A 114,159-nucleotide genomic window follows, 5' to 3' on the forward strand; every position below is an offset into this window, starting at 1 on the left:
AACGTGAAGGTGATGATATTACAGTTATCACGTACGGATTATGTGTTCATTTTGCTCTTCAAGCGGCTGAAAAGTTAGCACAAGATGGCATCTCTGCACACATTCTTGATTTACGTACTGTATATCCATTAGATAAAGAAGCAATCATTGAAGCAGCTTCTAAAACAGGTAAAGTTCTTCTTGTAACAGAAGACAATAAAGAAGGAAGCATTATGAGTGAAGTGGCAGCAATTATTGCTGAAAACTGTCTATTTGATTTAGATGCGCCAATCGCACGTCTTGCAGGTCCAGACGTTCCAGCAATGCCATATGCACCAACAATGGAAAAATTCTTTATGGTAAATCCAGATAAAGTTGAAAAAGCAATGCGTGAACTTGCGGAATTTTAATCGGGGGGACTATACATGGCTGTAGAAAATATTACAATGCCTCAGCTCGGGGAGAGCGTTACAGAGGGCACAATTAGTAAATGGCTCGTTAATGTTGGCGATCACGTAAACAAGTATGATCCGCTTGCAGAAGTAATGACTGATAAAGTAAATGCTGAAGTACCATCTTCTTTCACGGGGATTGTAAAAGAGTTAATCGCTGGTGAAGGTGATACGTTAGCTGTAGGTGAAGTAGTTTGTGTGATTCAAGTAGAAGGCGCAGATGAAGTAGCAGCAACAGCTGTTGAAGAAAAAACGAAAGAAGAACCAAAGGCAGAAGTAGCTACGTCTGAAAAAGCACCGAAAGTAAAACAACCAACTGATGGAAAACCACGTTTTTCACCAGCTGTGTTAAAACTTGCGGGTGAGCATAACGTTGATTTAGATCTAGTAGAAGGTACGGGAGCAAACGGCCGTATCACTCGTAAAGATATTTTAAAGCTAGTGGAATCTGGAAATATTCCGCAAGCAGGTGCAGCGAAGAAAGAGGAAGCTGTAGCGGCAGTAGTAGAAGCTCGCCCAGAAGCACCAAAAGCAGCACCAGTAGCGCAAAAAGTAGAAGCTGCGAAACCAGTTTCTGTACCTACAATGCCTGGAGATATCGAAATTCCAGTAACAGGTGTGCGTAAAGCGATCGCAGCAAACATGTTACGTAGTAAACATGAAGCACCACATGCTTGGATGATGATTGAAGTAGATGTGACAAACCTTGTGTCATACCGTAACTCAATTAAAGGTGACTTTAAGAAGCGTGAAGGCTTTAACTTAACGTTCTTTGCTTTCTTCGTAAAAGCAGTAGCACAAGCGTTAAAAGAGTATCCTCAAATTAATTCAATGTGGGCTGGCGATAAAATTGTTCAGAAGAAAGATATTAACCTTTCTATCGCTGTTGCAACAGAGGAAGAACTATTTGTACCAGTAATTAAGCAAGCGGACGAGAAAACAATTAAAGGTATCGCTCGTGAAATTACAGAACTTGCAGGAAAAGTACGTACGAAATCGTTAAAAGCAGACGAAATGCAAGGTGGAACATTTACAATTAATAACACAGGATCATTCGGTTCTGTTCAATCTATGGGTATTATTAATTACCCGCAAGCGGCTATTTTACAAGTTGAATCAATTGTAAAGCGCCCAGTAATTATGGATAATGGTATGTTCGGTGCTCGTGACATGGTTAACTTATGTTTATCACTTGATCACCGAGTACTTGATGGTTTAATTTGTGGTAAGTTCTTAGGGCGTGTTAAAGAAATTTTAGAAAACATGTCAGAAAATAATACATCTGTATATTAATAAAAAGCTCGCTTATGCGAGCTTTTTATTATCTTATTTCTTCATCTACATCCTACTATATGTATAAATATCTTTCCCAGTAATCTTACAATAAACGATTATGTATTAGGAATTTACGAAAATACATTGCTGATATATGGTATATGGATATAAAATAAGAAAAGAATAATTTTTTGGCAAATCTTACTGATGAAACTGTAGTATAATATATTGTATTGTATGAAAAAGAGAGTTATTCTATATAAGTGTTTTATAGATAATGTGTAATCAGTCGTCAAAACATGAAGAATGTTGACTCCTGGTTTTTTATTTTTGCCGTAACAATGTTTCAGGAGGATGTCATGAAAAGAAGTACCGAGTTTCTAAAAAGTTTAGATGTAAAATTAATTTTAATTTTGTGTGCACTATGTGTGACGAGTATAGCTGCTATATATAGCAGTCAGCAAACGGGACAGTATGGAGCTGCAAACTTTGCTATGAAACAAGGTGTTAACTACATAATTGGGGTTGTATTGTTACTTCTTGTTGCAAGCATTGATTTAGATCAGTTACAAAAATTATCTTGGCCGCTTTATATTGCTGGGTTTGCTTCACTTATTCTTTTGAAAGTATTACCACCATCAGGTTTTACACCTGAAAAATTAGGTGCAAAAAGATGGTTTGTTTTCCCAGTATTTGGACAAATTCAGCCGTCTGAGTTTTTCAAAATTGCATTGCTACTTGTAGTAGCGAGTATAGCAGTAAAACATAATGCACAGTATATGGCAAGGACATTCCAAACAGATTTAAAGCTAGTAGGTAAAATTATGCTAGTGTCACTTCCACCTATGGCGGTTGTATATAGTCAACCTGATACAGGTATGGTGTTCTTATATGCTGCTGCTATTGCATGTATTCTATTTATGTCAGGTATTCAAAAGAAATTGATAGCATTATGTACAGTTATTCCGTTGACCATATTATCTGCTTTAATATTTATTTTCTTTAAGTATCAAGATTTTTTCTATAATAATTTAGTTACTTTACTAAAACCTCACCAACAGTCGCGTATTGTAGGTTGGTTAAATCCATTTGAAAATGCAGATCAAGGTTATCAAACGCAACAATCGATTTTAGCTGTAGGTAGTGGAGGAATGGAAGGTAAAGGGTTTGGGGGAGGAAGCGTCTATATCCCAGAGAAGCATACTGACTTTATTTTCGCTACAATTGCCGAAGAAGGTGGATTTATCGTAGCAGCCTTAGTTGTCTTCTTGTTCCTATTACTACTATATCGAACAATTATTATTGGTTATTCCGCTGATAATTTATTTGGTACATTATTATGCGCTGGATCGATCGGTATATTAACAGTTCAAATATTCCAAAACATCGGTATGATTGTTGGATTAATGCCTGTAAAAGGTATTGCATTACCTTTCTTATCGTATGGGGGAAGTTCCTTATTCTCGAATATGATTATGATGGGGCTCATACTATCGGTACGGAAAACGTATAAAAAATATATGTTTTCAGTTAAGTAAAAAAAGCTGGTTCGTTTTTAAACGAACCAGCTTTTTTTACATATATGCTCATAAACGTTGCAAACTAAAACAGGTTAGCAGTTTGAGACGGGTAAGGAGTGCAAAGTGATGCATATGCATATTTTTGAAGGAGCACGGCATCTTTCTAGTAGTGAATGGGTTATTCGGGCTATTATAGCATACATATTTTTAATATTAGTTGCGAAAGCGATGGGACAAAGGTCTATCGCACAACTTCGTTTTTTAGATGTTGTATTAGTGTTATTGCTTGGTGGGAATATTTCTAACGCATTGTCTGATGAAAAAGTAGGGTTACTGGGCTCGATGATTACAACGTTCATACTCGTTGTACTTCATATTATAAGCTCAGTTTTAATGCTGAAATGGGATAGATGGAGACGTTTTTTAGAGCCAGCACCTATCATTCTTATACATAATGGTTCCATTGATTTTAGCAATTTGAAAAAGGCGAGAATTACCGTGGAATATTTGTTTTCGGAACTTCGTATGCGAAATGTGAGCGATATTCAAACGATTAAATTAGCATTATGGGAAGCAAACGGTGTCGTTTCTATATTTCGGTATCCAGAATATGAAGCAGTTTCGCGGCTTGATCTTAAAGTGGCGGGAAAAAAATCTCCAGTTTCTTTTGTATTAGTAAAGGATGGGAGGATACAGAAAGATGTTCTTGCATTATTAGGAAAAACAGAAGCTTGGGCGAGAGAATTTCTAGAGGAGAGTACAGAAGTGGAATCTATTATGTTAGCTACAGTAGATGAATCACATAAAATAAATATTTTGTTAAAAAAATGAAAAATATACGCATTTTGTCGTTTCGAACATATGATACAATAGTGTGGACAACGAAAAAGGAGGCGATACGGTGGGATATGTAGAAGAATTACGAAAAATAGTTGGTCATCGCCCTTTAATTTTAGTTGGTGCTGTTGTACTCATTATAAATGAAAATGGATATGTTTTATTGCAGCAGCGGACAGAGCCGTACGGAAAATGGGGGCTACCTGGCGGGCTAATGGAGCTTAGTGAATCACCAGAAGAAACAGCTTATCGTGAAGTATATGAAGAGACAGGAATAAAAGTGAAGAACTTGCGACTAATCAATGTATTTTCTGGAGCGAACTACTTTACAAAATTAGCAAACGGTGATGAATTTCAATCTGTAACAACCGCCTATTATACAGATGAATACGAAGGGGATTTTGTTATGAATAAAGAAGAAGCAGTTCAGCTTAAATTCTTTTCAGTAACAGAACTACCTGACTATATTGTAGGATCGCATAAAAAAATGATTGCTGAATATATGAAGATTATGGAAAAAAAGATATAATCATAGTGAAAGAAATACAAAAACACAGTTCTGGTTGGTAGTCCAGACGCATGATTTCATGTCAGTAACCTTCCCCTCCGGGATGTCCTGTATTTCTAATCTTTTAAAGGAGGGGCTGTCAATGGATTTGACAGTATATCACGATGGCCAATTTTTTGTTGGAATCATTACATGTAAAGAACAAAGGAAATTGTATGGGGCGAGGTATATTTTTGGGGCGGAACCGTCAGATGAAGAAGTGCTTATGTTTGTGAATGGTTCACTTTTAGAGCATTTTCAGCACTTTGCAAAATGTGGTGTAGAAGTTAAAGAAAAACAGCGTCCTAAAAACATAAAGCGTATCATACGACAAGCAGCAAAAGAAATAAATATTAAACGTTTTACTAAGGCGCAAGAGGCGATTAGTTTATCTTATGAATTGCATAAACAAGAAAAGAAAGTGCAGTCTAAAGAGAAGCGAGAAGCTGAAAAAGAAAGAAGACGTTTAATGAAAGTACAAAAAGCAAAGCAAAAACATCGTGGTCATTAAAGAAAAGGTGTTAGAGCAAGAGCTCTAACACCTTTTCTATACTTAAATACAAGTAAACTTACTTGTATTTCATAAACATTAACTGGTAAGATACAAATAGGTAGTTTTAGAGGAGGGAAAAGAGTGATTAATTTTAACTTTTTTATGAATGATGTTGTCCGCCAAGCGCGTGAAGAGATTGTCTCTGCTGGATATACAGAATTGACGACGCCAGAAGCGGTAGAAGAAGCGTTTAAAAGAAATGGAACAACACTTGTAATGGTAAACTCTGTATGTGGTTGTGCAGGTGGTATTGCTCGTCCTGCTGCTGCGCATTCCGTACATTATGATAAACGTCCTAACCACCTTGTAACGGTGTTTGCAGGTCAAGATAAAGAAGCGACAGCAAGAGCGCGTGAATATTTCGAAGGGTACCCACCTTCTTCTCCATCATTTGCTTTATTAAAAGATGGAAAAATTGTAACGATGGTAGAGCGTCATGAAATTGAAGGTCATGAACCGATGCAAGTTATTGCGAAACTACAATCATATTTTGAAGAGAATTGTGAAGAACTATAAAAAATAAGAGAAAAGGCGGCACGTCCACAATCAAGTGGATGTGCCGCCTTTTTTATTTATTATTAAAATTTATGGAATATGCATAGTTGTGTTATTTTATGCATCATTTTATACATAAAAAATAGCATTTATATTGTTTTGTTATTTATTTTTATTTTATATATTGCATAAAAATAAAAGTGCTGATACAATACAAACATCGAATAAATATTCTATTAAACTTTTAAATATACATCATTAGGGGGAAGAAAGATGAAGAAGTTAGTATCAATATCGTTTGCACTTATTTTAATTGTAAGTATATTCAGCGCTTGTAGTAATGGGGAATCGAAAGAAACAAAAGGAAATAAAAAAGTACTCGTAATGGGAACTTCAGCAGATTATAAACCTTATGAATATGTAGATGCGTCAAAGAGCGATGAAATTATCGGCTTTGATGTTGATGTTGCTAAATATATCGGAAAAGAACTTGGGTATGAAGTGAAAGTGAAAGATATGGATTTTGGTGGTTTATTAGCATCTCTTAGTTCAGGAAAAGTTGATTTCGTAATGGCAGGCATGACGCCAACTGCAGAGCGTAAAAATAATGTTGATTTTACAGATATTTATTTTGTTGCGAAAAATATGGTCGTTTCTAAAAAGGATTCTAACATTAAATCTGTAGAGGATTTAAAAGGGAAAAAAGTAGGAGTACAAACAGGGTCTATTCAAGAAGAGAAAGCAGCAGAATTTAAAAAACAAGTAGATTTCCAGGTTGAGGGACGTGACCGTATACCAGAAATCGTACAAGAAATTAAAGCTGGTCGTTTTGACGCTGCAATTATAGAAGACACAGTTGCTAAAAATTATTTAGAGAAAATGAAAGATTTACAAGGAGTTGAAATTAAAGAAGCGCCAGAAGAAGTTGGAGCAGCAATTGCCCTTCCGAAAAACAGTGATAAAACAGCTGAATTTAATAAAGTAATTAAAAAAATGCAAGAAAATGGAGAAATGGATAAATTAGTGAAGAAATGGTTTGGCAGCGGAAAATAAGCTGCCTTTCACTTTTCTGTGAGGGGAATGAAAAGAATGAACTTAGATTTTTCGGCGATTACGCCTTCGATACCATATATACTAAAAGGTTTAGAAGTTACTTTGAAAATTGTAGCAGTATCAGCTTTAGCAGGATTTATTTTAGGAACGCTATTAGCACTTTGTAAAATTGCTAGAATACGAGCATTAAATATAGCAGCAGATTTTTATACATCAATTTTTCGTGGTACACCCCTTGTATTGCAATTAATGATTATTTATTTCGGTGTCCCGCAAATAATTGGTTATGAAATACCAGCATTCTTAGCTGCTGTACTTGCATTTAGCTTGAATTCAGGTGCATACATGTCAGAAGTAATTCGTGCTGGTATTCAAGCGGTGGATAAAGGACAAACAGAAGCAGCAATGGCTTTAGGGGTACCATACGGAAAAATGATGAGAAATATTATTTTCCCTCAAGCATTAAAAAATATATTACCAGCGCTTGTGAACGAATTTGCGACACTTACGAAAGAATCGGCTGTAGTAACAGTAATAGGCGCGACTGATTTAATGCGTCGTGCTTACATCGTAGGCGGTGAGACATTTAAATATCTTGAACCATTACTTTTTGTTGGACTGATTTATTATATGTTAGTCATTATTCTTACATTAGTCGGGAAGGCAATTGAAGGGAGAATGAAGAAAAGTGATTAAAATTGAAAACCTTCATAAATCATTTGGTAAAAACGAAGTATTAAAAGGAATTACAACAACGATTGAAAAAGGGGAAGTAGTTGCAATTATAGGACCTTCTGGATCAGGAAAATCAACATTTTTACGTTGTATGAATATGTTAGAAGCACCAACGGATGGTCACATTTGGATTGGAACGGAAGAAGTAACGAATCCGAAAACGAATGTTATGCATGTTCGTGAAAATGTCGGTATGGTATTTCAACATTTTCACTTATTTCCTCATATGACTGTATTAGAAAATATTACGTATGCTCCTACCAATGTAAAAGGGGTAACGAAGCAAGAAGCTGAAAAGAAAGCTGAGAAACTTTTAGAAAAGGTTGGACTAGTAGATAAAAAAGATACGTATCCAAATCGTCTTTCGGGAGGACAAAAGCAACGTGTAGCAATTGCAAGAGCGTTAGCAATGGAACCCGAAGTTATGTTATTTGATGAACCGACATCGGCGCTAGATCCAGAGATGGTGAAAGAAGTGTTAGAAGTCATGAAATCGTTAGTTACGACAGGAATGACGATGGCTATCGTTACACATGAAATGGGCTTTGCAAAAGAAGTGGCAGATCGTGTTCTTTTCTTGGACGGAGGAAAGCTTGTAGAAGATAGTGCGCCAGAAGAATTTTTTGCAGCGCCGAAAAGTGAACGTGCGCAACAATTTTTACAAAAAATATTGTAATATGAAAAGGTTATGTGAATAATAAGTAGAAAAGGATGACATTGTGTCATCCTTTTTTTATACTAGCTGTAAATACGTTTATACATATAGGAGTAATGATATGTTTAAAATTGGATACCGTACAGTAAAAACAGCAATAGGGACAGGCGCGGCAGTTTTTATTGCTCAGTTATTAGGGTTGGAATTTTATAGTTCAGCAGGTATTTTAGTTATTTTATGTGTACAAAATACGAAGCGCAAATCGCTTCAAGTGTCGTTACATCGTTTTCTAGCTTGTGTATTATCAATGGTATTCGCGTTTTGTATTTTTGAAACGATCGGCTATACACCACTTGCAATTAGCATATTGTTACTTACATTTATTCCGACTGCAGTAATGCTTAAAATTCAAGAAGGCATTGTCACGAGTTCAGTTATTGTTATGCATCTATATTCATTGAAGCAAATTACATGGCTTATAGTTGGAAATGAAATTGCTATATTAACGATAGGGATTAGCGTGGCGTTATTAGTAAATATGTATATGCCGAGTAGTGAAAATAAGCTAAAAGAGTATCAGGATAAAATAGAGAGCAATTTTAAAACGATTTTGTTTGAAATGGTTGTGTATTTACGAAATCGAGAAAGTAGTTGGAGTGGGGCAGAACTCATTGAAACCGAGAATATGTTAAATGAAGCAAGAGATTTATCGTTTAAAAAACTTGAGAATGCATTTATGCGAGAAGATGATTATTACTATCGTTATTTTAATATGCGTATGCAACAATTCGAAATTTTAGAGCGAATGATACCACTAGCAGCTTCTTTATCATGGACATATGAACAAGCTGATATGATTGCAGATGTTGTTGAAAACATTGGTAATGCTATTAGCCCTGAGAGTACTGGCGTTATTTCCTTAAGGCAGCTTCAAGAAATGAGGGAATTATTTAGAGACATGCCATTACCAGCTACACGCGAAGAATTTGAGATACGTGCGAAACTTGTTCAACTTGTGTATGAAATGGAACAATATTTACTCATTAAAAGTCGCTTTAAGGGAAAGGATAATATAAAAGAACTTATATAGAAGGTAGGAATTATCTATGCCGTATCTTCTCTCTATCATATTATGTCTTTCTTTATCGCCGATTTGGCCTCTTGGGGATAATCCACGTGCCGGAGATCCTTTTATTATTGTAAATAAAGCAACGAATAAATTAGCTTACATTGACGATGGAAAGATTCAAAAGGTTTTTCCAGTAGCGACAGGGAAAACGAATGAATTAACTCCAGAAGGAACTTTTGATGTTGTAATGAAAGCGAAGGATCCGTATTATATTGCGAAGGATATTCCAGGTGGGTCGCCAAAAAATCCACTTGGGTCAAGGTGGATTGGATTTAATGCAAGAGGAACTGATGGAAGTAAATATGGAATACATGGAACAAACCAACCGAGTTCAATTGGAAAGTATATTTCACAAGGGTGTATAAGAATGAAGAAAAACGATGTGGAATATTTGTTTGATCGCATTCCAATTGGAACGAAAGTATGGATTGTGAAATCGAAAAAATCATTTCAGCAATTGGCAAAAGAAAAAGGAGCCGTTGCATATGAAAAAGCCAACGAAAAGGTTGGCTTTTTCTATTATAATAAGTTGTCTTGACATGTGTACATAACCGTGCGTTAATGAGAATATAGAAAGATAAAATTAGATAAAGGGGTTGCTCATATGTACTTGAATCCAAAACTTTCGTATATGCAGTTTTTTATGGGATTTCTATTTGTTATTACATTCATATTGGCAACTTTTAATATATGTTCTTATCTTGTAGCAATTGTATGTATGGCATTACTTAATCTAACTTTTGTTATTGGAGCATTTCAGCAGAAACAATATACAAGTTTTGTAATAGCACTTGTAATGTCATTTTCCTTTAGTATTGTAGCGATTGTGTTTTATATAAAATAAACCATCTCGATATCGAGATGGTTTATTTTGTCATGTGTAAAAAGTAAAAAAAGGACGAACACATCGCCCTTTTTACCAAAACATACTCGCGCCAGCAAGTAATGTTGTTACAAGCATAGAAATCAGCATCACATAAACCATAACTTTTTGAGCTTTTTTATGCATCGTTATACCTCCTTGCAAATCAGTACAATTTCATTGTAACGAGAAATGAAATTATGGACAAGGGGAGAGTGAGGACAAAATTCGGGAGGGGATTGCAAAATATAACAGGAAATTTGAGTGTGTATAGAGAATATAGTAAAAGGGTATATTGTTAATTTTTAGTTGGGCAAGCTGAAGAATGGAGATACGATGATGAAAATATACGAAACAGATCGTTTATACTTAAGGGAAATTGATGAGTCGTATGCTGAAACAGTTCTTCAATATTACGACAGAAATCGTGAATTTTTAAAAGCTTGGGAAGAGTATAGACCGGATGATTTTTTTACGCTAGATTATCAAAAGAAAAAGTTGCAAAAGGATAGAAAAGAGTTCGAAGAAGGGAAAATCATCAGACTATGGATTTTTAAAAAGGGTGATGATACGAAAATAATTGGGTGTATTTCATTTAATTTAATCGTTCGTGGCATTTATCAATCTTGTGTACTCAGTTATAAATTAGATAAAGCAGAGTTAAACAAAGGGTATACGACAGAAGCGCTTAGAAAAGCAATTCAAGTTGCTTTTGGGGAATTTCAGTTACATCGTATAGAAGCTCCGATTATGCCTCGTAATTTAGCATCTATACAAGTAGTAACAAAGATAGGTTTTCAATATGAAGGCGTGTCTAGGAAGATGTTAATGGTAAATGGCGTGTGGGAAGATCATATGCGCTGGGTATTGTTAAATGAGTAATAGAAAGCAGATGGTTATCTAGACATGTAAACCATCTGTTTTTTGTCTTGTATTTCGAAACTTTTGCGAAATTCTGTTATAATTAATAGTGTTACATACATAATGGTAGTGCAGGAGGCGCAGTCTTATGATTAATCAAGAACGTTTAGTAAATGAATTTATGGAATTAGTACAAGTAGATTCTGAAACGAAATTTGAAGCAGAAATCTGCAAAGTATTAACGAAGAAATTTACAGATTTAGGTGTAGAAGTATTTGAAGATGACACAATGGCTGTAACTGGTCATGGTGCAGGTAACTTAATTTGTACTTTACCAGCAACAAAAGATGGTGTTGATACAATTTACTTTACTTCTCATATGGATACAGTAGTTCCTGGTAATGGAATTAAGCCTTCTATTAAAGATGGATATATCGTATCAGATGGTACAACAATTTTAGGTGCGGATGATAAAGCTGGATTAGCATCAATGTTCGAAGCGATCCGTGTTTTAAAAGAGAAAAATATCCCTCATGGTAAAATAGAATTTATTATTACAGTCGGAGAAGAATCAGGTCTTGTTGGTGCAAAAGCATTAGACCGTGAGCGTATTACAGCGAAATATGGCTACGCATTAGATAGCGATGGAAAAGTTGGTGAAATCGTTGTTGCAGCTCCAACACAAGCGAAAGTGAACGCAATTATTCGCGGGAAAACAGCTCACGCTGGTGTAGCGCCGGAGAAAGGTGTATCTGCAATTACTATCGCAGCGAAAGCAATTGCGAAGATGCCACTTGGTCGCATTGACTCTGAAACGACTGCAAATATTGGACGTTTTGAAGGTGGTACACAAACGAATATCGTTTGCGATCATGTACAAATCTTTGCAGAAGCTCGTTCTTTAATTAATGAGAAAATGGAAGCACAAGTTGCGAAAATGAAAGAAGCATTTGAAACAACTGCAAAAGAAATGGGCGGTCATGCAGACGTTGAAGTAAACGTTATGTACCCAGGATTTAAATTTGCTGATGGCGATCACGTTGTAGAAGTTGCAAAACGTGCAGCTGAAAAAATTGGTCGTACACCTTCTCTTCATCAAAGTGGTGGCGGAAGTGATGCAAACGTAATTGCAGGACATGGTATCCCAACAGTTAACTTAGCGGTTGGTTATGAAGAAATTCATACAACAAACGAGAAGATTCCTGTTGAAGAATTAGCAAAAACAGCAGAATTAGTTGTTGCAATTATTGAAGAAGTAGCGAAGTAATGGAATAGAAAAAGCGTGTAAATCAATTATGATTTACACGCTTTTTATTTTGATTCGATTGCTTTGACAAGACGTATAAGCGAATATAAGAAAAACTATGGAAGTATATACGTTGTTGCTACATGTACTAGACGAGGGAATAACCTTAACGTATTCATATTGAAAATCGGAAGTAGTAAATAATTAATTGCAATGATTAATATAACTACAAGGAATGTATAGTTGAGTTTATCCCGCTATTTGCCGGACAGTAAGACCCCTACCTCAAAATTCAGCGAAAGTAAAGAAGTTAGGTGGGGGCCCTGCTGCCCGTAAAAGTCCGATTAGTGAGAGTTGATTAAAGTTTCGATTTATATCGATTATAAAAAAGAACAAGTAATTATTATAACTATTGTGCAAAATTTGATATAATAAAAGAACGAACGTTCTGATTAGGGAGTGAGTACTATGCGAGAAATGTATCCGAAAAATGGTCGTGTTATTTTACATGTAGATATGAATTGCTTTTTCGCATCTGTTGAAATTGCTCATGATCCATCATTACAAGGAAAGCCATTAGCGGTTGCTGGAAATGAAAAAGAGAGAAAAGGAATTATTATAACATGTAGTTATGAGGCGAGGGAATACGGAATACGTACGACGATGCCCCTTTGGGAAGCGAAAAGGTTATGCCCGCAATTAGTTGTAAGGCGTCCTAATTTCACATTATATCGCGAAGCTTCATTTCAAATGTTTCAAGTCCTTTCTCGTTTTACAGAAAAGATACAACCAGTCTCAATAGATGAAGGATATTTAGATATTACAGATTGCTACGCACTTGGTTCGCCTCTTGAAATAGCAAAGATGATTCAACAAGCACTATTAACAGAGTTGCAGCTTCCGTGTAGTATCGGAATCGCTCCAAATCTTTTCCTAGCAAAAACAGCTTCTGATATGAAAAAACCTCTCGGTATTACCGTACTTCGAAAACGTGATATTCCAGAAATGATTTGGCCACTTTCAGTTGAAGCAATGCATGGGATTGGAGAAAAAACAGCTGAAAAATTAAATGAAATTCATATACATACAATTGAACAGTTAGCGAAGGGAGACGAGCATATCATTCGCGCTAAAATTGGCAAGCACGGTATTGATTTACAAAAGCGTGCAAAAGGTACGGATGATAGGGAAGTGGATCCGAGTCAAATGGGCCAACATAAAAGTGTCGGTAACTCGATGACTTTTTCAAAGGATATGGATGAAGAGAAAGAATTACTTGATATGTTAGAACGGTTATCAAAATCAGTGAGTAAAAGATTACAAAAGCGAACCCTTGTTAGCTATAATATTCAAATTATGATTAAATACCATGATAGGCGAACAGTAACACGGAGTAAGCAATTGAAAAATGCAATTTGGGAAGAACGCGATATTTTTCAAGCAGCATCCCGTTTATGGAAGCAACATTGGGATGGTGATTCCGTTCGTTTACTAGGTGTTACAGCTACTGAAATAGAGTGGAAGACAGAATCGGTGAAACAATTAGATTTATTTTCATTTGAAGAGGATGCGAAAAAAGAACCACTACTTGCTGTCATTGATCAAATTAACGATAAGTATGGAACACCGATTTTACAACGAGGTAGTCAACTACTACGTAAGCAAGAGAAGTCGTTTCAACAAAAGTTAGAAAATAAGTTTATGTAGAAGGTGTCATGAAGTAGTAAAATCATGACACCTTTCCTAGTTAACTCGCTTCTAAATTTAAAGAAGTCTTCCATCCAGCTCCAGTAACGCCAGATTCTAATAGCATTCTACTTACTATTTTTTCAATTAAGATAGCCGCATTTGTCTTGCAATGTAATGTAGCCTGTATACACACCTTTTGATTAGAATCTACGTCTTCACTATACAACTCTTTTAAACCGATTCCTTCTGTACTTACCATATGCATAAGTAAAAAACGAATATGTGCTTCATTTTCTTCTGAACAAGTAAGGGAAAGTAAGTAGTTCGTTTGTTCTGGTGATTCTTCTTTTGATTTTTTATTCATAAAAAGAGCAATTGGGCGAAGAAGTATATTTGCTAGTAACACGCCTGCTGCACCTAATATAGCTGCAACGAGGAAACCGGCGCCTGTAAGAGTACCGACAGCAGCTGCACACCATAAAGTAGCTGCTGTATTTAGCCCTCTAATACTAAAACCATCGCGGATAATAACGCCACCCCCTAAAAATCCAATACCACTAACGACTTGAGCAGCAATGCGGGATGGGCTAGCATCATGATCAAGCATGACGGATAATAAAACAAGTATACAGGCACCAAGTGATACGAGAGCATTTGTCCGTAACCCAGCCATTCGGTGTCTCCATTGTCTTTCCATTCCAATGCAAGCTCCTACAATAATTGCTATAACTAACCTGAATACAATGTCGTACCATACCATCATGGTCACCTCCATATATAATATGTGTTATGTTTTTTAGAATGAGCGGGGGATACCCACTCATTCTTATTTTTACAACCAGCTATGAAACTTTTTAATATAAAGCTTTTTCAGGAATTGTGTTAAAAAAGCGTAGCCTAATAGTATTCCTACTAACCAAGGGAAATAGTTAAGTGGCAATGCTTGTAAACCAACGGCTGCACCAAGTGGTGAGAATGGAATATAAATCCCGATTGCCATAATAAGAGCGGTTAATAAAACGACTGGTGTTGATGCAGTGCTTTGAATAAATGGAATCTTTTGTGTTCTTATCATGTGAACAATTAAAGTTTGTGTTAACAACCCAACGACAAACCAACCGGACTGGAATAATGATTGCTCGCTCGGTGTATTTGCACCAAATACATTCCACATGACTACGTATGTGATAATATCAAATATAGAACTAATTGGGCCGATACAAATAATGAAGTTTCGTAAGTTTGCAGTATCCCATTTTCGTGGTTTTTCTAGAAACTCTTTATCCATTTTGTCCCATGGAATAGAAAGTTGTGAAATATCATAAAGTAAGTTTTGAATTAAAAGATGAATGGCAAGCATCGGTAAAAAAGGAATGAAAGCACTTGCTACTAACACGCTAAACACATTACCGAAGTTAGAGCTAGCTGTCATCTTAATATATTTTAAAATATTTCCGAATGTAGTACGTCCTTCTAAAATCCCTGCTTCTAATATAGTTAAACTTTTTTCGAGTAGAATAATATCGGAAGCTTCTTTCGCAATATCAGTAGCAGTATCAACAGATATTCCGACATCAGCTTCACGTAATGCTACAGCATCGTTAATGCCGTCTCCCATGTAACCTACAGTGTGTCCATTTCCTTGTAATGCGTGTATAATACGAGATTTTTGCATGGGATTAAGCTTCGCAAATACAGTCGTTTCTTCGGCAAGTCTTGCTAATGCTTTATCTGGTAAAGAATCAATCTCGTAACCGAGGATTGGTTCGCAGATATCTAATCCAACTTCTTTACAAACCTTTCTTGTAACAATTTCGTTATCGCCAGTTAAAATTTTCACTTGTACACCATGTTTTTGTAATGCTTGAATTGCAGCTGCTGCAGATGGTTTCGGTGGATCTAAAAAGCCGATATATCCAGCGAGAATCATATCAGTTTCGTCTTTTACTGCGTACTCTGTATCATTTATTCTTCTATCTTTTTTATAAGCCACAGCAATAACCCGCATACCTTCACTATTTAGTGTCTCACTTATTTTTTTGACATTTGAACGTATTTCCTGGGTGAGTGGAACGATTTTTTCATCCACTTCAGTGTAGTTACAAATTGATAAAATTTCTTCTACGGCACCTTTACAAACCATTGTATGTTCACCTGAAATATCCTTTACGATGACTGACATACGCCGGCGGGCGAAATCGAATGGAATTTCATCTAGCTTTTGAAAAGCTGATGGATTAAATGTATTGTTTTCCTCTGTATGCTTAATAACAGCTTTATCTATTAAATTTTTCAATCCAGTTTGATAGAAACTATTTAAATAGGCAAATTGCAAGACGCGATTGCATTCATTTCCCTTGGGATCTAAGTGACGAACAAGGACAACGTTATCTTCTGTTAAAGTTCCGGTTTTATCTGTACAAAGAATGTTCATAGCACCTAAGTTTTGAATAGAATTTAGCTGTTTTACAATTACTTTTTGTTTAGACATTTTAACGGCACCTTTAGCTAAATTAGCAGTTACAATCATTGGTAACATTTCAGGTGTAAGGCCAACAGCGACGGCAATAGCGAAGAAGAAAGCTTCTTGCCAATCACCTTTTGTGAATCCATTAATGAGAAGGACAATAGGTGCCATAATAAGCATGAATGTAATTAAGAGCCAGCTTACTTTGTTTACACCTTTATCAAAGTTTGTTTCTACACGCTTTCCAATTACCTTATTGGCTAAAGAGCCGAAATACGTATCGGTACTTGTTGAGATGACAACAGCTTTTGCGCTACCACTTACAATATTTGTTCCCATGAAACAAAGGTTTTCCATATCGAGTGGATTGTAATTTTTTTTCATGTTTGTCGGTAAGATATGCTTATTTTCTGTATGGTAGCAGTGTTCGTATTTTTCTACAGGAAATGCTTCCCCTGTTAAAGAAGATTGATTAACAAATAAATCTTTAGCGGATACAATACGCACATCAGCTGGAATGATATCACCGGCTGAAAGGGAAATGATATCGCCAGGTACAAGTTCCTCAATTGGAATTTCTGTTGTGTAATTTCGATTTAAATTCGTTACATTTTTTGTTTCATGTACAAATCCATTTATTCTAAATACGCTTGCAGTTGTTCGAACCATAGCTTTTAAATTATCGGCAGCTTTTTGAGAACGAAATTCTTGGGAAAACCGAATTGTTGCACTAAGTAGTACCATTGCAGATACGACAATTGTTCCTTGCATATCATCCGTGAAAAAGGAGAGTGCTCCAAGAGCTAATAAAACGAAAATAAATGGATTTTTAAATGCCGACAGAAATTGAATGTACCACGGTGCCATTTTATTATGAGCTATTTCGTTCGGACCATATAAAGAAAGTCTACGAGACGCTTCTTGTTTAGATAATCCATCTTGTGTTGTTTCTAAAAGTTTTAACGCAGAGCTTACATCTTGTGTTGCAACCTCCACTAATAATTCGTTATTTGTTTTCATGCTATCTTGCTCATAAGCATGCTTTGTTTCTTGTCTTTGTAAATTAAACATCGGTAGTTCCTCCTCTGTCATGAAGGAGGAAACAATCTGTTACCTAACTATTTGAAATGGTGAGGAACAGTTTCTTTCCTACCTACATGATGAAATATGAATGTAAAACGTATGGGTATCTGGGCCGAATCATCAATTGCCAACTGTTCCTCACCTCCGTACAATTTAGTAGTTTCTGAATATGCTATGTTTGTTTCATAGTAAGGTGCATATAGACGTAAAAAGACCTTTACTCAAAACGAGTAAAGGTCTGAATTCGCAGTTAAAAGAGTCCACAACAAAGACTGTTAGTAGACATAAATAAAAACAGTTTTTGTGTATGACAAAATACATGCACCTCTCCCTCGTTGAGTTTTAGCACTGTATAGCATAGGTACTGAAACCAGCTACATTAAAAAAGGCCTTCATTCCGACCTTTCCTGTTGACCCATTGGCGTCTCTCGACATTTTTGGGCAGCAGCGTTTCTCTATACAGGAGCCTCACCTAACAGAGACCATATTCAATTACATGTTGAATGTTAGCACTGTAAAATTGTAGTGTCAATATCTTTTTTATCTGTGTTTTTAAAATATTAAACGGATTTATAATAGATATGTGGGATGAAATGTATGATATTGATTATAAATAATATGAAAAATAAATATTTTTATAAAAGGGGAATTTGTAATGGGATCACAAAATTTTATTATAAATATTGAGAATCAAAAGTGGTTGTTTAATGAGCAGGAAGATTTATGTTCTCACGGGGAAATTTATTTAAATGTGGATGGAACGATTATTACACAAACAGGTATGGATGAGGAATGGGGAATAAGTGAATCAGCTTTAGCTCTGTTACGAACTTTAGATAAAGAATATATTTGTGATATTGAAAATGAAGAGGGGCTTATTTTGCACGGATGTGGCACTATGCTCATGTTAGGATGCCCAATTTCAATTCATTGGACTATAAACCATATAGGTGAAAATGTGGTTTTAAAGGATTTTGTCAAAGTTATTTCTACTGATCAAAAGGCTATATACTATGAAGGGCTTCATATAGAAGTAAATGAAAATGAATATAGAAAACAAATTGTTTCTTTTGCACTACAAGCAAAAGAATTATTTAATAAATCAAGTGAAAAGATAATTTCAAATGAGTTTGAGCGAAGTATGTATACCGACTTTTGGACGGAATATAATCATTTGCTAAATAAGTATAAATAAAAAAGCACTGTAACCAGTGCTTTTTTATTATAGATTACGAGATTGTAGGGTTTTCAAAAATAACAATCTCTGAACTGTTTGTAGTTGAAACGCGTTGGGCGTAATATGTTAAAGCTGAAGAAATATATGCTGGTAACGTATCATTTGTATGTGATGTTGTATATTCATGGATTAATTCCTTTAAAGTTGTCCATTCTAATTGTGCTGGGTGATCAGACACGAAAGAACTTACCCAGCGATCAAATGAAGATGAAAAATCAGTTTGTAAACGAAATACTTCTTTCATAATAAAACGCTCCCTTAAAATGTAGTATAATCATTTTAACACAAAACACGAACGATTGCTAAATTTTTTAAGTATAATGTTCGTGTTATATAGTTGTCTAGATGATTGGTTATGTAAATTCAATTTGCCATTTGAAATAACATTCCGTAAGATGAGAGATAGAGTATATTTAGAGCTGGAGGAAAGAAAGTGGAATTTGTATTTTTAGGAACTGGTGCAGGTGTTCCTTCAAAAGGAAGGAACGTTTCAGCAATTGCTTTACAATTGTTAGAAGAACGAGGACAAACTTGGTTATTTGATTGTGGCGAGGCCACGCAACATCAAATATTACATACATCTGTACGTCCGCGCCGCATTGAAAAAATATTTATTACGCATTTACATGGCGATCATATTTTTGGATTGCCTGGTTTATTAGGTAGCCGTTCATTTCAAGGAGGAACTACGCCTTTAACGGTGTATGGACCGAAAGGAATTAAACAATTTATTGAAGTGGCATTATCGGTAAGTACGACACATGTGAAATATCCACTTGAAGTTGTGGAGATAACAGAAGAAGGTACCGTATTTGAAGATAATGAATTTTATGTAGAAACGAAAAGATTGTCACACGGTATAGAATGCTTTGGATATCGTATTGTAGAGAAAGATATACAAGGTGCTCTTTTAGTTGATAAGTTGCTTGAGATGGGTGTGAAACCAGGTCCAATCTTTAAACGTTTAAAAGATGGTGAAGTAGTTGAATTAGAGGATGGCACGATATTAAATGGAAATGAGTTTATCGGCCCACCTCAAAAAGGAAGAATTATTACTATCTTAGGTGATACGCGATATTGCGAAGCGAGTAGGGAGCTTGCGCAAGATGCAGATGTACTTGTCCATGAAGCGACTTTCGCAGCAGAAGATGAGCAACAAGCGTATGATTATTTTCATTCTACATCTAAGCAAGCTGCGAGCATTGCACTTCAGGCAAATGCGAAGCGACTAATATTAACTCACATTAGTTCTCGCTATCAAGGAGATACATATAAGGAATTATTGAAAGAGGCTAGAGAGTTGTTTTCTAATACAGAAATAGCGACAGATTTGAAATCATTCCCAGTAGAAAAATAATAATTTTGTAAAAAATGGTAACGGTGGGTTACCATTTTTTTATGTCTAAAAAAATTTAAAAATAAAACTGTTATTATTTTATACTTATACTTGGATGGTACAGAAAATTAGAATGGTTTGAATATATACGATAAAAATACGAAATAATGATTATTTAGAAAAACTGTTATATAAGTCAGATGACATACAAGTGATACAAATAGCAGAAATGGACTGTTATTCAGAACTTTTAAAATTCAACAAAAGTAAGCGTTTTATAAAAAACAAGCTATAATGAGGGCAGATTATAATTTATGATAAGTCGCATGTATTTTAGTCATTATCGTAACAAGTGAAGTTGACTAAATCATGAGAGAGTAACACGAGAATTATAATAGGAAAGATATTACTATTATTTGTCATAAGTCTTTTTCACTTTTTAGCTAAACGATATGATTAGCAAGTGTAGCTATTGCGAGTTCCTTAGTAGAAGCTTTTTATTAATAAGGTGGTGGAGATTTAATTGGTACACCACTCTTTAAAAGAGTTCAGAACATCAGCAGGTAGTCTAGGCGGAATAGCGGGTGCAAATTTAGTTGCATTAGCAATGGTTATATCACTTGTTTATGCTATGCTTGCAATGGCTTCTGTGTTAAACTTTGGATTGCTACCAGACTTTATTCTGGATCATCTTGTATCATTTTTAAATGAAAATAATGCTAAGATTCTTATGTAGTATGATAACTGGTATTATTTCAGGTTATATTGGATTACTTTTATTCAAAAACTATCCAATTCGTACAGCAGAACAAATTCGTGGTACAACTGGAAAAGCGACAGATGTAGCAACTTAATAGAATAGTAGAATAAATTTTTTCATAGAGGTTTAGGGGGAGTTATGATGAAGTATCGCTCAGTATTTGATATTATCGGTCCAGTTATGATTGGACCATCAAGTTCACATACAGCAGGCGCAGCAAGAATGGGGCAAGTTGCTCGCCAGCTGTTTCGTCATGAACCAGAAAGAGTAAGCATTTCGTTATATGGATCATTTGCAAAGACGTATCGAGGGCATGGTACGGATGTAGCACTAATCGGTGGAATATTAGGATTTGAAACAGATGACTTACGTATTCCAGAGGCGCTAGAAATAGCAAAAGAGCGCGAAATTGAAGTGGAATTCATTGAAGAAGATGCCAATGCACCTCACCCAAATACAGCGAGAATTCGTTTGTATAAAGGTGAAGATGAAATTGAAGTTGTTGCTTGCTCAATTGGTGGCGGTAAAATTGAAGTTGTAGAATTAAACGGATTCGATCTTCAATTATCAGGCACGAGTCCAGCACTACTTATTGTAAATAACGATCGCTTCGGTGCTATTGCAGCGGTAGCTTCAATCCTTGCGAAACATGAGATTAACATTAGTACAATGAGTGTTTCTCGTAAAGAAAAAGGAAGAAGAGCGCTTATGGTCATTGAAACAGATGAATTATTAGCAGATGAAGTGATTGAAGAAATAAAAGCGCAACAAAATATTTGTCAAGTAACTATTATGGAATAATTGCAGGGGGGACACACCATGTTTCGGAACGCAGCGGAACTAGTGGCGCAAGCTAAAGAACAAAATGTAAAAATCGCAGAAATTATGATTCAATGTGAAATGGAAACAAGAAGTATTTCACGTGAAGAAGTAATTGCTGGTATGGAAAAGAACTTAGTAGTGATGGAGCAAGCAGTAGAACGTGGTATTCGCGGCGTGAAATCACCAACTGGTTTAACTGGTGGAGATGCTGTAAAAGTTCAAGCGTATATGAAGAGTGGAAAAGGCTTATCAGGAGATACGATTTTGGACGCAGTAAGCAAAGCTGTTGCAACAAATGAAGTAAACGCGGCGATGGGAATTATTTGTGCAACACCAACAGCAGGGTCTGCTGGAACAGTGCCAGGTGTACTATTTGCACTAAGAGAAAAATTGCAGCCTACACGTGAAGAAATGATTGAATTCTTATTTACAGCAGGAGCTTTCGGTATGGTTGTTGCGAATAACGCTTGTATTTCTGGTGCAGCGGGAGGATGCCAAGCTGAAGTTGGTTCAGCAAGTGGAATGGCGGCTGCAGCCGCAGTTGAGATGGCTGGTGGAACACAAGATCAAGCAGCTACAGCGATGGCAATTTCATTAAAGAACATGCTTGGTTTAGTGTGTGATCCTGTTGCAGGACTTGTAGAAGTACCTTGTGTAAAACGTAATGCAGCAGGAGCTGCGAATGCGATGATTTCAGCAGATTTAGCATTAGCTGGTGTAACGAGTACAATTCCATGTGATGAAGTAATTGAGGCAATGTTTAGAATCGGACAAACGATGCCAGTAGCACTTCGTGAAACAGCAGAAGGTGGACTTGCAGCAACGCCGACTGGTCGTCGCCTGCAAGAAGAGATTTTTGGGAAGAACAATAACTAAGTGTAATTATAGAAAAAGGAGCTCAAATAAACTTGAGCTCCTTTTTCTATTTTTCTTTTGTTAGTTGTTCTAATGTTTTTCCAAGATTATGTGATCGTTTCGTTGCCTGTGTAATACAAGAAATAAGTGCTTGTTGAAATTTATGTTCTTGTAATACTTCAATACCTGCTTCGGTAGTTCCACCAGGAGAAGTAATTTCCTTTCTCAAAATAGAAGGGTGTTTGTCACTTGCTTTTAGCATTTCAGCAGCACCAATCATCGTTTGAAGAATAAGTGATTTTGCAACATCTTCTTTTAAACCAATTTTTTTTGCAGCTTCTTCCATAGCTTCCACTACGTAATAAATATAAGCAGGTCCACTTCCGGATAATGCAGTGACAGCATGCATATCTTCTTCCTCTACAACAGAGACGAGACCAATTGTTTCAAATAAAGATGTTGCAGTGCGAATATGCTCCGCTGTTGCATGTTTTGAAGGGGAGATAGCGGTAGCTGATTTTAAAATGGCTGCGGATGTATTTGGCATTGCACGAATAATTGGAACGTCTTTTTGAAGTAGTTTTCTAATTGAGTCAGTAGAAACACCTGCTAGTAATGAAATAATAAGCACGTTATTATTTATGTATTCTTTAAAAGGGGTAAGCGCCTCTGCAACATCCTTTGGTTTCATTGCTAGAAAAAGAATATTTGCATCAGTAAGTAATTCTTTTTTATTATGAGTACCTTTGACACCGTATTTTTTATGTAGCTCTTGTAATCTTGTCTCGTTAGAACGATTACTTACAGTAATTTGTTCACCTTTAACGACATTTGCATGTAACAAGCCACCAATAATAGCTTCGGCAATAGAGCCTGCACCGAGAAAGGAAATGTTTTGAATAGACATGATGTTCCTCCTTTAATTTTGGTTAGAAATTCTTATAAATGTACATACATTCGTTTTTTTATAGGAAACACCTCTTTTTATCTGAAAATAATGACAAATATATATAGAAGTTGTAAACTGAAGAAGTATTCATTTTTGAACCGGAAAGAGACAGGGGGGCTAAGCATGACGGCGATTCACCGAATGGAGATTCCTGTACCATTTGCAGTGGAAACTGTGAATGTGTTTTTAGTTGAGGGGAAGACATTAACATTAATTGATACAGGGACGAATACAGAAGAGGCAAGGAATGCGTTAGAAAGTCAATTAGGTGCATTAGGACATACGATAGAAGATATTGAAACAGTAGTCATTACGCATCATCATGCAGATCATTGTGGACTTTTAAATATATTTTCTGAGAAGACGAATATTATTGGACATCCTTGGAATGAGCCTTGGATTACACAAAATCCAGAATTTTTAAAGCGGTATCATGAATTTTTTAGAGAGACGGCCTTACAGTTTGGTGTGCCAGCAGCATTTTTGAAAGACGAGTCGTTATTGACGACGAGGACACTTAAATATTCTTGTAATAGATCGTTAACGCATACTGTGAGAGAAGGAGATCGTATTGATTCTTTGCCTGGATTTACAGTACTTGAAACACCAGGTCATGCTTCTACTCATATTTCTTTATATAGAGAATCTGATGGAATATTAATTGGTGGAGATGCTCTCATTAGTCATATTTCTTCGAATCCAATACTAGAACCGCCATATGAAGGGCAAACAGAGCGGGCACGCCCATTACTACAATATAATCAAACATTACAGCGTTTAAGCGAAATGAATATTTCACGCATTTTATCAGGGCATGGGGAAGATGTTCTAAATGTGAAACAACTTATTGAAACGAGATTACAAAAGCAAGAAACACGTGCTTTTAAAGTGCTTGAGTTATTAAAGGAAAAACCAATGACAGCATTTGAAGTATGTGTAAAACTATTTCCGGTATTATATAAAGAACAATTACCACTTACTATTTCAGAAACGGTTGGACAATTGGACTATTTAGCATATAATCAACAAGTGATGATTGATGAGTCATCGCAACAATTGATTTATTATGCAAAGTAGGTGACAGCAATGACAGGACGTTTACAAAATAAAGTAATCGTCATTACAGGTGCTTCTAGTGGGATTGGTGAGCAAGTTGCAATGCAAGTTGCAGCACAGGGAGCGACTCCAGTATTAATGGCTCGAACAGAAGAGAAACTACAAGCGTTAGTAGACAAAATTAAAGAAACTTATAATACGCCTTGCTATTATTATGTATTAGATGTAAGTGAAGAGATGGAAGTACAGTCTGTTTTTTCAAAGGTATTACAAGAAGTGGGACGTATTGATATATTAGTAAACAATGCGGGATTTGGTATTTTTAAAACGTTTGAAGATGCGTCAATGGGTGAAGTAAAAGATATGTTCCAAGTAAATGTATTTGGATTAGTAGCATGTACGAAAGCGGTACTACCTTATATGGTAAACAAGAACGAAGGACATATTATTAATATTGCTTCACTTGCCGGAAAAATTGCAACTCCGAAATCAAGTGCGTATGCAGCAACGAAACATGCTGTATTAGGATTTACGAATAGTTTACGCATGGAATTAGCGAATACAGATATTTATGTTACAGCAATTAATCCAGGTCCGATAGATACAAACTTTTTTGAAATAGCGGATCAATCTGGTACATATGTAAAGAATATGGGACGTTACATGTTAAAACCAACATACGTAGCAGAACAAATCGTAAAGTCGATGCACACGAAAAAACGTGAAGTAAACTTACCGAAGTGGATGGGAATTGGTCCAAAACTTTATGCTTTATTCCCAGGTTTATTTGAACGTGTAGCAGGTAAATCATTAAGTAAAAAATAGGAGATTTCCACATGGAAATCTCCTATTTTTTATTGTTTTCCAGTCACATAATCATAAACAATATCCTCAATCTCCTCGTATAAATCAATTTCAATATTTGAATGAGTCACCGTTTGAATATGTTTCACTAGCATTTCCTGATCTTCTTTTGATATTGGACTGCATTGATATTGCTGAAAACTTTTTATAATCATTTTCTCAATTAATTTTTCGTTCATATTTTTTCCCGCCTGTATGTACGTATGTATTGTTTTATTGTACTTGAAGTGAAATAAAAAAACTACTATGCACTATTTTTGTATAAAAATTCGGTTGAGTATATTATTTTCTAATAAAATTAAGTTTTTTAGATTTAAAAATTTATAAATATTTAATTGACTCTATAAATATACAATATTATAATCATACTTAATTTAAAGAATCGATTTGAGGAGGAACTTATGAAAGTCGCAATTATTGGAGCCACTGGATATGGGGGCATTGAATTAATTCGTTTATTAGAACAACATCCATATTTTTCTATAGCATCTCTTCATTCTTTTTCGCAAGTTGGTGAGTGTATAACAAATGTATATCCGCATCTTCGAAATGTCCTTTTTCATACGTTACAAGAAATTGATGTGAAGACAATAGGGAAAGAAGCAGAAATCGTATTTCTAGCAACACCAGCAGGAGTATCAGCGGAGTTAACTCCCAAGTTAGTAGCAGAAGGTTTAAAAGTAATTGACCTATCTGGAGACTTTCGTATGATAGATCCTTCGTCATATGAACTGTGGTATAAAAGGCCAGCAGCGAAAGAAGAAATTCTTAGAAAAGCAGTGTATGGGTTAAGTGAATGGAAAAGGACTGAGATTCAAAAGGCAAATTTAATTGCAAACCCAGGATGTTTTGCTACAGCCACATTGCTAGCGATAGCGCCGTTAGTACGTAGCGGCATGATTGAAGAAGATTCGATTATTATTGATGCGAAATCAGGGGTATCAGGAGCAGGTAAAACACCAACAACAATGACTCACTTTCCTGAGCTATATGATAACTTGCACATTTATAAAGTGAATGAGCATCAGCACGTTCCAGAGATTGAGCAAATGCTTACAGAATGGAATAATGGATCACAGCCAATTACATTTAGCACACATTTAATACCGATATCACGAGGAATTATGATTACACTTTATGCAAAAGTAAAACAAAAGATGGAAATAAAGCAACTTCAAAAATTGTATGAAGAAACGTATGAACAATCGCCTTTCATCCGAATTTGTACGCAAGGGAAATTTCCAAGTCCAAAAGAAGTGAGAGGCTCAAATTATTGTGATATTGGCATAGCTTACGATGAAAGAACTGAAAGAGTTACGGTCGTTTCTGTTATAGACAATATGATGAAAGGCGCGGCTGGGCAAGCGATTCAAAATGCAAACATAATAGCGGGACTAGAAGAGACAACAGGTTTACAACATATGCCGCTTTATCTATAAGGGGGACATGATGATTAAAGTAGCGTCTATTACAAAATTAGAAAATGGTTCAATTGTAACGCCGAAAGGCTTTTCGGCAATTGGTACTGTAAATGGTCTGAAAAAGGAGAAAAAGGATTTAGGGGCAATCGTTTGTGACGTACCAGCATCATGTGCCGCTGTGTATACAACGAATCAAATACAAGCAGCCCCTTTGCAAGTAACGAAGGATAGTATAACGGCAGAAGGGAAGTTACAAGCAATTATCGTTAATAGTGGAAATGCAAATGCTTGTACTGGAATGCAAGGATTACAAGACGCATACGAGATGCGCGTGTTAGGGGCGGAACATTTTGGGATGAAAGAAAATTACGTTGCAGTAGCTTCAACAGGTGTAATTGGTGTTCCACTGCCGATGGATATAATCCGAAAGGGGGTTGCAACTCTTATACCGACGAAGGAAGAAAGTGAAGCATATTCTTTTTCTGAAGCAATTTTAACGACGGATCTTATCACGAAAGAAACTTGCTATGAAATGATTATTGATGGGAAGAAAGTGGTGATTGCGGGTGTTGCAAAAGGTTCAGGGATGATTCATCCGAATATGGCAACGATGCTTAGTTTTATTACGACAGATGCTCATATAGAGCATAACGTATTGCAAAAAGCGTTATCACAAATAACGAATCATACATTTAATCAAATTACGGTGGATGGAGATACTTCTACGAATGATATGGTCATCGTTATGGCAAGTGGATTATCAGAAACAAGGCCGATAAATATGGAACATACAGATTGGGAAACTTTCGTAGGTGCTTTACAGAAGGTATGTGAAGATTTAGCGAAAAAAATTGCGCAAGATGGTGAAGGCGCTACGAAGTTAATAGAAGTAAATGTGCTAGGAGCTCAAACGAATGAAGAGGCAAAAAAAATTGCAAAGCAAATAGTCGGTTCGAGTCTTGTGAAAACAGCAATACATGGTGAAGACCCAAACTGGGGGCGAATTATTAGCAGTATTGGACAAAGTGAAGTAGCTATTAATCCGAACACAATTGACATTACTCTTCAATCTATATCGGTATTAAAAAATAGTGAGCCTCAAATATTTTCTGAAGAAAAAATGAAAGAGAGGTTACAAGAAGATGAAATAGTCATTAATGTGTACTTACACTTAGGTGAAGAGACAGGATCAGCTTGGGGCTGTGACTTAAGCTATGAATATGTGAAAATAAATGCTTGTTATCGTACATAAGGAGAGAGAAGATGAGCGATTATATTGTAGTGAAATGCGGCGGTAGTATGTTGAATCAATTAAATGATGTGTTTTTTGAATGTATAAAGAAATTGCAACAGAAGTATAAAGTAGTGATTGTTCATGGTGGTGGACCAGAAATTGATGCCAAATTAAAAGATTGTAACATCAACGTAGAAAAAAGAGATGGATTACGGATAACACCAAAAGAAGTTATGGATGTTGTTCAAATGGTGCTATGCGGAAGTACGAATAAAAAACTCGTAATGAATTTACAAAAGCATAATTTACTTGCGGTAGGTTGTTCAGGGTGTGACGGCAATTTACTTCAAATTCAACCTGTCAGCGAAGAGATAGGATATGTAGGGGAAGTAAGTTATGTAGAAACAGCTTTATTAAAAGGATTAATAAATATGGAGTATATTCCTGTTATTGCTCCAATCGGGGTAAATGGTAATGAAATTTATAACATAAATGCGGACAATGCTGCGGCTGGGATTGCGGCCGCGTTAGGGGCAAAAGAGCTTGTTTTTATTACGGATGTAGATGGAATATTACATGAAGGGAATTTGGTAAAGGAAACGGATGAATCTGAAATTGCAACTTTTATAGAAACAGGTGTTATTACAGGTGGGATGATTCCGAAAGTACAGGCGGCACTAGCATCATTAAAAATGGGAGTGCAAAAGATAAGTATTGTGAATGGTACAAAAGATTTTACTGAGGTTACGGGAGAGTGTATTGGAACGACGGTAACGAAAGGCGTGAGTATTGCATGACGAGTCATCTTTTTCAAACGTATGGCAGAAGAACTATTGAGTTTGTAAAGGGAACTGGAACGAAAGTTATTGATAATAACGGTAAGGAATATTTAGATTTCACATCAGGAATTGGCGTATGTAATTTAGGACATTGTCACCCTACTGTTCTCAAAGGTGTACAAGAGCAACTTGATGATATATGGCATATATCTAACCTGTTTACAAACAGCTTACAAGAAGAAGTTGCGTCATTATTAACAGAAAATAGAGCATTAGATTATGTGTTTTTCTGTAATAGTGGGGCAGAGGCAAATGAAGCGGCTTTAAAGTTAGCACGTAAGCATACTGGAAAATCTCTCGTCGTAACATGCCAGCAGTCTTTTCACGGTAGAACATTTGGAACGATGAGTGCAACAGGCCAAGATAAGGTAAAAGAAGGATTTGGTCCATTACTTCCATCTTTTTTACACATCCCTTTTAACGATATTAAAGCATTAGAGGAAGTAATGAATGAAGAAGTTGCGGCGGTAATGGTAGAAGTAGTTCAAGGAGAGGGAGGAGTAATACCTGCTGATCTATCTTTTTTGAAAGAGATTGAAACATTATGTAATAAGTTCGGTTCCTTATTTATTATAGACGAAGTACAAACGGGGATAGGAAGAACTGGAACACTATTCGCTTATGAACAAGTGGGAATAGAGCCTGATATCGTTACCGTTGCAAAGGCACTTGGGAATGGGATTCCTGTCGGAGCGATGATTGGCGGGAAAAAGCTCGGAACGTCGTTTACTGCAGGATCACACGGTTCAACTTTTGGCGGGAATTACATCGCGATGGCTGCAGCGAAAGAAGTATTGCAAGTGAGTAAAAAACCATCGTTTTTAAAAGAAGTACAAGAAAAAGGCGAGTACGTATTAGAGAAGTTGCAAGAGGAATTACAGCATGTCGAATGTATTCAAAATATACGTGGTAAAGGGCTTATGATTGGGATTGAGTGTAAGCATGAAGTTGCAAGTTTTATAGAACAACTAGAAAACGAAGGACTTCTCGTATTACAAGCAGGCCCTAATGTTATAAGACTATTACCGCCACTCATTGTCACGAATGAAGAGTTAGAACAGGCAGTATATATAATAAAAAAAGTAGTTTGTACAAAAAACGTATCAATCATATAAGGGGGAAGTTTCATGTCAACTGTACAAGTACCGAAATTAAATACGAAAGATCTTTTAACACTAGAAGAATTAACGAAAGAAGAAATTATTTCTTTAATTGAGTTCGCTATATATTTAAAAAAGAATAAGCAAGAGCCTTTATTACAAGGCAAAATATTAGGGCTTATTTTTGATAAGCATTCAACTCGTACTCGTGTATCTTTTGAAGCGGGAATGGTACAACTCGGGGGACATGGTATGTTTTTAAGTGGAAAAGAGATGCAAATGGGAAGAGGAGAAACTGTTTCAGATACTGCGAAAGTATTATCGCAGTATATTGACGGGATTATGATACGTACATTCTCGCACGCGGATGTAGAAGAGCTTGCAAAAGAATCGAGTATTCCTGTTATTAACGGTTTAACGGATGATCATCATCCTTGTCAAGCATTGGCAGACCTCATGACAATATATGAAGAAACAAATACATTTAAAGGAATAAAATTGGCTTACGTAGGTGACGGAAATAATGTATGTCATTCATTGTTGCTAGCGAGTGCAAAAGTCGGAATGCATATGACTATTGCAACGCCTGTAGGATATGAACCGAATGAAGAGATTGTAAAAAAAGCGTTAGCGATTGCCAAGGAAACAGGAGCTGAGATTGAAGTTTTGCATAATCCTGAATTAGCGGTGAATGAAGCAGATTTCATTTATACTGACGTTTGGATGAGCATGGGGCAAGAGGGCGAAGAAGAGAAATATTCTTTATTTCAACCTTACCAAATCAATAACGAACTTGTTAAGCATGCGAAGCAAACATATCGTTTCTTACACTGTTTACCTGCCCATCGTGAAGAAGAAGTAACAGGAAAAATTATAGATGGACCGCAGTCTATCGTCTTTGAGCAAGCTGGTAATCGATTGCATGCTCAAAAAGCGTTATTAGTGAGTTTATTTAAAAATGTAGAAGAGCCTTCCTAAAAGGGAGGTTTTTTTATATTAAAATGTCATATGTATATTTAGTTAACCATTTCGATATCATTTATAATAAAAGAGAAAACTAAATTTGTTTTTCAGAGTGTGTAAGGACATACTACATATAAAAATATAGTTAAAGAGATGATGAGGGTGAAAACAACTAAGAAAACATATTCGTTTTTTCAGCGGATATGGAGAATATTAAAGTTTCAATATTATAAGTTGCTTCGATCGCCAGAAGGCGCAAAGAAAGTATCATTAGGGTTTGCTATAGGATTCGGCTTAGAAATGTTAGTCATTTATACGGCATCGCTCGTATATGTAATATTTTATCCAATCGTCAGGTTAGCAAAGGGATCTTTTCCTGCGGCAGTTATTGGCAATATTATTGGGAAAATATCGTTTCTCCCAGTATTTTTATTTCCGCTTGCGTATACGCTAGGAAAAATGATTTATCCATTTCATGTACAGAAAATTCATCATGAACCATTTAAGATATCGGACTTGTTTTCAAGTCACATTTTTACGATATTAAAGAGCTTATTACAAAGTGAAGTGTATGTATTAATTGGAATGACGATTTTAGGAGTTGTGTTTGGTCTCATTTCGTATTTCGTTGTGCATTATTTATACGAAAAGAACCGTAAGTTACGCTTGAAGAAAAGGAAGAAACGAGTGAGAGAACCACTTGTACAATTATAAACAATGTCACATTCATTTTCTCCTTTGAATATGTTTAAGAAAAAGGAGGAGAGGATAATGTATTATTATTACGTACCTCAAGTATATCCATATGTAAATTATTATCCGGTTTATGATACGAGTAGACAATACGAATTATATCGGCAACAACAATTACAGCAATTATCACAAATACCACAAATACCACAACAACAGCCTACACAGGAAAAAAAACCATATTTAACAACATGGCCATATTCCAATGTATACTATGGTAACTATTACGAATCATAAAGCTGCTTCTATTTAGAAGCAGCTTTATACGTTTGTTTTCAAAATTAAATTTTGAATGGTTTGAAGAGAATGAATGAGCTTTTCGCGCTCTTCCTCAGATAATGTTTGGAAATTTTCTTTTAGTTTGTCTAAAATGAATTGCTGATACTGATTTACTAATAATTTCCCTTCAGCTGTTAGGGAAATTAAAATGACCCGTCGATCTTTTTCGCTATAATGACGCTCTATTAGTTCTTCTTGAATAAGTTTGTTTAATAGAGGTGTCATGTTAGGCCGTGAAATCGCTAGCCGCTTGCCGATTTCGGAAACTGCTAATGTGCCGTTTTCATGCAAAAGCAGTAATACTTGTGTATGTGATGGCGGCATATGTCTTTGAGAAGAAAATTCTCCAGGAAGCATAAATTTGCGATAAAAAAGAGGCACTAGCGAAAGAAGATGATCAACAATACGTTCCCACTCGCGTGATTCCATATAAAGGCCCCCTTCCACTATCATTGTAACAAAAAAGACATGTTATAAAAATAGAATTGTTTCATGGTCGCTTTAATATTTGTAGGATAACACTTGCTTTGTAAATGTATTGGCAATAATTGCATAGCCGTTATCATTTGGGTGTACTTGGTCAAATAATAACTCTTTTTTATCATTCGATATTAATTTGCGAATTGGTAAAACGATAGATGGTTGATTTGCTTTGGAAATGGAATAAACAGATTCATTCCAGCCATCTAAAAACATATCTGCATAACTTGCGATGGAGTCATCGAGTTGTAACGGGTTATAGAGTTCTGAGAGAATGAGTAAAGCATCCGGATTTTGATCTCGAACTGTCTTTACAATACTTTTTATATCCGCTTCAAAATGGGCTTTTTCTTTATTTAACATTTTTATACCATCTATAACACCGACATCACGATTTAAACGAAATAAATTATTTCCTCCAATATTAATTGTAATTATATTTGCTGCTCTAATTTTTTCCTTTACATCTTCTGATTGAACTTTTTTAGCGAGACGATCTGTTGTAAGACCGTTTACCCCAAGGTTTTCTACTGTAATTGGTTTGTGAATTTGTGCTTCTATTTGCTTAGAAGCTAATTCAGCAAACCCACCTTGTGTCGATCCATATCCTTTAGCGAGTGAATCACCTAATACAAGCTGATAAAAAGATTCGTTTGTTTGCTTATCAATCCAATTTGGGGCAGATGTTTTTTCTGTTTTTTCTTCAGATTCATTTTGTTTTGTCTCGTCGTTCTTTTCAAAATAAGAATAAGAAATGATCAGAAGGAGGAGACAAACAATTGTTAAGATGACTTTTTTCATAAATTCATCCTCCTTGTAATTGGTAATTGTATCATATTCAGCAGTATTAGCAATGTAAGGGCATATTATATGTTTATGAAAAGTTTATAATAACTTTACAGAAAATTTGTTGAAGTTTGTCAAAAAATATTGACGATAGGAAAGAACTTTATATATGATAATGTCAGATAAGGTGAAACTTTAATGAGTGGGAGCTTTATTTCCTATTAATTGTTAGTCTTCATCAATCGGGCGTTTAAGGGGACTACTCGTTAGCGCAGGGTGAAATGAAAATTGTGTCTCTAATAGAAGAAAAAAGGTATGTGGTTAGAGACAGATAGGGATTCATTTCATTATTTCTGGTAATTGTATAAGGGGGATTTTTTGTGAAAAAGTCAAAAAAAATGCTAGCTGGAGCAACTCTTGCGATTGGTGTTATAGCACCGCAAGTAATGCCAGCAACAGCTCATGCAGATGAGAACACTGGGGAGAGTACAGTTAAATTACGAATTCTAGAAACATCAGATATTCACGTTAACTTAATGAATTACGATTATTATCAAACGAAAACAGATAATAAAGTAGGTCTCGTACAAACGGCAACACTCGTTAATAAAGCACGTGAAGAAGTGAAGAACTCTGTCCTATTTGATGATGGGGATGCATTACAAGGGACACCGCTTGGGGATTACGTAGCGAATAAAATAAAAGATAAAGATCCGAAGAATCCTGTTGATCCTAACTATGTCCATCCATTATATCGTGTAATGAATTTAATGAAGTATGACGTCATCTCTCTTGGGAATCATGAATTTAACTATGGTTTAGATTATTTAAAGGAAGTGACTAGTAAAACAAAAATTCCGGTTATTAACTCGAATGTCTACATAGATGACCATGATGGTAATGATGAGAATGACGAGCATTACTTTGATAGACCATATCATATTTTAGAGAAAGAAGTAGTGGATGAAGCAGGCCAAAAACAAATAGTGAAAATTGGTGTAATGGGATTTGTTCCACCACAAATTATGAATTGGGATAAAGCGAATTTAGAAGGACAAGTTAAAGCGAAAGATATAGTTGAAACAGCGAAGAAAATGGTACCAAAAATGAAAGCAGAAGGTGCAGATGTTATCGTTGCACTAGCTCATTCCGGTGTTGATAAAAGTGGATACAACGTTGGTATGGAAAACGCGTCGTATTATTTAACAGAGGTTCCTGACGTAGATGCAGTATTAATGGGACATTCACATACTGAAGTGCAGGATATATTTAATGGTGTTCCAGTTGTAATGCCTGGCGTTTTTGGCAGTAACTTAGGTATTATTGATATGCAATTGAAAAAGGTAAACGGAAAATGGGAAGTACAAAAAAAGAATCAATCTAAGCCAGCACTTCGTAAGATTGCTGATAGTAAAGGTAATCCGTTAGTAGAATCTGATCAAAAATTAGTTAATGAAATTAAAGATGAACATGAAAAGACAATCGAATATGTAAATACACCTGTAGGTGAAACGAAAGCACCAATTAATAGTTATTTTTCATTAGTACAAGATGATCCTTCCGTACAAATTGTGACAAATGCGCAAAAATGGTATGTAGAACAAGAACTTAAAAAACCAGAGTACGAAAAGATTAAAGATATTCCGGTTTTATCTGCAGGTGCACCATTTAAAGCAGGTGGCCGAAACGGTGCTGCATATTATACTGATATTCCAGCTGGAACGTTAGCAATTAAAAACGTTGCAGATTTATACGTATATCCAAATACGTTATATGCTGTAAAAGTAAATGGGGCACAAGTGAAAGAATGGCTTGAAATGTCTGCAGGTCAGTTTAATACAATTGATCCAAAGAAAACAGAAGAACAGCCATTAGTAAATATAGGCTATCCTACATATAACTTCGATATTTTAGATGGCTTAAAATACGAAATTGATGTAACACAACCGGCGAAATACGATAAAGATGGAAAAGTTGTAAATGCAAATACGAATCGTATTGTAAATATGACATATGAAGGTAAACTAGTAGCTGATGATCAAGAGTTCATCGTTGCTACAAATAATTATCGTGGAAGTAGCCAGACGTTCCCGGGTGTAAGTAAAGGGGAAGTTGTATATCAATCGCAAGATGAAACACGTCAAATTATTGTAAAGTATATGCAAGAAACGCCAGTTATTAACCCGACAGCAGATCAAAATTGGACGTTTAAACCGATTGTTGCAGATAAATTAATTACAACATTTGATTCTTCACCAAAAGCAAAAGAGTATATAAAGAAAGATGGAAAGATTTCATATGTTGGACCATCTGAAAATGAATTTGCTAAATATGCAATTGATATAACGAAGAAGAATGATGATAAAGAAACTGGTGGAGAAAATCCGACGACACCGCCAACAGGTAATGGAGAAAACCCAACACCACCAACAGAAGAAGGTAATAATGGTAATGAACCAAAGCAAGATGGAAACAATACTGGATCTGGACAAACTACAACAGATGATCAAAATACAAAAGAAACAACAACAACTGTAAGTGAAAATAAAGAAGCTGAAAAAGATGAACGTGATTTACCGAAAACAGGTGCAAGTATTGCTTCTACAATTGGAGCTGGTCTTGCGTTTGTTGGAGCGGGATTACTTATGTTATTTAGAAGAAAGAAAGCGAATAGATAGTCGAGAAATATAAAAAGGATTACCGATTTGGTAATCCTTTTTGTTATATTATGAAACTGGTACTGCTTTTTCTTTTTTCCATGAAAGACCGAATCCAGTAAAGCCGACGATAATGGTTACGACTGGACACGCTAAACAGAAGATTGCGTATGGCAAGTAATCGAATGTTGGAACGCTAAGAACGTTTGTTAAGAATACGCCACTGACACCCCATGGTACGAGTGGATTAATTACTGTACCAGCATCTTCTAATACTCGTGATAAATTACGACGTTCTAAACCGACTTCATCGTATTTATTAGCGAATGCTTGTCCTGTTAAAACGATGGATAAGTACTGCTCACCAAGTAAGAAGTTTACACCAATTGCAGTTGAAGCAGTAGAAATAATTAAGCGTGTACTAGTTTTTACGAAGCTAGAGATAATATTCATCAGCTGCGCTATAATACCCATTCCTTGTAATAATCCTCCCATACAAAGAGCTAGGAAAATAAGAGCAATTGACATCATCATACTTTGCAGGCCACCGCGAGATAATAAGCTGTCAATGTCTTTGATACCAGTTTTAGAAACGTAACCGTCTTGCATAATTTTTATTAAATCAGCTAAAGAAGTGCTAGGTTTAAAAATAAAGAGAATAATAATCCCTACCACAATTCCTGCAAGTAATGTTGGAACTGCGGGTACCTTTTTAAATGCGAATAGGAACAGTAATAAAATAGGAATCAGTGTAACGATAGAAATCGTTGCATTTTTTTCTAGTGTGTTAATAAATGCTGAGAAATCAACGTTTCCACCAGATCCGCTTCCTAAAATGAAAAATGCGATAAATGCAATAATGAAAGCTGGCACTGTTGTCCAAAGCATGTTACGAATATGTTCAAATAAATCTACACCTGTTACAGCAGGCGCTAAGTTTGTTGTATCAGATAAAGGAGACATTTTATCTCCGAAGAATGCACCAGAAATAATTGCACCAGCAATAAGAGCTGGATCGTATCCAAGGGCAGTACCCATTCCCATAAAAGCAAGTCCTACAGTTGCAGCAGTTGTAAAAGCACTACCGATACTCGTTCCAACAATTGCACAAACAACAAAAACAGTTGGAACGAAAATTTTTGGAGATACAAGTTGGAAGCCGTATACCATTAAAGTAGGAATAGTTCCAGCTGCGATCCAAACGCTAATTAATACGCCTACAAGTAAGAAAATAAATATAGATGGAATACCAGCTGAAATACTACTAATCATCCCTTTCTCCATAGTAGACCAAGAGATTTTCTTCAAGAATCCAAATGCTAATAAAAGAACGATACCAAATAAAATTGGGATGTGTGGTGAAACTTCTAATTGAATAACACTAAAACCAATACAGAAAAAGATAAAAATTGTTAAAAGAACAGACTCAATTTTTGAAACCATTGTTTTCCCCTCCTAAGTAATATGAAATAGCTCTTTTTTATATAAAATTCGCCAATATTGTATATTTCCTTCTAAAATTTAGAATTTTGTGACAAATTACCGGTAATTGTTAGTCCTTCTATATGATACGGAAATGATTGGATAAAAAAACGTCCCTGCATATAATTATGCAGGGACGAAGAAATCGCGGTACCACCCTAGCTTGTGAAATGAATGTATCACAAAATAAAGGGTCATATGATATGCGCTTATAAAATAAAAACGCCCCTGCAATATATGCAGGGACGAAAAATTCGCGGTACCACCCTAAATTGTGAAACAGTTTCGTTTCACCACTCTTTAGACATAACGGTCTATAACCGTCTTTCACTACTCCTCACGTTTCGTAAAAGAAGCTCCAGGGGGTAATTCATAATTCGCTCTGTACTGGTTCGCACCGACCACCAGCTCTCTGAAATCAGAAATCGAAATACTACTAAATCCTATCAACGCCGATTCATATGATGTTAGTTAAATTTTTATCATATTTTCATCTTACATGTCAATAAAAATATTAAATGTTTTTTTAGGGAAATAAAGGATAATTGTTTTTAACGCTGTAAAAATGTACGTTATAATGAATTTGAAAGGGGGAGGAAAGAGTGAAGAAAAAAATAATTCTTTTTACCACTTTATTAGTTATTGGAGGAAGTGCTGGAATTTACACAGTTTTTGCGGCTGAATCAGAGCAGTTGAAACAAAAGCAAATACAACAGTCAGAAGTGAAGAAAGTAAAAGAAATAGAAGAGAAGAAATCAATGGAAAAAGCAGCAGAAAAACTAGGAGTTTCTACTGAGGGGAAAACAAAAGAAGAGGTTACGAAAGAAGTAAATACCGCTAGATTTGAGCAGCGTCATGATTTATTAATTGAGCATGCGAAGCAGCTTGGAATTAATACAGAGGGAAAAAAAGATGAAGAAATTATTTTAGAAATTGGAAAGATACAGCATGGAAAGTAGAACAACTTATCGTATGATAAGTTGTTCTTTTTTAAGAACTATTTGATTTTAAAATAATTGACAGTCATTCAGATTTAATGTTAACTTTATTTGTAAACAAGTTAACATTAGGGGTGGCAATTGTGACAATAAATAGTAAAACGATTGAAAAATCATCTTATACATATGAAGAATTAGCAGAGAAAAATAAAGCTTACGTATGGCACCCATTTACACAAATGAAAGATTATTTAGAAGAAGATCCTGTCATTATTGAACGTGGAGAGGGAAGAAAGCTATACGATGTAAATGGTAATGAATATTGGGATGGTGTTTCATCTATATGGTTAAATGTTCACGGACATCAAGTACCGGAATTAGATGAAGCAATTCGTGAGCAATTAAATAAAATTGCTCATTCTACTATGCTAGGACTTGCTAACGTTCCATCTATTTTATTAGCAGAAAAAATTATTGAGGTTGTACCAGATGGATTGAAGAAGGTATTCTATTCTGATTCAGGTTCTACCGCTGTTGAAATTGCAATTAAGATGGCTTTCCAATATTGGCAGCATAAAGGGAAACCAAAGAAACAAAGATTCGTTACATTAAAAGAAGCATATCACGGTGATACAATTGGAGCTGTTTCAGTAGGAGCAATAGACTTGTTTCACCAAGTGTATAGTTCGCTCTTATTTGATGCGATTAAAATGCCGTATCCATATACATATCGTTCTCCTTACGGAAATAATAAGGAGGAAATTGTAAAAAGCCATTTAGAAGAAATGGAAGAATTGTTGAAAGAAAAGCATGAAGAAGTAGCTGCCATCATTGTAGAGCCATTAATGCAAGGTGCTGGCGGGATGATTACAATGCCAAAAGGATATTTAAAAGGACTGCGCGATTTATGTACTAAGTACAATGTATTATTTATTACAGATGAGGTAGCAACTGGATTTGGGCGTACAGGGAAAATGTTTGCTTGTGAACATGAAAATGTGACGCCAGACATTTTAACTGCTGGGAAAGGTTTAACAGGTGGATATTTACCAATTGCAGTTACGGTAACGACAGATGAAATATATAATGCCTTCTTAGGAGAATATGAAGAACAAAAAACATTTTTCCATGGACATAGCTACACAGGCAATCCGTTAGGGTGTGCCGTAGCAATCGCGAATCTAGAACTATATGAAAAAACAAATTTAATAGAAGAAGTGGCACGTAAAACGGATTATGTGACAGCGCAATTAGAAAAGCTCTTTGCGTATAAACATGTAGGTGATATTCGTCAGTGCGGATTAATGGTTGGTATTGAGCTTGTGAAGAATAAGAAAACGAAAGAAGCGTTTGACTGGACAGAAAGAGTCGGTGTTCAAGTATGTAAACGCTCAAGAGAGCTGGGTATGATTTTACGACCGCTAGGTAACACGATTGTATTTATGCCACCACTTGCTTCTACTTTTGAAGAGATTGATGATATGTTACGCATTTTATATAAGGCAATCTCGGATGTTACGGAGGGAGAATAATGAGTGGTTTTTTTATAACAGCAACAGATACTGAAGTGGGGAAAACTGTCGTTGCCGGTGCATTAGCCGGTGTATTTAGAGAATTGGGATATAACATCGGAGTATATAAACCGTTGCAAAGTGGGCATGTTGCATCAAACCCTGAGGGAGATGCGGCAAGGTTAAAAGCATTATCAGGTGTACCGACACCAGAAAATGAAATTTGCCCTTATTCTATTGAAGAACCACTTGCTCCGAGACTTGCCATGAAAAGAGCTGGAAGAGTAGTAAAGTTAAAAGAAATTACTGATTACTATAATGAACTATTAAAAGAGTTTAATAGCTTATTTGTAGAAGGGGCAGGTGGGCTTGCTGTCCCATATACAGAAGATGCTTTAGTAATTGATTTTGCAAAAGAATTACAGTTGCCTCTTATTGTAGTAGCTCGTCCTACATTAGGAACAGTAAATCATACAGTGTTAACGATTGCTTACGCAAAGGCGCATGGTTTAACCGTAGTGGGTGTCATTTTATCAGGTTGCAAAGAATGTGAAATGGAAAGAGTGCAAGAAAATAAAGAGATGATTGAAGAGCTGAGCGGGGTACCAGTTTTAGGATTATTGCCATTCTTTGCAGGTGAGTTTACGAAAGAAGAAGTATTAGAATCTGCAAAAGAACATATTATGATTTCAAAATTAGAGGAGTTTATCCAAAATGAATCAAACGTGGCGGGCGCACCTTCAATCTAAATTACAACAATTACATGAGCAAGGGCAGTATCGTGATTTATATGTAACAGAGAAGGCAGAAGAGACTTGGCTTATTCGAGATAAAAAAAGGATGTTAAATTTAGCGTCAAATAATTATTTAGGGTTAGCTGGAGATGAAAGGTTAAAAGAAGCTGCTATTGCCTGTACAAAAAGATATGGAACTGGAGCGACTGCCTCTCGTCTCGTTGTAGGAAATCATCCATTATATGAAGAGGTTGAGAGAAGCATATGTGACTGGAAAGGTACTGAAAGAGCTTTAATTGTAAATAGTGGATATACGGCAAATATAGGTGCCATATCTTCTTTAGCCTCTCGGCACGATATTGTTTTTAGTGATAAGTTAAATCACGCAAGTATTGTTGATGGAATCATATTAAGCGGGGCAGAGCATAAAAGGTATCGTCATAATGATTTGGATCATTTAGAGAAGTTGTTGAAAATGGCTTCGCCTGAAAAAAGGAAATTAATCGTAACAGATACCGTTTTTAGTATGGATGGTGATACTGCGTATTTGAGAGATTTAGTACAGCTGAAAGAGAAATACGGGGCAATCATTATAGTCGATGAAGCACATGCGAGTGGAATATATGGAATCGGCGGAGCTGGGTTATCTCATATAGAAAAAAATCTTGCTCAAAAAATTGATATACATATGGGGACGTTTAGCAAGGCTTTAGGGTGTTATGGTGCGTATTTGACAGGTGATGAAATTTATATAGAGTATTTACAAAATATGATGAGAAGCTTTATTTTTACTACAGCTTTACCACCAAGTACGTTAGGAGCGGTGCAAAAAGCAATTGAAATTGTAAAAGAAGATAACGAAAGAAGAGAGAACCTTATAGCAAACGGAGAATACTTCAGAACTAAATTAAGGGATGCTGGTTTTGATATTGGGAATAGTTCAACTCATATTGTACCGATTGTAGTCGGTTCAAATGAACATGCTTTACGGTTTAGTAAAAGGTTGCAAGAGGCAGGGATTGCGGCTATTGCAATTCGTCCGCCAACTGTGCCGGTTCATAGTTCTCGAATTCGCTTTGCAGTTACATCGCAACATACAATAGCTGATTTAAAATGGGCTATTGACCGAATTATCCACATTGCGAAAGAAGAGGAGCTTTTCGTATGAATGAGCTAAAGATTATTTTTATCCCCGGATGGGGAATGGAAGAGAATATTTGGGATTTAGTACTTCCGTATTTTAAAGGATATTCTGTTCAATGCATAGATTGGCGTAATGTGAAAGAACGAAGTGAATTTGCGGAACGAATTATAGATGTAGCGCATAATGACAACGTAATATTGGTTGGATGGTCACTAGGAGCGTTAGCAGCAGTTGAAGCTTATAAAAAGATTCAGGCAAAAGGCATCGTATTAATTGGTGGTACTGCTAAATTTACAAATACGAGCGATTACAGTAACGGATGGAATGCTTTGCATGTAGAACGGCTGAAAAGGAATTTGGCGAGAAGGAAAGAAGATACGCTCAAGCGGTTTTATGAAAATATGTTTACGAAAGATGAGCTAAAAGAGAATAAAAACTTTGAAGACATTGTAGACCGTTTTAAAGGTGATTCTATTCAGTCTTTACAACTAGGTTTGGATTATTTAATAGAAACAGATATGAGAGAAGAACTAAAAGAAATTAAAGTACCTATACTACTTATTCACGGAGAACAGGATGTAATATGCCCATTGTCTGCGGCACGTAGTATGACGGAAAATAGCAGCAGCGAGCTGAAAGTAGTAAGTGAAGCAGGGCATGCATTATGTGTGACAAATTTTGAATATTGCGCAAATGAGATAATTCAATTTGTAGAGGGGATACGACATGATCAACAAAACGTTACTACAAAAACGGTTTAATGGGGCAGCCGTATCTTACGATCGATATGCAAATGTACAAAAAAAGATGGCACATTCATTACTTTCAATCTTAAAGGAACGATATAGTGAAACGGCATCAATACGTATTTTAGAACTGGGATGCGGGACGGGGTATGTAACAGAGCAATTATCAAAGTTATTTCCGAAAGCACATATTACAGCAGTTGATTTTGCTGAAAGTATGATTGCGATTGCGCAAACTAGACAAAATGTAAAAAATGTAACGTTTCACTGTGAAGATATTGAGCGATTACGATTAGAAGAATCATATGATGTCATTATTTCAAATGCTACATTTCAATGGTTAAATAATTTACAACAAGTGTTAAGAAATTTATTTCAACATTTGTCTATAGATGGGATATTACTCTTTTCAACGTTTGGACATGAAACGTTTCAAGAATTGCATGCTTCGTTCCAACGTGCGAAAGAAGAAAGAAATATAAAAAATGAAACATCGATTGGTCAACGTTTTTATTCAAAAGATCAGTTGCTTCATATATGTAAGATAGAAACAGGGGATGTGCATGTTTCTGAAACATGTTACATAGAGAGTTTTACAGAAGTTAAGGAGTTTCTGCATTCTATTCGAAAAGTAGGAGCAACTAATAGCAATGAAGGATCATATTGTCAAAGTCCCTCACTCTTTCGTGCGATGCTACGCATATACGAAAGAGACTTCACGGGAAATGAAGGGATAATGGCAACGTATCATGCTTTATTTATACATATAACAAAAGAGGGGAAGAGATGAAATGAAACAAGTACAAACAAAAAGGGATTGGAAAAAACTTGCATACGACGTAGTGGAAGAGAAGATAATTACGAAAGAAGATGCAATAGCGATATTAGAAGCTGATGATACCGAAGTTTTAGAAATTATGAATGCGGCTTACATTATTCGCCATCATCACTTTGGTAAGAAAGTAAAATTGAATATGATTATTAATACGAAATCTGGATTATGTCCTGAAGATTGTGGATATTGCTCACAGTCTATTATTTCAGAAGCACCGATTGATAAATATGCATGGTTAACGCAGGAGAAGATTGTAGAAGGGGCACATGAAGCAATACGCCGTAAAGCAGGTACATATTGTATTGTAGCGTCTGGTCGTCGTCCGACGGATAAAGAGGTAAATCACGTAATTGGAGCAGTTAAGGAAATTCGTGAAACGACAGACTTGAAGATTTGTTGTTGTTTAGGTTTCTTAAATGAAGATCAAGCAGGACGTTTAGCGGAAGCAGGCGTGCATCGTTATAACCACAACTTAAATACACATGCAAATAATTACGATAGTATTTGTTCAACTCATACGTATGATGATCGTGTTGATACAGTTCAAAAAGCAAAACAAGCGGGCATTTCCCCATGCTCGGGAGCGATTTTTGGCATGGGAGAAACAATTGAAGAGCGTGCTGAAATTGCATTTGAATTACAACGTATAGATGCAGATTCTATCCCTTGTAATTTCCTTGTTGCTGTAAAGGGGACACCTCTTGAAGGACAAAAAGAGTTAACTCCAGTAGAATGTTTAAAAGTACTGGCAATGATGCGTTTTGTAAACCCAACAAAAGAAATTCGTATTTCAGGAGGACGTGAAATCAATTTACGTTCTGTACAGCCAATCGGTTTATTTGCAGCAAACTCTATTTTTGTCGGGGACTACTTAACGACAGCTGGACAAGAGCCGACTGCGGACTGGGGTATGATTGCAGATTTAGGATTTGAGATTGAAGAATGTGCATTATAAGATAGATGAAAAAGCAAACTTGTAAAAGGGTTTGCTTTTTTTGTAAATAAAATGTAATAAATAGTTGTAAACGCTTGATATTATTGGTTTTTAAGCGAAAAAAAGAATTTTTGTGGACGAATTTTCCAAGCCCTAGTTGTACATAGTAAATATGTAATTTATATTGGGTTGGAGGATTTTACATGTACAAATACATATTAGCGATTATGACTTGTTTAATTTTAATAAAAGCAATAAGTTCTGATCCAGTTAAGGCTGCTGAAAATCCTGAACAAAAAGAAATGCAACAAAGAATCGAACAACACTTTCGAACGAAAGCTGAACATTTTGGATTGAAAACGGAAGGAAAAGATTTAAAGGAAGTTAGAAAAGAAATTACTATTATAGAAGAAGCGAAAAAAAGAGAGAATGTATGGAGAACGGCACAAGCTCTTCATATAAAAACAGAAGGAAAAACGATGAATGAATTAATAAAAGATGTACAAAAAAAGGTGAAAAAATAAAAAGAGGCCGCAGCCTCTTTTTTTATGCCCATTGTTTTGATAAGTGAGCCATTTCAATTGCAGCAACAGCTGATTCATATCCTTTATTACCAGCTTTCGTACCTGCGCGTTCAATCGCTTGTTCAATTGTTTCTGTCGTTAATACGCCGAAAATAACTGGGATGTCCATTTGTAGTGATAAAGACGCAACACCTTTTGCTACTTCATTACAAACGTAATCGTAGTGAGTTGTAGCACCTCGGATTACAGTACCTAATGTAATAACAGCATCATACTTTCCGCTACTAGCCATCTTTTTAGCGATTAAAGGAATTTCAAATGCACCAGGAACCCAAGCAACATCAATATCATTTTCTTCTACACCGTGACGCTTTAATCCGTCTAAAGCGCCGCCAAGTAACTTACTTGTAATAAATTCGTTAAAACGTCCAACAACAACTCCAACTTTTAATCCTGTACCAACTAAATGACCTTCGAATACCATAATAAATCTCTCCTTTAATTATAAGTTTAGTAAGTGTCCTAATTTGTTTACTTTCGTTTGTAAATACGATTTATTCTCTTCTTTTGCTGGCATTTGCAACGGTACACGCTCGACTACTTCTAAATCGTAACCTTGTAAGCCAGCAATTTTTCTTGGGTTATTCGTTAATAATCGTAAACTCTGTAAACCTAAATCTTTTAATATTTGAGCACCGATACCGTAATCACGAAGATCAGCAGGGAAGCCGAGTTTTTCATTTGCTTCTACAGTATCAAATCCTTCTTCTTGTAATTTATAAGCACGAAGCTTATTAAGAAGCCCAATGCCTCTTCCTTCTTGCCTCATATAAAGAAGAACACCTTTTCCTTCACGCTCAATTTGAGCAAGTGCTGCATGGAGTTGTGGTCCGCAATCGCAGCGATGTGAACCGAATACATCTCCTGTTAAGCATTCAGAATGAACACGTACAAGTACCGGTTCACCTGTTGAAATATCACCTTTTACAAGTGCGATATGTTCTTTCGTATCTAATGAGTTAGAATAGCCAATTGCGTGGAAAGTACCGAAATCTGTAGGTAATGTAATTTCCACTTCTCTCGTCACAAGTGTTTCATGATGGCGGCGGTAAGCAATTAAATCTTCTATTGTAATCATTTTTATATCAAATTGTTTTGCGCATTCTATTAAATCAGGTACACGTGCCATCGTGCCGTCCTCATTTATAATCTCGCAAATAACTCCAGCTGGTTCGGCACCGCATAGCTTTGCTAAATCAACAGCAGCTTCTGTATGACCTGCACGACGCAGGACACCGCCTTCTTTCGCAATTAATGGAAAGATATGTCCAGGTCGATTGAAATCAGCACCTTTTGATGCGGGGTTTAACAATTCTTGTATCGTAGTTGCACGTTCGTGAGCGCTAATCCCTGTTGTTGTAGAGACATGGTCAATGCTCACTGTAAACGCAGTATGATGTGAATCTGTATTATGAGATACCATTGGTTCTAATTGTAGACGTTCTGCGTACCCTTCCGTAATCGGTACACAAACGAGACCACGGCCATGTGTAATCATAAAATTAATTGTTTCTGGTGTAATGTACTCTGCTAAAGCAATAAAATCGCCTTCATTTTCTCGGTTTTCATCATCACATACGATAACGACTTTACCTTTTTTTAAATCTTCTAGAGCTTCTTCAATACGATGAAACATTGTGCTTCCCCCTTATAGAAATCCGTTTTCTTGTAAAAAGCTTTCGGTCATTGAACCTACTCGTTTTGTAGGTTTAGTAATAAAGCGTTCAATATATTTACCAATCATGTCACACTCAATGTTTACGATATCTCCGGCATTTTTTGCTCCAATGACAGATTCGCTTACTGTGTGCGGGATGAGTGAAATCGTTATGGAAGATTCGTCTATATCAAATATCGTTAAACTCGTTCCATCAACAGCAATGGACCCTTTCTGCAAACAATAGCGCAGTAGTTCATCAGAAATTGCTATTTTGTAATAGACGGCATTGTAATGTTGTTTTTTATTTAAAATCGTTCCGATTCCATCAATATGTCCTGAAACGAAATGTCCACCGAATCGTCCGTTTGCAGCCATTGCGCGCTCTAAATTTACTTTAGAGTGCGGTTTAAGCATGCGAAGTGATGTCGACTGCATCGTTTCAGGCATTGCATCAACTGTAAATGAAGTAGTTGTAAAGCTTGTTACAGTTAAGCAAATACCGTTAACCGCGATACTATCACCTAAGTGAACATCTGATAAAATTTTTTTTGCATGAATCGTTAATTTCATCGCTTCTCCGCTTTGTTGCATGTTTGCTATCGTTCCTAATTCTTCTACAATTCCTGTAAACATTTCGTCACCTCGTTTCGGGCATTCGCAACGATTTTTATATCATCACCAATTTGTTTCATCTCTTGAATTTTCAAGGAAAGCGCATTTTGTAATTTTGAAAAACCATTTCCTCCAAATAAAGTAGGAGCATCTTTCCCACCAATTAATTTCGGACTTATATAGGTTACAATTTCATTAAAATTGTTTGTTTTTAAGAAACTTGCATGAATCGATTGGCCACCTTCAACGAATAGAGAAAGAATTTGTTTCTCTCCAAGAAAGGAAAGAAGGTCCTCGATTTCTATATGTTTCGTTTCCATTTGGAATATAGCTATATTTTTAGATTCATAAGAAGATATCTTCTCTTCCTTTACATCCTTACCGACAATAATCCATGTCGGTGCTAAACCATCTGTTATAACATGAGAAGATGGTGGCGTTCGTAAATGGGTATCTAAAACAACGCGAATAGGATGTTTCCCACCATTTGGAATTCTTGTTGTTAAATGAGGATTATCAGCTATAACTGTATTCACTCCAACAAGAATTGCATCATGTGTATGGCGATATTGGTGAACATCAGCACGTGCTTCTTCACCTGTAATCCACTTACTTTCACCAGTTACAGTTGCTGTTTTTCCATCTAAGCTCATCGCTGTTTTGATTGTTACAAAAGGGCGCTTCGTTTTCATGTAGTGAAAAAAGTAGCGATTTAATAAAACTGCTTCTGCTTCAAGAACACCGGTCGTTACTTCAATTCTAGCTTCCTCTAATCTTCTTTTTCCGTTACCAGAAACGAGCGGATTACAATCGAGAGTAGCAATTACAACACGCTTAACTCCTTTTTCGATGAGCAATTCACAACAAGGTGGTGTTTTTCCAAAGTGGCTACACGGTTCCAGTGTTACATAAACGGTAGCGTCTTTGGCGTTCTGACCAGCCATTTGAAGGGCATGAACTTCTGCGTGTTCTTCACCAGCTCGTAAATGAGCCCCCATACCAACGATGTTTCCATCTTTTACAACAACAGCACCAACCATAGGATTTGGACTTGTTTGTCCTGATGTCCCTTTTGCTAACTGCAGGGCAATCCTCATATATTCTTGATCTGTCATTTTCTTCACCTCTCCTAAAAAAATCAAAAAACCCCAAGGATTTAATATCCTTGGGGTTTGGGAGACGTGATTTCTAGAAATATAGTTTGAATACGAAAGCATAGGAAAGAAACCTAACGATAATTGATATTTCTGCATAAGGAAAAAACCTAGCAAAATATCAAATTTTTAAACGCTAGTTGTCTCTTTTTATTTCAGCATAAAAAATAAGTATAGAAAATTAAACATATATAAAGAATCAAAATGAATCTTTAAAAATATGCATACTGAAATAAAAGTGTATTCACTATATAAAAAACTAGAAACATATCCTTCTCCCATCCAGACTATACTGTCGGCCCTAGAGTTTCACTAGATCCACCGTTTTCGAGTTGAAAACGGGTCACGGACTTAGAAGTTTTCACTTCATCACCGCCGGTTGGGAATTTCACCCGACCCCGAAGGATGCTGTTTGCTCAAATTATAGCACAAAAAAAATAAAAGGCTAGTAAAAAATATTCGAATGTGAAGAATTGTGTGAAAATATATGCAGGCTGGAATGGAAATAAAAGTATTAGAAATGTTGTAAGGAGAAGGGATATAACGGAGTTGCTAAAAAGAAAAAACATGCACAAAAAAATGTGCATGTCACATGTAAAATTATTCTGCCTCTGGTGCTCTAACAACAGATTCGAATTTACCTTTATGCGAAGCGTCGCAATAAGGCATATTTTTTGATAAACCACAACGGCATAAAGAAAATGCCGGTTTTGCTGGGAATACATTCCCTTGTGAGTCGACTAATTCCACGTCCCCTGTAACGCGAAAAGAGCCATTATCATTTACTTTAATTTGTACTTTTGCCAACGTTATCCCTCCTTCCCAAACGCTTAATTTCATCATATAATCAAGGGAAGTGCTTGACAATATAAAAAGAGCACTTTGTTTGAGAAAGAAGAGAGTGTTATAATAGTTTTCATAACTGACTAGAGTAAGGTGACGAGAGATGGATAAACAATTACATACATTACGAAACATTGCAAATGAGCGCACGTGGGCATCATTTTTGAATGATAATCATCCATATAGTTTGTTACATTGGTCCATTGCAGGTGTAGGGCAAGAGGCAAAGGATGTTTGGTTACTTCAAGATGAAGTAACATTTCAAACGACAGAATTCCCAACGTTAGATGATGCAATGCAATGGATTTCTGAAAATATGGAACAAGTTACAGACGTTTTAGCGCAATAAAAAACAGGCTTATGCAAGCCTGTTTTTTGTTTCTTTCACATATGTGTTTAAAAATTGATCGACGGCTGCTTCGTACTCTTCTTTATTTTCGTTATAAGAGCAAGCGTGTGCACCGTGTTCTGCAATATAAAGCTGCTTATTATTTTCTTTCGCTTCATATAATGCTTTTGTCATATCAGCTAAAATATAGTCGTCATCTTTACTATGAATAAAGAGAACGGGATTGTTAATGTTTTTTATACAGTCGATTGGTGAAACTTCACGAATTGTATAACCGTCACGAACTTTCAAAAATGCGTTTGCTAAAGGTAATAAAGGCCATTTTGGTAAATGGAATTCAACCTTTAAACGGTGCTGTAATTGTCCTTGAAAATCAGAGAAAGGACAATCTGCAATATAGAAATCAGCACCATCTTCTACAAGTCCTGCGTATTGAAGAAGTGTTGCAGCTCCCATAGATTCACCATGAATACCAAGTGTAATATTGGTGCCAAAACGGTTTTTTAGCCAGTCAACTACGGATTTTAAATCATGTTTTTCATAGTATCCATAGCTTGTTGTTTTTCCGCCAGTTTTACCATGACGACGATGATCGTAAATGAGGACGTTATATCCCCTTTTTAAGAATAAGTTTGCATATTTTACAGAGTTTATTTTATTTACAGTTACACCGTGGCAAAAAACCATAAACTTATTGGTGGAATGACCAGCAGGAATGTAATATCCGTGAAGGTCGTATCCGAATTGTGAAGGGATATGAATTTCTTCTTTATGAAGAGCATCAAAATCCTCTATACGAAAATGTTTTTTCGTTTCTCTTTCGAGTACTTCTTCCTCTGTTTTTTTCTTTAAGTACATCACTTTATTTGTAAAGAAAATCCCAAGGGCAGTTATTGCACCTAGTATAGTAAACAGTGCTGCAAAAAAACGTTTCATACTTTACCTCATCCTCCAAATACCGTTACATGTGATACACTTATATTGTATCACAATGATATAAAAGGGGAGAAATAGGAAATGCTGCATATACAAAAAATTACGCCAGCGATGAAAGAAACAATCCGAATGTTCATGTGTGAGAACTGGGGAAGTTCATTGATGGTTTCACGTGGTAAGGAACATCAGTTAGAAGAGTTGCCAGGATTTGTTGCGCTCTCAGATGACAGAATAATCGGAATTATAACGTATGAAGTGACCGGAAATATATGCGAAATTGTATCGCTAGATAGCTTTGAAGAAAGAAAAGGAATAGGGACGAAACTTGTGGATTGTGTATTACAAGTTGCAGAAGAAGAACGGTGCAGACAGGTTTGGCTTATTACAACAAATGATAATATGAATGCGTTACGATTTTACCAAAAACGTAATTTTGTAATGACTAATTTATATGTGAATGCGGTAGAGGAGGCACGAAAAATAAAGAAAGAAATTCCACGTATGGGATATGATAATATCCCAATTTTACATGAAATTCAGTTGGAGTATCGTTTAGTGAAATGATGTAACAATTTTCAGAAATATGAGTTATTAATCTTGACGGATAGTGTAATTTAGGTTACCGTAAAATTGTAATCTATTACCATATTAAGGGGTGACGATGTGGCAACTATACGTGATGTTGCAAAATTGGCAGGTGTTTCAGTCGCAACCGTTTCACGAGTTATTAATGAAAAAGGATACGTTCATGAGGACACAGTAAAACAAGTAAAGGAAGCAATTGAAGAATTACGTTATAGGCCAAACAGTGCAGCGAAGCCACTATTTAAAGAGAGTTCAACGATAATTGCATTACTTGTAGATAATTTATGTAACCAATCAAACATCACTTTGCTACATTGTATTGAGGAAATAGCATATAAAGAAGGCTATCAAATCATTATTTGTAATATAGAGAATAAAGATAGATACATACATATGCTGAAGCAAAATAACATTGCAGGTGTTATTTTGACGAGAGCAGTTTTTAAAAGTGTAGGAGAAATTCCATTTCCATTTGTTGTGATCGATGAGCAACAATCACATGGAAATTATTATGAAAGTGGACAGAGAGCTGTTTCTTTATTAAAAGAGAAAGGGTGTCACTTTCTTGCATATTTCGGTGAGGGAGAAGAAAGTGAAGAAATGGAAGATCATATAGCAGGGTTTTTAGACGCTGTTTGGGATGAAGGAATCTCTTATCGAGAAGAATGTGTACAAGGGTATACAAATAAACAATTTATTACATTATTGCAAAACAATCCGTATATAGATGGAATTGTAGCCTCAAGTGATCAGATTGCTATTGAGTTAATTCGGTCAGCGAGATTTCTAAATATACATATACCAGATAAATTAAAAATTGTTGGACCGAATGGGAGTATAGAGTGTGAATGGATAGGTTCATCACTACCGACAATTGAAAGCTATGTCAAAGATAACGGAAAAGTAGCTTTTCAACAATTAAAAGGAAAAATAAAAAAGTAAAAGGTGCGTTTTATACGCACCTTTTTATAATGTAATTGCGGCAATAAAGCCAAATATAAGTAACGGTATATTGTAATGTAGAAAAGTGGGTACACATGTATCCCATATATGATGGTGCTGACCATCAGCATTTAAACCGGATGTTGGTCCAAGGGTACTATCCGATGCTGGAGATCCTGCGTCACCTAGTGCTCCGGCTGTACCGATAATTGCAATTGTGGCCATTGGACTAAATCCAAGCTGAATGCAAAGAGGTACAAAAATGGTTGTTAAGATAGGGATGGTTGAAAAGGATGAACCAATTCCCATCGTAACGAGAAGTCCAATAACGAGCATAAGAAATGCAGCGAGTGGTTTGTTATTTCCGATTATATGTGCACTCGTTTGCACTAGAGATTCAACATGTCCTGTTTTTCGAAGAACAGCGCCGAATCCAGCGGCAGCAATCATAACAAAGCCAATAAAGGACATCATACGCATTCCGCTTGTTAATATCGCATCTGCTTCTTTAAGTGGTAGACTGCCACTAACTGATAAGACGATAATACCTGCTAAAGCACCGAAAATCATTGATTCTGTTGTTAATTGAACAGTTAATGTAGCAATGATAGATAATAACCCGAAAGTAATGCTACGTTTTGTATAGGGAACGATTTCATTTTCGGTAGTATGAATTTGTTCTGTTTCATACGTACGAGGTTTTCGGTACGTAATGAATACCGCTACACATAATCCAATAATCATACCGATTGCTGGAATAGTCATTGCTTTTGGAATAAGTGTGACATCAAATGTAAGGCCGCTTTGCGCAGCGTTGGTTTGCAATACGTCATGATAAATTTTTCCGAACCCTGCAGGGATCCACATATAAGGAGTAATCAATCCAAATGTAATAATACATGTGACAAGTCTGCGATCCACTCTCAGCTCATTTAATACTTTTAAAAGTGCTGGAATTAAGATGGGGATGAAAGCAATGTGAACAGGAATCACATTTTGTGAGAAACAAGCCATCGTTAAAATAATGAATAAAATAAGTATTTTAGAATAAACTTGTTTTTTCGTGTCTTGTTCATTGCCAATCCATTTTAATGCAGTTTGAATCATAGCATCTGGAAGTCCTGTTTTGGAAAGGGAAATAGCGAAACCACCAAGCATTGCATAACTTAAAGCGATTGGAGCACTGTTTCCAAGACCAGTTGTAAAAGTGTTAATCGTTTCTGAAATACCGAGTCCGCCGATAAGTCCGCCTGTTAAAGCTCCAACAATGATGGCGACAATGACCTGGACACGTAACAAACTAAGCAATAGCATAATTGCTACTGCGACGAGTACAGCGTTCATAATAAATGTAATCTCCCTAAATTTTTATTCTGTTAAGACAAGTAAATATGAAACATTTTGCTATGTTTATACATACTTGCGACATATTATTATAAAATGTTTTCTATGAAATGTAAAAGAGCCTTTTGTTACTAATGCTGAAAAGCTAGCTCTTGTTTAATTGATTGTAAAGAATTAGCGAATAATTCTGGTTCTTCTAAATCAGGAGAATGTGCTGAATTTGGGAACCAAATCATCTTTTTTATAGGCGCTTCAATAATATCGCAATATTCCTGAACGAGTGCATAAGGAGTTTGATAATCATAGCGACCAGAACAAAAATAAACTGGAATAGATAAACTTGAGATAGAAGAAAAGAAATCGATTGTCAGCATTTCTTCCCATAAAATTCCAGATTTTAAATTTCCTGCGAGAAACTTGAACCAATCTAATAGCGTATATTCGGGAGAAAAGAAACCTTTTCGTATGAAAGAAAAGGAAGATCCGTTTTGGATTGCGCCTCCAAATGTGCCAAGCCACTTTCTTTGAATAATGAGACGTCTCGTATCTAAAAATGGTGGTTTGCCTAATTTTAAAAGGGAAGCTAATGCTTTTTTATGATCATGTTTTTTTGCAGAATGAATTAAATGTTGATATAGCAATTCTTCATTTTGTTTCATATGTACAATTTGCCCAATACCGATGTAAGCCTCGATATACTTTGGATATTGATGTGCTATGTTAAGCCCAATAATACTTCCCCAAGAATGACCAGCGAGAAATAGTTTTTGTTTGTTGAACTTTTTAAGTACATATTGAATCACTTCTTTTGCATCGGAAACGAATTGTTCGATTGTGAAATTTGCTCCGAAATCTTTCATTGAAAAGGATTTACCAGCTCCGCGCTGATCCCAATTAATAACAATAAATTGCTTCTCTAATTCTTTTTGAAAATGGCGAATAAATCCGATTTGTGCCATCCCAGGTCCGCCGTGACAGCATAATAAAATAGGTTGCTCTACGTTTTGTCCACGCATAAGGAGAGTTTGTTTTCGATTATTAATCATAACGCTTTCTATCGTAGCGATACTATTAGGAATGAGTTGTTTGTTTTCGTTATAGAACTGAGGGGTGTAGCTACGAAAAAGCATATTGAAAACCTCCTTTTGTGAAATCGTATGAATCGCACAGGCTATTCATTTTGCATATACTGTTAGAAAATCATTGTAACATACCATACTAGTGTCATTTCAACACGGGAGGAGGGAAATTGTGACGATTGGAGAAATTATAGATGGTTTAAATAGACGTGAATCCATCGCTATTATAGCAAAACGTCTTGAAATAAGCCCGTATACATTATCGAAGAAATTAAGATTGATTGGATACGAATATGATGGAGAGCAGAAGAAACGTATTTTTGTAGGAGATGGAGAAGAACCACGTCACTTACAACTCCAAGAAGCGACCGCCCTTCAATATGAGAAAACAGATTATCAATTATTAATTTATGAGCAATTACAAAGCATTTATGAGTTATTAAGAAAAAGAGAAGAAGTAATTGCACCAATTGTGAGTAAAAGTACAGAGAAAAAGAGACGAACCTTTTCTATTAATACAGAAATATTAGCAAGATTGGACCTTATATCAGAATCGAAAGGAATTCAAAAATCTAAACTTGTAGAAGAGGCGTTGCAACAATTTTTACAGCAATATGAAGTTGACAAAACATCACATTTTGATAACTAAAGAAAAGGATACTATGTTCATTAGAAGAACGAGTATCCTTTTTATGATGTATATTACGTATAAAATAGAGAATCAGTACAAATCCTTTATACGTGAAAAATGAAATTTATTATTAGAGAAACACTTAATTTACTTTTTGAATTCTTCCATCAATAACTGGCTGAATTGGTTCTTTTAATTGTTTTACGTAATTGACTAACGCTTCAAAGTCGTTTGGCCCAGTTTCTGCATTTTTACCATTTTTAAATGATACGAATCCATCACCGCCAGAAGCTAAGAAGGCATTTGCAACTACGCTATACGTTGTAGATGGAGATAATTCTTCTCCGTTTGTTAAACGTATATTTGTAACTTTTTCACCGTTTGGTTTATTTGCATCCCACGTATATTGAATACCTGAAATTTGAAGCATTCTTGTTGTTCCTTTTTGCCATTGCTGATTTAAAATATCGCGAATGTCTTGACCTGTTAAATCTACTTTAATCAATTGATTTCCAAAAGGTTGAATGCCGTATAACTCACCCCACGTAATATCACCAGCATCTAAGTCATTACGAATGCCACCAGGATTCATGAGGGAGATTTGAGTTTGCATCGTTTGACGCTGAGCATCGGCAACTAAATTTCCAAGAGTGGACTCACCAGCATCATTTTGTTTACGGTCGATAGGTGCTGTAGATTTTCCGACCACTTCATTTACAAGTGGTGCGATTTTTTCTTTATATTGATCTAGTTTTTTCTTTACTTGTTTATCAGGTTCTACACCTTCATGATACGTTGTAACAACTTCAGCTTTTTTCTTTACAATATCCTTTGTTTTACGATCAATTGTTACATCGACGTCTGAGAAAGCCATTCCGTATGAATTTGCTTGGACAATTAGTTTATTGTTTACTGTACCATTTACATACGTATGACTATGTCCACCGAAAATAACATCAACTTCTGGGTCTGTTTCATTTGCAATTCGAGTAAGATCGCCATTTGTTACCCCAGACTCATCGGTTGTTCCACCGACATGAGCAAGAACGACGATAGATTTAACGCCGAGGCGTTTTAATTGTTGTGTTGATTTATTAATTGCTTCTACTTCATCAGTAATTTGTACATTGTTAAGCATCGTAGGCATAACGACATTTGGTGTATCAGTTGTAACAACCCCAATGAATCCTACAGGAACACCATCTACCATTTTTACAGTAAATGGTGGTAAAAATAAGCGGCCAGTTGATTTGTTATAGAAATTAGCAGCTACATAGGGGAAGTTAGCCCCTTTGAAATTTCCTGTTTTTTCATGATATCCACCGTAAATGAGGCGTTTCATTTCATCAATGCCTTCATCAAATTCATGGTTCCCGATTGTACCGACATCAAATTTTAAGTCATTTAAAAATTCAATCGTCGGTTCATCTTGTAATAATGCTGAAACTGGTGGACTAGCTCCGACGATATCACCAGCATGTACGAGAAGTGTATTAGGGTTTTGTTTTTTATGTTCTTTTAAATAAGTAGCTAAGTAATCAGCGCCACCAGCTTCTTTATTATTGATTTTTTTAACAGTATCTAGTTGTCCATGGAGATCATTAATACCAAGCATTTGTACGTCTATGTAGCGGTTTTGTTCAGCTGGATTCTGAGATGGGGGAGCGGCAAATACGCTTGAAAAAGTAATGGTGCTTAAAACAGCAACGGCAGGAATAATTTTTTTCCACATAATATAATTCTCCTTTTTTATAATCTGACATCATACGACATAATTTTAATAGATTCATAGGATTATAGCTACATAAAAATTTAGTATTTTCGAAAAATTAACATATTTACAAAAAGTGAATAATAGAGTAAAGACCCTTTTTTATTGTCGATTTCATTGTGTATCTACTATAATGGAGAAAAAAGTAAAAGGTGAGTAGCATGAAGAAAAAGAAACAAAGACAAATGCAAAGACAATCACAAGTGAATCAACCAAAGAAAGAAACACTTACATTAGGCGATCAATTAAATGATTCACTCATGCAACAATTAAAGAGTAAGAAGAAAGAGTTGCAAGTGAGGGAAGAGGAAAAAGAGGCAGCTGAACTGGAAAGAAAGCGCCAAGAACAAAAAGAACGTGAAAAGAATAAATCATTTGAAGAACTGCTAAGTGAAAGTAACCTTACTTGGAAAGACTTTAAATAATAAAAAAATGATCAGTGAAATACCACTGATCATTTTTTGACGAGCTTGTAAGAAAAGGGGAGTTAGAATGAGAAAAATTGTCGTTGTTCCACATGAAAACCATTGGAGTGAAAAATTTCAAATGGAGGCTAAAAGATTAAAATCAGCGATGCCAGAAACGGTAAAAATTTATCATATTGGAAGTACGTCAGTTCCCGGACTGGCAGCTAAACCTATTATTGATATGATCATGGAAGTAGAAAATATCGAAAGAGTAGATGGGTGGAATGAACGATTTATAGAGCTTGGTTACATCGTAAAAGGGGAAAATGGTATTTCAAGACGCCGATATTTTATTCATGGAACTGAAGAAAAACGCTCGTATCATTTACACGTGTTTGAAAAAGGAAATCCAGAGATAGTAAGGCATTTAGCATTTCGTGATTATATGATGGCTCATTGTGAAGAAGCAGAGGCATATGCAACCTTAAAGAAAGAATTAGCCGAAAAGTATACATATGATGGCGCGTTATATACGGAAGGAAAAAATGAGTTTGTGCGCAATGTGGATGAAAAAGCGAAAGAATGGAGAAAAAATAACGTGAATGAATGAGTTCACGCTATTTTTTAGCTATATAAAAGTGTTATGTAAACTGTACGTATGTTTTGACTTTTGGGATGAATCTTGTTGAAATAAAATTGTGGCTTATAAAAAATGTAACAATGAAAGGGAGACGACTGTGCATATTCCAACAACTACACTTCATAATGGCGTGAAAATGCCGATGATTGGTCTAGGCGTATATAAAGCGAAAGAAGGAGACGAAGTAAAGCAAGCAGTAAAAACAGCGTTAGAAGTTGGATACCGTTCGATTGATACAGCAACTGTATATGAAAATGAAAGCGGTGTCGGAGAGGCGGTACGTGAATCAGGAATTCCAAGAGAAGATATATTTATTACAACAAAAGTATGGAACGACGATCAAGGATATGAGGAGACACTCGAGGCGTTTGAAAAGAGTTTGAAAAAATTACAAATGGACTATGTAGATTTATATTTAATACATTGGCCGGTAAGAGGGAAGTATGTTGATACGTACCGAGCTTTAGAGAAATTGTATGAAGAAGGTAAAGTGCGTGCGATTGGTGTTTCTAATTTTCATAAACATCATTTAGAACTATTATTACCAAATTGCAAAGTGAAGCCGATGGTAAACCAAGTGGAACTTCATCCGATGTTGACGCAATTTGAGTTGCGAAATTATTGTCAAGATGAGCAAATTCAAATGGAAGCATGGAGTCCGTTAATGAGGGGCGGAGAAGTATTCCAGCATCCAATCATTCAGGCTATTGCTAACAAATATGAAAAAACACCTGCACAAGTTATATTAAGGTGGGATATTCAAAGCGGGATTGTTACAATTCCTAAATCTGTTACACCATCTCGTATTAAAGAAAACTTTACTATTTCTGATTTTGCACTAACTGAAGAAGAGATACGTCAAATTAACACGTTGAATCGTGATTTACATGTAGGAACGAATCCTGATAAATATGATACGTTATAAAAAAGACTGTCTCCTAATACTGGAGACAGTCTTCTGTTTTATCGGTAATTCGATATTTTTAACGATGCAAAGCATATGTGTCATATTTAACAATCTTTTGAAGTTGTATATATTCTTCTTTCGTTAAAGGTAACTGTTGACTAGCTCGTATATTTTCCTGTAATTGTTGAAGAGAGCTTGCACCAGGTATAACAGCTGCAACAGTCTTATTATGTAAGCAATATTGAATAGCTGTTCCTGTTAAAGAGCGTTCTCCAATCATTTCTTTTACACTTGCTAGAGTTGCATGTAATTCATCGTAAGAATAAGAGAGATAATCCTTTTCCTTTACTCTTTCTATCTTTCTTGCATTATTGTCAGTTAAAATTCCTTTTGCAAGTGGCCCGCGGGCAATGACGCTAATTTGGTGTTCATTTAGAAGGGGGAACCATTCTTCTGGACGACGATTTAAAAGGTTATATTCCATTAGTACACTAACGATGTTTGAGCGTTTTGCATATTCACGAACGACATTTGGGCGTATAGAAGAAATACCGTAATGGCGAATAATACCTTCCTTTTTCAATTCTTCAAAAGCTTCAATTGTTTCATCTATTGGATCTTCAATTGTTCCGCCATGAAGTTGGTAAAGGTCAATATAATCAGTTTGAAGTCTACGTAAACTTTCCTTTACTTCAGTCTTTATGTAAGCTTTAGAAGGATCCCAAGACCAGCCATTTTTTTCTTCTGTCCAACGATTTCCAACCTTCGTTGTAAGTACAATTTGGTCTCTTCTTCCCTTCAAGGCTTTTCCAACAAATTCTTCATTTAATCCGTAATCATATAAATCTGCTGTATCAAAAAAATTAATTCCTAAATCGATCGCTTCATCGATAATATGCATAGCTTCTGTTTCAGATGTACCGAGAGACATACAGCCAAGGCCCATTTCTGTAACAAACAAATCTGAGTTTCCTAATTGACGTTTTTTCATAGGTCAACCTCCTTACCTTTATTGTACGAGAGGGAAAAGAGGTTGACAAACGTTTACTTTCCGCTTCGCATTAACTGCCCGTAAAAGCATGATTAATGTTTCACTTTATTTGCTATAATCCACTCTTGTACAGTTGTATACTCTTTGCTATATTGCTTTAGCTTATGGCGAATTTGCCATGCTTTTCCGACTAAAGTGACGCGATTTGGTAAAATATAAACTTTCATTTCTATCACGCTCCTTTCAATGTGGTAAAATGTATGAGGAAAGAATAGGAAATAGAACAGGGAGATGAAGTAGTATGAGTAATCTTGCAGAGAGAACAGTAAAAACTGAGCCAATTTTTGATGGTAGAGTTATAAAAGTTCGTGTTGATGATGTAGTATTACCAAATGGAGCAATGAGTAAACGTGAAATTGTAAATCACCCTGGTGCAGTTGCTATTATTGCTATTACTGATGAGGGGAAAATTGTGCTTGTTGAGCAGTATCGTAAAGCACTTGAAAAGGCGATTATAGAAATTCCGGCTGGCAAGTTAGAACCTGGTGAAAAAACTGAGGTAACAGCAGTTCGTGAATTAGAAGAGGAAACAGGATATGTATGTGAAAATATGGAGCTCATTACTTCTTTCTATACATCTCCAGGATTCGCAGATGAAATTTTATATGTATATAAAGCGACAGGTTTGACAAGAAAAGAAAATAAAGCTGAGTTAGATGAAGATGAGTTTGTGGAATTAATGGAAGTATCGTTAGAAGAAGCGATTACTCTTATGAAAGATCTTCGTATTCATGATGCGAAGACGATGTTTGCAGTACAATATTTACAACTACAAAAATAAACACTCGCCAAAGGCGAGTGTTTTTTAATTGATTTTTGCATATACACGTGCATCACGTAAGCTACCATCTGGTGCTAGGAAATCATTTTCCATTGTCCCTTCTAGAATGAATTCTAGACGTTCTGCTAAGCTACATGCATTTATATTTGTTGCATCAGTACGAATTTCAATTCTTCTAGCGCCTAGTTTATCAAAGGCGAACTGAATTGCACCTTTAACAGCTTCGGTCATATAGCCTTGTTTTGTATAGGCACTATGTAGCCAGAAGTGAAGTGAAAACTTTGGAATATCCCAGTTTTCAGGCTTTAGTGTAATTGCTCCGATGAATGTACCAGATACTTTATCGTATAAGTGAAAATCAAGTGTTTCACGAAGTAAAAACTGTCCGTGAGCTTCGCGAACAATTTCTTCAGCACTCTCTTCTGTTTCAGCGTTAATTGGTATCCACGGTACTAAGTCTTCTAGAGAAGCTTGGATTGCTTCATATACTTCTGCACCATCACCTGGAAATGGTTTACGAACTTGCAAGCGTTCAGTTTGAAATAATGTTGGAAAATCTAATAATAATGGTTTCAAGAGAAATCCCTCCTATTCTCTACTTTTTAGTTTAGCAAAGTAGAGCGGAATTTCAATGTTAATTCGTCATACTTTTTTCTTTCTTTCATACATTTTTAATAAGAGTGTGAACGGAGGGAAGAAAAATGTGGCGAAAAAATTGGCAAGACCGTGTAATGTCTCACATACAGGAAAACTCTTCATTATATATATTTAACGCTGTTTTATTATTGATGGGAGTAATATTCGGAGCCATTCTCGTGAATAGTTTACAAATCAATCAAAAACAAGATTTATCATTTTATTTACAACGTTTTTTTGGACAAGTCTCTAAAGGAGAATTTGCCATTGCGGGCGAAATGTTTCGAGAAAGTTACTTTTCGCAATTAAAATACATCGGATTTATTTGGATTTTAGGAATTTCAATTATTGGATTACCACTTATTTTTATTTTATTATTTGTAAAAGGAGTTGTCGTTGGATTTACAGTTGGTTTTTTAGTAAGTCAGCATGGATGGAATGGACTATTATTAGCATTTGTATCTGTTTTGCCACAAAATTTAATTATCATTCCAGTCTTTCTCGTTATGACAACCATTGCTGCAAGTTTTTCTTTACGGATGATTAGGCATCAATTTATTAGAAAAATAACCGAGCCACTATTACCATTATTAATCCGTTATACATGCTTCTTTCTCGTAATTGGAGTGGTGTTAGCACTTGCTTCTAGTGTGGAGGCTTACGCATCACCAGTTTTAATGAAAGAAGTCGTTGAGGCTATTAATAAAAAATAAATACTTTTTGAGAATAATTATCAATTTGTTTTTATTGTTTTTTCTTTTGACAGAAGCCCTTCTTCTGATATAATGGTGTAAGAGTGGCGAGGAGGGAGTAGTACCGAATGGAAGAAAGAATTGAACGAATTAAGAAGCAATTACATGCAGCGAGCTACAAATTAACACCGCAACGTGAAGCAACAGTTCGTGTGCTGCTAGAAAATGAAGAAGATCATTTAAGCGCAGAAGATGTTTACCTCCTTGTAAAAGAAAAGTCGCCAGAGATCGGATTAGCAACCGTCTATCGAACTTTAGAACTATTATCTGAGTTAAAAGTTGTCGATAAGATTAACTTCGGAGACGGTGTTTCACGCTATGACTTACGCCAAGAAGGTGCGCAGCGTTTCCACCATCATTTGATTTGTACACAATGTGGTGCTGTACAAGAAATACAAGAAGATTTACTTGGTGAAGTGGAAAGGAAAGTAGAACGAGACTGGAGCTTTAAGGTGAAAGATCATCGTTTAACATTCCATGGGATTTGTAAAAATTGTCAAGAAAATGAAACGGATGAAAAATAACCTTTTCCTATTTATCTAGGAAGAGGTTTTTTATTTGAATAAGGTATAAATTGGTGAAAGCTTGGCATATGTTGTAATAACTTATATTTTGGAGGAATTTACAATGCGCCGAGCTTTAAAATTAACTTTTGATGGAATAAAAGTATTTTTATTATTTACAAGTTGTACGATTTTGTTTTATTTCGCTATACTATGGATAAATGAAGAATATGAAAGCTATCATCGTTATGAAAAACCTAAAGAAGAGACTGTAGAAAAAGTATCAGGGAATGAAGAACCGGCAAAGGATGCTTTCGTAAATAGAATGATGTTTTTCTATGAAAATGGGGAGTAGTGTAGAGTGGAAGATCAATTAAAAGATTTTATTCATTATATGGTTGTCGAAAAAGGATTAGCAAAGAATACAGTAGTATCTTATGAACGGGATTTAAAAAGCTACGTAAAGTATTTGCAAAATGTGGAACAGACGAAAACTTTTCATGAAGTGACCCGTTTACACATTGTTAACTTTTTGCAGTATTTAAAAGAGAACGGAAAATCTTCGAAAACATTGGCGCGTCATATCGCATCAATTCGTTCGTTCCACCAATTTTTACTTCGTGAACGAGCGGTAGAACATGATCCATCCGTACATATTGAAACGCCACAAGGGGAACGGAAATTACCAAAGGTATTATCAGTTGATGAAGTAGAGGCGTTACTTCAAACACCAAAAATGACAAGTGCTTTTGGTATTCGTGATAAGGCGATGCTAGAGTTACTGTATGCGACAGGACTTCGTGTTTCAGAATTGATTGCACTCAATTTAGAAGATGTACATTTAACGATGGGATTTGTTCGTTGCATAGGGAAAGGGAATAAAGAAAGAATTATTCCACTAGGAAGTTTAGCAACGGAAGCGATTCAAAAGTATATTGAAAAAGGAAGAAGAGAATTAATGGGGAAAAAAGTAGTAGATGCACTCTTTTTAAACCATCATGGTAATCGATTATCAAGACAAGGATTTTGGAAAATATTAAAACGATTAGCGAAAGAGGCAAATATTGAAAAAGAACTTACACCTCATACGTTGCGTCACTCGTTTGCTACGCACTTATTAGAAAATGGAGCAGATTTACGTGCTGTACAAGAAATGCTTGGACATGCAGATATTTCAACTACGCAAATCTATACGCACGTTTCAAAAACTAGATTAAAAGATGTATATAAACAGTTTCATCCGAGAGCATAGTTACTATGCTCTTTTTTTCATAGATTAAGAGGGGAAGACCGTTTCACAGAAACTTCACAAACATTTCGTATATTGTTTTCAGCAGAAGACTAGAATATTACAATGTATTTCCTCTATACTAAATAAAGTATAAAGGAGGAAATGATGATGAAAAAACTGATTATAACTTTATTTATCGCGATGCTAGCGTTGGCTGGCTGTAATACAAACAAAGAAGAACCGAAAAAAGAACAGAAACTTGAAGCTGTAAAAGTAGCAGTCCAAACAAATCCGAAAGAAATTAAACCAGGTGAAAAAACAGAAGTACAAGCACTTGTTACACAAGGGAAAGAAAAAGTAACGGATGCCGAAGATGTAAAGTTTGAAATTTGGAAAGATGGCGACGAAAAGCACGAGATGTTAGATGGTAAGCATAAAGGAAAAGGTGTTTATGCAGTAGAGAAAACATTCGAAACGGATGGAGTATACCATATTATTGCTCACACAAATGCACGTGAAATGCACGTTATGCCAGAAGTGAAAGTTGCTGTAGGAAATGCGAAAGTAGAAGATGCGAAAAAAGAAAATAGTGATCACAGTGCAGGACATGGAGATCATAAAAGTGACACAATGATCCATCTTATGGCTGGAGACATAAAGGCAAATGCTGAATCTACAATGAAAGTTCATTTAAAGCAAAAAGAAGAAGCATTAACTGGTGCTGAAGTACAACTAGAGATTTGGAAAGATGGTGTTGAAAAACACGAATTTATTCCAGCGAAAGAAGGGAATAAAGGAGAGTATGAAACGAAACATACTTTCAAAGAGAACGGTGCTTACAAAGTGAAAGTACATGTAAGAAAAGGCGAATTGCATGAACATAAAGAAGAAACAATAGAAGTAAAATAAAAAGTAGCTCTTTAGAGCTACTTTTTATTTTTAATATGAAGAAATAAATCATAAAAAAATTAGCACTTCGTTGCAGAATGGATTACAATAGAAGTGTGAAGAAAATGAGAAATTCTACGAAAATGTATTAAAAAGAAAGCGTAAACATGTTATGATATCAGTATCAGATGTCTGACATCTGACTTAGAAAAAACTAGAAATGTTTTTGAATCGTTTCAAGTAAACGAAATAGGTTAGAAAATGATTTAAAGAAGTACTGTTTGACAATGAGAATTCTTTTGGATAACAGTTTCACTTTATAGCGTTTTGAACATACTACAAGAAGTAGAACTGAACTTATAGGAGGTCGCAGTTATGAATAAATATAAACGTATATTCCTAGTCGTAATGGACTCTGTGGGAATCGGTGAAGCACCAGATGCTGAGCAATTTGGTGATCTAGGATCTGACACAATTGGTCACATTGCTGAACATATGAATGGGTTACAAATGCCTAACATGGTGAAATTAGGTCTTGGTAACATTCGAGAAATGAAAGGTATCTCTAAAGTAGAGAAACCACTTGGATATTACACAAAAATGCAAGAGAAATCTACTGGTAAAGATACAATGACAGGTCACTGGGAAATCATGGGCCTTTACATTGATACACCATTCCAAGTGTTCCCAGAAGGATTTCCGAAAGAATTACTTGATGAATTAGAAGAAAAAACAGGCCGTAAAATTATCGGTAATAAGCCAGCTTCTGGAACTGAGATTCTTGATGAACTTGGTCAAGAGCAAATGGAAACAGGCTCTTTAATCGTTTATACTTCTGCTGATAGCGTATTGCAAATTGCAGCACACGAAGAAGTAGTGCCACTTGATGAGTTATATAAAATCTGTAAAATTGCACGTGAATTAACATTAGATGAGAAATACATGGTAGGTCGTGTTATTGCTCGTCCATTCGTTGGTGAACCTGGAAACTTTACACGTACACCAAATCGTCATGACTATGCATTAAAACCATTCGGCCGTACAGTAATGAACGAATTAAAAGATAGTGACTACGATGTAATTGCTATTGGTAAAATCTCTGATATTTATGATGGTGAAGGAGTAACTGAATCACTTCGTACGAAGTCTAACATGGATGGAATGGATAAGCTTGTAGATACATTAAATATGGACTTTACAGGTCTTAGCTTCTTAAACTTAGTTGACTTTGATGCATTATTCGGCCACCGCCGTGATCCACAAGGATACGGAGAAGCTCTGCAAGAATATGATGCACGTCTTCCAGAAGTATTCGCAAAACTAAAAGAAGATGATCTATTATTAATTACAGCAGACCACGGTAATGATCCAATTCACCCTGGTACTGACCATACACGTGAATATGTACCATTATTAGCATATAGCCCAAGCATGAAAGAAGGCGGACAAGAGTTACCACTTCGTCAAACATTTGCTGATATTGGTGCAACAGTAGCAGAAAACTTCGGTGTGAAAATGCCAGAATACGGAACAAGCTTCTTAAACGAGCTAAAGAAATAGGGGGATAAACAAATGAATCGTGAACTTATTACAAAATCAGCTTCATACTTAAAAGAGAAATTTCAAGAGACACCACAAGTAGGACTAATCCTTGGATCAGGACTAGGTGTATTAGCAGACGAAATTGAGAATGCAGTAACAGTACCTTACAGTGAAATCCCTGAATTCCCAGTATCAACTGTAGAAGGCCATGCAGGTCAACTAGTATTTGGTACACTTCAAGGTGTAACAGTAGTAGCAATGCAAGGACGTTTCCACTTCTATGAAGGATACGACATGCAAAAAGTAACATTCCCAGTTCGTGTTATGAAAGAACTAGGTGTAGAAACAGTAGTTGTAACAAACGCAGCTGGTGGTGTAAATACATCATTTGAGCCAGGCGATCTTATGTTAATTTCAGACCACATTAACTTCATGGGTACGAATCCATTAATCGGACCGAATGATTCTGAAATGGGCGTACGTTTCCCTGATATGTCTACATCATATACAGTAGAACTTCGCGAAATGGCGAAACAAGTTGCAGCAGACTTAAATATTAAAGTACAAGAAGGTGTATACGTAGGAATGACAGGTCCTGTATATGAAACACCTGCTGAAATTCGTATGCTTCGTACACTTGGCGGAGATGCAGTTGGTATGTCAACAGTACCTGAAGTAATTGTAGCGCGTCACGCTGGTATGAAAGTATTAGGTATTTCTTGTATTTCAAATATGGCAGCTGGTATTTTAGATCAACCACTTCACCACGATGAAGTAATTGAAACGACAGAACGTGTTAAAGCTAACTTCTTAGCATTAGTAAAAGCAATCGTAAAACAAATGAAGGGGTGACTTCACGATGAGAATGGTGGACCTAATTGCAAAAAAACGTGACGGACATGCATTAACGACAGAAGAAATTAACTTTATTGTTGAAGGATATACGAATGGTGATATTCCTGATTATCAAGTAAGTTCACTTGCAATGGCAATTTTCTTCCAAGATATGAACGATCAAGAGCGTGCTGATTTAACGATGGCAATGGTAAATAGCGGTGATACAATCGACTTATCGGCTATTGAAGGTGTAAAAGTAGATAAGCATTCAACAGGTGGTGTTGGTGATACAACGACACTTGTATTAGGTCCATTAGTAGCTGCTTTAGATGTACCAGTAGCGAAAATGTCTGGACGCGGTTTAGGACATACTGGTGGTACAATTGATAAATTAGAAGCAGTTCCAGGATTCCATGTGGAAATTGAAAACGATGAATTCATGCGTCTTGTAAATGAAAACAAAATCGCTGTTATCGGCCAAAGTGGTAACTTAACACCTGCTGATAAAAAGCTATATGCACTTCGTGATGTAACAGCAACAGTAAACTCAATTCCGCTTATTGCAAGTTCGATTATGAGTAAAAAAATTGCTGCTGGTGCAGATGCAATTGTTCTTGATGTAAAAACTGGAGCAGGTGCATTTATGAAAACGGATGAAGATGCAAAACGTTTAGCAGAAGCAATGGTACGTATCGGTAATAACGTTGGTCGTAATACGATGGCAGTTATTTCTGATATGAGTCAACCACTCGGTGAAGCTATCGGTAACGCATTAGAAGTTCAAGAAGCAATTGATACATTACAAGGTAAAGGGCCGAAAGATTTAGAAGAGCTATGTTTAACACTTGGAAGTCAAATGGTGTACCTTGCTGGACAAGCTTCATCTTTAGAAGATGCACGTGAAAAGCTAATTGAAGTAATGAACAACGGAAAAGCGCTAGAATCATTTAAAACGTTCTTATCAGCGCAAGGCGGTGACGCATCTGTTGTTGATGACCCTTCTAAATTGCCACAAGCACAATTTAAAATTGAAGTGGAAGCGAAAGAAGACGGATATGTATCAGAAATCGTTGCAGACGAAATCGGAACAGCAGCAATGCTTTTAGGAGCAGGACGTGCAACGAAAGAGTCTGAAATTGATTTAGCAGTTGGTCTAATGCTGCGCAAAAAAGTAGGCGATAGCGTGAAGCAAGGTGAATCTCTCGTTACAATTTACGCAAACCGCGAAAATGTTGAAGATGTAAAAGCGAAAATTTATGAGAACATGAAGATCTCTAAAGAACACGTAGATGCACCAACTTTAGTACACGGTATCGTAACGAAGTAATAAAAAAAGCTGAGGAGATTTCTCCTTGGCTTTTTTTACTATTTTTTGTTTATAATAATAATGGGTGAAATTATGATTAGAATTTGTGCAGTAACAAAAACAGATGAAGTATTATATGATGTTTCTTTAGAAGAAACAAAGAAAGACCATATTGTATGGTATTGGCTAGATTTATATAAGCCAACGAAAGAAGAGTATACATATATTCTGCAAGACCATTTTAAGTTCCATCCCCTTGCAATTGAAGACTGTCTAGAATACGTACAGAGGCCAAAAGTTGATTTTTATGATGGATATAACTTTTTAGTTCTTCACGCGTTTGGAGAAGATGGGCTAGAACCACATGAAATTGATTTGTTTGTTAGTGATCGCTATATTGTTTCTTTCCATTTTTCTCATAATAATGCAATTGAAAGAGTATGGAAAACACTTGGTGAGAAGAGGCGGATTAAGAAAGGACCTTTACATGTAGCACATACGATCACTGATCAAATTGTAGATGATTATTTCGCACCTGTATATTACATTGAAGATCATTTAAATGCGATTGATGATAATTTAACAGGTGAGACAGCAGGAGCCGTACTAGAAGAAGTATTTGATATTAGGGCAGATTTATCTAAGTTAAGACGTACAATTATTCCAATGCGTGATTTATTGTATCGTATTTTGAATTCCACTCGTTTTTACGGTATAAGTGATCATGAGATTTATTTTAAAGATATACATGATCATTTACTTAAACTTACGGAAATGATTGAGGCAAGTCGAGAGTTAACGGCGGATATTCGGGATAGTTATTTTTCATTAAACTCACATCATATGAATAACATTATGAAAACATTAACTGTATTCTCGACTATTTTCATGCCATTAACATTTATTGCGGGAGTATATGGAATGAACTTTACGCATATGCCAGAGCTTGGTGGACAATATAGTTATTTTATTTGTCTTCTTCTAATGGCATTAATTGGCGGCGGAATGATGGCCTGGTTTTATAAAAAAGGATGGTTTAAGTAAAAAAACACCGAGGATTTCCTCGGTGTTTTTTTTCAACCAATAGCATGTAATACAAACATAGCTAAGAATAAGCATGTAATGATATACATAGATGGTGCGACTTCTTTACGCTTTCCAAGAGCAACTTTTAAGATAGGGTAAGCAATAAATCCGAACGCAATGCCATCAGCGATACTATATGTGAGCGGGATCATGACGATAATTAAGAACGCTGGAAATCCTTCTGAAAAATCGTTCAGAGGAATTTGCTGAATGCTTGTAATCATCAGGCCGCCAATAATAATTAAGATTGGTGCAATGGCACTATCAGGAATTAGTTTGACAAACGGAAGTGCAAACAATGATGCAAAGAATAACAACCCCGTAACGATAGACGTCAGACCTGTCTTTCCGCCTGCAGTAATACCTGCGGCACTCTCTACTGTTGATACGGTAGGGCTTGTGCCAAATAGACCACATGTCATTGCTGAAATTGCATTGGCTTGGTAAGCACGTGGGAATTTACGGTCATCTTCTAATAAACCGTGCAGAAGTCCCATGTTCTCAAAAATAAGCACCATGCTTAAGGAGAATGTTGCAATCCAAAACGGTAAGGAAGAAAGTTTGCCAAATGACATAGCTCCAAACACATCCCCGTAATTAGCGAATGAGAATGAACTATTTCCGATTTGACTTGTATCAACAAGGCCAAATAGCCATGCAATACCAGTTCCTATTGCAATCGTCCATAAAAAGTTTCCACGTACGTTACGAATAAATAGTACAAGTGCAATGATAAGAGTAAGCACGGTCGCAAGAACGACAGGGTTACTTAATTTACCCATTGCAACAGCAGTATTTGGGTTCGAAACGACTAAGCCACCTTTTTGCAATCCGATAAACGCTAAAAATAATCCGATGCCGACAGTAATTGCTTCCTTTAATGACTTTGGAATTGATACTGATAGCACGCGAGCGATTGGTGTAAAAGCGGCAATTGCAAAAATAATACCAGAGATAAAGACAGCAGCCAATGCTTCTTGCCAAGTTAGTCCAAGCGTATGCACAGCTGTGTACGTGAAGAATGCATTTACACCCATACCAGGGACAAGAATAGCAGGTGCATTTGCCCAAAATGCCATGAGTAGACATCCGACAAATGAACTGAAAACAGTTGCTAAAATTCCAGCTTCAAGAGGAATGCCAGCATCGGATAAAATTGATGCATTTACAATCATAATATATACGATCGTGAAAAATGACGTAACTCCAGCTAAAACTTCTTGTTTTGGTGATGTTTCGTGTAAACCTAATTTAAATGTTCTTTCAAGTATTCCTTTCATGTTAAACCTTCTTTTTCATATCCCTCTCCCACCCGTGATATCTCTTTCGTAAGAGCTCACCGTCCTTTATTATATCAGAACATCATGTTTTTACAACAAGGAAAATGATAACGTTTACTTATAAATGAAATTATTTATAAATACGTAAAAATTGCCCGTATTGTTGAAATAATTTCTAACTCTCCCGATTGAATAGGCGGGGCTGCTTGCGCATGTAAAGTAGCATAAGACGTAACCTCCCTTGGTAATTGGGCAGATTCTTCAACGAATGAGAGGGGAACAAGATTAATATTTAAATTATATGTACTCGCAATAGCACGAGCTTTTTCTACTGCTTGGTGCAGAGCTTGAATGAGAGCTTGCTCATAATATTTATTTGGATGAGATACTCGGAAACGTAAACCTTTTGCTACATTTGCACCATTTGAAACGGCTATATCATATACTTCCCCAGCTTTTTGTACATTTAAAACGGTAATTTCATACAAATGCTCCACGCGGTATCCTTGCAGCAAGGCTTTATCATTTACATATTCGTATTGAGGAGTAATTGTATAAGAAATCGTCTCTATATCTTTATCGGCAATACCAAGCTGTTTAAGTGCATCCAGCAATTGTTTGGATTGCACTGCATTTTCTTCTTGAGCCTGTTTTACATTTTTATCATCTGTTCGAATGCCGAGTGTTAATATAACAACATTCGGTTTTGCTTTTACAACACCTTCTCCTTGTACAGTAATAGTAGCTTCTTTACCAGTATTAGCAGTGCGTACGTTGTGTAAATAAGGATTCATTCCACCCTGCATTTTCCATCACCATCCTTTTTATATGTATATGTGTGAACAAAAAAGAAATTTATATGAAAAAAGTTACATAAATGAGAATGTTGAGGAAAGAAAGCATATACAACATAGGTATTTATAGATTATAATATGTGTAAATATGATAAAAAAGGGACGAGGCTATTGAACGAAAAAAGAGAAACGCTGATTTTAGATTTATCTGCATCATTTCGAAAAATGATACGTTTATTACAAAATGATATTAATACACGTTTTGCAGAACATATGCCATATAATGAATTTTCTGTATTACGTGCGTTATTTTTAAACAGTCCACAGATGGCTTCGCAAATTGCGAGTGAAGTAAACGTAACCTCCAGTCATATTACAGCTGTTACAGATCGTCTCGTACGAAAAGGATTAGTAGAAAGAAAACGTTCTAATTCAGATCGTCGAATCGTGTACTTAGAAATTACAGAGCACGGAAGAGAAGTAACTGAAAAACTTGAAGCTGTGCGTAAAGAATATTATAAAGAGAGATTTAAAGGTTGGAGCGACCAAGAAATAGAAATGGTCTTAGAACTATTTGGCCGCGTATTATAATAAATGAGGATAGGAAGCGAAAGCATTCCTATCCTTTTTCTTTTGAATAAAAATATTTTGAAACTCCGATACTTTAATTAAAAGATCGGAGGAAAGATTATGAAATATATTGCTGCACTTACCATTTTATTTGGTGGTTTTTTCTGTTTTCAAACATTCACGTACGCAGATACGCCTATCCAAGTAGTGCGAAAAGAAGTGAAGTACATTGAAAATGATAATACAGTCTTATATTCGAAATTATGGGTTCGTTCTATGCAAAACGCAGTATTATTCCACCATAGCGATAATATTCGTAATCGGGACACATTACGTAATGTAACAAGTTCATCGCTTGTTAAAGCGAAGCAACTATCTTTTCAGAAAGCAGCACTTTATATACCGAGACTATCGCAATACGTATCAAAAATAGGGAAAGAAAACATTCAAGTGTACTACATTGCGATTCACTATAATGTGAAAAAAGAAAATGCATATCAATTAGATGGCATGAACTATTTTCTACAAGTATTCGTAAAAGAGCGTGGGGAATGGAAAATTGCCGAAAGTGTAGTTGCCCCGACAGAGCAAATTGTGCAAAATGGTGATGGATTTGGAATGAAAGAAGAGATGGTGTATGGGGATAGGAGAGAGAATTTAAAATAACCTCCTCTTAAAGAGGAGGTTATTTTACACGCCAAGAAAATTTTAATTTTAATAAGCGAGATAATAGTAGGTAGACTATCGTACTGGTCCCTATAAAACCAATATAATAATTTACGATAGAATGACTTCCGCCCGCTGCCATTCCTCCAAACATTCCAATAAAGATTACACAACATATCATACATAGTGTTTTAAGCTTCGGATATAATAGAAAGTTTCCATTTTGTTCATTAGGTGATCTTGTATATAAGTACATTCCTAAAGGGAATAGAATAAGCATATTTGCGATTGGACCGGTAAGTTTTGTTGCTGAAGGAATATATGTAAAATTAGGTTCATCATGACGTACGCCTTGTTGATCAGTATAAGCACGTTGAGGATCGTAATTAAAATTAATATTGAATCCGCGAACTGGCGCTAAAATACTCACTTTTTCTATTCCTGAACCGTAACGATCTACATTTTCCTCCGTATAGACGGTATGATTGGAAGTAAGTCCAACCGTATGAATAGAAATAGCTCCGGCAATTAGAGTCGGCAAAATAAAAGGGAATCCAAGTATAGCAACACTGAAGAATCCTTGTGAAATCATATTACCAGCAATTGTTCCTATGCATAATGCAAGTGTATATATAGCAACTAAGATGATAACCATGTACAAGAAGTAAGTATGAAATGGTGAAAATATTTGATACTTATTATGAAAGGTTGTCTTTTTCATAATAGCAAAAAGTCCCCAATTTAGTATAACGATAGCTACAATATTACACACACCAAAAAGCCATTTCGTTATGAAGAGATGTGTTCGTTTAAATGGCATAGACCATAAAATGTCACTTGATTGATTTTGACGTTCCCATCCAATAAGAATGCAGGCTAATATAATAAGGAGTCCTCCTTGAACCATAATAGCATCGGGAAGTGAAAGTTGATAATTATATCGGTATATATATTTCCATTCATTATGTTCATGAAAATATTTTAATTGCTCGGCAGCTGCTAAATAGTATTTATATGATAGTACATAAAAACTTACTAACCAAAATAGCCAAATAATATATTTACTTTGTTTGTAGGTATGCACCCATAATGCTTTTTGAAACATAGGATCTCTCCTTTAAAAAACTTTATAGTTTGTAAGACGTGATAATATAAAATAAGTGACGATTCCAAATAAAAAGAACCCAACATAGTAACTAAATAATAAATCAAAACGTTTTAACATTTGCCCACCTATTAATGCAAAATAAAAGGTAGTACCCCACATCCAGAGTGAGTTGTATTTTGGGAAAAGGAAAATTTTCTTATTATGTTCATTAGGTGATCGTGCATAAAGAAACATACCAATTAGTAAGCTGGAAATAGTATAGAAGATAGGAACAAGTATTACTTTTGCAGAGTAGTAACTATGAAAAATGGGTCCCCTTTGTATTACTTTTCCATGATCTTCATCTGATTGGACAGTAGGGTGGTAATTATAACTAATTGAAAAGTCTAATATAGCGCTTGAAATGTTGGTCTTTTTATTGAATTTATAAATGTTTTCGAAATTCGTATAACTTTTATTCCCTTGTATTGCCTCAGCATGAGCTGTAAAGAAAAGGAGTAAGAGTGAAAAGATTCCCATTCCCATTATGCAAAAAGTAATGCTGAAGATGCTTTGTGAAATAATACTGCCAGTAAATGTACCTATACATAAAGAGACAGTATAGATAGCGATATATGTGAAAATTGCATACAAGAAATATCGATGAAACGGTTCGAAAGATTGATATTCAAAGTGAATCGTAGATTTATAAATAAAATACATAAGACCCCAATTGATTAGAAATGATAGTACAATGAAAAATCCACCGAAAACCCACTTCGATAAGAACATATCACGTCTTTTAAATGGAAATGTCATAAGTGAATCTCCATTTTGATTACTTCGCTCCCAGCCAATTAATATACAGGATAGGATAATTGTAATAATACTTAACCAAAAGCTATTAGAAGAATAAAAAGAATAATGATAGTAGAACTTTTCTTCACCTATTTTTTCTGGATGGAGAAAGAGAGACTGTTGAGTTTCTGCTGCTTGATAGTATTCGAAAGATAAAAAATAAAGTGAACTGAAGAGAAAAAGTAACGCAGCATATTTCCCACGCTTCCAATTCCACATCCATAACGCTTTATGAAACATATCCATCCTCCTCCAGTGTCGTAACGAAGACATCTTCAAGTGACATTGTTAATTCTTCAATGAGCAGTGGTTGTTCTTTATAAAACTTCTCGAGTGTTGTAGCCACATTTCCTTCAATTAAGATTGTATATACTTTTCCTGTTTGATTTAATATTTTAATATTGCTTAAGTTTTCTAGTTTTTGAGGTAATGAACGCTCGTAAGCTACTTGTATTTTTGCAAATTGTGATTTTGCATCGTCTAGTGACGTAATAGATGCTACAGTATGTCCTTTTAACATAATGATTGTATCTGCAATTTGTTCCACTTCATCTAAATGATGGGTAGAGATGAAAATGGTAATTTCTTTTTCTGCAACTTCTCCAACGAGAAACTGTAAAATCTGTCTTTTAACGATAGGATCAAGTCCGTTTGTTGGTTCATCTAAAATAATATATTCTGCTTTTGCAGCAACAGCTAAAATGATGGCAAGCAGTGCTTTCATTCCTTTTGAATAACTACGAATTCGTTTATTTGGTAAGTTGAAATGTTCTAGTAGTTCATAGAAATATGGTTCATCAAAAGCTGTATAAACTGCTTTATAAAACTTCACGATTTCTTTTACTGTATAACCGTTCAGTATGTTAGTAGAATCCGGAACATATACGATTTTTTGTTTCGTTTCAGGATTCTTATGAATGTCGATATCCTCATATGTAACAGTTCCCTCGTCTGGGTCTAAAATGCCGACCATCGTTCGTAATAAAGTTGTTTTTCCCGCGCCGTTTCTTCCAAGTAACCCGATGATACTACCTTTTTGTAATGTGAAAGAAACATCGTCTAAAATTGTTTGAGTATCAATTGTTTTCTTCAAGCTTGTCACTTTCAGCATCCGTATTTCCTCCAATCTCTTTATAGTATGAATCTATCCAATCATGAATTTTATCTTTCGTAACACCAAGATAAGAGGCTTCTAATAGTAATTGATGAAATTGCTTTTCAACCATAGCGATTTTCCTTTCGTCTAATGTTGGGGTAATCGATTGGGATACAAATGTTCCTTTTCCTCGTAACGTTTCAATAATTCCTTGTCGCTCTAACTCTTGATACGCTTTACTCACTGTATTTGGATTTATAACGAGTAAAGAAGCGAGTTCGCGTACAGAAGGAAGTTTATCACTTGGAGCCAACATGCTTTTCAATACGAGTTCTTTTATATTTTGAACAATTTGTTCCCATATCGGAGTGTTGCTTCTTGGGTCAAGTTGAATATGCAAGAGCAATGTCTCCTTCCTCATATGTATTAAGTGTACTACTATATGTAATACACTTAATACAATATAGGGGACGAATGTATTTGTCAACTGAAAATAATAGAAAAAATTGGTATTAAAAAAAGGAGAATTGGAAAAAATAGGTCTGATATAGAATGGAGGGTTAGTCATGAAGCGAGTTTTTGGAATACTTGTTTGTTTCATGTTATTGCTTTCTGGAACTTCAGTGAGTTTTGCGCAATCTGAAAAAACGAAGCAGGAGAAAACAGAAGAAACAACGCCGAAGTTAGCGGAACAAGCGTCGTCAGCAATCGTAATTGAGCAAGATACAGGTAAAGTTTTATTTGATAAAAACCCAAATGAAAAATTACCACCTGCTAGTATGACAAAGATTATGACAATGCTTTTAATTATGGAACAAGTTGAAAAAGGAAAACTAAAACTGACCGATAAAGTTAGAGCGAGTGAACATGCAGCTTCAATGGGTGGATCGCAAATCTTTTTAGAACCTGGGGAAGAGATGACTGTAAATGAGATGTTAAAGGGTATTGCAATTGCATCTGGAAATGACGCATCTGTTGCAGTAGCCGAGCACATCGCAGGTTCAGAAGAAGGATTTGTAAATATGATGAACAAAAAGGCGAAAGATTTAGGGCTGAAAAATACACATTTTCAAAATCCAACAGGTCTTCCGGCCAAAGACCATTATTCGACAGCAAATGATATGGCTATAATGGCGAGAGAATTGATGAAGTATCCACTTATTCGTAAATACACAGGTAAGTACGAAGATTATTTACGTGAAGATACGGATAAAAAGTTTTGGCTCGTTAATACGAATAAACTAGTACGTTTTTATCCTGGCGTAGATGGAGTAAAAACAGGTTTTACGACAGAAGCGAAATATTGTTTAACAGCATCGGCTGAAAAAAATGGCATGCGTGTCATTTCAGTTGTCATGGGAGCACCAACATCAAAAGAACGGAACAACCAAGTGACGAAGCTTCTTGACTATGCATTTGGACAATATATGACAAAGAAATTGTATACGCGCGGCGAAAAAATTAAGACAGTTCAAGTAGGAAAAGGGAAAAAAGAAAAAGTAGATTTAGTTGCGTCAGATAATGTTTCTCTTCTTATGAAGAAGGGCGAGAATATGGACAAGGTAAAACAAGAAGTAATTGCTGAAAAGAAAGTAAAAGCACCGATTAAAAAAGGTGACGCGCTTGGTACACTTGTTATTAAAAAAGATAAAGATGTTTTATTAAAACAAACAATTGTAGCAAAAGAAGATGTTGCTGCAGCGAGCTGGTGGGAGTTATTTAAAAGAAGTTTTGGGATGTTTTCAACATCAAAATAGCGGCAAATATTTTGCCGCTTTTCTATTCGTATGTAAGTGAATAATGCTGAAAGGTTTCACTTTATGACGAAATAGTTCTTCTTTTGTCAGCAGGAAGGATTCTTATTTTGTATCACGAAAATCTTTATGTATGTGAATAAGTAAAGTTTGAGCATAAGGAGGAAATCGTGTGAGTCTTTCCATGCAATTAGAAGTAAAACGTGACGTCCTATGTGTGAGACTAGAGGGTGAATTAGATCATCATACGGCTGAAGAGTTGCGAACGAAAGTAACAGATATGATTGAGACACATGGTGTTCATCATATTGTTTTGAGCCTAGAGAACTTATCGTTTATGGATAGTTCTGGTCTAGGTGTTATATTAGGCCGATATAAACACGTAAAGGGATTAGGTGGAGAAATGGTTGTTTGTGCAATTTCACCGCCTGTTAAGCGTTTATTTGAAATGTCGGGCTTATTCAAAATCGTTCGCTTAGAAGAAAGTGAAGCGCACGCGCTCGCGACGTTGGGGGTGGCATAGATGAGAAATGAAATGAACCTTCAATTTTCAGCATTAAGTCAAAATGAATCATTCGCTCGCGTTACAGTGGCGGCTTTCATTGCACAACTAGATCCAACGATGGAAGAATTAACGGAGATTAAAACAGTTGTGTCAGAAGCGGTTACAAATGCAATTATTCATGGATACGAAGGAAATGCAGAAGGTATTGTTTATATTTCTGTAATTTTGGAAGAAGCAATGGTGAAACTCACGATTCGAGATGAAGGGATTGGAATCTTTAACTTAGATGAAGCGAGACAACCCCTTTTTACAACTAAACCTGAATTAGAGCGTTCCGGAATGGGATTTACTATCATGGAAAATTTTATGGATGAAGTAGAAGTTATTTCAAACGAATCTTTCGGGACAACAATCCATTTGACAAAATACTTATCAAATAGTAACGCTCTATGCAATTAAGGAGAATAGCCTATGGACATAGAGGTCAAAAATGAGAAGAAGAAACCTCAGTTAAAGGACCACGAGCTAAAAGCGTTAATTCAAAAAAGTCAAGATGGAGATCAACAAGCGAGAGATACAATCGTTCAAAGTAATATGCGCCTCGTTTGGTCGGTTGTACAGCGGTTTCTTAATCGAGGATACGAACCAGACGACCTATTTCAAATTGGATGTATTGGGCTCTTGAAATCGGTAGATAAATTTGATTTATCTTTCGACGTGAAATTTTCAACATATGCAGTTCCAATGATTATTGGTGAAATACAACGTTTCTTACGCGATGATGGATCAGTGAAAGTTAGTAGGTCTTTAAAAGAAACAGGAAACAAAATTCGAAAGATGAGAGATGAGCTTTCGAAAGAATTCGGAAGGGCTCCAACGATTAATGAAGTGGCAGAGGCACTAGAACTAACGCCAGAGGAAGTTGTTCTAGCACAAGAAGCGAGCCGGGCCCCTTCATCTATACATGAAACTGTATATGAAAACGATGGAGATCCAATCACTATTTTAGATCAAATTGCAGATCAATCTGAAACGAAATGGTTCGATAAAATTGCTTTAAAAGAAGCGATTAGAGAACTAGATGAACGAGAGCGCTTAATTGTATACTTGCGTTACTATAAAGATCAAACACAGTCAGAAGTAGCCGAGCGCATAGGCATTTCGCAAGTACAAGTTTCAAGACTTGAAAAGAAAATATTAAAACAGATGAAAGATCGAATAGACGAATAATTGTCTATTCGATTTTTTTATGCCGTTAATAGGAGAGAGATGTTAATTTTCGCAAAAATTAACAGAATTTATTGATAATTTAGTCAATTTAAAATATAATCCAAGTATGAACTTGTCATAAAGGGGGAAGGAAACATGGAAACGAGGCAACAATGGGGAACGAGAGCTGGATTTATTTTCGCAGCGGTCGGATCTGCCGTTGGATTAGGAAACATATGGCGTTTTCCTTATACAGCGTATGAAAATGGAGGAGGAGCATTCTTTTTACCGTATTTATTTGCATTATTAACGACTGGTATTTCATTGTTAGCGTTTGAGTTTGCCCTTGGTCATCGTCATCGTGGCTCAGCACCACTTACATTTTTCCGTATTAGCCCGCGTGCAGAATTTATTGGATGGTGGCAAATGTGCGTAACATTTATTGTTTCAACATATTATGCAGTGATTATTGCTTGGTCTATATCGTATACATACTTTGCAATTACTGGAGCATGGGGAAAAGACACGCAATCATTTTTATTTAAAGAGTACTTACATGTTGCAGATAAGCCAGGACAATTTGGAGGACTTGTACCAGAAGTATTAATTCCGTTAGCTCTCGTTTGGATTATTGTGCTTGGCGTTGCATTTAAAGGAGTTAAAAAAGGAATCGAAGTTGTTAACCGTATATTTATTCCTTTATTAGTTGTTATGTTCCTTATTATCGTTGTTCGTGCAGTGACGATGGAAGGTGCTATGCAAGGACTAGATGCATTCTTTAAACCAGATTGGAGTCGTATTTTTGATGGGAAAGTATGGCTTGCTGCTTACGGTCAAATATTCTTTAGTTTATCTTTAGCATTTGGAATTATGATTACGTATTCTAGTTATTTACCGAAAAACTCGGATACAACAAATAATGCCTTTATTACTGGATTTGCAAACTCAGGATTTGAATTATTAGCAGGTATTGGGGTCTTTGCAGCTCTTGGATTTATGGCAAATAATATGGGAGTACCGGTTGATAAAGTAGCAAGTGCTGGCGTTGGGCTTGCGTTCGTAGTATTTCCCCAAATTATTAATGAATTGCCGATGTCACCGTTGTTTGGTGTTTTATTTTTCTTATCGTTAACGGTTGCTGGAATTACATCACTTATTTCACTCGCGGAAGTATGCTTTGCCGCTGTATCTGAAAAATTCAGTTTAAGTCGGGAAAAAACTATTGGAATTATGGGAACCCTTCTCGTGTTAGTTTCTCTTGTTTTTGCAACACGTGGTGGACTTATGTTCTTAGATGTTGTCGACTATTTCGCTAATAATTTCGGATTAATTACAATTGCACTTGCGGAAGTAGTTACGATAGGGCTCATTTTACGCCGTTTACCAGTTTATCAAAATCATGCAAACTTTGTATCTGATATTAAATTAGGAACGTTTTGGAGAGTGAGTTTACTCGTTATTACTCCGCTTATGTTAGGGTATATGCTAATTGATGGTACAATCCAAAATATTAAAAAGAACTACGGAGATTATCCGACTGAGTTTGTTGTAACGTATGGTTGGTCGATAGCAGCAGCATTCCTCATAGTTGCAATAATCATTGGCCTGAAAAAATGGGATGCACAAATTCATTCGGATTCTGCCAAGCTTGAAAAAGAATGGAAAGATCGAGGTGTTTCATAATGAGTGGATCAGCGATTATGATGATGGTTATTGGAATAGTAGTCATTTGGGGAGGGCTTGCATTAAGTATTGTAAACTTATTTAAGAAAAAGGCATAAGTAAAAAACATCTGTACCGAAATGGTGCAGATGTTTTTTTATGAAAAAATTGTATTAGAAAAAAATTCAATAACCATACTACAACTACGAGGAAGAGTGAAGGGGTGAATGAAAGTTGGAACAAACGATTTATATTAAAATGCGCAATCGTTTAAAAGTTTCTCCTACTTATGAAGTAAAGCTGGGCGATGTTGCTCAACTTGCCGGAGATTCTTCCGTAGTTGAGTTGTTACAAAATGAGATAGTTTACAAAATAACAGCGCATGATAAGACGCATGTTGTAATTGATGTTATGAAAGTAATTGAGATTATTCAACAGAAAGCATCTCATGTACAAATTAATTTACTCGGTTCTGGACAAACTCTTGTTGAAATTATATACGAAAAAAAGAAGACACACCCAATTTTTTTCGGGCTTGTATGGCTGTTACTGTTCATTGGAGCGGCCCTTGCGATTATTTATTTCCATGAAGATGTAAGTATGCAACAAGTACATCAACGGTTATATTACATGATTACTGGAGAATTTAATGCGCAACCACTTTTATTTCAAATCCCTTATTCTTTAGGTCTTGGCTTAGGGATGGTTTTATTTTTTAATCATGTATTTCAAAAGCGAATTAATGAAGAGCCGAGTCCGTTAGAAGTTGAGATGTTTCAATACCAACAGTCACTTGATCAGTATGTAATCGTTAATGAAAACAAGGATAATATGAAACAACTTGCCGATGATTGAGTCTGGATTTGTTATTTTAATTGGTTTAGCTGGAGGGATTGCGGTAGGTAGCGGATATGTCGCATTTTTAGCTGTACTTGGTATAATCCCCCGTTTAGCCCAATTAACGAGAAGTGGAAAGCATATTCAATATTTTGAGTGGGCAGTCATTGCAGGTACTTTAACAGGGGCTTGGTGCAGTTTGAAAAACATTACATTTCAAACGTCGCAGTATTGGCTCGTTATATTAGGGATATTTTGTGGCACATTCATCGGAATGCTTGCTGCGGCATTAACAGAGGTGTTAAATGTTCTGCCTATTTTAGCGAAACGAGTAGGGGTAGAGGGGAAGATTATTGTTTTACTCGTTGCTCTTGTACTTGGAAAAGTAATAGGATCGTTGTTTCACTGGATTTATTTCGTAAAGTAGGAGGCAGTATATAAATGACAAGTCAGAAATTGAAGGATGATTACATAAATAAAGTGAAGGAGTATCATCCAAAGCCAAACTATTTACTAAATTGTATCAAAGCATTTCTTGTAGGTGGACTCATTTGCACAGTTGGAGAAGTATTGATGAAATTTTATATACATTATTTTCACTTCAGTGAACAAGAGGCAGGAAACCCAACTGTTGCAACCCTTGTTTTATTATCCGCGATTTTAACAGGGTGTGGTGTATATGATAAAATCGGTCAATTTGCTGGAGCAGGATCAGCGGTACCGGTAACAGGATTTGCAAATTCTATGGCGAGCGCTGCCTTAGAACATAAGAGCGAAGGGGTTGTTCTAGGGATTGCTACAAATATGTTTAAACTGGCAGGAAGTGTGATTGTATTTGGGGTTGTTGGTGCATATATCATTGGGTTAATAAGGTATACCTTTAAAATTTTTATGTCTTAAAGGAGGGCTAGTATGAGGTTGACCGGAAAACAAACGTGGGTATTTCAAAATGATATATATGTGAATGCAACGGGTACTGCTGTCGGTCCGAAAGAAGCTGAGGGCCCTCTCGGGAAAAAATTTGATATTTCATATGGTGACTTGCATTGTGGAGAAGAAAATTGGGAGCTTGCCGAACGAAGATTAATGTCAGACTCAATTCAACAAGCAGTGCAAAAAGGGAATATAAAAACATCGCAAATTGATTTCTTTTTAGCGGGAGATTTATTAAATCAAACAGTGACAGCAAATTATGTTGCGCGTAAGTGGGGCATTCCTTTTTTAGGAATGTTTAGCGCTTGTGCGACGTCTATGGAGACTTTAGCAGTTGGCTCAGCTTTTATAGACGGTGGATTTGCAAATCGTGTCTTAGCTACAGTAAGTAGTCATAATGCAACGGCTGAAAGACAATTTCGCTATCCAACAGAGTACGGTGGACAAAAGCCAGGGACAGCAAATTCAACTGTGACTGGTGCAGGATCTATATTAATTAGCAATGAAAAAAGTGCAATTAAAATTACGTCGGCTACAATTGGAAAAGTGCAAGATTTAGGAATTACAAATCCTTTGGATATGGGGGCAGCGATGGCTCCAGCAGCAGCTCATACAATTCAACAACATTTTGAAGATTTAAGAAGAAGTGCCGATGATTATGATTTGATTGTTACGGGTGATTTATCAGCTGTTGGGACGCCGATTGCGAAACAACTTTTACTTGAGGAAGGTTATGATCTTGGGCATATATACAATGATTGTGGATTGATGATTTATGAATCAAGTCAAGAAGAAGTGTTTGCAGGTGGTAGTGGTTGCGCTTGTTCAGCAGTTGTCACATATGGTCATTTATTACACGAGATGCAAAAAGGGAATTTACAACGAATTTTTGTCGTTGCGACTGGTGCATTATTAAGCCCGATGATGATGCAACAGAAGGAAACGATTCCAACAATTGCACATGGTGTCGTATTTGAGAGAGTTAAAGGAGAGTGAATTGTGGATTTTATATATGCATTTCTTGTAGGTGGAGTTATTTGTTTAATTGGGCAACTATTGTTAGATTTCGTAAAGTTAACACCAGCTCATTTAATGGCAACTTTTGTAGTCATCGGAGCAATTTTAGATGGATTTGGATTGTACGATAAACTAATAAAGTTTGCAGGTGCTGGAGCAACAGTCCCTATTACAAGTTTTGGACATTCACTATTGCACGGAGCAATGCATGCAGCAGAAAAACATGGATATTTAGGAATTGGTATTGGCATGTTTAGTTTAACGTCTGCGGGCATTTCCGCAGCGATATTGTTTTCGTTTTTTATAGCACTTATATGTAAACCGAAAGGATAAATCAAATGAGACGAAGGGTTGTTTTGGTCACAGATGGAGATGAATATGCAAAGCGGACAATTGAGCTTTTAACGAAGGAATTTGGGGGAAGGTGTATTTCAGCATCACAAAGTAATCCAACCAAATTGACAGGGAAAAAAGTTGTTGAGCTTATTATGCAAACGCCATATGACCCTGTATTTGTCATGTTTGATGACAGTGGATTTATTGGAGAAGGATCTGGTGAAAAGGCTTTAAAATATGTGGCTACCCATAAACAAATTGATGTGCTCGGTATTTTAGCGGTAGCGTCTAATACGCATCATTGGGAATGGGCACGTGTAGATGTAAGTGTAGATCGGAATGGGAATTTAACCGAATACGGTGTTGATAAATTTGGACTTCCAGATGGCGAAATTGGCAGAATTAGCGGAGATACAATTTATTGTTTAGATGACTTGAATGTTCCTGTCATCGTTGGAGTCGGTGACATTGGTAAGATGTGTGGAAATGATGAATGGGAGAGGGGATCACCTATTACGAAGAAAGCAATTCAATTAATTTTGGAAAGGAGTGGTTTTTATGACGAAGCCTAAAAAAGTGGATATCCCTATATCAACTTTCATAAGTGACAATGAAAATTATTTAAAGCAGACAGTTGGGCTAGGCGTTACATACGATGTTGGCATTCGTAAATTTCAAATTTTGAATAAAGAAATTGGTGTGTTATTTGTAAACGGACTTTGTGATACAAATTATATTATCCCTATTTTAGAAGAAGCGGTGGATACAAATGAGATAAGGGATGTAGAAGAAGATACAGTGAAGCTTTTAGAGAATCGCTTAATCCATCAACAAGTAAGTAAAGTGAAAACGATGGATGAGGTAATGCTCCAAGTATTATCAGGACTCATCGTGATATTTGTGGAAGGTGAAACGGAAGCGTTTGCAATCGATGTTCGTAGTTATCCAGGGCGAACGCCGACAGAACCAGATACCGAAAAGGTAGTACGCGGTGCAAGGGATGGATTTGTTGAAAATATCGTTGTAAATACAGCATTAATCCGTAGAAGAATTCGAGATCCACGTCTTCGAAATGAAATGGTTCGAGTAGGAGATAGATCACAAACGGATATTTGCATTACATACGTTCAAGATGTTGCAAATCCAGATTTAGTAAAGATTATAAAACAAGAATTAAATAACATCGATGTAGATGGAATTACGATGGCGGATAAAACAGTAGAAGAATTTGTTGTAAAGCAAAGCTATAACCCATTTCCACTTATTCGATATACAGAAAGGCCAGATGTAGCAGCAAATCATCTACTAGAAGGACATGTGTTAGTACTTGTTGACACATCGCCAAGTGCTATGATTACACCGACAACATATTTTCATCATTTACAGCACGCGGAAGAGTTTAGACAAAATCCAGCTGTCGGTACATTTTTACGCTGGGTGCGCTTTTTAGGTGTTATATTCTCGTTATTTTTATTACCATTTTGGTTAGTGTTTGTATTTGATCCAACTCTTTTGCCAGCAAATCTTGCTTTTATTGGACCGACTAAGATGACGCATTTACCAATTTTATTACAGGTGTTAATGGCAGAGGTCGGACTTGAGTTTTTAAGGATGGCAGCCATTCATACTCCAACGCCGTTATCGTCTGCAGCAGGGTTGATTTCCGCTATATTAATTGGTCAAATTGCAATTGATGTAGGTTTGTTTGTGCCAGAAGTAATTTTGTATGTAGCAGTTTCGATGATTGGTGCATATGCAACACCGAGTTATGAATTAGGATTAGGGAATAAGGTTGGGAAATTGTTTGTTATTATTTTAACAGGCCTCTTCCATGAGATGGGATTTGTAATTGGTATGACGATATTAATTTTATTTTTAACGTCTATAAAAAGTTTACAAACACCTTATTTATGGCCGTTTTTACCATTTGATTGGGGCGCATTAACAAAAATTTTACTCCGTCCAACGATGTCTAGTTTAAAAGTACGACCAAGTATTGTAAGACCTCAAAATGTAAAAAGACAAAAATAAACGGGATTATACACCCGTTTATTTTTTTTAGCAAAAATTTATTATTTTTTAACAAAAATCAAACATTTTTTGTGTACACTTAGAGTAGATATTGTGTATGGAAGGGGAAGAGGACATGATTAAATTATTTGTAAGTGATTTAGATGACACGCTCGTTTACGATGTGAATCATATGCAAAAAGAAGATGAACGTGCGCTGTGTTGGTTAGCTGAGAAAGGGACAAATATTTGTTTTGCCTCTGGCCGCTTTACACACAGAATTGATGAAGTTGTAAAAAGGTTTTCATTCCCATATTACACAACTGGCTTAAATGGAGCGACAATGTTGCTTCCGGATGGAAATTTATTTCATGAATCGAGTTTTGAAAATGTGGTTGCCCAGGAAATATATCGATATATACATAAAAAAGGACTAGCGGATATTGTTTGTGCAAACGAGCAGCGATATACAAAAAGGAAGAATGAACATCACCATAATTTTGAAGCGTATATGGGCGTGCATATCGCTGAAATTGAAGCGTTAGAAGAAGAGTTTGGTAAGACTGTACACCCTGCAAAATTGTTTGTTTTTGGAGAAGAAGAGAAAATTGTGACGTTAGATCAAGAGCTACGAGATACGTTTCAAGGCGAAGCGGAAGTTTTTATATCAGGTAAACGCTATGTTGATATTATGCCAAGAGGCGTGAGTAAGGGGAGTGCTCTAAAGCGACTAATGGATCATTTGCAAATTGAAGCAAATGAAGTTGCTTGTATTGGAGATTCTTTCAATGATATTTCTATGTTTGAAGTAACCCCGCATTCATTTACTCTTCATCATGCCCATCCATATGTAAAGGAGAAAGCAAATCATATAGTGCGTTCGGTTGAAGAGGCTGTTATGAAATTACCGTTACTTGTATAAAAAAGAAGCCCGTCACTGGCGGGCTTCTTTTTTACTTGAATAAAGATTTAACAAAATCAATGATACTTGAGAAGAAATCTTTCACTTTATCTAGAAAACTTTGTCCTTCTTCAGAACCTAAGAAGGCAGAAACGTGTTCTTTTGCTTTGTTTAATTGACTACCAACTTGATTCCAATCGATATTAAGATTTTTCATTTTATCAAATAACGATACTAAGTTATCTAACTGTTCATCTGTCAATGTAATGCCGAGTTGATCAGCAATTTTTTTAATTAATGAACGTAAATCTTCTGTTGTTTTTGGCTGTTCTTTTGCAATTTCTTCTTTAATTTTTGCAACAAGTTGAACTGCTTTTTCTTCACCAATTTTATCACCAAGCTGGGCTGTTTGTACCATTTCTTCATTCGCTACTTTTTTAACTTCTTCAGGAATTTGTTTATTGGACGCAGTTTCGTATGCTTTCATTAATCCAGTTAAAGCTGCAGTTCCTGAAACTTTAAAAGGTGCAGTAATTTGAATTTCTGCATCTTTTACACCTGCTGTAATCAAAGCGTTAGTGTACATTGCATCTGTTACCCAGTTAATGTTCTTTGATCGTACAATAAGACCAGATCCTGGTTTTGTGTATGTAATCATAGAAGAAGAAATTGCTCTCGTACCAATTTGTGCTTTTGGAACAATGCCTTCTAGAAATTTATGTTCTTCCGCATTAGATACAGTGATAATTGTAGCATCTTTTGGTGCTTTCATTTCTTTTAACAGATCTTGTTTTTGTTGTTCGGATAAGTTCTCTCCTAATGTAACAATTGATTCTCCCTCAATGATGTCTGCAAATGAAGCTGTTGGCATCATAAATACCGTTACAGCTAATAGCAGAGCTAATAATTTCGTTTTCACGAAAAATCGCTCCCTTTCTCTTTCTAAAATTTTCGGGCAACAAAGTTATTATAGTATATATTTCTTATTTGTCACCTAGCTTTTTCCACATTTCAAAAAAGAAGTATCTAGATTGTCGGATTCTTTTTGTTTCTAGTCATGAATGTGGTAATATAGTGCTGAGATAGTTGAAAGGAGACATATACGTATGAAAACTTTAGGATACATATTAATGGAAAACGGTGAAAAAATCGACTTGGAATTTTTCCCAGAAGAAGCACCGAAAACAGTAGAAAACTTTAAAAAATTAGCAGAGCAAGGATTTTATGACGGTGTTACATTCCACCGTGTTATTCCTGGCTTCGTAAGCCAAGGTGGAGACCCAACAGGTACAGGTGCAGGTGGCCCAGGTTACTCTATTCCATGTGAAACTGATGGAAACCCTCATAGACACCTTGTAGGATCACTTTCTATGGCTCACGCTGGCCGTAACACAGGCGGTAGCCAATTCTTTATCGTTCATGAGCCACAGCCGCATTTAGATGGTGTTCATACTGTATTCGGTAAAGCAACAAGCGGTATTGAAACAGTATTAAAAATGCGTCAAGGCGATGTAATGAAAGAAGTTAAAGTTTGGGAAGAATAAGGTAAGGAAAAAGAGAGCTTTTGCTCTCTTTTTTATTTTTAATGAGATTGAGTACTACTTCTACAGCTCATCATACAAGTAGTATTGTTGCTAAAATATATTGTTTGTGAGAACAAACCTTTAACCAATTACATAGAATACATTACATTATATGTTTCAATAAATATTTTTGTTATATTAATTTTGCTAGAATTGTGCTGCTTTAGAGTAACTATAAATGAAGTGCTGTTGAATGATATGTTTCTTTCCATTCCATATAAAATTTTCTTTTTAACTCTATTTATTAAAGGAATAGTGCTGAAACATAGATTTGACTTTCTTCTTTTCGCTTTGTATGATTATCAAGTTGTTTTAGACTCTTCTCACTCTGTTGAAAATATTGTAAAATGAATGTGATATGAAAAGAGTGATTGAGGGGATTACTAGTTTGTAACTTTTGTAAGAAGGGATAAGGGTTATGTTAATTCGTTTTAAAAAAAGTTATGAAAAAATTGCAATGGGGCTTCTTTCGTTTATGCCAACTGAAAAAGATGTGAAAACATTACAATTGACAATGAAAGAATATGAAGCAAAAGATGATTGGCAATTGTATTTGTGGAAAGAAAATGAAGATTTTGTTGGAATAATGGGGATTGTAAAAAAAGAGAATCAAGTATTAGAAATTCAGCATTTGAGTGTGAACCCGTCTCATCGTCATGTGGGGATTGGGACGAAGATGGTTCAAGAGTTAAAGAGTAAATTTCTTGAGTTTACAATTTGCGGAAATGAGCAAACAGCAAGTTTTTGCGAAAAATGTAAAGGGCTAGAACAAAATATACATTCGTGAAAGCAGAGATAAGTAGTTTATTATCTCTGCTTTCTTTTTTGTAATTGTTCGTTTCGTTCAGTAATGACCTCTGTGCGATCACGCAAAGTGTGCTTGTTTATAATATATTCACCTGGGATAGCATTCAAGTCTTTCCAAGAGAGGTTTTGTTTTTGACATAACTCTATGCACTGCTTCTCTAACGATGAATCTGATAAGGGTAAAAATAAAGGTACAAAACGTTCTTTTTTATGGATAGATTGCAATCTTTCATTGAGCAAGGAAAGAAGTTGTACTTGATTAATTCCTAAACGTTGTAAAGGCACACCGCTTTTTTCTAAAATTGTAATTGCGCTTTTCATCATTTTTGTAGAACCATTCCAATTAGCACGTCTTTGGTGGTATAAAGAAACTGCAATTTGAATGAGACCAACTAAGTAATGATCACGATTACCTCTTGGTTTTGTCTTCCAATACTCTTCTAGTATTTCGTGGCATTCAAAATAGTCATAATCTCCATGGAAATGAATTAAAAATTGTATGTATTCGGTAGGATACATGTTTTCTCGCTCCTATCTAACGGTTATACATATAAGTGTATCATAGAAATATGAACAATAAACGACTAGGAGGTTTCCCCCTAGCCGTTATTGTTCATATTAGCAGAAGCAAGCTGCTCCTACAATAATTAGTAAAATAAACAGTACAACAAGTAATGCGAACCCACCGCTAAAACCACAATCAACGTGACCCATAGTTTTTTGACCTCCTACATTGTTCTTACTACACTGTTATCATATGAAGTGGTGGGCATGATGACATAGGCATCGGTCTATTTTTAATTAAATTTCTTAAAAAGGTTGGATAGAACATGAGTATGCTCTATACTTATGTTGTTATAGAAAAAATGTGGTGGGATGCTTTGTGCAATATAATTTTAAAGTAGAGGCTTTTGAAGGGCCGTTAGATCTATTGTTACATTTAATACATCGTTATGAAATTGATATATATAATATTCCTGTAGCAGATATTACAGAGCAATATTTATCTTATGTGCATACGATGAAAGAACTTCAATTAGATGTTGCAAGTGAGTATTTAGTAATGGCTGCAACGTTATTACAAATTAAAAGTAAGATGTTGTTGCCGAAACATGAAGAAGATGTACTTGATAACGGTGATGATTTTATAGATGATCCTCGTCAAGAATTGATGGAGAGGTTAATTGAATATAAGAAATATAAGCAAGTTGCTACTGAGTTAAAAGAAAGAGAACAAGAAAGAGCACAGCTATATACACGTCCACCAATTGACTTTACATCGTTGCAACAAGAAGAGGAGACAAGCTTACCTCTTGATGTTACGTTATATGATATGCTAGCAGCATTTCAAAAATTAATGCGCCGTAAAAAGGCAAAAAAACCTGTAACAACACGTATTACTCGTCAAGAAATACCAATTGAACAGCGAATGACTGATATTTTAAAACAGTTAAAAATAAAGGGTGGTCGCCAAAGTTTTTATGATTTGTTTGTTGATGATGAACGTGAAATAATGGTTGTAACATTTTTAGCAGTTCTGGAACTTATGAAAAACCAACAAATCATAATTGAGCAAGAACATAATTTTGATGAAATTTTCGTATCAAGCTCTAATAAATCTGCATAGAGCCAGTATGTGAAAATGGGATAGCAACATTTTATCTCATGCTATGTTTTAATGTATCGTTTGGAACAAGAGAAAAAATATTGAACCGAACGCATTAATTGTGATTCGGTTTTTTGATGTGTATTTTTATGAGAAAATAGAAGGAAGGAGCTCGTGAAATGGATAGGAAAGAACAAAAGTCAATTATTGAAGGCCTTTTATTTGTTTCTGGTGATGAAGGGATTTATCCAGAACAAATAGCGAAAGTTCTTGAAATTGAAATGAATGAAGCAATTAATATTTTAGAAGAAATGCAACAAGAATGTGAAGGTGCAAACCGTGGTTTGCAAATTGTACAGTATGCAAAAGTATATCGTTTTGCTACAAAGAAAGAACATGCTTCATATTATCAAAAATTAATAGATACACCAACAGCTGCTTCACTCTCACAAGCTGCCCTCGAAACGTTAGCGATTGTTGCATATCGCCAACCAATCACAAGGACTGAAATGGAAGAGATTAGAGGAGTTAAAACTGATAAGGCGTTACAAACGTTGGTTTCACATTTACTTATAAAAGAAATGGGAAGAGCAGAAGGACCAGGGCGTCCTATTTTATACGGAACAACAAAAGAATTTTTAGACACATTTGGATTGAAAACATTAGATGATTTACCACCGCTTTCTGAAGAGAATGAACAAATGAATGAAGCAGATTTATTCTTCGGTTCCTTACAAGAGATATCGAAATAAAAGCTTAGCATTTTGCTAAGCTTTTTTTGTATATCAATTATTTACAGTGCCATACTAAATGAAAAAAGGAGACGAGTTATGAGAGGTATGCGGATTATTTTATTATTAGTTTCTGTTTTATTATGTTTTTCTTTAAATAGCGCATCAGCTAAAAGGTATATGATGTCCATTCATACTACGTCTCCTTTACATATGCATCGGCAACATCTTAGTAAAATGAAAGTGAGCTTTTTAAAAGTGGGGCAAGGTGACGCAACACTTATTATAATGCCAAATGGACAAACAATGTTAATTGATGGAGGACCTTATGAAGCAGGAGAGGTTATTATTCAGAAATTAATTGAGAAAGGGATTAATCATTTAGATGTAATTGTCAGTACGCATCCCGATATGGATCATATAGGGGGGGGAATTCCAATTGTAGAGCAAATGCCGGTATCGCTTATACTAGATAGCGGAAAAACCTATAGTTCTCTTACTTATCATACGTATCGGAATAATATAAAAAAAAGAGGGATACCTTTCGTTTCAGTAAAGGAAGGACAATATATACCGCTGGATCCACATGTTTCTATACAAGTATTAAACAACGGGAAATCAAAAGATGAAAATAATGAATCCTCAATTGTTTTAAAGGTGCGATATGGAAAAGCGGATTTTTTATTAATGGGTGACGCGGATGTACGGACAGAACATGAAATATTAAAACAATTTGATGTCCATGCAGATGTGTTAAAAGTGGGGCATCATGGCTCATATACTTCAACAAGTGAAACGTTTATAAAAAAAGTGGAACCGCAGTTTGCTATTCTATCGTACGGGAGTAATAATCCGTATGGACATCCTCACCAAAGTGTAGTGAAACGCTTAAAAAGGCACGGTATAATGGTATATAGAACGAATAAACGTACAGTAGAAATGGAAACAGATGGTGAACATATTATGTTAGAATCTAGCGGATTAATGCCATTGTTGAAGTGATTTCTATATTAGGGGGCGATACTGTCCCTTTTTGGAAAAATGAATAATATATATTATAATTATAAGAGACGTAAGAAATTTCCTTTTCTGTTGAATAAAAAGGAAATTTCATTAGAATGTATAGACAACTACTCGTGCGTATATTAAGATGGAACTAGGCAAATAAGGTAATAATAACAAGTAGGTAATTCATGGGAAAGGATCGATGAAAATGAAAACGCAAATTGTCATCAATGCCAAAATTTACACAGGTCAAGAAATAGTGGAAAACGGATTTATTCGTTACGCAGAAACCATTAAAGAAATTGGTTTGATGGCTCAATATGTACCACAAGAAAATGAAACTGTTTTTGATGCTACAGGGAAGATTATAATTCCAGGTATGATCGATGTTCATATTCATGGTGGATACGATATTGATGCGATGGATGCAAATAGCGATGGGTTAGTAACTCTAGGTAAAGAAATGTTAAAAGAAGGGGTTACAACTTACTTCCCAACAACAATGACACAAGCTCCAGAGGCAATTGAAGCAGCGTTAACTGCTGCGAAAGAAGCAAAAGAAAAAGGAGCGCATTTCGAATATATTCATTTAGAAGGACCTTATGTTTCAAAGAAACGTGCAGGTGCACAGCCACTTGAACATATCGTTCCTGCAAATATTGAGCAATTTAAACAATGGCAAGAAGCAAGTGGGAACTTAATTAAATTAGTAACATATGCACCAGAAGAAGAGGGAGCATTAGAGTTTGAACAATATCTTGCTGAAACTGGTGTAGTTGGCACAATGGGACATACAGATGCAATTGATGCGCAACTAAAAAATAGAAAGATTACACATGCGACACATTTATACAATCAAATGCGTGGATTACATCACCGTGAACCAGGAGTTGTGGGTCATGTGTTATTAAATCCAGATGTAATGGTTGAAGTAATTACAGATGGTATTCATATTCACCCTGACATGGTGAAATTAGCATATAAGTTAAAAGGACCGAAAAAAGTAAGTGTTATTACTGACGCAATGCGTGCAAAAGGTCTTGAAGATGGATTATATGAGCTTGGCGGACAGCCAGTACATGTAAAAGATGGTAGTGCTCGATTAGAAGATGGAACGTTAGCTGGTAGTATTCTAAAAATGGATCAAGCTTTCCGAAATGTAATTGAATTTACAGGTTGTTCAATCGAAGATGCAGTACTTATGACATCAGTTAACCAAGCAGAAGAGTTTGGATTAAATAATAAAGGTGCATTAGCGGTAGGAAAAGATGCAGACTTTGTTGTGATGAATGAAGATTTACATGTATATGATACGGTTCGTTTAGGAATTCATATGAAGGAAGGGAAGTAATTAAATGAATATTCTTGTTGTAAAAACTCCAGAAGAATTAGCAGAAGCAGGTTATAAATTAATTGAAGAAGTTGTAAAAACAAAAGAAAATCCAACATTAGGAATGGCTACAGGAAGCTCTCCATTAGGTATTTATGCAGAAATGCGAAAAAATAAACTTGATACAAGCCGTGTAACCACTGTAAACTTAGATGAGTACGTAAATTTACCACATGAAGATAAAAACAGCTATCACTATTTCATGCAAGAACAGTTGTTTGATCATCTTCCATTTAAACAAACTTATGTACCAAACGGGATGGCAAGTGATTTAGAGGAAGAGTGCAAACGTTACGAGAGCATTCTAGCTGCTAACCCAGTTGACCTACAGATTCTTGGAATCGGTGAAAACGGTCACATCGGATTTAATGAGCCAGGAACACCGTTTAATTCTCCAACAAACATTGTTGAATTAACAGAATCTACACGCCAAGCAAACCTTCGATTCTTCGAAAAAGAAGAAGATGTGCCAACTCATGCGATTACAATGGGAATTGGAAGCATTATGAAAGCGAAACAAGTTCTACTTGTTGCTATGGGTTCTAAAAAGGCAGAAGCTGTTAAAGAATTATTGCAAGGTGAATATAGTGAAGAGTGTCCGGCTACAGTTTTACAACGTCATCCGAATGTAACCGTAATCGCTGATCAAGAAGCTCTATCTTTATGCAGTGAGGCGATTGCTGATGAACATCGACAAGTATTCACCATTTCCGATCTATTATCAGATTCAAGAGTGGGTGAAACAGCTAATTGAGGACGGCGAATGGAAGCCGGGAGATAAAATCCCATCTGAGAATGAACTTTGTGATAAGTTCGAAGTGAGTCGAATGACAATCAGACAGGCGATTAATAATTTAGTGGAACAAGGCTATTTATATCGGAAGCGTGGAATTGGAACATTTGTCCAACTTCCGAAAGTGGAACAAAAATTGCAAGGAATGACGGGATTCACAGAAGACATGATTTCTCGTGGGATGAACCCAAGTAGTCAATTACTTAGTTTCCGCCTAGTTCCAGCTACTGCTAAAATAGCAGACCGGTTGAGAATACAGGAGGGGGAATCGGTTTATGAAGTGAGGCGTATTCGCTTAGCTGATGATGAACCGATTGCTTTTGAGACGACATATTTGTCGCCAGCTCTTGTAAAAGATATTAACGAAGAGATATTGCAACAATCTTTATATGAACATTTAGAGAAAAAACTGGGCTTTAAACTTGTTAGCGCTACTCAGTCAATTGAAGCTTCCGTTGCGACGGAAAATGAAGCTGAACATCTGCATATTCCTAAAAAGGCGCCTGTACTTGTAATGCGTCAATGGTCATATTCAGAAGGTGAGATACCGCTAGAGTACGTGAAATGTATTTATCGTGGAGATCGTTATAAATTTATTACGAATATCGCACGTAACAAATAGTATATTTCAGTTTGTGAAGTACAGTGGAATTGAAAATGGTTAACATGTAAAGAAATAAAAATACGACTCATCCTTATAAGGAATGAGTCGTATTTTTATTATGAGCAATTACGTGGTTAACAGCATCTTTGACGTGATTTACTACATAGTGAGCGTGTTTTTTTACTGCATCATCTGCTTGCGACATAGCAAAACTGTGAGGAGTTAAAGAAAACATAGGAATGTCATTATAAGAATCCCCTATACAAGCAATTTCCTCAGGTTTTATTTGAAACTCATTTAATAAAACAGAAATGGCAGAGCCTTTACTAACATTCGGTGGCATTACATCTAAACATTGTTCTGCTGAGATGAAAGTACTAACTTTCCCGTGGAATTTTTCATCAATTTTTTTCTGAAGGAGTTGTAAGCTCTCCTTTGTTCCACCGACAGAAATTTTATTTGGGAAAATTGTATCATCAATCTTCTGTAGTAAGTTTGGTTCTTCAACAGAAGTCATAGTTACTTGTTGTTCAAGTTCTTGAATGAAAGGTGTTTTCTCTTCAATGTAATAATTATGCTCATCACTTACATAACGGAAATAAGGATCTTCATTCGTCATAGCTAACAAATCGGGAAGTATGCTGGAATCAAAAGTTGCAGATAATAGTTGTTTATTTTCATGTGTATATACAAAAACACCATTTACACTAATGCGATGAAAATTTGTATTTACAGCTTTCATTAAGTCTGCAATTTCATTATCAAGTCTTCCGGAAGCGAAGCAAAGAATAACATTTTGCTCGGCAAGGCTGCGCAGTGCCGCAACATCTTGTTCGTCAATAAGACCTCCGTGTTGCATCATTGTACCATCGATATCACTTACAAACATTTTAATCATGCTGTTATCTCCTTTCTATGTACAGTTGCTCTTACATTATACGCATCATATATAAACATGTCTAAAAAATGAATTTTTATTAAATGGCAGATGTTTTACATTGACGACAAAGAAGAATATTCTGTAACATAAAAGTAGGCTATTTAAGTACGAGGGTGGTGTTATATGAGTAATTATCTAGAAATTAAAAAAGTTTTAAATAATAATGTCATCATTGCTAGCCATCCGGAACACGAGGAAGTAGTAGTGATTGGTAAAGGAATTGGATTTGGGAAAAAAGCGAAAGATGTATTGGAGCAAGAACAAATCGAAAAGATGTTTGTCTTAAAAAATGAACGTGATCGTGAACAATACAAATTATTAGTGCCGCATATTAGTGAAAAATTAATTGAATTGATGAACGATATTATGCTGTACATTCAAGGGAAAGCGAAATCGCCACTAAATGAACATATTCATATTGCGTTAACAGATCATATTTCATTTGCGATTAAAAGGTTAAAACAAGGACTTACAATTGATAACCCTTTTTTAGTTGAAACAAAAATGCTCTATCCAAAGGAATATGAAATTGCGGAAGGTGTTGTAGAACTTTTAAATTCTCGTTTGCAAATTACATTGCCAGAAGGAGAAATTGGTTTTATTGCACTTCACATTTACAGTTCGCTTACAAATTCTGATTTATCTTCAGTTAATCAAAACTCCCGTCTCATTGCACAACTTGTATCTTTAATTGAGACAAACTTACAAATTACATTAGATCAAGAGAGCATTCATTATTTACGTCTTATTCGTCATCTTCAATATGCTATTGAGAGGGTGAAAAAAGGAGAAAAAGTAGAGGAATCGCAAAGTTTTGCTGATTTATTAAAGGCGGAGTATCCAGCTTGCTATAACTTGGCTTGGAAGCTAGTTAAGGTCATGCAAAAAGAGTTGCAACTACCTGTATATGAAGCTGAAAGTATTTATTTAACGATGCACTTGCAACGCTTAGTAAAGGCAGAGCATGTGTAAAAAGCCATATATTTTTGTCTAAAATGAAAACGTTAAAAAAAATGATTGAATCGCTTACAATAGTTATGTATAATAACTATTGCAAAGTTATACAAATTTCGACAAACACATTAAGGTGAGTAACGAAAACGTTTGCCTTAATTATAGTGAACTTATACGTAAACCTATTTTTGACACGTGTTACTGATTCGATCAGGCATGAGTGGAGAAAAGTAAGGAATGTAAGCTAGAGAAAGGGATATACTACCCTTTGTATAGCTATCGTTCTATCTTTTTTTCCTCATGTCTTTTTGGCGTTTGTCGGAAGGTATCAATATAGATAAGAGAGGAAGGGTTTCCATGTTTAAGAAGATCTTTGGTGTTCTTCAAAAAGTCGGAAAAGCGTTAATGCTTCCAGTAGCGATTTTACCGGCGGCAGGTATTTTACTTGGATTTGGTAATGCATTTCAAAATCCACAGTTAACAAATGTTATTCCTGCTTTAAAAGCAGATTGGTTCGTAATGGTTGCAAAAATTATGGAACAATCTGGTGATATTATTTTCGCTAACCTTGCATTATTATTCGCAGTTGGGGTAGCAATTGGTTTAGCTGGTGGAGACGGAGTAGCTGGTTTAGCAGCATTCGTCGGCTACTTAATTATGAACAAAACGATGAGTGTGTTCTTAGAAGTAGATAAGCTAGTGAAAGTAACAAGTTCTGGAGCAGACCCAGTAAAAATTGGATTTGCAGATCCAGCGTATGCAAACGTATTAGGTATTCCAACGCTACAAACAGGGGTATTTGGTGGTATTATCGTCGGTATAGTAGCGGCATATTGCTATAATAAATACTTCAACATTGAATTACCATCATACTTAGGTTTCTTTGCAGGTAAGCGTTTCGTACCGATCGCAACTGCAACATTCTCTTTAATAGTAGGTATTATCATGTGCTTCGTTTGGCCATACATTCAAGGTGGCTTAAACACGTTCTCACATCAAATGATTGATGCAAATAGAACAATCGCAGCATTTATATTCGGTTTAATCGAACGTTCATTAATTCCATTTGGATTACATCACATTTTCTATTCACCGTTCTGGTTCGAATTCGGTCAGTATACAAATGCAGCTGGCGAATTAATCCGTGGTGACCAAAAAATCTTTATGGCACAGTTAAAAGACGGTGTAGAATTAACAGCAGGGACATTTACAACTGGTAAGTATCCGTTCATGATGTTCGGTCTTCCAGCAGCAGCTTTAGCAATGTACCATGAAGCACGTCCAGAAAATAAAAAATTAGCAGCAGGTATTTTAGGTTCTGCAGCATTAACATCTTTCTTAACAGGTATTACAGAGCCACTTGAATTTTCATTCTTATTCGTAGCGCCAGTATTATTCGGAATTCACGCTGTATTTGCTGGTCTATCATTTATGACAATGCAAATTTTAGGTGTTAAAATTGGTATGACATTCTCTGGTGGTTTAATTGACTTCCTATTATTCGGTGTACTACCAGGCCGTACAGCATGGTGGTGGGTAATTATTGTTGGTCTTGTACTAGCAGTTATTTACTACTTCGGATTCCGCTTTGCAATTCGTAAATGGAATCTAAAAACACCTGGTCGTGAAGTGGCAAATGCAAATGACGGCGCAGGAAAAGCAGAAGCAGGCGAACTCCCTCGTGAAGTATTAGTAGCACTTGGTGGTAAAGAAAACATTGCTTCTTTAGATGCTTGTATTACTCGTTTACGTGTTCAAGTTAACGAACAAAAGAATGTAAACAAAGACCGCTTAAAAGAACTTGGAGCAGCTGGTGTACTTGAAGTTGGAAATAACATTCAAGCTATTTTCGGACCGAAATCTGACACATTAAAATCACAAATTCATGATATTATGTCAGGTCGTACACCTCATGTTGAAAAAGAAGATCCTGTAAAAGTGGAAGAAACTCCTCAAAAAGTTGATGAAAATGAAACAATTGTATCACCAATCGAAGGAAAAATCTTACCAATTACAGAAGTACCTGACCAAGTATTCTCAGGAAAAATGATGGGAGACGGATTTGCAATTGAGCCAACTGAAGGAACAGTAGTTTCTCCAGTGAACGGTGAGATTGTCAATGTATTCCCTACAAAACATGCGATTGGTATTCAATCTGAAGGCGGAAAAGAAATTTTAATTCACTTCGGTATTGATACTGTAAAATTAAATGGTGAAGGTTTTGAAGCGCTTGTAGCACAAGGCGACAAGGTGAAACAAGGCCAACCATTATTAAAAGTAGATCTTGCATTTGTAAAAGAAAATGCACCATCTATCATTACACCAATTGTCTTTACAAACTTACAACAAGGGCAACAAGTCGAATTGAAAAAAGATGGAAATGTTAAGAAGGGCGAAACCGCTATTATTGACATTCAGTAGGAATTTGACGCAAAATGTTTATAATTATAATAGGCGATGTGGTTGACCGAACATCGCCTATTATATACAATAGATGATGTAGTACTCACGTCTATACAACTAAAAAATACTGTAATTTAAAGGAGATAAATTATCATGGAAAAAATCTTTAAAGTAACTAGCGACTCAGGAATTCATGCTCGTCCAGCAACTCTACTTGTAAACACTGCAAGCAAATTCGGTTCTGATATTAACTTAGAGTATAACGGAAAGAACGTTAACTTAAAATCAATCATGGGCGTTATGTCTTTAGGCATTCAACAAAACGCAGAAATTAAAATCACTGCAAATGGTGATGATGCAGCTCAAGCACTAGCAGCTATCGAAGAAACTATGAAAAACGAAGGATTAGGAGAATAATGACTCTTAACATTCAAGGGATCGCTGCATCAAGTGGGATTGCTATTGCAAAGGCTTTCAGACTTGAAAATCCTGAATTTAACATCGAAAAGAAATCAATTACAAACGAAGCTGCAGAAATTGCACGCTTAGACGCTGCGCTTGAGAAAGCAAAAACTGAATTAGAAGCTATTAAGGACCACGCATTTGCTGAGCTAGGTGCTGACAAAGCTGCGATCTTTGAAGCACATTTATTAGTGTTAAATGATCCAGAACTAGTAAACCCAGTAAAAGATAAAGTAAATAGCGAAAAAGTAAATGCTGAATTTGCAATGGATGAAGTTGCATCAATGTTTATTTCTATGTTTGAAAACATGGATAACGAATATATGAAAGAACGTGCTGCGGACATTCGTGACGTAACAAAACGCGTTCTTGCACATTTACTAGGAATTAACTTCTCAAACCCTGGTACAATTTCTGAAGAGGTAATCATCATTGCTGAAGATTTAACACCATCTGATACAGCTCAATTAAACCGTAAGTATGCAAAAGGTTTCACTACTGATATCGGTGGACGTACATCTCACTCTGCAATTATGGCTCGTTCTATGGAAATTCCAGCTGTTGTTGGTACGAAAGTTGTTATGGAGAAAATCCAAAACGGCGATATCGTTATCATTGACGGTTTAGATGGAGAAGTAATTGTAAACCCATCAGAAGAAACTCTTCGTTCGTTTGAAGAAAAGAAAGCGAAATTTGAAGAGCAAAAAGCTGAATGGGCTAAATTAAAAGACCAAGCTACTGTAACAAGTGACGGACATCACGTTGAGCTTGTTGCAAATATCGGAACACCAAATGATGTACAAGGTATTATCGATAATGGCGGAGAAGGCGTTGGTTTATACCGTACAGAATTCTTATACATGGGTCGTGACAATCTTCCAACAGAAGAAGAGCAGTTCGAAGCGTATAAAGCAGTTCTTGAAGGTGTAAAAGAAGGTCAACCAGTCGTTGTTCGTACACTTGACATCGGTGGAGATAAAGAGCTTCCATACTTACATTTACCAAAAGAAATGAACCCATTCTTAGGATACCGTGCAATTCGCTTATGTCTTGATGAGCAAGATGTGTTCCGTACACAACTTCGTGCATTACTTCGTGCTAGCGTATACGGTAACTTAAAAATTATGTTCCCAATGATTGCAACTCTTGATGAGTTCCGTCAAGCGAAAGCAATTTTATTAGAAGAGAAAGCGAAACTTGTAGAAGCGGGTACAACTGTTTCTGATTCTATTGAAGTTGGTATGATGGTTGAAATCCCAGCTTCAGCAGTATTAGCAGATCAATTCGCGAAAGAAGTTGACTTCTTCTCTATCGGAACAAATGATTTAATCCAATACACAATGGCTGCAGACCGTATGAACGAACAAGTATCATACTTATACCAACCATATAACCCATCTATTTTACGTCTTGTAAAAATGGTTATCGATGCTGCTCATAAAGAAGGAAAATGGGCTGGTATGTGTGGTGAGATGGCGGGCGATTCACTTGCTATCCCATTACTATTAGGATTAGGTTTAGATGAGTTCAGTATGAGTGCAACATCTATTCTTCCTGCAAGAACACAGCTAAGCAAGTTGTCAAAAGCAGAAATGGAAACATTAGCAGAAAAAGCATTAATGATGTCAACTGCTGAAGAAGTTGTTGAACTAGTTAAAAGCATATAATTAATAAAAAAACCTGAGTCGATTTGAAATCGGTCTCAGGTTTTTTCTATGAGAAAAGTAAATCTTATTTGCTTACTATCGAGGATAAGAGACAGAATTAGATAGCGATTGCAACGATATCAGTTGGGCATACACGTAAAATACCAGTAAAAGTATTTCGATTTTGATTGTTCTTATCGTCTTTATTGTTATCTTTGTTGTCTTTGTCATTACGAGCTAAAGCAGAGAAAAGAGCAACACCGTTAGCGAAACCTTCAAAAATTACATTGTTGAAAGTACCATTACCTCTAATGCTTAAAAGAGAAAGTTCTGTTCCAACTGAAATGCTAGCAAGTACGTTACATACAGCTGGTTGTTGTGGTCTAACCTCTCTCTCTCTCTCTTTCTCGCGATGGTCGCGCTCTCTTTCATGATGATGACATTCTCTAAAGTTATCACAGCATCCAAATGATCCAAACATAATCCTCATCACCCCCTTCACACTTATAATCTATGTAAGTTCGGTAGTTAGTGACTGGACAGAGAGTGGAATTTTTTCTAGGGGATTTTCTCATTTTAAATGACTAGCTGGGTGTTTAGTATGGAATGATGTTTAAAATAGGTGGAATATAACAAAAAAATGTAAAAACCACCGAAATAAATGAAATGGGTAGCCTTTACACTTTTTTACTTTTATATAAAACGATGATATATACAGGAAGAGCTAGGAGTAGTGGTACAATGGATCGTGCAGTATGTTTTTCTGATTCTAATTGGAATGCTTCTTCTTTTGGAAATTGTAAAATGGAGATGTTTGCGGCATCACCAATAAAATATAGAAGCAGTACAGTTACTATGTAACATAAAAGTGCGATAAAGCTTCCGTATGAACTCAATGAAAATCCCTCTCTTGTTATCTATTTGTTATCATTGTATCACAATTGTAACAAAAATACACGGGTATATTTCAACAGCTTAACAAAATTCGACACGAAACGTCACGTTTATTTATGAGAAGGGAATAGAATATACTTTTCCATAAGTATAAATGTCGAATGATTTGTAGTAATATTACAAAATTATGACAGGGAATAAAAAACGAAGGCAATGTAGTTGCCTTCGTTTTTTATTATTTTGCCCACTCGCTTACTTGCTCTACGCTCATGCGAGGTGCAGGGTGGCCTTTTAAAGTTGATTCCCCAATTGTAATAAGCATAATTGGAACGTAACGAGATGAAACGTTAAATTCGTCTGTCAGTGCTTGTGGATTGAAGCCACCAATAGCACAAGTATCCCAACCAGTTGCTTTAGCTGCAAGCATAAGTTGCATTGCTGCTAAAGATGCATTTGAAAAGGCAGCATCTCTTGGGAATTGTTCACGAGCATATGCAGATTCAATATTTTTAGCTAAGCGTTCTTTTGCTTCTTCTTTCATAAATCCTTGTTCTACAATTGGACCATATACTGGCTCAATATTTTTATAAGCTTCTAAATCACCTAAAATAGCGACTACTGCAGAAGCATCAAGAATTTGTTGTTGGTTATAAGCTATTGGGTGTAATCGTTTTTGTACATCTTCACCTTGAAAAACAAGGAATTTCCAGTGTTGTAAGTTCCAAGCGGAAGGTGCTTGTGCTGCTGCTTTTAAAATCTCATGTAATTCTGTAGATGAGATTTCTTTATTTGGGTTGAATGCACGTGTAGATGTGCGTTCATATAGAACGTTAAAAAAGTTGTCGTTTGTCATAATATATCCTCCAAATTGTATATAAAATTATCGGGAAAACGCAATGTATATTACTTACATTTTGTAAGTTATCGAATTTAAGAATATAATATCTTTATTTTAATTGTCAAGTTTTAAGAAATAAGCTAGGGCATTCATACAAACGATATAATTCCTATAATCATACACTAAAAAGGAATTTATAGAGTGAAAAGGAAGATAACATTCTCAATTAGCTTGTTAATATGTATTTCTCACAAATTAAAGTTTATTGGAGAACAGTCTTTTAGAAATGTTTGTGAGGAATTCAGTAGAACAAGATATATGAAGTGAGTGAAGACTAGTGATGAACATACTACATTTTTATTAGAGAATACGGTTTTCCAAAATGTGTTACAAGATCTGCAGTTAAATGTCCTTTATATAGAAAATGGATGTAAACATCAACAAACGATAGAAAATATCCATCCAAAATGTATGTTTATAGCAAATAGTTTTGAAGAGGGCGAACTATTATTTCAAAGAACGAAACCGCACATTATAATTATGTATGTAACAGATTATTCTCAAATAAAATATATAAAGAATATGTATACCTCGCAAAGTACATTCATTGTCATTTGGGATCAACAAATAACAAAGGAATTTACAGATGTACTTGCATTAGGAATACGTAATATTGTAATAGCCCCTGTAACTCCGCAAGCAGTGTTAGAAGAAGTGAATAAGAGTTTGTATCAACTTTCTTTAGTAAGGCAAGTTAGTTTACAACAGGAACTGCTTCAAACGATGTTTGATTTTCAAAATGATTTATTATTTATAGTAGAAGATGATGAAATTGTTGATTGTAATACAAATTTTTTAACGTTTTTCGGATATGAAAATTTGTTTGCCTATCGCGAGCAACATTTAGTATTTGCTGAACATTTTATTAGAGAAAATGGATACTACTCGACGACGCATGATATAACATGGCTAGACGATACTTTATCAAGCGGTAGAAGAATTAAGATGTCAAATTATGAAGGGGCAGTATCTACTTTTCTATTACGTGCGACACCATTGCCAGAAGATTTATCAAGATTTATTGTAAAGTGCACGGAAATTACAGAATTAGATGAAATCTATCAAGAACAAGAAAGACTTGCTATGATAGATTCATTGACAGAGATTTATAATCGTTTAAAGTTTCAACAAATACTAGAGGTAGAATGGGAAAAGGTAATACGTAATGATGAGAAAATAGCAATTATTTTATTTGATATAGATAATTTTAAAACAGTTAATGACACATATGGTCATGATTTTGGCGATTTGGCATTAATACAACTTGCAGAGCTTATGAAATCTAAAGTGGAGCAGCAACATGTATTTGCAAGATGGGGAGGGGAAGAATTCATTATATTAGTGACAAATACAGTAGAAAAGGAAGCATTTCAAGTTGCGGAATCATTACGATTCTTCATTGAAACAAAGCAATTCACTGGAATTTCGAAGTTAACAGCTAGCTTTGGGGTTGCGTTATATGAACAAGGAACTACAAGAGAAGAATTAATGCAACGAGCGGATATTGCATTATATGAAGCGAAAAAAAATGGAAAGAATCAAGTATGTGTGTATAGAAAAGAAAAAATGTGATTTTTCGCAACAAATTGTTGCGATTTTTTTTTATTGTTTGATAATAGAATAGGGGGACAATTTTTAGCGAAGGAATTATGGAGGATCAATATGATAAAAAAAGTAATGGTGGTGGCTTCACTGTCTGCTATAGTTGGCGGCGGAGTATACTATTTTCTTGTTAGCCCCAATATAAAGGAAAACACTGTATTAACAACTAAAGTGAATCCTACTATTGAATCGGAAGTACAAGGGAATATAGAAGAAAAAGAAGAGCAACAAATTGATTATGCTAGCATATCTCAAAAATTAGATCAATATTTAGTCGGAAAGCAATTCAATGGAACAGTTTTGGTAACAGATAAAGAGCATGTTATATTGAATAAAGGATATGGGTATGCTGATGTTCAAAATAAAATAGAAAATACGCCTCAAACAAAATATCGTATCGGTTCTATTACGAAAACAGTCGTTGCCACATCTATTTTACAGCTGCAAGAACAAGGGAAATTGAATATTCAAGATAATGTAAATAAATATATTCCTTCATTTCCGGAGAATAAAAATATTACGCTATATCATTTATTAACGCATACCTCTGGTTTACCTGAACACGCAAAAGGCAATATTAATGCGGCTTCCCGCTTACAATTAATTAATTGGATTGGACGTCAAAATTTAGAATTTCCTGCAGGAACAGGTTGGAGATATACAGATTATAATTATATGGTGCTTGCTTATATAATAGAACATATATCGAAAAAACCTTTAGGAGATTACATAAAAGAAAACATATTTGTAAAAGCAGATATGCATGAATCCGGTATGGGAAATATGGTACCTGGAGATAAAAATTTTACAAAGGGTTATGTGAAAAAAGATCAAGAGCTTGTACCAGCGCAGAAGTTAGGCATGGATTGGCTATATGGTTGTGGTGAGATGTATACGACAGTTGGAGATATGAAGAAATTAGACGAAGCAATTATAAATGGAAAACTTCTTTCTGAACAAAGTATACAAGCAATGTTTTCACCTTCAGCAGAACGGAAATATGCATTTAGTTTTTATATATATCCAGATTATTTTCATAATCATGGTGTATTATCTGGTTGGAACACTTTCAATAATTTTAATAAAGAAAAAGGAACTTTTGTTATTTTATTTTCAAATGTGAAAAATAGTATGGATGATGACTTTAATAAAGAGTTCCGAAAGATGGTAAATGATTTATTAGAACAAAGGGGATGAGAAAATGGAACATAAAACTTTATCAATAGGTTTCATTGGTATTGGCGTAATGGGAAAAAGTATGGTTTATCACTTAATGCAAGATGGTCATAAAGTATATGTATATAATAGAACGAAAGCAAAAACAGATTCTTTAGTGCAAGATGGTGCAAATTGGTGTAATACGCCAAAAGAGTTAGTGAAGCAAGTTGATATTGTAATGACAATGGTTGGATATCCACATGATGTAGAAGAAGTGTATTTTGGTATAGAAGGAATTATAGAACATGCAAAAGAAGGTACGATAGCAATTGACTTTACGACATCTACACCTACTTTAGCAAAACGGATTAATGAAGTTGCAAAAAGCAAAAATATATATACGTTAGATGCACCTGTCTCAGGAGGAGATGTTGGTGCGAAAGAAGCAAAACTCGCAATTATGGTAGGTGGGGAGAAAGAAATATATGATAGATGCTTACCTTTACTTGAAAAGTTAGGAACAAACATTCAATTACAAGGACCAGCTGGGAGTGGACAACATACAAAAATGTGCAATCAAATTGCGATTGCTTCCAATATGATTGGAGTATGTGAGGCTGTCGCTTACGCGAAGAAGGCTGGACTGAATCCAGATAAAGTGTTAGAGAGTATTTCAACAGGGGCAGCAGGTAGCTGGTCATTAAGTAATTTAGCTCCTCGAATGTTAAAAGGAGACTTTGAGCCAGGATTTTATGTAAAGCATTTTATGAAAGATATGAAAATTGCTTTAGAGGAAGCAGAAAAATTACAATTACCAGTCCCAGGCTTAAGTTTGGCGAAAGAATTGTATGAAGAGTTAATTAAGGATGGCGAAGAGAATAGTGGAACACAAGTACTATATAAAAAATATATAAGGGGGTAAACGAGGTGGACCTTCAAAAGTTTGATGAGATGATTGATACTGTACAGCGAGCTACTTGTATGCAAATTAATGAAAAACAAAAAGAAGCTTTTAAACAAAAATATGATTTTGAACCAGAATTTGAATATGGAAGAGATGAGAAGGGACATTATGTAATTCGAACCTCAAAAAAGATGTTAGAAGAAATGGAGTTTTATTTGGCATTGAAATATGATCGTGATGGAGTGGATCTTTATATGCAAGCTGAGATTGATGGTATATTTCATGTATCTGTTAGCTATGGTGAAGATGCCCTACATCTACAAGAATTGTTTCAATTTCTAGAAGAAAATAAATAAAAGTCCTCATTTGAGGACTTTTATTTATTTAGTCATGTTTAATTTTTATAATTATAAGTTAGAAGCGCGGCGGCATCGTTCAACCGGGAACGGGATAATTTGTGCGATGTGGTTAGGACCAAATTGTTTTGTACGAGCATGGCGTATTATATAAAAAGCACACAGAATTGAAACAGGAATAGCGCCGAATAAACCAAATAATAAAGCGCTTACACAAGATGCGACAAATCCTAAAACACCAATTTCTAACTCTTCCATAATAGCTCCTAAAATAACAGGAAATGCTCCACATGTAACTCCAAGTATAAGTGCGATAAGTAAGCTCATGATTATCCCCCTCTGTTTGCAATATTATTTTCCTTCTAAGTTAATTGTAGTATATCACATATAAAACAGAATTTTCAGAAAAAATTCAATAAATGTTCAAAAAATGTTCGAAAAATGCACTTGAAAAATTAAGGTGTAAATTTGTGATGAAATGGTACTTTCAAGTAAATAAAAAATCAGACTTATTTCAAAATGAAATAAGCCTGTTCCATAGGAGGATGTATATATGTAGAGTGAATAAAAGTTTGGAAAAGGGGGTCCAAGTCCTTTTATTCAACTAACTACCTTAATAGATTGGAACCCAGCCTTCAGTTGTCACAAAAATACGAATAGCTACAACTTGGCGATCATCTTGCAAGGTAAAATAATGTCTTGCATTTTCAGGAACAGATATTAAATCGCCTGGCTCAAGTTCAACATCAAAGAATTTCCCATCTTTACCTTCAATAGCGAAAATGCCGTGACCACTGACGATAAAGCGAACTTCGTCATCTGTATGATGGTGTTCCTTTTGGAAATTAATTAATAATTCGTCAAGGTTAGGTGTGCTACTTGAAAGTGAGATTACATCATGTGCTTTATAACCTCGACGTGCTGAAACATCAGCGATTTCTTTTGAAAAAATAGCTAATATTTCAGCTTTGTTTTCATCTGTTAACGAATAATTTTCATTTAAATGAGTAGGAAGTTTAGAAATATTCCATTTCTCATATAAAACGCCTTCCTCTTGTAGAAATTTAGATACTTCCACTTCATTTTCAATACGAGTATTTACTTCATGAATACGAATTTGCGCCATTAGAAACGCCTCCTTGAATTGATAATAGTTTTATATGAAATTGGAATAAAAACTCATAAGCTTCTAATCTCTTCTTTGCATCAAAGCTATCTCGGCCCCATACGGTAATACCGTGGTTACGGATTAATACTGCACCCGAATCTCCTTGTATATGCTTTCGGAAGTTTTCTCCAAGTGTTGGGATATGGGCATGGTTTTCGATAATAGGAATGTGAATGGTTGCACCTTCTTCCCAAATATCGAGAGCTTTAATAATTTCTTGATTTTGAAGGGTGACTGCATCACTATATAAATTTGTGATGACATTATTATCGGTTGTATGAACATGAAGTACGCAACCGGCATTCGTATTGTTATAAATGTGTGTATGCAATATTGTTTCTGCTGAAGGGCGTAATTCAGTCTCTAAAACGGGAACTCCTACATGATCTACTAATAGAAAATCATCTGGAGTGGTTTTTGTTTTATCTTTACCGCTTGCCGTAATAAGAAAAGTAAGTGGTTCATGACTAACCTTTATAGAAATATTACCACTTGTTGCTGGGAACCAATTTCGTGTTGTTAACTCTTTTTTTATCTCGCTTAAGTCATACCATTGACGAAAAAGTTGTTTCATGCCTTCACCTCCAACAAAAGTTTTAATTCAGCTTGCACATCTTGAAATGTTTCAAACGGTGTATAAGCAATATGATTTTCTTCACACTTTGTAATAAGAAAATCGCGAGCGAATACTTTATCAGCTTGTTTCGCGGCTTGTAAATCAGTAATAGAATCTCCAATTACAATATGAAAGTCATCTGTATCACTTAATTTACGGATTAATGATGATTTACATAATCCGCAATGATTTTGACAATGATCATCACAAGAATGAGGCCATTTAACTGTAATAAACTCTGCTGAAAAGTCTGTTTCATTACAATAAATTTGCTCTTTTGGAATGATTCCTTGTAAGAGTGGATAGACGAAGAAATCCATTCCACCTGATATCACGTAAAAAGAAATGTTATTTTCCTTTACGAATTGTATAAACTCATGAAAACCACTACGGATTTCAGCAGTTTCTATTAAAAATTGAATAATATCATCGTGCAGATTAGTAGGTATTAATTGAAATAATTGAGAAACACCTTCTTGAATGGATAGTTCTTGTGATAAAATTTTATTCTTTACTTCTTCGGCTTCTGGTGGTGCGAATTTTTCCATAATGGACATAATGTTATCATTATTTGTAATCGTGCCATCGAAATCACAAAATACTTGAATACTCATAATTTCACCTCATAAGAGGGATTTCCCCATATTTGTAGTGCACTATGCAAATTTATGTCGTCTACTTCATGGAGTGGTTTATTTTGCAAAGTAGCATCAATTGCAGTACGGAAAGCTTTACCGCCGCCTTGCGCTCCATTTGGATGTCCGTGTATCCCGCCGCCAGCATTAATAACAACATCTTTACCGAAATCTCGTACAATAAAGGGAACGAAACCAGGATGAATACCAGCAGACGGAACAGAAAAGCTCTTCTTGAAAGATGCATCGTCTTCAGTTAAATATTTTGAGATAGCAAGAGCCTCCTCTTTTTCTAGCGCAACACTTCCGTATGGAGATGGGAATAATGAAAAGTCAGCCCCAGCATAACGTAGTAGCTTTCCAAGTAATAATGGAGATGAAACTCCATATAACTTGGATGCTGAATAAGCACCACTTACAGCAGGATGTGCCATAATAGGAACTGGGATTTCATCATCTTCTGCAAGTGATTGTAGTACATCTAGTCCGTAAGCAAATACGTTAAATAATAGAATATCAGCTCCAGCTTGCACTGCACGTTTAGCATTTTCTTTTAAATCAAAAGTTCGTCCTGTTAAATTTACGGCATATAACGTTTTATGTCCGTATGTTTCATATACGGATTGTAAAACTTCTTTTCCAGATACAATGCGTTTCGTAAGTGGTGTTAATGCATTTTCAAATAATATTTCATCATCTTTTACTATATCTACACCACCAATTGCTTGATCGCGTAATTGCGTTTTTAAATACCCAATGTTTCGTCCAATCATTCCTTTAAAAATACTCATTAAAAGGGGACGATCATGCACTTGTAAAAGATTTCGAATACCATCTATCCCGAATTTTGGACCAGGAAAATGTTTTTTTAACTCGTCTGAAAAAGTTAAGTCAATTAATTTTACTTCGCCATCAAGTGATAGCTTTCCAAATGTAGTCGTTAAAATCGCTGGTAAATCTGGACTGAAGTTTAATAGCGGATATTCGATTTTAATAATTCCGCGTTTTACTTTTTTACGTAAATACGAATTGGTATGTTCATGTTCAGCTAATTCCTCAACATGAATGACGTTGCCTTTATGCTGCTTTAATTGTTCTTGCAATAAGTGTGGCAAATGAGTCCAAGAGCCAATTGTTAAACCGAGTGCAATTTGCTCAGCTTTTTTTTCTAAGTTATGTGAATCATCATGGATTAAATACGTCGCTATAATTCCGCTCATTGTTATAACCTCCTAGTTAAATAAAAAAACCTCTCAGCTAAGGAGAGGTTTTTTTACAACCAGCTCCTTATCTGTCAGCGTAATGCTGCGAGAATTAGCACCGTGTCTACAATTGTAGATCGGTTGCCGGGTTTCGTCGGGCTCGTCCCTCCACCTGCTCTTGATAAGAAGTATTTAGAAATGTTTAAATTTTTAAGATAACTGAATTTTGTCAGATATTTTTCGTGTTGTCAATTACTTTTTGAAAAAATTTAATTTATCAATTCGATTAATGGCTTCTCGTAATCTATCTTCTGTATGCAAGAGACCAACACGGACATACCCTTCGCCATGCTCACCAAATCCGACACCAGGAGCAACTGCGACATGTGCTTTTTCTAGTAAAATATCAGAAAATTGCTCAGAGGTGTATCCTTTTGGAACGGGAAGCCATGCAAAGAACGATCCTGTTGGAATGTCTACATTCCAACCAATTGAGTGACAGGCTGAAATAAGAGCGTTTCTTCGAGATTCGTAACTATTTACAAGGTCTATTACACAAGACTGTGAACTTAATAGCGCTTCTCGAGCGGCATCTTGAACTGCACCGAATATACTAACATACATATGATCTTGTAATAGGTTAATTGTTTCAATCACACTTTCATTCCCTACAGCAAAAGCGATGCGCCAGCCAGCCATATTGAAAGTTTTTGATAATGTGTAAATTTCAATTCCTATATCTTTCGCACCATCTGCTTGCAAGAAACTAACAGGTTTTTGACCATCAAATCCGATAGCGCCATAAGCAAAATCGTGAACAACTAATATATTATGTTTATTAGCAAAGTGAATGGTTTCATCAAAAAAATCTTTTGATGCAGTAGCACCGGTAGGATTATTTGGATAGTTTAAAAACATTAATTTTGCACGCTCTGCAATAGAGGCATCAATGTTCGTATAATCTGGTAAAAAGTTATTTTCTGCAATAAGTGGCATTCTTTCAAAGTGTGCTTTTGCTAAAGCAACCCCTGATAAATAATCTGGATAACCTGGATCCGGAACGAGAATCGTATCACCAGGATTTGTAAAACAAATCGGTAATTCTACTAGTCCAGCCTTCCCACCAAACAAAATAGCAACTTCAGTTTTTGGGTTTAATTCGACGCCATATTCACGTTTATAGAATGTAGCCACGGCTTCCTTTAAGCTTTCATGTCCGCGAAATGGCGGATATTTATGATGAATGGTCTTTTCGGCAGCATCTTGTAAAGCTTTTACGATATGCTGCGGTGTTGGTTGATCTGGATTACCTTGACCTAGATTAATAACATCGTGACCAGCTGCAACGACTTTGTTAACTTTTGCAACAAGTGAAGCGAAAAATTGTGTTGGCAATGATGTTACTATCTCAGAAGGTTGAAATAATTTCATACTTTCCACCTCTTTTGAAAGTTGTTACAATTCTAGTGACAAATGATATAATCTTTCCAGTATTTTGTAAAGAGAAAAATAAGAATGGGGCTGAAAAAATGAAAGTCGCATGTATTCAAATGGATATTGTTTTTGGAGATGTAGAAAAAAATATTGAGAATGCTAAAAATAAAATAAGTGAAGCTATGAAGGAAAGGCCAGATGTTATCGTCTTACCAGAACTATGGACAACAGGATATGATTTAACGAGACTTTCTGAAATTGCAGATAGGGATGGAGTGGAAACGAAAGAAAAGTTAATAGAATGGGCGAAGCGATATGATGTACATATTGTTGGTGGGTCCATAGCAAAGCAAACAGAGCAAGGCGTTACAAATACGATGTATGTTGTAAATAATGAAGGACAGTTAGTCAACGAATATAGTAAAGTACATTTATTTCAGCTTATGGATGAACATAAATATTTAATAGCTGGTAATGGTACGGGCGAATTTAAGCTAGATGATGTTGAATGCGCTGGAACAATTTGTTATGATATTCGTTTTCCAGAGTGGATGCGTGTTCATACTGCTAAAGGGGCAAAAGTATTATTTGTTGTAGCTGAATGGCCATTAGTTCGTTTAGCACATTGGCGTTTGCTATTGCAAGCAAGAGCAGTTGAAAATCAGTGTTATGTTGTTGCGTGTAATAGAGCAGGGAAGGATCCGAATAATGTGTTTGCAGGTCATTCTTTAATTGTGGATCCTTGGGGTGAAGTTGTAGTAGAGGCGAATGAAGAGGAATCAATTTTATTTGGAGAGCTTGAATTCGAGAAAATTAAAGAAGTACGTAAAGGAATTCCAGTTTTTGCGGATCGCCGTCCAGAATTATACAAATAAAATGTTGACAAGTGATTTTTATTCTTGGTATAGTCTTCAACATAAAGTTAAAAATTCAAAAAATTATACAACTCTTATCAAGAGCAGGTGGAGGGATTTGGCCCGATGAAGCCCAGCAACCGACCGTAATACCATTGTGAAATGGGGCGTTTATTACGCCAAAAGGCACGGTGCTAATTCCAGCAGAAAGTAAAACTTTCTGGCAGATAAGAGGGGAGAAGATAAACTTCAAACCTCTTTCTTAGTGGAAAGAGGTTTTTCTATGTTAGAAAAACCTCTGAATTTAAAAAGGGGGAGAAGAAGATGGGATATTATTCATTAACAGAAATAACAGCTGTACAATATGCGAAAGATTATGGCTATTTTGAAGAGAAGGCAAATGTCATTTGTCATGAAATTGGAGATGGAAACTTAAATTACGTGTTCAAATTAGATGATGGAGAGAAATCCATTATAATAAAACAAGCACTGCCTTATGCGAAAGTAGTTGGTGAAAGCTGGCCATTGTCTATAAAAAGAGCAACGATTGAAAGCAAGGCATTACAAATTTTTGCGCAGTATGTACCGGATTATGTTCCAGTAGTGTACAGTCATGACGAAGAGTTAGCGATAACGGTAATAGAAGACTTATCAAGACTAACAATTACAAGAAAAGGATTAATAGACGGAGAAGAATATCCGCTTTTATCCCAGCATATTGGTCGTTTTCTAGCACATGTTTTATTTTACACTTCAGATTTTGGTTTACAGTCAGAAGAGAAGAGGATACTA

129 protein-coding genes, 1 pseudogene, 4 riboswitches and 1 other annotated feature (2 of these 135 cut by a window edge) are annotated in these 114,159 nt (G+C 35.7%); of the genes and pseudogenes, 90 read left to right on the plus strand and 40 right to left on the minus strand.

Translation table 11 applies throughout. The features are described from left to right. From bfmBAB to IQ781_RS22365, 13 genes are all read left to right on the plus strand, one after another. Positions 1–389 carry the 3' portion of a 3-methyl-2-oxobutanoate dehydrogenase subunit beta gene (bfmBAB, locus tag IQ781_RS22305; protein WP_000290071.1) on the plus strand. Its footprint begins 595 nt before the window's first position, so the window shows 389 of its 984 coding nt (coding positions 596–984); the start codon falls outside the window, past its left edge; its stop codon occupies positions 387–389. Between the two features lie 15 nt (positions 390–404). After that, positions 405–1,724 carry a dihydrolipoamide acetyltransferase family protein gene (locus tag IQ781_RS22310; protein WP_000257660.1) on the plus strand — a complete coding sequence of 440 codons (1,320 nt, stop codon included), beginning with the start codon at positions 405–407 and terminating at the stop codon, positions 1,722–1,724. 341 nt (positions 1,725–2,065) lie between these two features. Continuing rightward, the gene (locus tag IQ781_RS22315) at positions 2,066–3,244 is read left to right on the plus strand and encodes an FtsW/RodA/SpoVE family cell cycle protein (RefSeq protein ID WP_000831181.1); all 1,179 of its coding nucleotides are present in this window, start codon (positions 2,066–2,068) and stop codon (positions 3,242–3,244) included. Between the two features lie 108 nt (positions 3,245–3,352). Beyond that, positions 3,353–4,057, plus strand: a complete 705-nt coding sequence (locus IQ781_RS22320) for a DUF421 domain-containing protein (protein WP_000550974.1) — start codon at positions 3,353–3,355, stop codon at positions 4,055–4,057. A gap of 70 nt (positions 4,058–4,127) precedes the next feature. Then, positions 4,128–4,592 (plus strand): NUDIX hydrolase, encoded by a 465-nt coding sequence (locus IQ781_RS22325; RefSeq protein WP_000542536.1) that lies wholly within the window; start codon positions 4,128–4,130, stop codon positions 4,590–4,592. Between the two features lie 121 nt (positions 4,593–4,713). Beyond that, entirely contained in the window at positions 4,714–5,121 is a 408-nt protein-coding gene (locus IQ781_RS22330; RefSeq protein WP_059303461.1) for a YjdF family protein, read from the plus strand. Between the two features lie 144 nt (positions 5,122–5,265). Next, positions 5,266–5,679, plus strand: a complete 414-nt coding sequence (locus tag IQ781_RS22335; RefSeq protein ID WP_001979317.1) for a BrxA/BrxB family bacilliredoxin — start codon at positions 5,266–5,268, stop codon at positions 5,677–5,679. A 252-nt stretch (positions 5,680–5,931) separates the two neighbouring features. After that, a complete protein-coding gene (locus tag IQ781_RS22340) occupies positions 5,932–6,711 on the plus strand; it encodes a transporter substrate-binding domain-containing protein (protein ID WP_000737675.1) in 780 nt (259 codons plus the stop codon). A gap of 36 nt (positions 6,712–6,747) precedes the next feature. Beyond that, the gene (locus IQ781_RS22345; protein ID WP_001046916.1) at positions 6,748–7,407 is read left to right on the plus strand and encodes an amino acid ABC transporter permease; all 660 of its coding nucleotides are present in this window, start codon (positions 6,748–6,750) and stop codon (positions 7,405–7,407) included. Further along, on the plus strand, positions 7,400–8,122 hold the full coding sequence (locus IQ781_RS22350) for an amino acid ABC transporter ATP-binding protein (protein WP_000590206.1): 723 nt from the start codon (positions 7,400–7,402) through the stop codon (positions 8,120–8,122). Before IQ781_RS22345 ends, IQ781_RS22350 begins: the two co-directional genes overlap by 8 nt. 100 nt (positions 8,123–8,222) lie before the next feature. Continuing rightward, a complete protein-coding gene (locus IQ781_RS22355) occupies positions 8,223–9,191 on the plus strand; it encodes an aromatic acid exporter family protein (protein WP_000472671.1) in 969 nt (322 codons plus the stop codon). Between the two features lie 16 nt (positions 9,192–9,207). Continuing rightward, positions 9,208–9,768 carry a L,D-transpeptidase gene (locus tag IQ781_RS22360; RefSeq protein WP_001146566.1) on the plus strand — a complete coding sequence of 187 codons (561 nt, stop codon included), beginning with the start codon at positions 9,208–9,210 and terminating at the stop codon, positions 9,766–9,768. A gap of 66 nt (positions 9,769–9,834) precedes the next feature. Then, positions 9,835–10,074 (plus strand): DUF3894 domain-containing protein, encoded by a 240-nt coding sequence (locus IQ781_RS22365; protein WP_000281167.1) that lies wholly within the window; start codon positions 9,835–9,837, stop codon positions 10,072–10,074. 72 nt (positions 10,075–10,146) lie between these two features. Here the strand turns inward: IQ781_RS22365 and prli42 are convergent, their stop codons facing one another. Continuing rightward, on the minus strand, positions 10,147–10,239 hold the full coding sequence (gene prli42 / locus IQ781_RS22370) for a stressosome-associated protein Prli42 (protein WP_000549040.1): 93 nt from the start codon (positions 10,237–10,239) through the stop codon (positions 10,147–10,149). 189 nt (positions 10,240–10,428) lie between these two features. On the opposite strand from prli42, the gene IQ781_RS22375 reads away from it, so the two are divergent. The 3 genes from IQ781_RS22375 to IQ781_RS22385 all read left to right on the plus strand — a co-directional run bounded on the left by IQ781_RS22375 (position 10,429) and on the right by IQ781_RS22385 (position 13,906). After that, positions 10,429–10,974: a GNAT family N-acetyltransferase gene (locus IQ781_RS22375; RefSeq protein ID WP_001987197.1), complete on the plus strand. Its 546-nt coding sequence runs from the start codon at positions 10,429–10,431 to the stop codon at positions 10,972–10,974. A 127-nt stretch (positions 10,975–11,101) separates the two neighbouring features. Next, entirely contained in the window at positions 11,102–12,220 is a 1,119-nt protein-coding gene (locus IQ781_RS22380; RefSeq protein ID WP_000609803.1) for a tripeptidase T, read from the plus strand. A 447-nt stretch (positions 12,221–12,667) separates the two neighbouring features. Continuing rightward, complete coding sequence (locus IQ781_RS22385; protein ID WP_001208858.1) at positions 12,668–13,906, plus strand: DNA polymerase IV; 1,239 nt, start codon at positions 12,668–12,670, stop codon at positions 13,904–13,906. A 40-nt stretch (positions 13,907–13,946) separates the two neighbouring features. Here the strand turns inward: IQ781_RS22385 and IQ781_RS22390 are convergent, their stop codons facing one another. After that, the gene (locus IQ781_RS22390) at positions 13,947–14,648 is read right to left on the minus strand and encodes an MgtC/SapB family protein (protein WP_065382236.1); all 702 of its coding nucleotides are present in this window, start codon (positions 14,646–14,648) and stop codon (positions 13,947–13,949) included. Positions 14,649–14,720: 72 nt separating this feature from the next. Next, positions 14,721–17,426: a magnesium-translocating P-type ATPase gene (gene mgtA, locus IQ781_RS22395; protein WP_063220767.1), complete on the minus strand. Its 2,706-nt coding sequence runs from the start codon at positions 17,424–17,426 to the stop codon at positions 14,721–14,723. Positions 17,427–17,757: 331 nt separating this feature from the next. Next, a riboswitch (M-box (ykoK) riboswitch) is annotated at positions 17,758–17,925 on the minus strand. Positions 17,926–18,093: 168 nt separating this feature from the next. On the opposite strand from mgtA, the gene IQ781_RS22400 reads away from it, so the two are divergent. Beyond that, complete coding sequence (locus IQ781_RS22400; RefSeq protein ID WP_063220768.1) at positions 18,094–18,633, plus strand: hypothetical protein; 540 nt, start codon at positions 18,094–18,096, stop codon at positions 18,631–18,633. A 34-nt stretch (positions 18,634–18,667) separates the two neighbouring features. On the opposite strand, the gene IQ781_RS22405 is transcribed toward IQ781_RS22400, so the two are convergent. Continuing rightward, positions 18,668–18,919 carry a DUF3932 family protein gene (locus IQ781_RS22405; protein ID WP_000665709.1) on the minus strand — a complete coding sequence of 84 codons (252 nt, stop codon included), beginning with the start codon at positions 18,917–18,919 and terminating at the stop codon, positions 18,668–18,670. A 189-nt stretch (positions 18,920–19,108) separates the two neighbouring features. Here IQ781_RS22405 and rnz point away from each other — a divergent pair, with 189 nt between their 5' ends. From rnz to sdaAA, 4 genes are all read left to right on the plus strand, one after another. Then, positions 19,109–20,032, plus strand: a complete 924-nt coding sequence (gene rnz / locus IQ781_RS22410; protein WP_000397455.1) for a ribonuclease Z — start codon at positions 19,109–19,111, stop codon at positions 20,030–20,032. A 502-nt stretch (positions 20,033–20,534) separates the two neighbouring features. Then, on the plus strand, positions 20,535–20,747 hold the full coding sequence (locus IQ781_RS22415) for a hypothetical protein (protein ID WP_000233385.1): 213 nt from the start codon (positions 20,535–20,537) through the stop codon (positions 20,745–20,747). 165 nt (positions 20,748–20,912) lie between these two features. Continuing rightward, positions 20,913–21,572, plus strand: a complete 660-nt coding sequence (gene sdaAB / locus IQ781_RS22420) for an L-serine ammonia-lyase, iron-sulfur-dependent subunit beta (protein WP_000877445.1) — start codon at positions 20,913–20,915, stop codon at positions 21,570–21,572. An 18-nt stretch (positions 21,573–21,590) separates the two neighbouring features. Then, positions 21,591–22,469, plus strand: coding sequence for an L-serine ammonia-lyase, iron-sulfur-dependent, subunit alpha (sdaAA, locus tag IQ781_RS22425; RefSeq protein WP_000489461.1), 879 nt, complete (start codon positions 21,591–21,593; stop codon positions 22,467–22,469). Positions 22,470–22,515: 46 nt separating this feature from the next. Here sdaAA and proI read toward each other — a convergent pair whose 3' ends face one another. Continuing rightward, positions 22,516–23,355, minus strand: a complete 840-nt coding sequence (gene proI / locus IQ781_RS22430) for a pyrroline-5-carboxylate reductase ProI (protein WP_000027249.1) — start codon at positions 23,353–23,355, stop codon at positions 22,516–22,518. Between the two features lie 165 nt (positions 23,356–23,520). On the opposite strand from proI, the gene IQ781_RS22435 reads away from it, so the two are divergent. Together IQ781_RS22435 and IQ781_RS22440 are read left to right on the plus strand one after the other, a co-directional pair. Continuing rightward, positions 23,521–24,474 carry an MBL fold metallo-hydrolase gene (locus tag IQ781_RS22435; RefSeq protein WP_063220769.1) on the plus strand — a complete coding sequence of 318 codons (954 nt, stop codon included), beginning with the start codon at positions 23,521–23,523 and terminating at the stop codon, positions 24,472–24,474. Between the two features lie 9 nt (positions 24,475–24,483). Next, positions 24,484–25,278 (plus strand): SDR family NAD(P)-dependent oxidoreductase, encoded by a 795-nt coding sequence (locus IQ781_RS22440; protein WP_000147794.1) that lies wholly within the window; start codon positions 24,484–24,486, stop codon positions 25,276–25,278. Between the two features lie 29 nt (positions 25,279–25,307). On the opposite strand, the gene IQ781_RS22445 is transcribed toward IQ781_RS22440, so the two are convergent. Then, positions 25,308–25,496: a YqzH family protein gene (locus IQ781_RS22445; protein ID WP_001003222.1), complete on the minus strand. Its 189-nt coding sequence runs from the start codon at positions 25,494–25,496 to the stop codon at positions 25,308–25,310. Positions 25,497–25,718: 222 nt separating this feature from the next. On the opposite strand from IQ781_RS22445, the gene argC reads away from it, so the two are divergent. The 7 genes from argC (at position 25,719) to IQ781_RS22480 (ending at position 31,861) form a co-directional block, all read left to right on the plus strand. After that, positions 25,719–26,756 carry an N-acetyl-gamma-glutamyl-phosphate reductase gene (gene argC / locus IQ781_RS22450; RefSeq protein ID WP_063220771.1) on the plus strand — a complete coding sequence of 346 codons (1,038 nt, stop codon included), beginning with the start codon at positions 25,719–25,721 and terminating at the stop codon, positions 26,754–26,756. A gap of 10 nt (positions 26,757–26,766) precedes the next feature. Then, positions 26,767–27,990 (plus strand): bifunctional glutamate N-acetyltransferase/amino-acid acetyltransferase ArgJ, encoded by a 1,224-nt coding sequence (argJ, locus tag IQ781_RS22455; RefSeq protein ID WP_139846706.1) that lies wholly within the window; start codon positions 26,767–26,769, stop codon positions 27,988–27,990. 11 nt (positions 27,991–28,001) lie between these two features. Next, a complete protein-coding gene (argB, locus tag IQ781_RS22460) occupies positions 28,002–28,769 on the plus strand; it encodes an acetylglutamate kinase (protein ID WP_001286797.1) in 768 nt (255 codons plus the stop codon). Then, complete coding sequence (locus IQ781_RS22465; protein WP_050292896.1) at positions 28,766–29,926, plus strand: acetylornithine transaminase; 1,161 nt, start codon at positions 28,766–28,768, stop codon at positions 29,924–29,926. The genes argB and IQ781_RS22465 overlap by 4 nt, the downstream gene beginning before the upstream one ends. A gap of 12 nt (positions 29,927–29,938) precedes the next feature. Next, positions 29,939–30,889, plus strand: a complete 951-nt coding sequence (gene argF, locus IQ781_RS22470; RefSeq protein ID WP_050252207.1) for an ornithine carbamoyltransferase — start codon at positions 29,939–29,941, stop codon at positions 30,887–30,889. A 138-nt stretch (positions 30,890–31,027) separates the two neighbouring features. Next, entirely contained in the window at positions 31,028–31,588 is a 561-nt protein-coding gene (locus tag IQ781_RS22475) for a DUF2062 domain-containing protein (RefSeq protein ID WP_050252208.1), read from the plus strand. Between the two features lie 57 nt (positions 31,589–31,645). Next, positions 31,646–31,861 carry a hypothetical protein gene (locus tag IQ781_RS22480; protein ID WP_000291955.1) on the plus strand — a complete coding sequence of 72 codons (216 nt, stop codon included), beginning with the start codon at positions 31,646–31,648 and terminating at the stop codon, positions 31,859–31,861. Between the two features lie 24 nt (positions 31,862–31,885). On the opposite strand, the gene IQ781_RS22485 is transcribed toward IQ781_RS22480, so the two are convergent. Both IQ781_RS22485 and IQ781_RS22490 read right to left on the minus strand, forming a co-directional pair. Next, entirely contained in the window at positions 31,886–32,332 is a 447-nt protein-coding gene (locus IQ781_RS22485) for a MarR family winged helix-turn-helix transcriptional regulator (RefSeq protein ID WP_000445819.1), read from the minus strand. Between the two features lie 72 nt (positions 32,333–32,404). Next, positions 32,405–33,184, minus strand: coding sequence for a GDSL-type esterase/lipase family protein (locus IQ781_RS22490; protein WP_242808159.1), 780 nt, complete (start codon positions 33,182–33,184; stop codon positions 32,405–32,407). A 365-nt stretch (positions 33,185–33,549) separates the two neighbouring features. On the opposite strand from IQ781_RS22490, the gene cpdB reads away from it, so the two are divergent. Then, positions 33,550–35,847, plus strand: a complete 2,298-nt coding sequence (cpdB, locus tag IQ781_RS22495) for a bifunctional 2',3'-cyclic-nucleotide 2'-phosphodiesterase/3'-nucleotidase (protein ID WP_139846707.1) — start codon at positions 33,550–33,552, stop codon at positions 35,845–35,847. A 48-nt stretch (positions 35,848–35,895) separates the two neighbouring features. On the opposite strand, the gene nhaC is transcribed toward cpdB, so the two are convergent. Then, entirely contained in the window at positions 35,896–37,269 is a 1,374-nt protein-coding gene (gene nhaC / locus IQ781_RS22500; protein ID WP_000253730.1) for a Na+/H+ antiporter NhaC, read from the minus strand. Positions 37,270–37,546: 277 nt separating this feature from the next. Then, positions 37,547–37,767, minus strand: a binding site (T-box leader). 143 nt (positions 37,768–37,910) lie between these two features. Here nhaC and IQ781_RS22505 point away from each other — a divergent pair. The 8 genes from IQ781_RS22505 to IQ781_RS22540 all read left to right on the plus strand — a co-directional run bounded on the left by IQ781_RS22505 (position 37,911) and on the right by IQ781_RS22540 (position 44,674). Continuing rightward, positions 37,911–38,267, plus strand: a complete 357-nt coding sequence (locus tag IQ781_RS22505) for a hypothetical protein (protein ID WP_139846708.1) — start codon at positions 37,911–37,913, stop codon at positions 38,265–38,267. A 77-nt stretch (positions 38,268–38,344) separates the two neighbouring features. Beyond that, the gene (gene bioA, locus IQ781_RS22510) at positions 38,345–39,778 is read left to right on the plus strand and encodes an adenosylmethionine--8-amino-7-oxononanoate transaminase (RefSeq protein ID WP_139846709.1); all 1,434 of its coding nucleotides are present in this window, start codon (positions 38,345–38,347) and stop codon (positions 39,776–39,778) included. Further along, positions 39,778–40,506: a dethiobiotin synthase gene (gene bioD / locus IQ781_RS22515; RefSeq protein ID WP_000012495.1), complete on the plus strand. Its 729-nt coding sequence runs from the start codon at positions 39,778–39,780 to the stop codon at positions 40,504–40,506. The genes bioA and bioD overlap by 1 nt, the downstream gene beginning before the upstream one ends. Further along, positions 40,472–41,659 carry an 8-amino-7-oxononanoate synthase gene (gene bioF / locus IQ781_RS22520; RefSeq protein ID WP_001077294.1) on the plus strand — a complete coding sequence of 396 codons (1,188 nt, stop codon included), beginning with the start codon at positions 40,472–40,474 and terminating at the stop codon, positions 41,657–41,659. The genes bioD and bioF overlap by 35 nt, the downstream gene beginning before the upstream one ends. After that, positions 41,656–42,396, plus strand: coding sequence for an alpha/beta fold hydrolase (locus tag IQ781_RS22525; RefSeq protein ID WP_001004172.1), 741 nt, complete (start codon positions 41,656–41,658; stop codon positions 42,394–42,396). Before bioF ends, IQ781_RS22525 begins: the two co-directional genes overlap by 4 nt. Next, on the plus strand, positions 42,362–43,171 hold the full coding sequence (gene bioC, locus IQ781_RS22530) for a malonyl-ACP O-methyltransferase BioC (protein ID WP_000608911.1): 810 nt from the start codon (positions 42,362–42,364) through the stop codon (positions 43,169–43,171). The genes IQ781_RS22525 and bioC overlap by 35 nt, the downstream gene beginning before the upstream one ends. Position 43,172: 1 nt before the next feature. Beyond that, on the plus strand, positions 43,173–44,171 hold the full coding sequence (gene bioB, locus IQ781_RS22535) for a biotin synthase (protein WP_139846710.1): 999 nt from the start codon (positions 43,173–43,175) through the stop codon (positions 44,169–44,171). A gap of 182 nt (positions 44,172–44,353) precedes the next feature. Further along, positions 44,354–44,674, plus strand: a complete 321-nt coding sequence (locus tag IQ781_RS22540) for a hypothetical protein (protein WP_000280032.1) — start codon at positions 44,354–44,356, stop codon at positions 44,672–44,674. Between the two features lie 22 nt (positions 44,675–44,696). On the opposite strand, the gene ribH is transcribed toward IQ781_RS22540, so the two are convergent. From ribH to IQ781_RS22565, 5 genes are all read right to left on the minus strand, one after another. Continuing rightward, entirely contained in the window at positions 44,697–45,158 is a 462-nt protein-coding gene (gene ribH / locus IQ781_RS22545; RefSeq protein ID WP_000230895.1) for a 6,7-dimethyl-8-ribityllumazine synthase, read from the minus strand. An 18-nt stretch (positions 45,159–45,176) separates the two neighbouring features. Then, positions 45,177–46,370: a bifunctional 3,4-dihydroxy-2-butanone 4-phosphate synthase/GTP cyclohydrolase II gene (gene ribBA, locus IQ781_RS22550; protein WP_000468976.1), complete on the minus strand. Its 1,194-nt coding sequence runs from the start codon at positions 46,368–46,370 to the stop codon at positions 45,177–45,179. Positions 46,371–46,382: 12 nt separating this feature from the next. Then, complete coding sequence (ribE, locus tag IQ781_RS22555) at positions 46,383–47,027, minus strand: riboflavin synthase subunit alpha (RefSeq protein WP_000493908.1); 645 nt, start codon at positions 47,025–47,027, stop codon at positions 46,383–46,385. Beyond that, a complete protein-coding gene (gene ribD, locus IQ781_RS22560) occupies positions 47,009–48,121 on the minus strand; it encodes a bifunctional diaminohydroxyphosphoribosylaminopyrimidine deaminase/5-amino-6-(5-phosphoribosylamino)uracil reductase RibD (RefSeq protein ID WP_139846711.1) in 1,113 nt (370 codons plus the stop codon). Before ribD ends, ribE begins: the two co-directional genes overlap by 19 nt. A gap of 305 nt (positions 48,122–48,426) precedes the next feature. Then, a riboswitch (FMN riboswitch) is annotated at positions 48,427–48,570 on the minus strand. A gap of 190 nt (positions 48,571–48,760) precedes the next feature. Further along, the gene (locus IQ781_RS22565) at positions 48,761–48,967 is read right to left on the minus strand and encodes a CDGSH iron-sulfur domain-containing protein (protein WP_001151582.1); all 207 of its coding nucleotides are present in this window, start codon (positions 48,965–48,967) and stop codon (positions 48,761–48,763) included. Between the two features lie 139 nt (positions 48,968–49,106). Between IQ781_RS22565 and IQ781_RS22570 the strand changes: the two genes are divergently transcribed. Continuing rightward, positions 49,107–49,352 (plus strand): DUF2552 family protein, encoded by a 246-nt coding sequence (locus IQ781_RS22570; protein WP_000360793.1) that lies wholly within the window; start codon positions 49,107–49,109, stop codon positions 49,350–49,352. A gap of 9 nt (positions 49,353–49,361) precedes the next feature. On the opposite strand, the gene IQ781_RS22575 is transcribed toward IQ781_RS22570, so the two are convergent. Continuing rightward, complete coding sequence (locus IQ781_RS22575) at positions 49,362–50,288, minus strand: alpha/beta hydrolase (RefSeq protein ID WP_000819235.1); 927 nt, start codon at positions 50,286–50,288, stop codon at positions 49,362–49,364. Between the two features lie 81 nt (positions 50,289–50,369). On the opposite strand from IQ781_RS22575, the gene IQ781_RS22580 reads away from it, so the two are divergent. Both IQ781_RS22580 and IQ781_RS22585 read left to right on the plus strand, forming a co-directional pair. Next, a complete protein-coding gene (locus tag IQ781_RS22580; RefSeq protein WP_000902429.1) occupies positions 50,370–50,852 on the plus strand; it encodes a GNAT family N-acetyltransferase in 483 nt (160 codons plus the stop codon). Between the two features lie 99 nt (positions 50,853–50,951). Continuing rightward, positions 50,952–51,815 (plus strand): LacI family DNA-binding transcriptional regulator, encoded by an 864-nt coding sequence (locus tag IQ781_RS22585; protein WP_000201363.1) that lies wholly within the window; start codon positions 50,952–50,954, stop codon positions 51,813–51,815. Positions 51,816–51,839: 24 nt separating this feature from the next. Here IQ781_RS22585 and IQ781_RS22590 read toward each other — a convergent pair whose 3' ends face one another. Continuing rightward, the gene (locus tag IQ781_RS22590) at positions 51,840–53,159 is read right to left on the minus strand and encodes a Na+/H+ antiporter family protein (protein WP_000994817.1); all 1,320 of its coding nucleotides are present in this window, start codon (positions 53,157–53,159) and stop codon (positions 51,840–51,842) included. Between the two features lie 131 nt (positions 53,160–53,290). Further along, positions 53,291–54,289, minus strand: coding sequence for an alpha/beta fold hydrolase (locus tag IQ781_RS22595; RefSeq protein WP_000898969.1), 999 nt, complete (start codon positions 54,287–54,289; stop codon positions 53,291–53,293). A gap of 121 nt (positions 54,290–54,410) precedes the next feature. Here IQ781_RS22595 and IQ781_RS22600 point away from each other — a divergent pair, with 121 nt between their 5' ends. Beyond that, positions 54,411–54,887 (plus strand): ribbon-helix-helix domain-containing protein, encoded by a 477-nt coding sequence (locus tag IQ781_RS22600; protein ID WP_000151931.1) that lies wholly within the window; start codon positions 54,411–54,413, stop codon positions 54,885–54,887. Positions 54,888–55,011: 124 nt separating this feature from the next. Here the strand turns inward: IQ781_RS22600 and IQ781_RS22605 are convergent, their stop codons facing one another. Continuing rightward, positions 55,012–56,601 carry a bifunctional metallophosphatase/5'-nucleotidase gene (locus IQ781_RS22605; protein ID WP_000265551.1) on the minus strand — a complete coding sequence of 530 codons (1,590 nt, stop codon included), beginning with the start codon at positions 56,599–56,601 and terminating at the stop codon, positions 55,012–55,014. A 200-nt stretch (positions 56,602–56,801) separates the two neighbouring features. On the opposite strand from IQ781_RS22605, the gene IQ781_RS22610 reads away from it, so the two are divergent. From IQ781_RS22610 to IQ781_RS22620, 3 genes are all read left to right on the plus strand, one after another. Further along, entirely contained in the window at positions 56,802–57,065 is a 264-nt protein-coding gene (locus IQ781_RS22610; RefSeq protein ID WP_000727561.1) for a YqkE family protein, read from the plus strand. Positions 57,066–57,132: 67 nt separating this feature from the next. Then, positions 57,133–57,657 carry a GrpB family protein gene (locus tag IQ781_RS22615; protein WP_001227190.1) on the plus strand — a complete coding sequence of 175 codons (525 nt, stop codon included), beginning with the start codon at positions 57,133–57,135 and terminating at the stop codon, positions 57,655–57,657. A 127-nt stretch (positions 57,658–57,784) separates the two neighbouring features. Continuing rightward, entirely contained in the window at positions 57,785–58,612 is an 828-nt protein-coding gene (locus IQ781_RS22620) for an aldo/keto reductase (protein ID WP_000548005.1), read from the plus strand. 58 nt (positions 58,613–58,670) lie between these two features. Here the strand turns inward: IQ781_RS22620 and IQ781_RS22625 are convergent, their stop codons facing one another. After that, positions 58,671–59,585 carry an aldo/keto reductase gene (locus IQ781_RS22625; RefSeq protein WP_000747210.1) on the minus strand — a complete coding sequence of 305 codons (915 nt, stop codon included), beginning with the start codon at positions 59,583–59,585 and terminating at the stop codon, positions 58,671–58,673. Between the two features lie 92 nt (positions 59,586–59,677). Beyond that, positions 59,678–59,812, minus strand: a complete 135-nt coding sequence (gene mciZ / locus IQ781_RS22630; protein ID WP_139846712.1) for a Z-ring formation inhibitor MciZ — start codon at positions 59,810–59,812, stop codon at positions 59,678–59,680. Between the two features lie 74 nt (positions 59,813–59,886). On the opposite strand from mciZ, the gene IQ781_RS22635 reads away from it, so the two are divergent. Beyond that, positions 59,887–60,426: an NUDIX domain-containing protein gene (locus IQ781_RS22635; protein ID WP_139846713.1), complete on the plus strand. Its 540-nt coding sequence runs from the start codon at positions 59,887–59,889 to the stop codon at positions 60,424–60,426. Positions 60,427–60,450: 24 nt separating this feature from the next. Here IQ781_RS22635 and IQ781_RS22640 read toward each other — a convergent pair whose 3' ends face one another. Further along, the gene (locus IQ781_RS22640; RefSeq protein WP_000803479.1) at positions 60,451–61,002 is read right to left on the minus strand and encodes a GNAT family N-acetyltransferase; all 552 of its coding nucleotides are present in this window, start codon (positions 61,000–61,002) and stop codon (positions 60,451–60,453) included. Between the two features lie 155 nt (positions 61,003–61,157). On the opposite strand from IQ781_RS22640, the gene spoIIM reads away from it, so the two are divergent. From spoIIM to corA, 9 genes are all read left to right on the plus strand, one after another. After that, positions 61,158–61,775, plus strand: coding sequence for a stage II sporulation protein M (gene spoIIM, locus IQ781_RS22645; RefSeq protein WP_013142149.1), 618 nt, complete (start codon positions 61,158–61,160; stop codon positions 61,773–61,775). 107 nt (positions 61,776–61,882) lie between these two features. Beyond that, a complete protein-coding gene (gene fur / locus IQ781_RS22650; RefSeq protein ID WP_000392657.1) occupies positions 61,883–62,338 on the plus strand; it encodes a ferric iron uptake transcriptional regulator in 456 nt (151 codons plus the stop codon). Between the two features lie 103 nt (positions 62,339–62,441). Continuing rightward, a complete protein-coding gene (locus IQ781_RS22655; RefSeq protein ID WP_001250432.1) occupies positions 62,442–62,672 on the plus strand; it encodes a YqzK family protein in 231 nt (76 codons plus the stop codon). Between the two features lie 6 nt (positions 62,673–62,678). After that, a complete protein-coding gene (gene xerD / locus IQ781_RS22660; protein ID WP_000390088.1) occupies positions 62,679–63,569 on the plus strand; it encodes a site-specific tyrosine recombinase XerD in 891 nt (296 codons plus the stop codon). Positions 63,570–63,716: 147 nt separating this feature from the next. After that, entirely contained in the window at positions 63,717–64,457 is a 741-nt protein-coding gene (locus tag IQ781_RS22665; RefSeq protein WP_180358741.1) for a FixH family protein, read from the plus strand. Positions 64,458–64,811: 354 nt separating this feature from the next. Continuing rightward, a complete protein-coding gene (gene deoB, locus IQ781_RS22670) occupies positions 64,812–65,996 on the plus strand; it encodes a phosphopentomutase (RefSeq protein WP_001046079.1) in 1,185 nt (394 codons plus the stop codon). Between the two features lie 12 nt (positions 65,997–66,008). Beyond that, positions 66,009–66,830, plus strand: coding sequence for a purine-nucleoside phosphorylase (locus IQ781_RS22675; RefSeq protein WP_001078446.1), 822 nt, complete (start codon positions 66,009–66,011; stop codon positions 66,828–66,830). A gap of 7 nt (positions 66,831–66,837) precedes the next feature. After that, entirely contained in the window at positions 66,838–68,142 is a 1,305-nt protein-coding gene (locus tag IQ781_RS22680) for a pyrimidine-nucleoside phosphorylase (protein ID WP_001243069.1), read from the plus strand. Positions 68,143–68,202: 60 nt separating this feature from the next. After that, positions 68,203–69,165: a magnesium/cobalt transporter CorA gene (gene corA / locus IQ781_RS22685; RefSeq protein WP_002026281.1), complete on the plus strand. Its 963-nt coding sequence runs from the start codon at positions 68,203–68,205 to the stop codon at positions 69,163–69,165. Between the two features lie 32 nt (positions 69,166–69,197). Here the strand turns inward: corA and IQ781_RS22690 are convergent, their stop codons facing one another. Beyond that, a complete protein-coding gene (locus IQ781_RS22690) occupies positions 69,198–70,487 on the minus strand; it encodes an NCS2 family permease (protein WP_000676247.1) in 1,290 nt (429 codons plus the stop codon). A gap of 134 nt (positions 70,488–70,621) precedes the next feature. Further along, positions 70,622–71,293 carry an SIMPL domain-containing protein gene (locus IQ781_RS22695; RefSeq protein WP_139846715.1) on the minus strand — a complete coding sequence of 224 codons (672 nt, stop codon included), beginning with the start codon at positions 71,291–71,293 and terminating at the stop codon, positions 70,622–70,624. A gap of 159 nt (positions 71,294–71,452) precedes the next feature. On the opposite strand from IQ781_RS22695, the gene IQ781_RS22700 reads away from it, so the two are divergent. Then, complete coding sequence (locus IQ781_RS22700; protein ID WP_001003307.1) at positions 71,453–71,872, plus strand: MarR family winged helix-turn-helix transcriptional regulator; 420 nt, start codon at positions 71,453–71,455, stop codon at positions 71,870–71,872. Positions 71,873–71,971: 99 nt separating this feature from the next. Further along, positions 71,972–72,517 carry a hypothetical protein gene (locus tag IQ781_RS22705; RefSeq protein ID WP_033696439.1) on the plus strand — a complete coding sequence of 182 codons (546 nt, stop codon included), beginning with the start codon at positions 71,972–71,974 and terminating at the stop codon, positions 72,515–72,517. Between the two features lie 19 nt (positions 72,518–72,536). On the opposite strand, the gene IQ781_RS22710 is transcribed toward IQ781_RS22705, so the two are convergent. From IQ781_RS22710 to IQ781_RS22725, 4 genes are read right to left on the minus strand one after another with little or no spacing between them, the layout of a single operon-like run. After that, the gene (locus tag IQ781_RS22710; protein WP_000486559.1) at positions 72,537–73,622 is read right to left on the minus strand and encodes an ABC-2 transporter permease; all 1,086 of its coding nucleotides are present in this window, start codon (positions 73,620–73,622) and stop codon (positions 72,537–72,539) included. A gap of 12 nt (positions 73,623–73,634) precedes the next feature. Next, positions 73,635–74,702, minus strand: a complete 1,068-nt coding sequence (locus tag IQ781_RS22715) for an ABC transporter permease (RefSeq protein ID WP_139846716.1) — start codon at positions 74,700–74,702, stop codon at positions 73,635–73,637. Then, a complete protein-coding gene (locus IQ781_RS22720) occupies positions 74,692–75,573 on the minus strand; it encodes an ABC transporter ATP-binding protein (RefSeq protein WP_000922164.1) in 882 nt (293 codons plus the stop codon). Before IQ781_RS22720 ends, IQ781_RS22715 begins: the two co-directional genes overlap by 11 nt. Continuing rightward, complete coding sequence (locus IQ781_RS22725) at positions 75,539–75,958, minus strand: GntR family transcriptional regulator (RefSeq protein ID WP_000548045.1); 420 nt, start codon at positions 75,956–75,958, stop codon at positions 75,539–75,541. Before IQ781_RS22725 ends, IQ781_RS22720 begins: the two co-directional genes overlap by 35 nt. 166 nt (positions 75,959–76,124) lie before the next feature. Here IQ781_RS22725 and dacF point away from each other — a divergent pair, with 166 nt between their 5' ends. From dacF to IQ781_RS22795, 14 genes are all read left to right on the plus strand, one after another. Beyond that, on the plus strand, positions 76,125–77,315 hold the full coding sequence (gene dacF, locus IQ781_RS22730; RefSeq protein WP_000831998.1) for a serine-type D-Ala-D-Ala carboxypeptidase DacF: 1,191 nt from the start codon (positions 76,125–76,127) through the stop codon (positions 77,313–77,315). Between the two features lie 169 nt (positions 77,316–77,484). Continuing rightward, on the plus strand, positions 77,485–77,835 hold the full coding sequence (gene spoIIAA / locus IQ781_RS22735; RefSeq protein ID WP_000059135.1) for an anti-sigma F factor antagonist: 351 nt from the start codon (positions 77,485–77,487) through the stop codon (positions 77,833–77,835). Further along, entirely contained in the window at positions 77,836–78,276 is a 441-nt protein-coding gene (gene spoIIAB, locus IQ781_RS22740; RefSeq protein WP_001243398.1) for an anti-sigma F factor, read from the plus strand. 12 nt (positions 78,277–78,288) lie between these two features. Further along, positions 78,289–79,047: an RNA polymerase sporulation sigma factor SigF gene (gene sigF, locus IQ781_RS22745; RefSeq protein WP_000350729.1), complete on the plus strand. Its 759-nt coding sequence runs from the start codon at positions 78,289–78,291 to the stop codon at positions 79,045–79,047. A gap of 135 nt (positions 79,048–79,182) precedes the next feature. Beyond that, positions 79,183–80,709 (plus strand): sodium-dependent transporter, encoded by a 1,527-nt coding sequence (locus IQ781_RS22750; protein WP_000450088.1) that lies wholly within the window; start codon positions 79,183–79,185, stop codon positions 80,707–80,709. Next, entirely contained in the window at positions 80,709–80,807 is a 99-nt protein-coding gene (locus IQ781_RS22755; protein ID WP_000016828.1) for a methionine/alanine import family NSS transporter small subunit, read from the plus strand. Before IQ781_RS22750 ends, IQ781_RS22755 begins: the two co-directional genes overlap by 1 nt. A gap of 139 nt (positions 80,808–80,946) precedes the next feature. Then, entirely contained in the window at positions 80,947–81,543 is a 597-nt protein-coding gene (locus IQ781_RS22760; RefSeq protein WP_002026275.1) for a stage V sporulation protein AA, read from the plus strand. Continuing rightward, positions 81,536–81,952, plus strand: a complete 417-nt coding sequence (spoVAB, locus tag IQ781_RS22765; RefSeq protein WP_000572936.1) for a stage V sporulation protein SpoVAB — start codon at positions 81,536–81,538, stop codon at positions 81,950–81,952. The genes IQ781_RS22760 and spoVAB overlap by 8 nt, the downstream gene beginning before the upstream one ends. A 14-nt stretch (positions 81,953–81,966) precedes the next feature. Next, the gene (spoVAC, locus tag IQ781_RS22770; RefSeq protein ID WP_000203810.1) at positions 81,967–82,425 is read left to right on the plus strand and encodes a stage V sporulation protein AC; all 459 of its coding nucleotides are present in this window, start codon (positions 81,967–81,969) and stop codon (positions 82,423–82,425) included. A 12-nt stretch (positions 82,426–82,437) separates the two neighbouring features. Beyond that, complete coding sequence (gene spoVAD, locus IQ781_RS22775; protein ID WP_001241166.1) at positions 82,438–83,454, plus strand: stage V sporulation protein AD; 1,017 nt, start codon at positions 82,438–82,440, stop codon at positions 83,452–83,454. A 3-nt stretch (positions 83,455–83,457) separates the two neighbouring features. Continuing rightward, on the plus strand, positions 83,458–83,808 hold the full coding sequence (gene spoVAE / locus IQ781_RS22780) for a stage V sporulation protein AE (RefSeq protein WP_000345916.1): 351 nt from the start codon (positions 83,458–83,460) through the stop codon (positions 83,806–83,808). Positions 83,809–83,813: 5 nt separating this feature from the next. After that, positions 83,814–84,383, plus strand: a complete 570-nt coding sequence (spoVAEA, locus tag IQ781_RS22785) for a stage V sporulation protein SpoVABEA (protein WP_001254415.1) — start codon at positions 83,814–83,816, stop codon at positions 84,381–84,383. Continuing rightward, on the plus strand, positions 84,370–85,842 hold the full coding sequence (gene spoVAF / locus IQ781_RS22790; RefSeq protein ID WP_000165595.1) for a spore germination protein SpoVAF: 1,473 nt from the start codon (positions 84,370–84,372) through the stop codon (positions 85,840–85,842). The genes spoVAEA and spoVAF overlap by 14 nt, the downstream gene beginning before the upstream one ends. A 97-nt stretch (positions 85,843–85,939) precedes the next feature. Beyond that, positions 85,940–86,743, plus strand: coding sequence for a Cof-type HAD-IIB family hydrolase (locus IQ781_RS22795; protein ID WP_002026273.1), 804 nt, complete (start codon positions 85,940–85,942; stop codon positions 86,741–86,743). Between the two features lie 31 nt (positions 86,744–86,774). On the opposite strand, the gene IQ781_RS22800 is transcribed toward IQ781_RS22795, so the two are convergent. After that, positions 86,775–87,641 (minus strand): DUF1002 domain-containing protein, encoded by an 867-nt coding sequence (locus IQ781_RS22800; RefSeq protein WP_000850515.1) that lies wholly within the window; start codon positions 87,639–87,641, stop codon positions 86,775–86,777. Positions 87,642–87,828: 187 nt separating this feature from the next. Here IQ781_RS22800 and IQ781_RS22805 point away from each other — a divergent pair, with 187 nt between their 5' ends. Both IQ781_RS22805 and ribT read left to right on the plus strand, forming a co-directional pair. Further along, positions 87,829–88,266, plus strand: a complete 438-nt coding sequence (locus IQ781_RS22805; RefSeq protein ID WP_000853782.1) for a peptidylprolyl isomerase — start codon at positions 87,829–87,831, stop codon at positions 88,264–88,266. A 457-nt stretch (positions 88,267–88,723) separates the two neighbouring features. After that, positions 88,724–89,092, plus strand: a complete 369-nt coding sequence (gene ribT, locus IQ781_RS22810) for a GNAT family N-acetyltransferase RibT (RefSeq protein WP_000908401.1) — start codon at positions 88,724–88,726, stop codon at positions 89,090–89,092. 20 nt (positions 89,093–89,112) lie between these two features. Here ribT and IQ781_RS22815 read toward each other — a convergent pair whose 3' ends face one another. Together IQ781_RS22815 and IQ781_RS22820 are read right to left on the minus strand one after the other, a co-directional pair. Next, the gene (locus tag IQ781_RS22815) at positions 89,113–89,631 is read right to left on the minus strand and encodes a DUF309 domain-containing protein (RefSeq protein ID WP_000283597.1); all 519 of its coding nucleotides are present in this window, start codon (positions 89,629–89,631) and stop codon (positions 89,113–89,115) included. Positions 89,632–89,730: 99 nt separating this feature from the next. Continuing rightward, complete coding sequence (locus tag IQ781_RS22820; RefSeq protein ID WP_000510194.1) at positions 89,731–89,826, minus strand: YjcZ family sporulation protein; 96 nt, start codon at positions 89,824–89,826, stop codon at positions 89,731–89,733. A 169-nt stretch (positions 89,827–89,995) separates the two neighbouring features. Between IQ781_RS22820 and scpA the strand changes: the two genes are divergently transcribed. From scpA to IQ781_RS22855, 6 genes are all read left to right on the plus strand, one after another. After that, positions 89,996–90,739: a segregation/condensation protein A gene (scpA, locus tag IQ781_RS22825; RefSeq protein ID WP_001199753.1), complete on the plus strand. Its 744-nt coding sequence runs from the start codon at positions 89,996–89,998 to the stop codon at positions 90,737–90,739. 158 nt (positions 90,740–90,897) lie between these two features. After that, positions 90,898–91,470: a segregation/condensation protein ScpB gene (scpB, locus tag IQ781_RS22830; RefSeq protein WP_000375168.1), complete on the plus strand. Its 573-nt coding sequence runs from the start codon at positions 90,898–90,900 to the stop codon at positions 91,468–91,470. 78 nt (positions 91,471–91,548) lie between these two features. Then, positions 91,549–92,451, plus strand: coding sequence for a ComEC/Rec2 family competence protein (locus IQ781_RS22835; RefSeq protein ID WP_242808160.1), 903 nt, complete (start codon positions 91,549–91,551; stop codon positions 92,449–92,451). Between the two features lie 211 nt (positions 92,452–92,662). Next, positions 92,663–93,805 carry an N-acetylglucosamine-6-phosphate deacetylase gene (gene nagA, locus IQ781_RS22840; RefSeq protein WP_002179749.1) on the plus strand — a complete coding sequence of 381 codons (1,143 nt, stop codon included), beginning with the start codon at positions 92,663–92,665 and terminating at the stop codon, positions 93,803–93,805. A 4-nt stretch (positions 93,806–93,809) separates the two neighbouring features. After that, on the plus strand, positions 93,810–94,598 hold the full coding sequence (gene nagB, locus IQ781_RS22845; protein ID WP_001024210.1) for a glucosamine-6-phosphate deaminase: 789 nt from the start codon (positions 93,810–93,812) through the stop codon (positions 94,596–94,598). Further along, a complete protein-coding gene (locus tag IQ781_RS22855; protein WP_014894892.1) occupies positions 94,528–95,259 on the plus strand; it encodes a GntR family transcriptional regulator in 732 nt (243 codons plus the stop codon). The genes nagB and IQ781_RS22855 overlap by 71 nt, the downstream gene beginning before the upstream one ends. A 73-nt stretch (positions 95,260–95,332) precedes the next feature. Here the strand turns inward: IQ781_RS22855 and IQ781_RS22860 are convergent, their stop codons facing one another. Continuing rightward, positions 95,333–96,139, minus strand: coding sequence for a Cof-type HAD-IIB family hydrolase (locus IQ781_RS22860; RefSeq protein ID WP_000594243.1), 807 nt, complete (start codon positions 96,137–96,139; stop codon positions 95,333–95,335). Between the two features lie 165 nt (positions 96,140–96,304). Between IQ781_RS22860 and glcT the strand changes: the two genes are divergently transcribed. The 4 genes from glcT (at position 96,305) to ptsP (ending at position 101,667) form a co-directional block, all read left to right on the plus strand. Then, positions 96,305–97,153 (plus strand): glucose PTS transporter transcription antiterminator GlcT, encoded by an 849-nt coding sequence (gene glcT / locus IQ781_RS22865; RefSeq protein WP_000073860.1) that lies wholly within the window; start codon positions 96,305–96,307, stop codon positions 97,151–97,153. 339 nt (positions 97,154–97,492) lie between these two features. Further along, positions 97,493–99,556 (plus strand): PTS glucose transporter subunit IIABC, encoded by a 2,064-nt coding sequence (ptsG, locus tag IQ781_RS22870; RefSeq protein ID WP_000473177.1) that lies wholly within the window; start codon positions 97,493–97,495, stop codon positions 99,554–99,556. 135 nt (positions 99,557–99,691) lie between these two features. Continuing rightward, positions 99,692–99,955 (plus strand): phosphocarrier protein HPr, encoded by a 264-nt coding sequence (ptsH, locus tag IQ781_RS22875; protein ID WP_000411080.1) that lies wholly within the window; start codon positions 99,692–99,694, stop codon positions 99,953–99,955. After that, positions 99,955–101,667 carry a phosphoenolpyruvate--protein phosphotransferase gene (gene ptsP, locus IQ781_RS22880; RefSeq protein ID WP_000174207.1) on the plus strand — a complete coding sequence of 571 codons (1,713 nt, stop codon included), beginning with the start codon at positions 99,955–99,957 and terminating at the stop codon, positions 101,665–101,667. Before ptsH ends, ptsP begins: the two co-directional genes overlap by 1 nt. A 97-nt stretch (positions 101,668–101,764) precedes the next feature. On the opposite strand, the gene IQ781_RS22885 is transcribed toward ptsP, so the two are convergent. The 3 genes from IQ781_RS22885 to IQ781_RS22895 all read right to left on the minus strand — a co-directional run bounded on the left by IQ781_RS22885 (position 101,765) and on the right by IQ781_RS22895 (position 103,393). Further along, positions 101,765–102,127 carry a DUF3915 domain-containing protein gene (locus IQ781_RS22885; RefSeq protein ID WP_000468041.1) on the minus strand — a complete coding sequence of 121 codons (363 nt, stop codon included), beginning with the start codon at positions 102,125–102,127 and terminating at the stop codon, positions 101,765–101,767. Positions 102,128–102,323: 196 nt separating this feature from the next. Beyond that, positions 102,324–102,542: a hypothetical protein gene (locus IQ781_RS22890; protein ID WP_000100485.1), complete on the minus strand. Its 219-nt coding sequence runs from the start codon at positions 102,540–102,542 to the stop codon at positions 102,324–102,326. Between the two features lie 233 nt (positions 102,543–102,775). Beyond that, a complete protein-coding gene (locus IQ781_RS22895) occupies positions 102,776–103,393 on the minus strand; it encodes a nitroreductase family protein (protein ID WP_139846717.1) in 618 nt (205 codons plus the stop codon). A gap of 325 nt (positions 103,394–103,718) precedes the next feature. Here IQ781_RS22895 and IQ781_RS22900 point away from each other — a divergent pair. The 4 genes and pseudogenes from IQ781_RS22900 (at position 103,719) to IQ781_RS22915 (ending at position 107,458) form a co-directional block, all read left to right on the plus strand. Continuing rightward, positions 103,719–105,010: pseudogene (locus IQ781_RS22900) on the plus strand (GGDEF domain-containing protein). 90 nt (positions 105,011–105,100) lie between these two features. Next, positions 105,101–106,237, plus strand: coding sequence for a serine hydrolase (locus IQ781_RS22905; RefSeq protein WP_000592910.1), 1,137 nt, complete (start codon positions 105,101–105,103; stop codon positions 106,235–106,237). A 4-nt stretch (positions 106,238–106,241) separates the two neighbouring features. Next, on the plus strand, positions 106,242–107,120 hold the full coding sequence (locus IQ781_RS22910) for an NAD(P)-dependent oxidoreductase (protein WP_000400431.1): 879 nt from the start codon (positions 106,242–106,244) through the stop codon (positions 107,118–107,120). Positions 107,121–107,125: 5 nt separating this feature from the next. Further along, positions 107,126–107,458, plus strand: coding sequence for a DUF3909 family protein (locus IQ781_RS22915; protein ID WP_000365619.1), 333 nt, complete (start codon positions 107,126–107,128; stop codon positions 107,456–107,458). A gap of 51 nt (positions 107,459–107,509) precedes the next feature. Here IQ781_RS22915 and IQ781_RS22920 read toward each other — a convergent pair whose 3' ends face one another. The 6 genes from IQ781_RS22920 to IQ781_RS22945 all read right to left on the minus strand — a co-directional run bounded on the left by IQ781_RS22920 (position 107,510) and on the right by IQ781_RS22945 (position 112,510). After that, positions 107,510–107,785 (minus strand): hypothetical protein, encoded by a 276-nt coding sequence (locus tag IQ781_RS22920; protein ID WP_000054659.1) that lies wholly within the window; start codon positions 107,783–107,785, stop codon positions 107,510–107,512. A gap of 286 nt (positions 107,786–108,071) precedes the next feature. After that, entirely contained in the window at positions 108,072–108,584 is a 513-nt protein-coding gene (locus IQ781_RS22925) for a 1,2-dihydroxy-3-keto-5-methylthiopentene dioxygenase (RefSeq protein ID WP_000057314.1), read from the minus strand. Continuing rightward, on the minus strand, positions 108,562–109,200 hold the full coding sequence (locus IQ781_RS22930) for a methylthioribulose 1-phosphate dehydratase (RefSeq protein WP_000811341.1): 639 nt from the start codon (positions 109,198–109,200) through the stop codon (positions 108,562–108,564). The genes IQ781_RS22925 and IQ781_RS22930 overlap by 23 nt, the downstream gene beginning before the upstream one ends. Further along, the gene (locus IQ781_RS22935) at positions 109,197–109,856 is read right to left on the minus strand and encodes a 2-hydroxy-3-keto-5-methylthiopentenyl-1-phosphate phosphatase (RefSeq protein ID WP_000027461.1); all 660 of its coding nucleotides are present in this window, start codon (positions 109,854–109,856) and stop codon (positions 109,197–109,199) included. Before IQ781_RS22935 ends, IQ781_RS22930 begins: the two co-directional genes overlap by 4 nt. Then, complete coding sequence (mtnW, locus tag IQ781_RS22940) at positions 109,853–111,097, minus strand: 2,3-diketo-5-methylthiopentyl-1-phosphate enolase (RefSeq protein WP_000014181.1); 1,245 nt, start codon at positions 111,095–111,097, stop codon at positions 109,853–109,855. The genes IQ781_RS22935 and mtnW overlap by 4 nt, the downstream gene beginning before the upstream one ends. 64 nt (positions 111,098–111,161) lie before the next feature. Next, positions 111,162–111,267, minus strand: a riboswitch (SAM riboswitch). A gap of 64 nt (positions 111,268–111,331) precedes the next feature. Then, complete coding sequence (locus IQ781_RS22945; RefSeq protein WP_000765510.1) at positions 111,332–112,510, minus strand: pyridoxal phosphate-dependent aminotransferase; 1,179 nt, start codon at positions 112,508–112,510, stop codon at positions 111,332–111,334. Between the two features lie 14 nt (positions 112,511–112,524). Here IQ781_RS22945 and IQ781_RS22950 point away from each other — a divergent pair, with 14 nt between their 5' ends. Together IQ781_RS22950 and mtnK are read left to right on the plus strand one after the other, a co-directional pair. Further along, a complete protein-coding gene (locus IQ781_RS22950; protein ID WP_002204714.1) occupies positions 112,525–113,388 on the plus strand; it encodes a carbon-nitrogen family hydrolase in 864 nt (287 codons plus the stop codon). Between the two features lie 71 nt (positions 113,389–113,459). Further along, a riboswitch (SAM riboswitch) is annotated at positions 113,460–113,601 on the plus strand. A 90-nt stretch (positions 113,602–113,691) separates the two neighbouring features. Continuing rightward, on the plus strand, positions 113,692–114,159 hold the 5' portion of the coding sequence (gene mtnK / locus IQ781_RS22955; RefSeq protein WP_000542687.1) for an S-methyl-5-thioribose kinase. Its footprint extends 714 nt past the window's final position; only the first 468 of its 1,182 coding nucleotides appear in the window; its start codon is at positions 113,692–113,694; the stop codon falls past the right edge of the window.

The organism is Bacillus sp. N447-1 (assembly GCF_022701035.1).
In the GTDB taxonomy this organism is placed as follows: Bacteria; Bacillota; Bacilli; order Bacillales; family Bacillaceae_G; genus Bacillus_A; species Bacillus_A cereus.

Bases quoted from the DNA above. Each gene is read 5' to 3' on its own strand.
- IQ781_RS22310 (WP_000257660.1), top strand. From the start codon at position 405: ATGGCTGTAGAAAATATTACAATGCCTCAGCTCGGGGAGAGCGTTACA.
- IQ781_RS22315 (WP_000831181.1), top strand. From the start codon at position 2,066: ATGAAAAGAAGTACCGAGTTTCTAAAAAGTTTAGATGTAAAATTAATT.
- IQ781_RS22320 (WP_000550974.1), top strand. From the start codon at position 3,353: ATGCATATGCATATTTTTGAAGGAGCACGGCATCTTTCTAGTAGTGAA.
- IQ781_RS22330 (WP_059303461.1), top strand. From the start codon at position 4,714: ATGGATTTGACAGTATATCACGATGGCCAATTTTTTGTTGGAATCATT.
- IQ781_RS22335 (WP_001979317.1), top strand. From the start codon at position 5,266: ATGAATGATGTTGTCCGCCAAGCGCGTGAAGAGATTGTCTCTGCTGGA.
- IQ781_RS22340 (WP_000737675.1), top strand. From the start codon at position 5,932: ATGAAGAAGTTAGTATCAATATCGTTTGCACTTATTTTAATTGTAAGT.
- IQ781_RS22345 (WP_001046916.1), top strand. From the start codon at position 6,748: ATGAACTTAGATTTTTCGGCGATTACGCCTTCGATACCATATATACTA.
- IQ781_RS22355 (WP_000472671.1), top strand. From the start codon at position 8,223: ATGTTTAAAATTGGATACCGTACAGTAAAAACAGCAATAGGGACAGGC.
- IQ781_RS22360 (WP_001146566.1), top strand. From the start codon at position 9,208: ATGCCGTATCTTCTCTCTATCATATTATGTCTTTCTTTATCGCCGATT.
- IQ781_RS22365 (WP_000281167.1), top strand. From the start codon at position 9,835: ATGTACTTGAATCCAAAACTTTCGTATATGCAGTTTTTTATGGGATTT.
- prli42 (WP_000549040.1), bottom strand. From the start codon at position 10,239: ATGCATAAAAAAGCTCAAAAAGTTATGGTTTATGTGATGCTGATTTCT.
- IQ781_RS22375 (WP_001987197.1), top strand. From the start codon at position 10,429: ATGATGAAAATATACGAAACAGATCGTTTATACTTAAGGGAAATTGAT.
- IQ781_RS22380 (WP_000609803.1), top strand. From the start codon at position 11,102: ATGATTAATCAAGAACGTTTAGTAAATGAATTTATGGAATTAGTACAA.
- IQ781_RS22385 (WP_001208858.1), top strand. From the start codon at position 12,668: ATGCGAGAAATGTATCCGAAAAATGGTCGTGTTATTTTACATGTAGAT.
- IQ781_RS22390 (WP_065382236.1), bottom strand. From the start codon at position 14,648: ATGGTATGGTACGACATTGTATTCAGGTTAGTTATAGCAATTATTGTA.
- mgtA (WP_063220767.1), bottom strand. From the start codon at position 17,426: ATGTTTAATTTACAAAGACAAGAAACAAAGCATGCTTATGAGCAAGAT.
- IQ781_RS22400 (WP_063220768.1), top strand. From the start codon at position 18,094: ATGGGATCACAAAATTTTATTATAAATATTGAGAATCAAAAGTGGTTG.
- IQ781_RS22405 (WP_000665709.1), bottom strand. From the start codon at position 18,919: ATGAAAGAAGTATTTCGTTTACAAACTGATTTTTCATCTTCATTTGAT.
- sdaAB (WP_000877445.1), top strand. From the start codon at position 20,913: ATGAAGTATCGCTCAGTATTTGATATTATCGGTCCAGTTATGATTGGA.
- sdaAA (WP_000489461.1), top strand. From the start codon at position 21,591: ATGTTTCGGAACGCAGCGGAACTAGTGGCGCAAGCTAAAGAACAAAAT.
- proI (WP_000027249.1), bottom strand. From the start codon at position 23,355: ATGTCTATTCAAAACATTTCCTTTCTCGGTGCAGGCTCTATTGCCGAA.
- IQ781_RS22435 (WP_063220769.1), top strand. From the start codon at position 23,521: ATGACGGCGATTCACCGAATGGAGATTCCTGTACCATTTGCAGTGGAA.
- IQ781_RS22440 (WP_000147794.1), top strand. From the start codon at position 24,484: ATGACAGGACGTTTACAAAATAAAGTAATCGTCATTACAGGTGCTTCT.
- IQ781_RS22445 (WP_001003222.1), bottom strand. From the start codon at position 25,496: ATGAACGAAAAATTAATTGAGAAAATGATTATAAAAAGTTTTCAGCAA.
- argC (WP_063220771.1), top strand. From the start codon at position 25,719: ATGAAAGTCGCAATTATTGGAGCCACTGGATATGGGGGCATTGAATTA.
- argJ (WP_139846706.1), top strand. From the start codon at position 26,767: ATGATTAAAGTAGCGTCTATTACAAAATTAGAAAATGGTTCAATTGTA.
- argB (WP_001286797.1), top strand. From the start codon at position 28,002: ATGAGCGATTATATTGTAGTGAAATGCGGCGGTAGTATGTTGAATCAA.
- IQ781_RS22465 (WP_050292896.1), top strand. From the start codon at position 28,766: ATGACGAGTCATCTTTTTCAAACGTATGGCAGAAGAACTATTGAGTTT.
- argF (WP_050252207.1), top strand. From the start codon at position 29,939: ATGTCAACTGTACAAGTACCGAAATTAAATACGAAAGATCTTTTAACA.
- IQ781_RS22475 (WP_050252208.1), top strand. From the start codon at position 31,028: ATGATGAGGGTGAAAACAACTAAGAAAACATATTCGTTTTTTCAGCGG.
- IQ781_RS22480 (WP_000291955.1), top strand. From the start codon at position 31,646: ATGTATTATTATTACGTACCTCAAGTATATCCATATGTAAATTATTAT.
- IQ781_RS22485 (WP_000445819.1), bottom strand. From the start codon at position 32,332: ATGGAATCACGCGAGTGGGAACGTATTGTTGATCATCTTCTTTCGCTA.
- IQ781_RS22490 (WP_242808159.1), bottom strand. From the start codon at position 33,184: ATGAAAAAAGTCATCTTAACAATTGTTTGTCTCCTCCTTCTGATCATT.
- nhaC (WP_000253730.1), bottom strand. From the start codon at position 37,269: ATGGTTTCAAAAATTGAGTCTGTTCTTTTAACAATTTTTATCTTTTTC.
- bioA (WP_139846709.1), top strand. From the start codon at position 38,345: ATGTTAACTTTATTTGTAAACAAGTTAACATTAGGGGTGGCAATTGTG.
- bioD (WP_000012495.1), top strand. From the start codon at position 39,778: ATGAGTGGTTTTTTTATAACAGCAACAGATACTGAAGTGGGGAAAACT.
- bioF (WP_001077294.1), top strand. From the start codon at position 40,472: ATGAATCAAACGTGGCGGGCGCACCTTCAATCTAAATTACAACAATTA.
- IQ781_RS22525 (WP_001004172.1), top strand. From the start codon at position 41,656: ATGAATGAGCTAAAGATTATTTTTATCCCCGGATGGGGAATGGAAGAG.
- bioC (WP_000608911.1), top strand. From the start codon at position 42,362: ATGATCAACAAAACGTTACTACAAAAACGGTTTAATGGGGCAGCCGTA.
- bioB (WP_139846710.1), top strand. From the start codon at position 43,173: ATGAAACAAGTACAAACAAAAAGGGATTGGAAAAAACTTGCATACGAC.
- IQ781_RS22540 (WP_000280032.1), top strand. From the start codon at position 44,354: ATGTACAAATACATATTAGCGATTATGACTTGTTTAATTTTAATAAAA.
- ribH (WP_000230895.1), bottom strand. From the start codon at position 45,158: ATGGTATTCGAAGGTCATTTAGTTGGTACAGGATTAAAAGTTGGAGTT.
- ribBA (WP_000468976.1), bottom strand. From the start codon at position 46,370: ATGTTTCATCGTATTGAAGAAGCTCTAGAAGATTTAAAAAAAGGTAAA.
- ribE (WP_000493908.1), bottom strand. From the start codon at position 47,027: ATGTTTACAGGAATTGTAGAAGAATTAGGAACGATAGCAAACATGCAA.
- ribD (WP_139846711.1), bottom strand. From the start codon at position 48,121: ATGACAGATCAAGAATATATGAGGATTGCCCTGCAGTTAGCAAAAGGG.
- IQ781_RS22570 (WP_000360793.1), top strand. From the start codon at position 49,107: ATGGATAAACAATTACATACATTACGAAACATTGCAAATGAGCGCACG.
- IQ781_RS22575 (WP_000819235.1), bottom strand. From the start codon at position 50,288: ATGAAACGTTTTTTTGCAGCACTGTTTACTATACTAGGTGCAATAACT.
- IQ781_RS22580 (WP_000902429.1), top strand. From the start codon at position 50,370: ATGCTGCATATACAAAAAATTACGCCAGCGATGAAAGAAACAATCCGA.
- IQ781_RS22590 (WP_000994817.1), bottom strand. From the start codon at position 53,159: ATGAACGCTGTACTCGTCGCAGTAGCAATTATGCTATTGCTTAGTTTG.
- IQ781_RS22595 (WP_000898969.1), bottom strand. From the start codon at position 54,289: ATGCTTTTTCGTAGCTACACCCCTCAGTTCTATAACGAAAACAAACAA.
- IQ781_RS22605 (WP_000265551.1), bottom strand. From the start codon at position 56,601: ATGTGGAAAAAAATTATTCCTGCCGTTGCTGTTTTAAGCACCATTACT.
- IQ781_RS22610 (WP_000727561.1), top strand. From the start codon at position 56,802: ATGAAGAAAAAGAAACAAAGACAAATGCAAAGACAATCACAAGTGAAT.
- IQ781_RS22615 (WP_001227190.1), top strand. From the start codon at position 57,133: ATGAGAAAAATTGTCGTTGTTCCACATGAAAACCATTGGAGTGAAAAA.
- IQ781_RS22625 (WP_000747210.1), bottom strand. From the start codon at position 59,585: ATGAAAAAACGTCAATTAGGAAACTCAGATTTGTTTGTTACAGAAATG.
- mciZ (WP_139846712.1), bottom strand. From the start codon at position 59,812: ATGAAAGTTTATATTTTACCAAATCGCGTCACTTTAGTCGGAAAAGCA.
- IQ781_RS22635 (WP_139846713.1), top strand. From the start codon at position 59,887: ATGAGTAATCTTGCAGAGAGAACAGTAAAAACTGAGCCAATTTTTGAT.
- spoIIM (WP_013142149.1), top strand. From the start codon at position 61,158: ATGTCTCACATACAGGAAAACTCTTCATTATATATATTTAACGCTGTT.
- fur (WP_000392657.1), top strand. From the start codon at position 61,883: ATGGAAGAAAGAATTGAACGAATTAAGAAGCAATTACATGCAGCGAGC.
- IQ781_RS22655 (WP_001250432.1), top strand. From the start codon at position 62,442: ATGCGCCGAGCTTTAAAATTAACTTTTGATGGAATAAAAGTATTTTTA.
- IQ781_RS22665 (WP_180358741.1), top strand. From the start codon at position 63,717: ATGAAAAAACTGATTATAACTTTATTTATCGCGATGCTAGCGTTGGCT.
- deoB (WP_001046079.1), top strand. From the start codon at position 64,812: ATGAATAAATATAAACGTATATTCCTAGTCGTAATGGACTCTGTGGGA.
- IQ781_RS22675 (WP_001078446.1), top strand. From the start codon at position 66,009: ATGAATCGTGAACTTATTACAAAATCAGCTTCATACTTAAAAGAGAAA.
- IQ781_RS22680 (WP_001243069.1), top strand. From the start codon at position 66,838: ATGAGAATGGTGGACCTAATTGCAAAAAAACGTGACGGACATGCATTA.
- corA (WP_002026281.1), top strand. From the start codon at position 68,203: ATGGGTGAAATTATGATTAGAATTTGTGCAGTAACAAAAACAGATGAA.
- IQ781_RS22690 (WP_000676247.1), bottom strand. From the start codon at position 70,487: ATGAAAGGAATACTTGAAAGAACATTTAAATTAGGTTTACACGAAACA.
- IQ781_RS22695 (WP_139846715.1), bottom strand. From the start codon at position 71,293: ATGCAGGGTGGAATGAATCCTTATTTACACAACGTACGCACTGCTAAT.
- IQ781_RS22705 (WP_033696439.1), top strand. From the start codon at position 71,972: ATGAAATATATTGCTGCACTTACCATTTTATTTGGTGGTTTTTTCTGT.
- IQ781_RS22710 (WP_000486559.1), bottom strand. From the start codon at position 73,622: ATGTTTCAAAAAGCATTATGGGTGCATACCTACAAACAAAGTAAATAT.
- IQ781_RS22715 (WP_139846716.1), bottom strand. From the start codon at position 74,702: ATGTTTCATAAAGCGTTATGGATGTGGAATTGGAAGCGTGGGAAATAT.
- IQ781_RS22720 (WP_000922164.1), bottom strand. From the start codon at position 75,573: ATGCTGAAAGTGACAAGCTTGAAGAAAACAATTGATACTCAAACAATT.
- dacF (WP_000831998.1), top strand. From the start codon at position 76,125: ATGAAGCGAGTTTTTGGAATACTTGTTTGTTTCATGTTATTGCTTTCT.
- spoIIAB (WP_001243398.1), top strand. From the start codon at position 77,836: ATGAGAAATGAAATGAACCTTCAATTTTCAGCATTAAGTCAAAATGAA.
- sigF (WP_000350729.1), top strand. From the start codon at position 78,289: ATGGACATAGAGGTCAAAAATGAGAAGAAGAAACCTCAGTTAAAGGAC.
- IQ781_RS22750 (WP_000450088.1), top strand. From the start codon at position 79,183: ATGGAAACGAGGCAACAATGGGGAACGAGAGCTGGATTTATTTTCGCA.
- IQ781_RS22755 (WP_000016828.1), top strand. From the start codon at position 80,709: ATGAGTGGATCAGCGATTATGATGATGGTTATTGGAATAGTAGTCATT.
- IQ781_RS22760 (WP_002026275.1), top strand. From the start codon at position 80,947: ATGCGCAATCGTTTAAAAGTTTCTCCTACTTATGAAGTAAAGCTGGGC.
- spoVAB (WP_000572936.1), top strand. From the start codon at position 81,536: ATGATTGAGTCTGGATTTGTTATTTTAATTGGTTTAGCTGGAGGGATT.
- spoVAC (WP_000203810.1), top strand. From the start codon at position 81,967: ATGACAAGTCAGAAATTGAAGGATGATTACATAAATAAAGTGAAGGAG.
- spoVAD (WP_001241166.1), top strand. From the start codon at position 82,438: ATGAGGTTGACCGGAAAACAAACGTGGGTATTTCAAAATGATATATAT.
- spoVAEA (WP_001254415.1), top strand. From the start codon at position 83,814: ATGAGACGAAGGGTTGTTTTGGTCACAGATGGAGATGAATATGCAAAG.
- spoVAF (WP_000165595.1), top strand. From the start codon at position 84,370: ATGACGAAGCCTAAAAAAGTGGATATCCCTATATCAACTTTCATAAGT.
- IQ781_RS22795 (WP_002026273.1), top strand. From the start codon at position 85,940: ATGGAAGGGGAAGAGGACATGATTAAATTATTTGTAAGTGATTTAGAT.
- IQ781_RS22805 (WP_000853782.1), top strand. From the start codon at position 87,829: ATGAAAACTTTAGGATACATATTAATGGAAAACGGTGAAAAAATCGAC.
- ribT (WP_000908401.1), top strand. From the start codon at position 88,724: ATGTTAATTCGTTTTAAAAAAAGTTATGAAAAAATTGCAATGGGGCTT.
- IQ781_RS22815 (WP_000283597.1), bottom strand. From the start codon at position 89,631: ATGTATCCTACCGAATACATACAATTTTTAATTCATTTCCATGGAGAT.
- IQ781_RS22820 (WP_000510194.1), bottom strand. From the start codon at position 89,826: ATGGGTCACGTTGATTGTGGTTTTAGCGGTGGGTTCGCATTACTTGTT.
- scpB (WP_000375168.1), top strand. From the start codon at position 90,898: ATGGATAGGAAAGAACAAAAGTCAATTATTGAAGGCCTTTTATTTGTT.
- IQ781_RS22835 (WP_242808160.1), top strand. From the start codon at position 91,549: ATGAGAGGTATGCGGATTATTTTATTATTAGTTTCTGTTTTATTATGT.
- nagA (WP_002179749.1), top strand. From the start codon at position 92,663: ATGAAAACGCAAATTGTCATCAATGCCAAAATTTACACAGGTCAAGAA.
- nagB (WP_001024210.1), top strand. From the start codon at position 93,810: ATGAATATTCTTGTTGTAAAAACTCCAGAAGAATTAGCAGAAGCAGGT.
- IQ781_RS22855 (WP_014894892.1), top strand. From the start codon at position 94,528: ATGAACATCGACAAGTATTCACCATTTCCGATCTATTATCAGATTCAA.
- IQ781_RS22860 (WP_000594243.1), bottom strand. From the start codon at position 96,139: ATGATTAAAATGTTTGTAAGTGATATCGATGGTACAATGATGCAACAC.
- glcT (WP_000073860.1), top strand. From the start codon at position 96,305: ATGAGTAATTATCTAGAAATTAAAAAAGTTTTAAATAATAATGTCATC.
- ptsG (WP_000473177.1), top strand. From the start codon at position 97,493: ATGTTTAAGAAGATCTTTGGTGTTCTTCAAAAAGTCGGAAAAGCGTTA.
- ptsH (WP_000411080.1), top strand. From the start codon at position 99,692: ATGGAAAAAATCTTTAAAGTAACTAGCGACTCAGGAATTCATGCTCGT.
- ptsP (WP_000174207.1), top strand. From the start codon at position 99,955: ATGACTCTTAACATTCAAGGGATCGCTGCATCAAGTGGGATTGCTATT.
- IQ781_RS22885 (WP_000468041.1), bottom strand. From the start codon at position 102,127: ATGTTTGGATCATTTGGATGCTGTGATAACTTTAGAGAATGTCATCAT.
- IQ781_RS22895 (WP_139846717.1), bottom strand. From the start codon at position 103,393: ATGACAAACGACAACTTTTTTAACGTTCTATATGAACGCACATCTACA.
- IQ781_RS22905 (WP_000592910.1), top strand. From the start codon at position 105,101: ATGATAAAAAAAGTAATGGTGGTGGCTTCACTGTCTGCTATAGTTGGC.
- IQ781_RS22910 (WP_000400431.1), top strand. From the start codon at position 106,242: ATGGAACATAAAACTTTATCAATAGGTTTCATTGGTATTGGCGTAATG.
- IQ781_RS22920 (WP_000054659.1), bottom strand. From the start codon at position 107,785: ATGAGCTTACTTATCGCACTTATACTTGGAGTTACATGTGGAGCATTT.
- IQ781_RS22925 (WP_000057314.1), bottom strand. From the start codon at position 108,584: ATGGCGCAAATTCGTATTCATGAAGTAAATACTCGTATTGAAAATGAA.
- IQ781_RS22930 (WP_000811341.1), bottom strand. From the start codon at position 109,200: ATGAAACAACTTTTTCGTCAATGGTATGACTTAAGCGAGATAAAAAAA.
- IQ781_RS22935 (WP_000027461.1), bottom strand. From the start codon at position 109,856: ATGAGTATTCAAGTATTTTGTGATTTCGATGGCACGATTACAAATAAT.
- mtnW (WP_000014181.1), bottom strand. From the start codon at position 111,097: ATGAGCGGAATTATAGCGACGTATTTAATCCATGATGATTCACATAAC.
- IQ781_RS22945 (WP_000765510.1), bottom strand. From the start codon at position 112,510: ATGAAATTATTTCAACCTTCTGAGATAGTAACATCATTGCCAACACAA.